Annotated in this window: 114 protein-coding genes, 2 tRNA genes, 3 rRNA genes, 3 pseudogenes and 1 riboswitch (1 of these 123 only partly in view); of the genes and pseudogenes, 53 read left to right on the forward strand and 69 right to left on the reverse strand. The window is 39.9% G+C overall.

What is annotated here, in order from left to right; genetic code table 11:
* Positions 1 to 246 precede the first annotated feature (246 nt).
* The 4 genes from tusD to MST17_RS09125 are packed head-to-tail and all read left to right on the forward strand — an operon-like array spanning position 247 to position 1672.
* Entirely contained in the window at positions 247 to 615 is a 369-nt protein-coding gene (tusD, locus tag MST17_RS09110; RefSeq protein ID WP_078190984.1) for a sulfurtransferase complex subunit TusD, read from the forward strand.
* A gap of 45 nt (positions 616 to 660) precedes the next feature.
* Positions 661 to 1011 carry a hypothetical protein gene (locus MST17_RS09115; RefSeq protein WP_078193833.1) on the forward strand — a complete coding sequence of 117 codons (351 nt, stop codon included), beginning with the start codon at positions 661 to 663 and terminating at the stop codon, positions 1009 to 1011.
* 13 nt (positions 1012 to 1024) lie between these two features.
* Positions 1025 to 1312: a DsrH/TusB family sulfur metabolism protein gene (locus tag MST17_RS09120; protein ID WP_111884336.1), complete on the forward strand. Its 288-nt coding sequence runs from the start codon at positions 1025 to 1027 to the stop codon at positions 1310 to 1312.
* 48 nt (positions 1313 to 1360) lie between these two features.
* On the forward strand, positions 1361 to 1672 hold the full coding sequence (locus MST17_RS09125; RefSeq protein WP_180026275.1) for a TusE/DsrC/DsvC family sulfur relay protein: 312 nt from the start codon (positions 1361 to 1363) through the stop codon (positions 1670 to 1672).
* An 82-nt stretch (positions 1673 to 1754) separates the two neighbouring features.
* On the opposite strand, the gene MST17_RS09130 is transcribed toward MST17_RS09125, so the two are convergent.
* Both MST17_RS09130 and MST17_RS09135 read right to left on the reverse strand, forming a co-directional pair.
* Positions 1755 to 2234, reverse strand: coding sequence for a helix-turn-helix domain-containing protein (locus MST17_RS09130; protein WP_078191046.1), 480 nt, complete (start codon positions 2232 to 2234; stop codon positions 1755 to 1757).
* Positions 2235 to 2382: 148 nt separating this feature from the next.
* Complete coding sequence (locus MST17_RS09135) at positions 2383 to 3282, reverse strand: LysR family transcriptional regulator (protein WP_180007851.1); 900 nt, start codon at positions 3280 to 3282, stop codon at positions 2383 to 2385.
* A gap of 97 nt (positions 3283 to 3379) precedes the next feature.
* Here MST17_RS09135 and MST17_RS09140 point away from each other — a divergent pair, with 97 nt between their 5' ends.
* Positions 3380 to 3832 carry a CidA/LrgA family protein gene (locus MST17_RS09140; protein ID WP_180011411.1) on the forward strand — a complete coding sequence of 151 codons (453 nt, stop codon included), beginning with the start codon at positions 3380 to 3382 and terminating at the stop codon, positions 3830 to 3832.
* Positions 3829 to 4539 (forward strand): LrgB family protein, encoded by a 711-nt coding sequence (locus MST17_RS09145; protein ID WP_180026276.1) that lies wholly within the window; start codon positions 3829 to 3831, stop codon positions 4537 to 4539. The genes MST17_RS09140 and MST17_RS09145 overlap by 4 nt, the downstream gene beginning before the upstream one ends.
* Positions 4540 to 4603: 64 nt before the next feature.
* Here the strand turns inward: MST17_RS09145 and MST17_RS09150 are convergent, their stop codons facing one another.
* The 14 genes from MST17_RS09150 to MST17_RS09215 all read right to left on the reverse strand — a co-directional run bounded on the left by MST17_RS09150 (position 4604) and on the right by MST17_RS09215 (position 21816).
* A complete protein-coding gene (locus tag MST17_RS09150) occupies positions 4604 to 5350 on the reverse strand; it encodes an adenosylcobinamide-GDP ribazoletransferase (protein ID WP_180026277.1) in 747 nt (248 codons plus the stop codon).
* The gene (locus MST17_RS09155) at positions 5347 to 5970 is read right to left on the reverse strand and encodes a histidine phosphatase family protein (protein ID WP_180026278.1); all 624 of its coding nucleotides are present in this window, start codon (positions 5968 to 5970) and stop codon (positions 5347 to 5349) included. Before MST17_RS09155 ends, MST17_RS09150 begins: the two co-directional genes overlap by 4 nt.
* Complete coding sequence (gene cobT, locus MST17_RS09160) at positions 5971 to 7023, reverse strand: nicotinate-nucleotide--dimethylbenzimidazole phosphoribosyltransferase (RefSeq protein WP_180026279.1); 1053 nt, start codon at positions 7021 to 7023, stop codon at positions 5971 to 5973. It abuts the gene before it with no gap.
* Positions 7020 to 7541, reverse strand: coding sequence for a bifunctional adenosylcobinamide kinase/adenosylcobinamide-phosphate guanylyltransferase (gene cobU / locus MST17_RS09165; RefSeq protein ID WP_180003751.1), 522 nt, complete (start codon positions 7539 to 7541; stop codon positions 7020 to 7022). Before cobU ends, cobT begins: the two co-directional genes overlap by 4 nt.
* Positions 7538 to 8212: a 2'-5' RNA ligase family protein gene (locus tag MST17_RS09170; RefSeq protein WP_180026280.1), complete on the reverse strand. Its 675-nt coding sequence runs from the start codon at positions 8210 to 8212 to the stop codon at positions 7538 to 7540. Before MST17_RS09170 ends, cobU begins: the two co-directional genes overlap by 4 nt.
* 190 nt (positions 8213 to 8402) lie before the next feature.
* On the reverse strand, positions 8403 to 10574 hold the full coding sequence (gene mtlD / locus MST17_RS09175) for a bifunctional mannitol-1-phosphate dehydrogenase/phosphatase (protein WP_180026281.1): 2172 nt from the start codon (positions 10572 to 10574) through the stop codon (positions 8403 to 8405).
* 234 nt (positions 10575 to 10808) lie between these two features.
* Positions 10809 to 12029, reverse strand: a complete 1221-nt coding sequence (locus MST17_RS09180; RefSeq protein WP_180026282.1) for an MFS transporter — start codon at positions 12027 to 12029, stop codon at positions 10809 to 10811.
* 111 nt (positions 12030 to 12140) lie between these two features.
* A complete protein-coding gene (locus MST17_RS09185) occupies positions 12141 to 14408 on the reverse strand; it encodes a TonB-dependent receptor (protein ID WP_180026283.1) in 2268 nt (755 codons plus the stop codon).
* Positions 14409 to 14423: 15 nt separating this feature from the next.
* Positions 14424 to 15695, reverse strand: coding sequence for an MFS transporter (locus tag MST17_RS09190; RefSeq protein WP_257223995.1), 1272 nt, complete (start codon positions 15693 to 15695; stop codon positions 14424 to 14426).
* Positions 15671 to 16063 (reverse strand): hypothetical protein, encoded by a 393-nt coding sequence (locus MST17_RS09195; RefSeq protein ID WP_078190999.1) that lies wholly within the window; start codon positions 16061 to 16063, stop codon positions 15671 to 15673. The genes MST17_RS09190 and MST17_RS09195 overlap by 25 nt, the downstream gene beginning before the upstream one ends.
* Positions 16060 to 16692, reverse strand: a complete 633-nt coding sequence (locus MST17_RS09200; protein WP_168378659.1) for a GNAT family N-acetyltransferase — start codon at positions 16690 to 16692, stop codon at positions 16060 to 16062. Before MST17_RS09200 ends, MST17_RS09195 begins: the two co-directional genes overlap by 4 nt.
* A gap of 54 nt (positions 16693 to 16746) precedes the next feature.
* Positions 16747 to 18582 carry an IucA/IucC family siderophore biosynthesis protein gene (locus tag MST17_RS09205; RefSeq protein ID WP_180026285.1) on the reverse strand — a complete coding sequence of 612 codons (1836 nt, stop codon included), beginning with the start codon at positions 18580 to 18582 and terminating at the stop codon, positions 16747 to 16749.
* On the reverse strand, positions 18582 to 20039 hold the full coding sequence (locus MST17_RS09210; protein ID WP_180026286.1) for a lysine N(6)-hydroxylase/L-ornithine N(5)-oxygenase family protein: 1458 nt from the start codon (positions 20037 to 20039) through the stop codon (positions 18582 to 18584). Before MST17_RS09210 ends, MST17_RS09205 begins: the two co-directional genes overlap by 1 nt.
* Positions 20032 to 21816 carry an IucA/IucC family siderophore biosynthesis protein gene (locus MST17_RS09215; protein WP_180026287.1) on the reverse strand — a complete coding sequence of 595 codons (1785 nt, stop codon included), beginning with the start codon at positions 21814 to 21816 and terminating at the stop codon, positions 20032 to 20034. Before MST17_RS09215 ends, MST17_RS09210 begins: the two co-directional genes overlap by 8 nt.
* 1252 nt (positions 21817 to 23068) lie before the next feature.
* Between MST17_RS09215 and MST17_RS09220 the strand changes: the two genes are divergently transcribed.
* A complete protein-coding gene (locus MST17_RS09220; RefSeq protein WP_180026288.1) occupies positions 23069 to 23968 on the forward strand; it encodes a hypothetical protein in 900 nt (299 codons plus the stop codon).
* Positions 23969 to 24312: 344 nt separating this feature from the next.
* Here the strand turns inward: MST17_RS09220 and ybaK are convergent, their stop codons facing one another.
* Complete coding sequence (gene ybaK / locus MST17_RS09225) at positions 24313 to 24780, reverse strand: Cys-tRNA(Pro) deacylase (RefSeq protein ID WP_180007875.1); 468 nt, start codon at positions 24778 to 24780, stop codon at positions 24313 to 24315.
* A gap of 154 nt (positions 24781 to 24934) precedes the next feature.
* Between ybaK and MST17_RS09230 the strand changes: the two genes are divergently transcribed.
* From MST17_RS09230 to MST17_RS09260, 7 genes are all read left to right on the forward strand, one after another.
* Positions 24935 to 25837: an acyl-CoA thioesterase II gene (locus MST17_RS09230; RefSeq protein WP_180007865.1), complete on the forward strand. Its 903-nt coding sequence runs from the start codon at positions 24935 to 24937 to the stop codon at positions 25835 to 25837.
* 81 nt (positions 25838 to 25918) lie between these two features.
* Positions 25919 to 26554: a CDP-alcohol phosphatidyltransferase family protein gene (locus MST17_RS09235; protein WP_168378667.1), complete on the forward strand. Its 636-nt coding sequence runs from the start codon at positions 25919 to 25921 to the stop codon at positions 26552 to 26554.
* Positions 26555 to 26601: 47 nt separating this feature from the next.
* Positions 26602 to 28356, forward strand: a complete 1755-nt coding sequence (locus tag MST17_RS09240; protein ID WP_180026289.1) for a bifunctional alpha/beta hydrolase/class I SAM-dependent methyltransferase — start codon at positions 26602 to 26604, stop codon at positions 28354 to 28356.
* A gap of 18 nt (positions 28357 to 28374) precedes the next feature.
* Positions 28375 to 29727, forward strand: a complete 1353-nt coding sequence (locus tag MST17_RS09245; RefSeq protein WP_180007867.1) for a phosphatase PAP2 family protein — start codon at positions 28375 to 28377, stop codon at positions 29725 to 29727.
* Positions 29724 to 30152 (forward strand): hypothetical protein, encoded by a 429-nt coding sequence (locus tag MST17_RS09250; RefSeq protein ID WP_168378670.1) that lies wholly within the window; start codon positions 29724 to 29726, stop codon positions 30150 to 30152. The genes MST17_RS09245 and MST17_RS09250 overlap by 4 nt, the downstream gene beginning before the upstream one ends.
* 61 nt (positions 30153 to 30213) lie before the next feature.
* A complete protein-coding gene (locus MST17_RS09255) occupies positions 30214 to 30864 on the forward strand; it encodes a 1-acyl-sn-glycerol-3-phosphate acyltransferase (RefSeq protein ID WP_180026303.1) in 651 nt (216 codons plus the stop codon).
* Positions 30864 to 31808, forward strand: coding sequence for a phosphatidate cytidylyltransferase (locus MST17_RS09260; protein WP_078191012.1), 945 nt, complete (start codon positions 30864 to 30866; stop codon positions 31806 to 31808). Before MST17_RS09255 ends, MST17_RS09260 begins: the two co-directional genes overlap by 1 nt.
* Before the next feature lie 460 nt (positions 31809 to 32268).
* On the opposite strand, the gene MST17_RS09265 is transcribed toward MST17_RS09260, so the two are convergent.
* A complete protein-coding gene (locus tag MST17_RS09265; protein ID WP_180026290.1) occupies positions 32269 to 33474 on the reverse strand; it encodes an alkane 1-monooxygenase in 1206 nt (401 codons plus the stop codon).
* A gap of 181 nt (positions 33475 to 33655) precedes the next feature.
* Here MST17_RS09265 and MST17_RS09270 point away from each other — a divergent pair, with 181 nt between their 5' ends.
* A complete protein-coding gene (locus MST17_RS09270) occupies positions 33656 to 34606 on the forward strand; it encodes an AraC family transcriptional regulator (RefSeq protein ID WP_180026291.1) in 951 nt (316 codons plus the stop codon).
* A 4-nt stretch (positions 34607 to 34610) separates the two neighbouring features.
* On the opposite strand, the gene lpxB is transcribed toward MST17_RS09270, so the two are convergent.
* Both lpxB and MST17_RS09280 read right to left on the reverse strand, forming a co-directional pair.
* A complete protein-coding gene (lpxB, locus tag MST17_RS09275; RefSeq protein ID WP_180026292.1) occupies positions 34611 to 35783 on the reverse strand; it encodes a lipid-A-disaccharide synthase in 1173 nt (390 codons plus the stop codon).
* A 106-nt stretch (positions 35784 to 35889) separates the two neighbouring features.
* Complete coding sequence (locus tag MST17_RS09280) at positions 35890 to 36150, reverse strand: helix-turn-helix domain-containing protein (protein WP_180009501.1); 261 nt, start codon at positions 36148 to 36150, stop codon at positions 35890 to 35892.
* 387 nt (positions 36151 to 36537) lie between these two features.
* Between MST17_RS09280 and MST17_RS09285 the strand changes: the two genes are divergently transcribed.
* The 3 genes from MST17_RS09285 to MST17_RS09295 all read left to right on the forward strand — a co-directional run bounded on the left by MST17_RS09285 (position 36538) and on the right by MST17_RS09295 (position 39235).
* A complete protein-coding gene (locus MST17_RS09285; protein WP_078193863.1) occupies positions 36538 to 37434 on the forward strand; it encodes a sulfite exporter TauE/SafE family protein in 897 nt (298 codons plus the stop codon).
* Positions 37435 to 37561: 127 nt separating this feature from the next.
* Positions 37562 to 38653 (forward strand): 3-deoxy-7-phosphoheptulonate synthase, encoded by a 1092-nt coding sequence (locus MST17_RS09290; RefSeq protein WP_143221612.1) that lies wholly within the window; start codon positions 37562 to 37564, stop codon positions 38651 to 38653.
* A 57-nt stretch (positions 38654 to 38710) separates the two neighbouring features.
* Entirely contained in the window at positions 38711 to 39235 is a 525-nt protein-coding gene (locus MST17_RS09295; protein WP_180026293.1) for a protein tyrosine phosphatase family protein, read from the forward strand.
* On the opposite strand, the gene ispF is transcribed toward MST17_RS09295, so the two are convergent.
* Positions 39223 to 39711, reverse strand: coding sequence for a 2-C-methyl-D-erythritol 2,4-cyclodiphosphate synthase (gene ispF / locus MST17_RS09300; protein WP_078193864.1), 489 nt, complete (start codon positions 39709 to 39711; stop codon positions 39223 to 39225). The two genes, MST17_RS09295 and ispF, sit on opposite strands and share 13 nt — an antisense overlap.
* 100 nt (positions 39712 to 39811) lie before the next feature.
* Between ispF and MST17_RS09305 the strand changes: the two genes are divergently transcribed.
* Positions 39812 to 40462: a hypothetical protein gene (locus MST17_RS09305; protein WP_180003787.1), complete on the forward strand. Its 651-nt coding sequence runs from the start codon at positions 39812 to 39814 to the stop codon at positions 40460 to 40462.
* Positions 40463 to 40538: 76 nt separating this feature from the next.
* Here the strand turns inward: MST17_RS09305 and MST17_RS09310 are convergent, their stop codons facing one another.
* Positions 40539 to 41780 (reverse strand): D-amino acid dehydrogenase, encoded by a 1242-nt coding sequence (locus MST17_RS09310; protein ID WP_180026294.1) that lies wholly within the window; start codon positions 41778 to 41780, stop codon positions 40539 to 40541.
* A gap of 133 nt (positions 41781 to 41913) precedes the next feature.
* Positions 41914 to 42004, reverse strand: a riboswitch (glycine riboswitch).
* A 231-nt stretch (positions 42005 to 42235) separates the two neighbouring features.
* Here MST17_RS09310 and MST17_RS09315 point away from each other — a divergent pair.
* The 3 genes from MST17_RS09315 (at position 42236) to MST17_RS09325 (ending at position 43707) form a co-directional block, all read left to right on the forward strand.
* The gene (locus MST17_RS09315) at positions 42236 to 43009 is read left to right on the forward strand and encodes a hypothetical protein (protein ID WP_180005657.1); all 774 of its coding nucleotides are present in this window, start codon (positions 42236 to 42238) and stop codon (positions 43007 to 43009) included.
* Between the two features lie 163 nt (positions 43010 to 43172).
* A complete protein-coding gene (locus MST17_RS09320) occupies positions 43173 to 43367 on the forward strand; it encodes a hypothetical protein (RefSeq protein WP_180005656.1) in 195 nt (64 codons plus the stop codon).
* Positions 43368 to 43443: 76 nt separating this feature from the next.
* The gene (locus MST17_RS09325; RefSeq protein WP_252725827.1) at positions 43444 to 43707 is read left to right on the forward strand and encodes a hypothetical protein; all 264 of its coding nucleotides are present in this window, start codon (positions 43444 to 43446) and stop codon (positions 43705 to 43707) included.
* A 102-nt stretch (positions 43708 to 43809) separates the two neighbouring features.
* On the opposite strand, the gene MST17_RS09330 is transcribed toward MST17_RS09325, so the two are convergent.
* The 4 genes from MST17_RS09330 to prmB form a co-directional block, all read right to left on the reverse strand.
* The gene (locus MST17_RS09330) at positions 43810 to 44022 is read right to left on the reverse strand and encodes a hypothetical protein (RefSeq protein WP_180026295.1); all 213 of its coding nucleotides are present in this window, start codon (positions 44020 to 44022) and stop codon (positions 43810 to 43812) included.
* Positions 43988 to 44326: a GNAT family N-acetyltransferase gene (locus MST17_RS09335; RefSeq protein ID WP_180026296.1), complete on the reverse strand. Its 339-nt coding sequence runs from the start codon at positions 44324 to 44326 to the stop codon at positions 43988 to 43990. Before MST17_RS09335 ends, MST17_RS09330 begins: the two co-directional genes overlap by 35 nt.
* A 408-nt stretch (positions 44327 to 44734) precedes the next feature.
* Entirely contained in the window at positions 44735 to 45829 is a 1095-nt protein-coding gene (aroC, locus tag MST17_RS09340; RefSeq protein ID WP_168378684.1) for a chorismate synthase, read from the reverse strand.
* Between the two features lie 13 nt (positions 45830 to 45842).
* Positions 45843 to 46853, reverse strand: a complete 1011-nt coding sequence (prmB, locus tag MST17_RS09345; protein WP_078193871.1) for a 50S ribosomal protein L3 N(5)-glutamine methyltransferase — start codon at positions 46851 to 46853, stop codon at positions 45843 to 45845.
* A 309-nt stretch (positions 46854 to 47162) separates the two neighbouring features.
* Between prmB and MST17_RS09350 the strand changes: the two genes are divergently transcribed.
* From MST17_RS09350 to MST17_RS09375, 6 genes are all read left to right on the forward strand, one after another.
* Positions 47163 to 47468 carry a hypothetical protein gene (locus MST17_RS09350; RefSeq protein ID WP_078191029.1) on the forward strand — a complete coding sequence of 102 codons (306 nt, stop codon included), beginning with the start codon at positions 47163 to 47165 and terminating at the stop codon, positions 47466 to 47468.
* Positions 47469 to 47626: 158 nt separating this feature from the next.
* Positions 47627 to 49000, forward strand: a complete 1374-nt coding sequence (locus MST17_RS09355) for an AarF/ABC1/UbiB kinase family protein (RefSeq protein ID WP_180005577.1) — start codon at positions 47627 to 47629, stop codon at positions 48998 to 49000.
* A gap of 241 nt (positions 49001 to 49241) precedes the next feature.
* Positions 49242 to 50528: an acyl-CoA dehydrogenase family protein gene (locus MST17_RS09360; RefSeq protein ID WP_180026304.1), complete on the forward strand. Its 1287-nt coding sequence runs from the start codon at positions 49242 to 49244 to the stop codon at positions 50526 to 50528.
* A gap of 29 nt (positions 50529 to 50557) precedes the next feature.
* Complete coding sequence (locus MST17_RS09365; RefSeq protein ID WP_180009497.1) at positions 50558 to 51757, forward strand: acyl-CoA dehydrogenase family protein; 1200 nt, start codon at positions 50558 to 50560, stop codon at positions 51755 to 51757.
* An 88-nt stretch (positions 51758 to 51845) separates the two neighbouring features.
* Positions 51846 to 52331 carry a GNAT family N-acetyltransferase gene (locus MST17_RS09370; RefSeq protein ID WP_180009505.1) on the forward strand — a complete coding sequence of 162 codons (486 nt, stop codon included), beginning with the start codon at positions 51846 to 51848 and terminating at the stop codon, positions 52329 to 52331.
* Positions 52332 to 52665: 334 nt separating this feature from the next.
* Positions 52666 to 53250, forward strand: a complete 585-nt coding sequence (locus MST17_RS09375; RefSeq protein WP_180026297.1) for a lytic transglycosylase domain-containing protein — start codon at positions 52666 to 52668, stop codon at positions 53248 to 53250.
* Positions 53251 to 53334: 84 nt separating this feature from the next.
* On the opposite strand, the gene MST17_RS09380 is transcribed toward MST17_RS09375, so the two are convergent.
* From MST17_RS09380 to ftsY, 11 genes are all read right to left on the reverse strand, one after another.
* Positions 53335 to 53682, reverse strand: a complete 348-nt coding sequence (locus tag MST17_RS09380) for a hypothetical protein (protein ID WP_180026298.1) — start codon at positions 53680 to 53682, stop codon at positions 53335 to 53337.
* A gap of 87 nt (positions 53683 to 53769) precedes the next feature.
* Positions 53770 to 54639, reverse strand: coding sequence for an IS982 family transposase (locus tag MST17_RS09385; protein ID WP_180048875.1), 870 nt, complete (start codon positions 54637 to 54639; stop codon positions 53770 to 53772).
* Between the two features lie 365 nt (positions 54640 to 55004).
* Positions 55005 to 55119 (reverse strand): 5S ribosomal RNA (gene rrf, locus MST17_RS09390).
* A gap of 176 nt (positions 55120 to 55295) precedes the next feature.
* Positions 55296 to 58189, reverse strand: a 23S ribosomal RNA gene (locus tag MST17_RS09395).
* A gap of 445 nt (positions 58190 to 58634) precedes the next feature.
* A tRNA-Ala gene (locus MST17_RS09400) sits at positions 58635 to 58710 on the reverse strand.
* Between the two features lie 74 nt (positions 58711 to 58784).
* Positions 58785 to 58861, reverse strand: a tRNA-Ile gene (locus MST17_RS09405).
* A gap of 61 nt (positions 58862 to 58922) precedes the next feature.
* Positions 58923 to 60461: ribosomal RNA gene (locus MST17_RS09410) — 16S ribosomal RNA — on the reverse strand.
* The 16S, 23S and 5S rRNA genes sit together here with 2 tRNA genes alongside, the layout of an rRNA operon.
* A 512-nt stretch (positions 60462 to 60973) precedes the next feature.
* On the reverse strand, positions 60974 to 61651 hold the full coding sequence (locus tag MST17_RS09415) for a DUF2057 domain-containing protein (protein ID WP_180007383.1): 678 nt from the start codon (positions 61649 to 61651) through the stop codon (positions 60974 to 60976).
* 183 nt (positions 61652 to 61834) lie between these two features.
* Positions 61835 to 62428 (reverse strand): nitroreductase family protein, encoded by a 594-nt coding sequence (locus MST17_RS09420; protein ID WP_180007270.1) that lies wholly within the window; start codon positions 62426 to 62428, stop codon positions 61835 to 61837.
* 214 nt (positions 62429 to 62642) lie between these two features.
* On the reverse strand, positions 62643 to 63329 hold the full coding sequence (locus MST17_RS09425; protein ID WP_180027252.1) for a nitroreductase family protein: 687 nt from the start codon (positions 63327 to 63329) through the stop codon (positions 62643 to 62645).
* Positions 63330 to 63504: 175 nt separating this feature from the next.
* Entirely contained in the window at positions 63505 to 64611 is a 1107-nt protein-coding gene (gene ftsY / locus MST17_RS09430) for a signal recognition particle-docking protein FtsY (RefSeq protein WP_180007272.1), read from the reverse strand.
* A 250-nt stretch (positions 64612 to 64861) separates the two neighbouring features.
* Between ftsY and MST17_RS09435 the strand changes: the two are divergent.
* Together MST17_RS09435 and MST17_RS09440 are read left to right on the forward strand one after the other, a co-directional pair.
* Positions 64862 to 66175 (forward strand): annotated as a pseudogene (locus MST17_RS09435) (M16 family metallopeptidase); the annotation flags it as partial.
* Positions 66176 to 66298: 123 nt separating this feature from the next.
* The gene (locus MST17_RS09440) at positions 66299 to 67870 is read left to right on the forward strand and encodes a M16 family metallopeptidase (protein ID WP_373685451.1); all 1572 of its coding nucleotides are present in this window, start codon (positions 66299 to 66301) and stop codon (positions 67868 to 67870) included.
* Here the strand turns inward: MST17_RS09440 and MST17_RS09445 are convergent.
* The gene (locus MST17_RS09445) at positions 67794 to 68117 is read right to left on the reverse strand and encodes a hypothetical protein (RefSeq protein WP_111884935.1); all 324 of its coding nucleotides are present in this window, start codon (positions 68115 to 68117) and stop codon (positions 67794 to 67796) included. The genes MST17_RS09440 and MST17_RS09445 overlap by 77 nt on opposite strands.
* 109 nt (positions 68118 to 68226) lie before the next feature.
* Complete coding sequence (locus tag MST17_RS09450; RefSeq protein ID WP_078188493.1) at positions 68227 to 68586, reverse strand: hypothetical protein; 360 nt, start codon at positions 68584 to 68586, stop codon at positions 68227 to 68229.
* A gap of 222 nt (positions 68587 to 68808) precedes the next feature.
* On the opposite strand from MST17_RS09450, the gene MST17_RS09455 reads away from it, so the two are divergent.
* The 4 genes from MST17_RS09455 to MST17_RS09470 all read left to right on the forward strand — a co-directional run bounded on the left by MST17_RS09455 (position 68809) and on the right by MST17_RS09470 (position 70572).
* The gene (locus MST17_RS09455; RefSeq protein WP_078188494.1) at positions 68809 to 69042 is read left to right on the forward strand and encodes a hypothetical protein; all 234 of its coding nucleotides are present in this window, start codon (positions 68809 to 68811) and stop codon (positions 69040 to 69042) included.
* A gap of 139 nt (positions 69043 to 69181) precedes the next feature.
* Entirely contained in the window at positions 69182 to 69559 is a 378-nt protein-coding gene (locus tag MST17_RS09460; protein ID WP_078188495.1) for a DUF2750 domain-containing protein, read from the forward strand.
* 106 nt (positions 69560 to 69665) lie between these two features.
* Complete coding sequence (locus tag MST17_RS09465; RefSeq protein ID WP_078193901.1) at positions 69666 to 70097, forward strand: CBS domain-containing protein; 432 nt, start codon at positions 69666 to 69668, stop codon at positions 70095 to 70097.
* A gap of 124 nt (positions 70098 to 70221) precedes the next feature.
* A complete protein-coding gene (locus MST17_RS09470) occupies positions 70222 to 70572 on the forward strand; it encodes a hypothetical protein (RefSeq protein ID WP_180027250.1) in 351 nt (116 codons plus the stop codon).
* A 9-nt stretch (positions 70573 to 70581) separates the two neighbouring features.
* On the opposite strand, the gene trpB is transcribed toward MST17_RS09470, so the two are convergent.
* The 10 genes from trpB to MST17_RS09520 form a co-directional block, all read right to left on the reverse strand.
* Complete coding sequence (gene trpB / locus MST17_RS09475; protein ID WP_180005109.1) at positions 70582 to 71790, reverse strand: tryptophan synthase subunit beta; 1209 nt, start codon at positions 71788 to 71790, stop codon at positions 70582 to 70584.
* 131 nt (positions 71791 to 71921) lie between these two features.
* A complete protein-coding gene (locus MST17_RS09480) occupies positions 71922 to 73109 on the reverse strand; it encodes a VWA domain-containing protein (protein ID WP_078188499.1) in 1188 nt (395 codons plus the stop codon).
* Between the two features lie 204 nt (positions 73110 to 73313).
* A complete protein-coding gene (locus MST17_RS09485; RefSeq protein ID WP_168379665.1) occupies positions 73314 to 73766 on the reverse strand; it encodes a hypothetical protein in 453 nt (150 codons plus the stop codon).
* Between the two features lie 79 nt (positions 73767 to 73845).
* Entirely contained in the window at positions 73846 to 74697 is an 852-nt protein-coding gene (locus MST17_RS09490) for a MoxR family ATPase (RefSeq protein ID WP_180011248.1), read from the reverse strand.
* 21 nt (positions 74698 to 74718) lie between these two features.
* Positions 74719 to 75102: a hypothetical protein gene (locus MST17_RS09495; protein WP_078193907.1), complete on the reverse strand. Its 384-nt coding sequence runs from the start codon at positions 75100 to 75102 to the stop codon at positions 74719 to 74721.
* Between the two features lie 21 nt (positions 75103 to 75123).
* The gene (locus MST17_RS09500) at positions 75124 to 75432 is read right to left on the reverse strand and encodes a YcgL domain-containing protein (RefSeq protein ID WP_180027249.1); all 309 of its coding nucleotides are present in this window, start codon (positions 75430 to 75432) and stop codon (positions 75124 to 75126) included.
* Between the two features lie 124 nt (positions 75433 to 75556).
* Positions 75557 to 76699, reverse strand: a complete 1143-nt coding sequence (locus tag MST17_RS09505; protein WP_180027248.1) for an HRDC domain-containing protein — start codon at positions 76697 to 76699, stop codon at positions 75557 to 75559.
* A gap of 201 nt (positions 76700 to 76900) precedes the next feature.
* Positions 76901 to 77497, reverse strand: a complete 597-nt coding sequence (gene recR / locus MST17_RS09510) for a recombination mediator RecR (protein WP_180005090.1) — start codon at positions 77495 to 77497, stop codon at positions 76901 to 76903.
* 12 nt (positions 77498 to 77509) lie between these two features.
* Positions 77510 to 77839, reverse strand: coding sequence for a YbaB/EbfC family nucleoid-associated protein (locus tag MST17_RS09515; protein WP_078188506.1), 330 nt, complete (start codon positions 77837 to 77839; stop codon positions 77510 to 77512).
* A 32-nt stretch (positions 77840 to 77871) separates the two neighbouring features.
* Positions 77872 to 79059, reverse strand: a complete 1188-nt coding sequence (locus MST17_RS09520) for an O-succinylhomoserine sulfhydrylase (protein WP_180005091.1) — start codon at positions 79057 to 79059, stop codon at positions 77872 to 77874.
* A 142-nt stretch (positions 79060 to 79201) separates the two neighbouring features.
* Between MST17_RS09520 and MST17_RS09525 the strand changes: the two genes are divergently transcribed.
* The 5 genes from MST17_RS09525 to MST17_RS09545 all read left to right on the forward strand — a co-directional run bounded on the left by MST17_RS09525 (position 79202) and on the right by MST17_RS09545 (position 83413).
* Positions 79202 to 80296, forward strand: a complete 1095-nt coding sequence (locus MST17_RS09525; RefSeq protein WP_180005092.1) for an alpha/beta fold hydrolase — start codon at positions 79202 to 79204, stop codon at positions 80294 to 80296.
* Positions 80297 to 80318: 22 nt separating this feature from the next.
* On the forward strand, positions 80319 to 81191 hold the full coding sequence (locus MST17_RS09530; RefSeq protein ID WP_180005093.1) for an NAD(P)-dependent oxidoreductase: 873 nt from the start codon (positions 80319 to 80321) through the stop codon (positions 81189 to 81191).
* 88 nt (positions 81192 to 81279) lie between these two features.
* Entirely contained in the window at positions 81280 to 81549 is a 270-nt protein-coding gene (locus MST17_RS09535; protein ID WP_180005094.1) for a YARHG domain-containing protein, read from the forward strand.
* A 31-nt stretch (positions 81550 to 81580) separates the two neighbouring features.
* A complete protein-coding gene (locus MST17_RS09540) occupies positions 81581 to 81994 on the forward strand; it encodes an HIT family protein (protein ID WP_078188511.1) in 414 nt (137 codons plus the stop codon).
* A gap of 312 nt (positions 81995 to 82306) precedes the next feature.
* On the forward strand, positions 82307 to 83413 hold the full coding sequence (locus tag MST17_RS09545; protein ID WP_180027247.1) for a porin: 1107 nt from the start codon (positions 82307 to 82309) through the stop codon (positions 83411 to 83413).
* A gap of 268 nt (positions 83414 to 83681) precedes the next feature.
* Here MST17_RS09545 and hpaI read toward each other — a convergent pair whose 3' ends face one another.
* On the reverse strand, positions 83682 to 84476 hold the full coding sequence (hpaI, locus tag MST17_RS09550; protein ID WP_168379673.1) for a 4-hydroxy-2-oxoheptanedioate aldolase: 795 nt from the start codon (positions 84474 to 84476) through the stop codon (positions 83682 to 83684).
* Positions 84477 to 84728: 252 nt separating this feature from the next.
* Here hpaI and nfsB point away from each other — a divergent pair, with 252 nt between their 5' ends.
* Both nfsB and MST17_RS09560 read left to right on the forward strand, forming a co-directional pair.
* Positions 84729 to 85382, forward strand: coding sequence for an oxygen-insensitive NAD(P)H nitroreductase (nfsB, locus tag MST17_RS09555; RefSeq protein WP_180027246.1), 654 nt, complete (start codon positions 84729 to 84731; stop codon positions 85380 to 85382).
* Positions 85383 to 85497: 115 nt separating this feature from the next.
* The gene (locus MST17_RS09560; RefSeq protein WP_180027245.1) at positions 85498 to 85719 is read left to right on the forward strand and encodes a hypothetical protein; all 222 of its coding nucleotides are present in this window, start codon (positions 85498 to 85500) and stop codon (positions 85717 to 85719) included.
* Positions 85720 to 86069: 350 nt separating this feature from the next.
* Here the strand turns inward: MST17_RS09560 and MST17_RS09570 are convergent, their stop codons facing one another.
* The 4 genes from MST17_RS09570 to MST17_RS09585 all read right to left on the reverse strand — a co-directional run bounded on the left by MST17_RS09570 (position 86070) and on the right by MST17_RS09585 (position 89810).
* On the reverse strand, positions 86070 to 86924 hold the full coding sequence (locus tag MST17_RS09570) for an EamA family transporter (protein ID WP_168379676.1): 855 nt from the start codon (positions 86922 to 86924) through the stop codon (positions 86070 to 86072).
* A 111-nt stretch (positions 86925 to 87035) separates the two neighbouring features.
* Positions 87036 to 88073 carry a class II fructose-bisphosphate aldolase gene (gene fba / locus MST17_RS09575; RefSeq protein WP_180027244.1) on the reverse strand — a complete coding sequence of 346 codons (1038 nt, stop codon included), beginning with the start codon at positions 88071 to 88073 and terminating at the stop codon, positions 87036 to 87038.
* A gap of 122 nt (positions 88074 to 88195) precedes the next feature.
* Entirely contained in the window at positions 88196 to 88471 is a 276-nt protein-coding gene (locus MST17_RS09580; RefSeq protein ID WP_078188696.1) for a hypothetical protein, read from the reverse strand.
* A 151-nt stretch (positions 88472 to 88622) separates the two neighbouring features.
* Positions 88623 to 89810, reverse strand: coding sequence for a phosphoglycerate kinase (locus tag MST17_RS09585; protein ID WP_078193511.1), 1188 nt, complete (start codon positions 89808 to 89810; stop codon positions 88623 to 88625).
* A 140-nt stretch (positions 89811 to 89950) separates the two neighbouring features.
* Between MST17_RS09585 and MST17_RS09590 the strand changes: the two genes are divergently transcribed.
* From MST17_RS09590 to MST17_RS09610, 5 genes and pseudogenes are all read left to right on the forward strand, one after another.
* The gene (locus MST17_RS09590; protein ID WP_078188698.1) at positions 89951 to 90334 is read left to right on the forward strand and encodes a DUF2237 family protein; all 384 of its coding nucleotides are present in this window, start codon (positions 89951 to 89953) and stop codon (positions 90332 to 90334) included.
* The gene (locus MST17_RS09595) at positions 90334 to 90927 is read left to right on the forward strand and encodes a nucleoside triphosphate pyrophosphatase (RefSeq protein WP_180027243.1); all 594 of its coding nucleotides are present in this window, start codon (positions 90334 to 90336) and stop codon (positions 90925 to 90927) included. Before MST17_RS09590 ends, MST17_RS09595 begins: the two co-directional genes overlap by 1 nt.
* Positions 90928 to 91033: 106 nt before the next feature.
* Positions 91034 to 91579 (forward strand): hypothetical protein, encoded by a 546-nt coding sequence (locus tag MST17_RS09600; RefSeq protein ID WP_180022725.1) that lies wholly within the window; start codon positions 91034 to 91036, stop codon positions 91577 to 91579.
* Positions 91580 to 91675: 96 nt separating this feature from the next.
* Complete coding sequence (locus MST17_RS09605; protein WP_180027242.1) at positions 91676 to 92842, forward strand: cupin domain-containing protein; 1167 nt, start codon at positions 91676 to 91678, stop codon at positions 92840 to 92842.
* A 417-nt stretch (positions 92843 to 93259) separates the two neighbouring features.
* A pseudogene (locus MST17_RS09610) lies at positions 93260 to 94221 on the forward strand (IS30 family transposase).
* A gap of 26 nt (positions 94222 to 94247) precedes the next feature.
* Here the strand turns inward: MST17_RS09610 and MST17_RS09615 are convergent.
* The 3 genes and pseudogenes from MST17_RS09615 to MST17_RS09625 form a co-directional block, all read right to left on the reverse strand.
* Positions 94248 to 94544, reverse strand: coding sequence for a tetratricopeptide repeat protein (locus MST17_RS09615; RefSeq protein WP_180027241.1), 297 nt, complete (start codon positions 94542 to 94544; stop codon positions 94248 to 94250).
* Between the two features lie 64 nt (positions 94545 to 94608).
* A pseudogene (locus tag MST17_RS09620) lies at positions 94609 to 95755 on the reverse strand (IS3 family transposase).
* A gap of 53 nt (positions 95756 to 95808) precedes the next feature.
* Entirely contained in the window at positions 95809 to 96201 is a 393-nt protein-coding gene (locus MST17_RS09625; RefSeq protein WP_257246854.1) for a tetratricopeptide repeat protein, read from the reverse strand.
* Positions 96202 to 96264: 63 nt separating this feature from the next.
* Between MST17_RS09625 and MST17_RS09630 the strand changes: the two genes are divergently transcribed.
* The 3 genes from MST17_RS09630 (at position 96265) to MST17_RS09640 (ending at position 97976) form a co-directional block, all read left to right on the forward strand.
* Positions 96265 to 97011, forward strand: a complete 747-nt coding sequence (locus MST17_RS09630; RefSeq protein WP_026056797.1) for an IS5 family transposase — start codon at positions 96265 to 96267, stop codon at positions 97009 to 97011.
* Positions 97012 to 97162: 151 nt separating this feature from the next.
* Positions 97163 to 97558: a transposase family protein gene (locus tag MST17_RS09635; protein ID WP_071851480.1), complete on the forward strand. Its 396-nt coding sequence runs from the start codon at positions 97163 to 97165 to the stop codon at positions 97556 to 97558.
* Positions 97506 to 97976 (forward strand): transposase family protein, encoded by a 471-nt coding sequence (locus MST17_RS09640; RefSeq protein WP_257246855.1) that lies wholly within the window; start codon positions 97506 to 97508, stop codon positions 97974 to 97976. The genes MST17_RS09635 and MST17_RS09640 overlap by 53 nt, the downstream gene beginning before the upstream one ends.
* A gap of 371 nt (positions 97977 to 98347) precedes the next feature.
* Here the strand turns inward: MST17_RS09640 and MST17_RS09645 are convergent, their stop codons facing one another.
* The 8 genes from MST17_RS09645 to MST17_RS09680 form a co-directional block, all read right to left on the reverse strand.
* Positions 98348 to 100987 (reverse strand): bifunctional aconitate hydratase 2/2-methylisocitrate dehydratase, encoded by a 2640-nt coding sequence (locus MST17_RS09645; protein WP_180007287.1) that lies wholly within the window; start codon positions 100985 to 100987, stop codon positions 98348 to 98350.
* A 297-nt stretch (positions 100988 to 101284) separates the two neighbouring features.
* Complete coding sequence (locus tag MST17_RS09650) at positions 101285 to 101554, reverse strand: hypothetical protein (protein WP_078193937.1); 270 nt, start codon at positions 101552 to 101554, stop codon at positions 101285 to 101287.
* 296 nt (positions 101555 to 101850) lie between these two features.
* A complete protein-coding gene (locus MST17_RS09655; protein WP_180007288.1) occupies positions 101851 to 102210 on the reverse strand; it encodes a hypothetical protein in 360 nt (119 codons plus the stop codon).
* Positions 102211 to 102322: 112 nt separating this feature from the next.
* Positions 102323 to 102760 (reverse strand): I78 family peptidase inhibitor, encoded by a 438-nt coding sequence (locus MST17_RS09660; RefSeq protein WP_180007289.1) that lies wholly within the window; start codon positions 102758 to 102760, stop codon positions 102323 to 102325.
* A 499-nt stretch (positions 102761 to 103259) separates the two neighbouring features.
* Complete coding sequence (locus tag MST17_RS09665; RefSeq protein ID WP_180007290.1) at positions 103260 to 103676, reverse strand: heme-binding protein; 417 nt, start codon at positions 103674 to 103676, stop codon at positions 103260 to 103262.
* A gap of 103 nt (positions 103677 to 103779) precedes the next feature.
* Positions 103780 to 105078, reverse strand: a complete 1299-nt coding sequence (gene hemL / locus MST17_RS09670; protein WP_180026834.1) for a glutamate-1-semialdehyde 2,1-aminomutase — start codon at positions 105076 to 105078, stop codon at positions 103780 to 103782.
* Positions 105079 to 105113: 35 nt separating this feature from the next.
* Positions 105114 to 105734, reverse strand: coding sequence for a thiamine phosphate synthase (thiE, locus tag MST17_RS09675; RefSeq protein WP_078188828.1), 621 nt, complete (start codon positions 105732 to 105734; stop codon positions 105114 to 105116).
* A gap of 592 nt (positions 105735 to 106326) precedes the next feature.
* A complete protein-coding gene (locus MST17_RS09680) occupies positions 106327 to 106710 on the reverse strand; it encodes a DUF962 domain-containing protein (RefSeq protein WP_180026835.1) in 384 nt (127 codons plus the stop codon).
* Positions 106711 to 107031: 321 nt separating this feature from the next.
* Here MST17_RS09680 and MST17_RS09685 point away from each other — a divergent pair, with 321 nt between their 5' ends.
* Positions 107032 to 108492, forward strand: a complete 1461-nt coding sequence (locus tag MST17_RS09685) for an inorganic triphosphatase (RefSeq protein ID WP_180026867.1) — start codon at positions 107032 to 107034, stop codon at positions 108490 to 108492.
* A gap of 224 nt (positions 108493 to 108716) precedes the next feature.
* Positions 108717 to 109148 (forward strand): hypothetical protein, encoded by a 432-nt coding sequence (locus MST17_RS09690; RefSeq protein ID WP_180026836.1) that lies wholly within the window; start codon positions 108717 to 108719, stop codon positions 109146 to 109148.
* A 100-nt stretch (positions 109149 to 109248) separates the two neighbouring features.
* Here MST17_RS09690 and MST17_RS09695 read toward each other — a convergent pair whose 3' ends face one another.
* Entirely contained in the window at positions 109249 to 109419 is a 171-nt protein-coding gene (locus MST17_RS09695) for a hypothetical protein (protein WP_180002979.1), read from the reverse strand.
* 430 nt (positions 109420 to 109849) lie between these two features.
* On the reverse strand, positions 109850 to 110482 hold the full coding sequence (locus tag MST17_RS09700; protein WP_180026837.1) for a hypothetical protein: 633 nt from the start codon (positions 110480 to 110482) through the stop codon (positions 109850 to 109852).
* A gap of 106 nt (positions 110483 to 110588) precedes the next feature.
* On the opposite strand from MST17_RS09700, the gene MST17_RS09705 reads away from it, so the two are divergent.
* Positions 110589 to 110987, forward strand: coding sequence for a DUF3144 domain-containing protein (locus MST17_RS09705; RefSeq protein ID WP_180026838.1), 399 nt, complete (start codon positions 110589 to 110591; stop codon positions 110985 to 110987).
* 172 nt (positions 110988 to 111159) lie between these two features.
* Entirely contained in the window at positions 111160 to 112224 is a 1065-nt protein-coding gene (locus tag MST17_RS09710; RefSeq protein ID WP_180026839.1) for an amidohydrolase, read from the forward strand.
* Positions 112225 to 112305: 81 nt separating this feature from the next.
* Here MST17_RS09710 and MST17_RS09715 read toward each other — a convergent pair whose 3' ends face one another.
* Together MST17_RS09715 and MST17_RS09720 are read right to left on the reverse strand one after the other, a co-directional pair.
* Entirely contained in the window at positions 112306 to 115074 is a 2769-nt protein-coding gene (locus MST17_RS09715) for a pitrilysin family protein (RefSeq protein ID WP_180026840.1), read from the reverse strand.
* A gap of 149 nt (positions 115075 to 115223) precedes the next feature.
* Positions 115224 to 115343, reverse strand: partial view of a PhzF family phenazine biosynthesis protein gene (locus tag MST17_RS09720; protein ID WP_180026841.1) — the final stretch only. Its footprint extends 702 nt past the window's final position; only the last 120 of its 822 coding nucleotides appear in the window; its start codon lies off the right edge, out of view; its stop codon occupies positions 115224 to 115226.

Here is a 115343-nt window from a genome sequence, read left to right on the forward strand (position 1 = left end):
AGATTTTTCAGTATGTAACCGTAGAGTTTATTTATGAAAAAGTGATGGCTCGAGGCTGAATCCAAATTAAACCCAATGTTATACCAATCGTTCTATTTGAAGAAAAATTTGCAATGGCAGTGCTGCCTAAATAAGCAAAACTGTGCAAATATTCAGATCATTGAGTAAATCATTGTATACTAGCTTTTTCTTCTGAACTCAGAACAAACTGTCGATCTAGACCGTTTATTCATTTAGTGAATTTCGATGAGTACTCTATTACTAATTACCTCCTCACCCACTTCGATATTGGCTTGGCATGCTTTGGGTCTTGCCCAAGCGCTGAAGCAAAAAGGCGAAAACTTTCGGGTTTTTTTCTATCAAGATGGTGTAAATGTCGCAAATGCCCTGCAATGGGTGCCAGATGATCAACGCAAACTCAGTAGTGAATGGCAAAAACTCGGCATTCGTTTACCTGTTTGCGTAAGTGCAGCTCTCGCACGTGGGATCACAGATCAGGAAAATGCACAGCGTCACAATATTCAGCAACATAATCTAGCTGAGCAATTTGAACTTGTGGGCCTAGGCGAACTCGCCGATGCCGTACAAGCTGCTGACCGTTTATTGCAATTCTAAGTATTTTGATTGCCGCGCATTTGTAGCATTGAAAAGGAAAATTACGTGAAATCTGTACTGGTTGTTTTAACCCATGCAAATCTTGCAAGCTTACAAGTACATGAAAGTCTTTCTGCGACCATGGTGCTTGCAACCTTCGGCTGTGACGTTAAAGTATTGCTCAAAGATGCTGCGCTAAGCTTACTTCAAGCAGAACAAGAGTTTAGTCAGCTCAAGCATGCGTTTAAACTCGCTTCCAACATGGTTGATAGCTTTGAGTTTTACGATCTCACCCCGATTTATATTGAACAAAAAAATTCACAGCATCCATTTGTAATCAACAGTGAACAAGAACTTGAGTTTGTTCAATTCAATACTGAATTGATTCAACAATTTGATCATGTGTTGTATTGGTAAAAGAGGAATGATGATGTCAAATTCTACGCTGTATTTAGTCCAAGCCAGCTATGCCAATACCCTACAGCACATCCAGCAGTTAGCCAGTTTAATCAACCCTGAAGATGCAATTATCTTGATGGGTGAAGCAGTCTTACATATTGCAGATGAACAAATTCAGCAATTTGGCACATGTTATGTACTTGAAAATGATGCTGAGATTTTAGGTAAAACTATGAATTATAGTCATATGAAAGTAATCGACTATGCCGCTTTTGCTGATCTATGCCTGAGATTTAAAAGATGTATTTCACTCAAATAAATTGAGTAAAAGCGATCCATTTCTACAATCTTCTCTTTTGGAATGAATATGAATCTTGAATTAGACCAAGATGGCCATTTGGTGGATTACACTATTTGGAATGAAACTGTTGCCCAAGAACTGGCTAAAAGTTTAGAACTTGAGTTAAGCCCTTGGCATTTTGAAGTTTTAAAAGCTGTGCGACAGTTTTATCAACAGTTTGGTCACTCGCCGGCAACTCGCCCACTCATTAAATTTTTAATGAAAACGGTGAGCGCTGATATTAATAATGCGGTGTTACAAGACAAATTTAATACGGGTTTGGTCGCTCGACATTTAAGTCGTTTAGCGGGAATCCCTAAACCTGCAAATTGTTTGTAATTTTAAAGCAATCTAAATACCGCTTAGGCTATTTTGGCTAAATAGATGCAAATCAGCATCTTGAAGAAAGCCATAAAACAGCTTAGGCAGGTTTTAATTGGTTGAGAGCGATGTAATAGGCTTGGGTAAATATCGGTTTGACCTGTTTGGCTTGGATTGGTTCAGCACAACATGAGCACACCAAAACCGGTTTAAATTTTTGCCCACATGCCTGATGCACATATTCAACAGGTGATCCTAAGCCCTGATCCATATATTGATCAGCCCAATGGGTCATAGCTAGAAGGATTGGATACAAGTCTAAGCCTTTTTGCGTCAGTCGATATTCAAAACGTTCCTGACGCTCGACATAAGCAACTTTGGTTAAAATACCCTCTTCAACCAAACGCTTTAATCGGTCGGATAACACATGACGCGTCACACCGAGATTTTGTTGAAAGTCATCAAAACGTCGAATGCCCATAAATGCATTACGGATAATCAACATGGTCCAACGATCCCCTAGCACTGAAAGCGCACGAGCGATTGAACACGGTTGTTGACCAATATCATCCCATTTCATTTTATGAACCATCAAAAATAACGACCAACACCCAATTTAATTCATGCCTGTTGATTTTGCAAAATCCTTTTCAATAATCTTTGATATACAAATCATAAATCAACCTTCATTTCCAATCATTTATTTATCGGCTTGATCTGTGAATGAACTAAAAATGTATTTTGTCTTTATTGTCTTCAATGATTTCTAGCCATGCACGCGTTGCGGGACTCATGGCAACAGTGGTATTCCAGGCCATACTGAGTTTCCAGTCTAGGTTTGGATTTTCTAATTCAGCCATATGGTATTTTGCCGCATCAAGTTGTTCACAATAAATTTTAGGCAGGAGTGCAATCCCGACATTTGAATCTACCATTTTGGCGATGAAGTCCCACTGGCTACTTTTACACACTACATTGGGCTCAAATCCGACGTAGTTTGCCGCCTGTATAATGATGTCATTGAGTGTGAAGGTATCATCATACAATAAAAAAGATTCTTCTTTTAATTCAATCAACGAAACGGTTTTTCGCTTACGCCACTGTGAGTTTTTTTTAGATAATAAACATAAAGGTGACTCCATCACTGGAATACCACTTAACACCGGTTTCAAGTGACCCAAAATAATCCCCACATCGACCTGTTTTTTTAAAATGGCACTTTCAATACCCGTCGCCCCTACCTCAAAAAAGCTCAGTTCAATATTCGGGTATTTTTTATGAAACAGCGCAATTAACTGACTAAACAGCACCGATGCCAATGGCGGTAAACCTAGGGTCAATTTACCTTGTTTTAAGGCGCGAACTTGGGTGACAGTATCAAGCATCCGTTGTTGTTCATTCAATATCACTAAGGCATGCTGATAAATCTGCTCTCCCATATAGGTGAGCTGTGCTTCCCTTTTACGCCCTGCTTCACCTTTATGAAATAAGGGTACGCCGATCTCGTCTTCTAACTGACGAATTAATTTACTAATGGTCGGCTGAGTGACAAAAAGCGCTTCTGCTGCATGACTGAAACTCTGTTTTTGTACGATGGTCACAAAGACTTTTAAGCTTTTAATGTCCATTATTATTCCATATAGGCATAATTAATAATTAATTATTCATAATTATACAGGGTATGCACTTTTAAAATAGCGTCATCTCCTATTCTGCTGTTGTCTCATGGATACGCTTCCACAATCTTCTTCCAAATTTACCCAGTTTCTCAAGACCTTAGCGCAGCTAAGTTTATTGATATTGATCTGGTGGATTGGATCTTGCATTCAATCTTGGTTTAACTTGCCGATCTCTGCTGGCGTGATTGGTCTATTGCTGCTATTAGCCGCATTATTGAGTGGTTTATTTAAAATGCAATGGGTCAAACAAGGCTCAGATTTTATTTTGGCTGAACTGGTTTTATTCTTTATCCCCTGTGTGGTTGGGTTAATTAAATATCAAGATTTATTACTCAGCTCTGGCTGGCAGTTAATTTTAGCCGTGGTACTGGGTACTGTCTGTGTCATGGTGTTTACAGCATTTACGGTTTATTGGGGCTTTAAACTCGAGGCAAAACTTAAAGCTAAACACCAAACTGCGACAGATCATGATGTCAACACAGCAGGAAAAACCTTATGAACGATTTTGGGTTGAACAGCATCTCTGTATTGTTTTTCGTCCTGACCCTAATCGGTTATATTTTGGCGAAAAAGCTACATCGTAAGTTACCGTATATGGTTCTTTCCCCTGCACTATTCGTCCCGTTTGTGCTGATTATACTCATGCTTTGCTTTCATATTTCATATGACACCTATATGCAAGAAAGCCAATGGATTGTATGGATGCTCGGCCCTGCCACTGTGGCCTTTGCTATTCCCATCTATGAATATCGACAAATTATCCGTCAGCATGCGCTGAGCATTAGTTTAGGCATCGTGATTGGCATGTTAGCAGGAATTATCAGTGCTTTTTATTTGGCACAGTTGTTTCAGTTTGACCAAGAAACGTCTTATAGCTTAATGGCACGTTCCATTTCTACGCCCTTTGCCATGGAACTTACCTCGAATATTGGAGGTTCAGTCGAATTGGTGATTCTATTTACCATGATTACTGGGATTGCCGGCGTGGCTATGGCTGACCTAGTTTTGGCTGGGCTTAAATTGCATTCACGCTTTGCACAAGGTGCGGCTCTTGGCAATGCTGCACACGGATTTGGTACAAGTAAAGCATTATCACGTCATAAAGAAGAAGGTGTTGCAGCCTGCTTGAGCATGGTACTTGCTGGAGTATTTATGGTATTGCTTGGGCCATCGCTTATTCATTTAGTCATTTATCTATTGGGATAAATAAAAAGCCCAGTGCAGTCTCTGGGCTTTTTAAATGATGATTTAAACTGTTTCATCTGTAAAACTATACAGCTAAATAATGTATTGCTATGACAAACGTTAAAAGACTCGACACTTCTGTGATTTCAATCGCGGCACCAATTGTATCTCCTGTCACACCACCTATACGCTGAATAAATTTCCATCGTAAATACAATAAAGTACAAATAAATGTAAGAATACTGACCACTCCAGTCCAGCTAAAATACAAACATGCACTTAGGCAGAGTATAAAGACTAGGTATGCCGACTTGCGTGGAATAGTTGCTGCTATCGATGAGCCTAAGCCTTTTTCGCGAACATACTGAGTTGTTAAAAACAAAAATAAAGGGGCTAAACGTCCCAAGACTGGAAATACAATTAATGCCAAATACATTTGCTGTTGTAGCAAAACATAAAGTGCCGACCATTTGAGTAAGCAAATCACGACGAGGCTCAACACACCAATCGGCCCACATGCAGGGTCTTTCATGATGTTAAGTGTACGCTCGGCATCGCCAAAGCCACCGACCCATGCATCTGCCGTATCGGCTAAACCATCTAGATGTAACCCACCTGTGAGCCAAATCCAAACCACAAGCAAAATGCTACTGAGTAAGATGATTGGCAGGCTGTGAAATGTAAAAGCAAGCAAGGCAAGAATGCCGCCTATCAGCAATCCCACCGCAGGATAAAACAGTAAAGACTGTCCATTTTGCTGTTTCGATGGCATCGCTTTAAGTTGAATCGGGAAAGTCGTGAGAAACTGTAGAGCAATCCAAAAAGGTGTCATTCACTTTGCTCCAAAAGACGAATATTTGCACGATTTTGCACAATGAATGAATTTAATTGTCCCAATTCAGCCGTCATTTTTAATAAATCATCTAAATGACTTTGCTGTGCCATACATTTTAATAATTTAATCACGCCACCATGGGAAACCAATAAAACGCGTTGCCAATGATGCTGTTGAGCCTGCAAGACTAGCTCATCTAGACCGCTTAAGATCCGTTGTTGAAATTGCTGAAGACTTTCTGCATTCGGTGGCGTAAATGTGCTTGGACTTTGCCAAAACTGTGCGAGTAACTCTGGGGTGTTTTCATAGATATACTTGGTTGATATTGCTTCCCAGTCGCCAAAATGCATTTCTTGAAACTTCGCATTTTCAAACATTGGACATTTAAGTTGTTGAGACAAATCTAAAGCAAATAAACGGCAGCGCTGTAAGTCAGAAGTGATGATGACATCCCAGCTCGCTAAACCGTGTGTATGTATGACGTTCAATACATCATCTATGGTCTGCTGCATCTGCTGCCAACCTTTTTGCGTCAAAGCATCATCTGTAGAGCCACGTAAGGTATGGCTTAGTTCAGTCTCACCATGACGCAATATATCTAAACGGAAATGTTCCATTTAAACTTTTTCACCAATCACAGCAGCTTGTGCAAAAGTCGCCATGTTGTTATGTAAACGACATGCCAAACGAATTAAACCCAATGCCGCACCGGCACCGCTGCCTTCACCTAAACGTAAATTCAACTTTAAGAGTGGATCAGCTTCAAGGGCTTGAAGTAAACGTTGGTGCCCATATTCAGCCGATTGATGACCAAAAAGCATCCATTCACGTACAGCAGGATTTAAACGAACAGCGACCAAGGCAGAAACCGTACTAATAAATCCATCCACGACCATTGCTAGCCCCAATTGCGCACAGCGAATGTATGCTCCAACCATCGCGGCAATTTCCAAACCACCTACGGCACATAGGGCTTTAAAGACATCTTGGCCGACATAGTCCTGATGTAAAGCCAAGGCCTTATCAATCACTTGTTTCTTATGTGCCAATTGTTCAGCACGAATACCTGTACCAACACCTGTCAGTTTTTCGGCCGGCTCATTAAATAAAAAACATGCAACAGCAGAAGCCGAACAGGTATTGCCAATGCCCATTTCCCCTGCGACATAAATAGACGCACCTGCAGCGATAGCATCTTCAACACTTTTACGGCCGAGATTCATCGCTTCAATACATTGTGATTCGGTCATCGCAACAGTTTTAGCAAAATTTGCTGTACCCGCTGCAATACAGTAGCGCTCAACCCCTGCATATTCATAAGCGTCACCCACCGAACCACAGTCAATCACTTGTAGTTTGGCTTGATACTCACGTGCAATGACACTAATACACGCACCACCGGTCGTGAAGTTTTGTAGCATTTGGCGTGTGACGGCTTGTGAGTAGGCTGAAATATTTTCTTCCATCACACCATGATCACCTGCAAAAATAGTGATCCATGGAAAATCGATATTAGGCTGATCCGTGTTTTGTAATGATGCAAGTTGCACCGCAACATTTTCAAGTTCTGAAAGCGAGCCCGTAGGTTTGGTTAGCTGTAACTGGTGATTTGACGCCTGTTGCTTAGCTTCGATACTCGGATTTTGACAGGGTTCTTGCCACCAGTTCATGCTTTATCTCCTTTTAAGATCATTGGAAAACCTGCAACACAAAACACCACATGGTCAGCGATTTGACCAATTTGTTGATGTAAGCGCCCAGATTCATCGACGAATTTTCGACTGATTTGTCCCATGGGAACAACGCCCAGTCCAGTTTCGTTACTGACTAAAATAATGTCTGACTTTAATATTGGCAGCACCGTAAGTAATTTTTGGCATTGTTGCTGTTGAAAATCTGCTTGTTCATGCAGCAATAAATTACTCATCCACAGCGTTAAACAATCGATAAGAATGGTTTGATGAGCTTGGTCTATTTCAACTAAGCGATCGGCTAAATACAAAGGCTCTTCAATCAGCCCCCAATGTTCAGGTCGGTCCGCTTGATGATGCTGAATTCGCTCCTGCATTTCCTCATCATAGGCTTGTGCTGTCGCCACATAGATGACGGCTTGAGCACTTTCTTTGGCTTTTTGTTCTGCAAGTCGGCTCTTACCTGAACGCGCCCCACCCAAAATGAAATGAATCATGACTGTGCCATCTCTATATTTTGTCTGAACTGATGTTGATAATAAGGACTCAAAGCCCCTTGTAATACTTGAGCCTGATAATGACCAAAAGTCAGTTGCTCGCTTTCAAAATCAAAGCTGTGCTGCTCAATTTGTTGGATTCTTTCAAAAATATCATCGCTATTCCACGCCTGTTTATACAAGCCCAATGTGATATGCGGACAATATTCGATCGGTGCAATTTCATTCGAACTAAAATTCAAAGCTTGACGTAGATGGTCTAACTTACGTTCTAAATCCACAATTTCAATAAACAGCGCGCTTTGAAAGCTATGGATCTGACCTGTACATAACCGAATATTAGATAGCGATAACTGTCGAAGTTGTTGTTGGTGCAGTGCCAATTCATCTGCTGAGAAATTATCATTCCATCGTTGTTCAGAATGATCGAATAATTGGGTTTTATTCAGCTCTTGAAAAAAACCACAAATAAACACGGTAATATGAAATTGGCGCGTATTCGGCGTGTATAAAAGATCTGAAAACTGCGCTCGAAGTGCTGTGAGATATGCCAATAATTCAGGATCCTGTATTTCTATATACCACAAAGCATAGTGATGACGACCTTGATGCCAATCGGGATAATCCTGATTGAGCGTAGGTACGACTTGCGTTGAAGGTTTTAGAAACACAGATAAATCACTTTAAATTCAATCTGCTTTATTAAAGCATGAATCAAAACAGACTTTGCCCAATTTTGATTTAGTAATATTCATTTAAAGCTGAAATTCATTCATCTAAAGCTTCTTTGTAAGAAAAAAATGCCGAGTCATACTCAGCATTTTGATTCAATATACATTGCGCACAGATAAGCATTATATTTTAGGCAAATTTCACAGTATCTTTTTGATCTTGCGTTACAGCATGGTTTTTCCAAGATGTGAACTGCTCTGTGGACTGATCAGAAAAATGGTGCAACTGTATCATTACATTGGCCTCAATCTGTTCAATACGTTCCAGTTGTTCAAGCTCGTTGGTCTTTTTCAGTTCTGAAAATTGCAACCGGATAAAGTTGATAGCCTGATCCATCGTACATTGATTTACACTCACGGCATACATCAAACCATAGACAATCCCTTGTTGTAGATGTGTTGTCTCCAGTCCATATTTCACATTGGTCGCCAACGAGCCCAACACTCGTTCATTAATTGCAAGTTTACGTAAAGGATCTCGTGCCACACGCGCACATGGATCTTTATACGCATGTTCACAAGAGTTTATAAAGCTTTCTGCCAGTCGTGTTAAATCAAAAGCACGATTTGGTAAGCGCAGTGCTAAACCAGCCTGCACCTCGTCAATGAGTTCATGCATAAATTGATCAACACGATGATCTGCAAGTGCCACACCTATGGTTTGATGATTGAACAGTGCAGATTGCCAAGCCAACATGGCATGTACGCCATTCCATAAGCGATTTTTGATTAGCTGAATATCTTCAATATGATCGACCAAAATCATTTGACGCATTTTTTCTAACAAAGGACTGTTATTTTCTACATAGATCGGCATGTCAGATTCTGCGTTAAATAAAATTAAATCCATGCTTTGCAATATATGACTTGGGTGGAAATTTCGGCGCATATCCTCAACATATAAAGTGGCTTGACGTTCCTGATCAGGATTTAATTTCGTCGCATCTTCTAAGTCTAATTGAGCATCCACTTCAACTTCATCTAATTGAAATTGTTTGAAGATATTATATTTTATACGGAGCTGACGATATAAGTTTTGGTCACTTAACTTAGATACCATGCGGTTGACTACGGTATCGCAAAAATAGTGTTGTTGCATGATTTTCTCTGCAACAACCGCTCCAGCAAGCTCAGTTAAAGCCTGTTTTAAATGTGACATTAATAATTGTTTTGCTCCGACTTTGTTCAAAATGATCAGCATCGTTAGAGGTTCGATGGCTTTCTCATCATGTGCAATATGTCGTGCATACAGGCCTTGTGCAATGGTTTTGGCCTCTTCTGCAATCGCTTTTTCAGGCAAACAGATGGCAACCAAACTTGACTCTGTGTACATCTCTTGCATCTGCTGAATATTTTCAGCATCAATGACTGCCATGTTTTCAATGCGTTCGTCATAAGACAATTGACCATAGCGAATACTATAGGTACCAAATGCATTGACCGCAGAGCGATATAAAGGGTTACGTGTCGAAGCATAGATTTTTTTCGGGCGAGTATAACCATCCCAATGCGACAAAATTTGTGCTAAATAACCACCACCAATCGCCCCAAAACCATGAATACCAACAGTGAGCTGATTAAGGGTTTGTGGAAAAGCCTCTTGCACCTGTGGCATCTCTAAATGCGCGGTGAACGGGTCAAGTTCCGTCAAGCAGTCATACATACATTCATAATAATATTTGGCTTTGGCCAGCATGTTTTGATTGGGCGATTTAATATCTTTAAACAGTACGGTAATACCACCAGCCTCAAAGGCCGAAGTCACACCATTTTCCGAGTCTTCAAACATCAAACAATCAGCAGGATTTAAATTCAGCTTTGCGGCAGCACGCATAAATATTTCAGGATGTGGCTTACCATTTTCAACTTCATCGCCACAGACTAAGACATCAAAGAACTTATACACATTGGCATTGATGAGATATTCTTCTGCGATTGCACGGCGACTCGATGTTGCCACGGCCATCCTCAGTCCTGACTTGCGTAAGCGTTCTAATACTTGAACCAAGCCTTTTTTGATCGGTACACCAAACTGGCGAACATGCTCCAGCTCTAATTCATCTGCGCGTTTGCGAATATCTGCGTATGGAATATTTTCATCATATTCGGCTTGGGCCAATCGATGCGCGCTTTGTGCACTTAGCCCCAAACAATTCATCAGATAAGATTCGGAAAACTCAACACCGGTCAATTCAAGAGATGCCTGTTTCAATGTTTGAAACCGTAAACGTTCAGTATCAAACATTGTTCCATCCATATCAAAAATGGCGCCCAGAACCAAATCATTATTAAATTTAAGCATTTAACCTCCGTTATTTTTTATGTGAAAAGAATAACGGAGAAAACTATTGATTCAGTACTTTGAGAATTAATGAAACAATTGTGATTATTTTTTAATCAAAGTGCTTGCTCTAAACATCTATTTTGTAAGATCAATCACCAATCAAGTAACATCATGTAATCAAAACCCACTGTTGTCAGGATGGTACGGTCTACACAGTGATCTATTGCTGTAAATATACAATTCACTGCAATTTCACTCAGTAACTCGCTTCACGGTTTGAATTTTGGTTTGAAATAAAAAGAATACGATCAGACCAAGCATCACTAAAAATAAAAAATAATACGGAAATTCTTTGTGCCACTGGTATAAACCCGTGCTAATCAGTGGCCCGACAACAAAGCTCAAAGCCTGAGTGGCTGTACACCAACTTGCCACCTTAGTCTGTAACGCACTGGGCGCCGTTTGCGCTGCACCCGTTGTAAATGCAGGGATTAAACATGCAACCGATATACCATATAAAAGATATGTAGCTTGAAATATCTGTAATTCAGTGGTGAAAACCGAAATCAGCAAGGCTGCTGCCATGCTAAACAGCCCAACCCACAGTAAGCGATATACGGACCAATTTAAATACTTAGAAATCAGCGTTTGCATAATCACCAAAGCAATACCTACGACGAGAGAACATTCTGCAAAATGCACTGCGCCTTCTGCAGCAGTCATATTAAAGCGGTCTTGAATATAAAACCCGGCCGTTAAATTTACGGTCACGATGGCAAGATAGAGACTGAATCCCAACATTAACCATGGATAGCATTGCTGAATGCTCAAATCCGTAGATGGTATCTCATTCTTAGCTGTCACTGGCTTTTCAACGCTATGCTGTTCTGTATGTCGGTCAAAGCTGAACACCAAGACCACAGAAATCAACGCTAAAATAATGATTGCAGCCCACAGCGGCGTCATGATTCCACCGAAGCCCAGCAGCAAGGTTGTTAGAAATGGACCAATGATCACGCCTGCACTATTTAATGCACCGAATTTTGACATTGCTTGTGAACGCTGCTGCTCATTGCTAAAACGGGTCATCACATAAGTTTGCAAGGCAATCTGTGGCATCGCCATAAATACCCCAGTCGCTGCGCGTGACAACATTAATAAACTAAATAGCAGCAACATCCCTATATGAACAGTAAGGCCATACATCAACACGGCTGTAAATAGCCCCCATGTCACAGCCATGCCCACAAAACCGATACTCAAGAGTTGATAAATCGAAAACTTAGATTGATTTTTTGAAATGTAAATGGCACCGACAGCCATCAGCAGCGCACCGACGGAAACCATCGCGCCACCTTGTAGCTCAGTAAGTTTTAACTCACGAACCAATGGCGCCAACAGCGGCAATATCATCGAGAAACTTGCACCATTGGCAAGACTGGCAGCAATAAACAGTTTGTTATTTCGATCCATTATTTTTGTTATCCATTTTTAATGGCTACGTTATAAACAATAGAGGTGACTTAAGCCACCTCTATTTTGTAAGTCACGATACCGTGCTTTAAACACGATTCAGGATTTAAATCAGTATTTCACTGTATAACTTAAACCGTAGGTACGACCTTGTGCAGCTAGGCTAGAAATTGGGCCATAGACAGTTTCAACCGACTGGCTGTACACCGACTTATAATCCGTATTCCACACGTTGTAGATACCAAAGCCCACATTACCCGGTCCTACTTTTGCATTGGCAATCACGTCCATCGTTGCAAAGCCTTTAATTGCCGCTGCTGGAGCAGATCCATATTTCATAGCATCTTTTTGGGCTTTGTCTGTACCGCCAATCGCTAAAGCTTGAACACGTAGGCTCATGTCATTATCAAACTGCCATTCTGAAAATGCTGTTCCTTTTAAAGGTGCCACACGAATGGCATCCAATTCTTGCCAGTCACCTTGGGTATTTTTAAATTGGCCCGTGGTATATGCAACTGTGCCGCCAACCGTCCAATTTGGTTGAACTTCATAACTGGCATTGGCTTCGACACCATAGATACGTTCATCGGTATCAATAACATCAATGGTGTAATTCGGCGCACCAAATTTCAGGCTTTTATCTGAGTCATTATAAAAAGCTGTCACTCCTGCATTTAAACCACCGGCATTTTGTACACGCCAACCGAGTTCATAGTTATTGACTTTAATCGGGTCAATGGTTTGGCTATTAATCACAGAATTTGCTGGCACATCACGCAGCATACGTTGCACATCGGGCAAGTTTGAACCTTGTGAGAAATTGGCAAACACTTGCTGTGCATCTGTTAAGTGATACACCGCGCCAACATTAAACAGCGTTGCATCATGTTTTACTTTGCCGCCATTCAGTGTTTTCGCCACATAACCTGGGGTTAAATCTGCAGTAATTGCTTCCATATAAGGCACAGATGAATCGACATCGCTTTCTACACGTTCATGGCGAATGCCTGCTTGTAAGCCAAGTCGGTCGGTTAATTCATATTGCGCTTGGGCAAATACGCCAAGTTTTTCTGTTTCAACATCTGGGCCAAAGGCATAGTAGTTAAACGGCTGATAACTCAAACCATTACTTTGAATAAACGTTGCGCTGTCATACATTTGGATATTTTGTTGATCTTTTTCATTTTCATAGTCCACACCATAGGTTAAACCCAGTTCACGACCATTTAAGTTAAGATCTTTTTGTAGAGCAACACGCGCGCCTAAAACATCGATATCGGTTTCTGACTGATACACCAAGAAGAGTTCAGGTGCCATTTGACGTGCAGATGGGAACCACCGTGCTTTTTCATTTCGATAATAGGTTTCAGCGTTTAGACGGTGGCCTAAAATATCTTGATTTTCATATTGTGCATTGACGCTATAACGTTCAGTTTGTGGTTGTTCAGCGAGTTGTAAGCCTTTTACTGCATTTAATGACAACGGCAGCTTTCCACCCACGGGCTGCGAGCGCAGCGCATTTAAATTTGGACCATAGTCTGGACCATAGTCACTATCTTGCTCATCATTATAATATTGCGCACCGAAACTCAGCGTTTGACCATCGGCAATTTTCCAACTGACACGACCATTTAGATCTAAGGTGTCGGTATCTTGACGGTCTGTTTGCGCAATCTCAGGCCCAATACGATTGCCATGGCTATCTTGTATTTCACCACGTTTGGTATAGCTTGCACCTAAAGTTCCGCGTAAATTGCCTTGATTAAAGTTCATGGTTTGTGCAGCTTCATAAGCTAGCGCATCGGACTTAAAGTTATTACCAGAAGTGACACCGACTTTCGTTTCAAAACTCAGCGGCTCAGATCCACCTCGTTTGGTGATGATATTGATAATACCGCCTGTTGCACCTGAACCATAAATACTACTTGCACCTGAGACCACTTCAATTCGTTCAATCATCGACGGGCTAATACTCGCCAGTTGTCGAGATCCATCACGATATCCCGTTTGCGGCACACCATCGATCATGTATTGCACCACACGTCCACGCATGGTCATCCCATAGTTAGACGTTGTACCACTCGATGGAGTCAGTGATGGCACCAATAAACCGACAATATCAGCTGTGCTTTTACCTGCATTGGCTTGTTTTTCAATTTCTTCTTTAGGAATGCTGTACACCGTACCCGCAATATCGGCAATGCTTTTCGCAGAACGAGTTGCCGTCACAACAATCGGTGCCATTTTAGTAGCTTCTGCAGTTTGCGTTTCGACCGCAGTATTTTGTGCAGTGTCTGTCGTGACGTCTTGCGCATAAAGCTGAGTGCAAATTGCTAAGCTGAGACAAGTCAGTTGCATCGGTAGAGCTAAACGTTTCATATTCTTTTCCATTTCTTAGAGTTCCGATTGGGTCGGAAGAGTTTGAGTTTTTAAATTTTGCGTTTTTAAAACAATGCGTTGACTAATTAAGACGCTGATTACTGAGCCAATTGCCAATACCAAGTAAAAATGTCCATAGCCTAATGATTTTGCGAGAAAGCCTGAAAATGCGCCGCCAATGAAGTAAACGAGCAATTCAAAGCACACTAATATAGTGAAATCGGTACCCGCCTGTTCTTTAGAACTGGTCTGCATGAAATAGGCATAGAGTGATGTCATGGCGATATAACGAATGGCTAGCATCAGCACGACAAATACACCTAAAAGCAGATGCCATTGATTCAACCACCCCAATACAACGGCTGCCCCAATGACGGCATATAGCAATGTACGTAACCATCCTGCCCAGACCAACAACTGCGTTGCTTTGATTTTTTTCAGCAACATAGCTGCACTAACGGCAGCAATCAGACCGACACCAGCACCGACCACAGACATCAACACCCCGATCTGAGACAGTGACCATTTTTGATCGATCAACATGGGATTCAGCATTGCCATAGCGGGTGCTTCCACCACGCGATAACAAACGATGAGCAGCAAGGCCCAACGAATCGCAGGTCGTTTAAACGCTTGTCGTAGGCTTGGTTTGGCTTTGGCAATTTGAGTTTGTGGTTCTTCTTGAATAAAAAACACAGCAAACATGGTTAAAAATGTCAGCAGCGCTAAAGTTGTGAGCGCTGACTGCCAACCCCAATATTGGTAAATCCATAAAGTTGCAGCGCCACCAAGCATGCTACCGACGGCCACCCCAATACTCTGTGCCATACTGCCCAGACGGTAATTGCCTTCGGTAAATTTCTCTACGGTATAACCATCAATCGCAATATCTTGCGTTGCCGCAAACGTTGAAATCCATAAACCAACAATGACAAATAAAGTCAGCCCATAAGAAAACTGCGTAAAGGCTAAAACCAGTACCCCCAGTACCAATGCGATTTGCGTAAACAACAGCCATGTTTTACGTTTACCGAGTTTTTTGACATAGAGCTGATCGATCCAAGGCGCCCAAAAAAACTTGAATGCCCATGGAATATAAAGCAGCGATAACATGCCGATCCAGCGTAAATCTACCCCTTGATGTCGTAAAATGGCAGGCAAAGCCACATTGTAAAAATACAAAGGCAATGCATGTGCTAAGTACAAAATAATCACGACGCTCAAACTCAGGACTGAAATTTGAGATGGTGAAATTGCATGATTTAATTTTCTTGGGTGTTGTTGCATATCCACCTCTGCACTGCCCATTGCAGCGCATCAGACTGTTCTAATGAAACGTAATAAGGCACACGCCACGCTGCATGCAGCGCGGGTGTATTTAAACGTTTGAAGTCATCTGGATCTTGCGCAATACGCACCAGACCCAAACAATATTGAAAAAAGAGATGTTTAAACTTCTTGTACCAAACGGCCTGTATTTGCCGATATTCTTCAGGAAAAGTCGTTCCCTCAGCCGTTTGCATAACCAAAACAAAGGGCTGACTTTTCAGAAAAAAGCGCTCAACTTGAGTCAACCATTGTTCAAACTCTTCCACTGAAACATGCGCTGAAAAGCGCATGTCCAGTATGTGCATGTGGGTGCAGCGATAACTCATGACACCGCCTTAGCTAGTTGCTGATGCTGAAATGCCTTGGAGTCGTTTAAGTAATGACCAAATTTTGAATAAAATGTTTCTCTAAAGCAGTAATACAACATGGCGGTCTTTTCAGGCATTGGGATTAGGCGCTGCGCTTCATAGCACATGTCTTCAACTACGACGGCATAAGGCTTCACACTATGATCAGGCTCTCCCACAATCTTGGCTGATGCAGCATTTTCAAAGATATAAAAACTCAATAAACGCATGACGGGACGTAAATAGCCTTTACCAAAAACGGACTTTTCACCAAATAACAAATGCCAACCTAGATCAAGCTCATCACCGTCGTAGTACAAACCTAATCGATCCCGTTTTCCTTCGTAGATCTCTGTGTAGCCCACATCTTCACCATTTACCCCCACAATCAAAATTCGGTGATGATCATCTGCCAGCATTTTTTCGTAATACACTTTTAGTTCAGTTTCTGACTTATTGAGCTGCCACTGTGGAATAACATGCGGTTCATGCATCCATTTATGAACCAAAGCCATATCTTCTGGATATTGCATTTGTCGTAAGTAGTATTGCGTCTCATTCTCATGGTATTCATAAAAATCAGGTAGTTGTCGTGATAACGTTGTCATGATGTCGTCCTTTAAATTTGTTTAATCTTTTCTGTTCTTAGCTCAAAAATCTGTTTATGACGCAATACGATTAGTTGTCGTTTTCTGTTCGGCGGTATGCTGTTGTTTCGCCCACTGATTTAAAGTGCTTGGACTCACAGGGTTTGCAATAGGATCTAAAAATACAGGTACTGGTCGTTCTGCTTCGTCGTTATAACTGGTAGTAAACAGTCGAACACGGTTCAGACAAATTTTCTCGAAACGTGGACGGAACATACTGAATTTTTCAATACGATCTGCCAATTCAGGATGTGCCTGATGAAATTCGTCAATCACGGTGGAGATGGTTTGCCAAAACTCAAGTTCTGTATGCTGTGGATAATCTTCAAGGAAGACATTAGAGATATAGCGGTAATGCACCATGAACAAACCTGTAAAGATAAAGTGACTAAGTTCTTCAGCAGGATGGCGCAGTAAAATTTGCCCTTCAGTTGGTAAATTTTCGAGTTCAGGAAAATCTTCATCAACTAAATTGACATCATCAATAAAGTCCTTCAGCACCATTTTTTTCGGTAAGCCATTTTCATGGATCAACATGGTGTTTTCACCGTGGGGAGAAAAAGCCAAACCATATTTGTATAAACAAATCAGTAGCGGTGTTACACAAACTTCAGCAAAACGTTTCAGCCATTGCAAAGGGGTCAAACCTGAAGCCTCAATCAACACGGATAAAATAGACCGACCATTTATGTCTCGATGCAACAATGCTGCTTGGGAAAGTGCTAACTGGTGTTCACCAATACATGGCTCGACACTTTCACGCCATAAACAACCAAACAATTCTTTAAATTGGTAAGGCGCACCGTCTATCTGATCAAAACATGGCTGTTGCAAAGTTAAACTTGCAACTTCACCCAAAAATGCTACCTGTGTTTTTTGCAGGTCTACATCATGATGTTGAATGTCCTTCAGCCAAGCGGTCACCGCAGGTGCAGCTAAATTTCGTTTTGAAGGCAAACCTCGATATACCGCCGTATTAAAGATACTGACAGGTAACTTTACATAATGACGTTCAGGATGACTGGTATTGCATAAAGTACGAATTGATTGCATTGGCGCATAGTCATCTTGTCCAATGTCCAGCTCTACAATGCGCTGATCGACGATTTCATTGGCATAGGTCGGGATTAACCACTGATGCCATTGCCATGCATGTACAGGAATAAAGAAATACTCAGCAGCATTTAAGGCGTTGTCCGCCAATTGCTGTTGAAAATCGTGTAATTGCGCAGAATTCAATTCATGGCGATATAAGCTTTTCGCATACCAAGCCTCGGTCGAACGAAACTCAGCTAAATCACGATGAACAGCTAACCATAAGACTTTGACCGTTGGAGAAATCTCTGGTGCGGAGCTTAAATAATCATCATAGCCAAAGCCCATACGGCCTTTACTCATAATAAGCCATGGGTGTCCACGTAACATGCCTTCAATTTGATAGTGTGGCGCTGACAAGACAGCATGACTCAGCAATCGCTGTTCATCAAAAACATGGGCTTCTGCTAACCATGTATTGTTCATTTCTTTAATCAAATATGCCTTGGTAAATGGTTTCACCTCAGCTTGATTTGAAAAAGCACGAATAAATTCATGCAGATTCCATGCGGGCTCTGTTGTCGATTCACTTAACTCTCGAACGCTCCCTTCAACAATACGCCAATGCCCAAGCAGAAACTGAGTCGCTTCAAATTGATACGTTTTATCATCCAGTTTGAGTTGCCAAGTGTTATTTTCCACTGGCTGAATCTGAATAATTTCTTCATATAAAAACTCAGCAATCGCCATTTCAATCAGTCTTTGTCCTGCACGGCGCCACTGCGTTTGATTTATCTTTAATTTTGCAAATGTCATTATAATTTCTCGAGTTTAACCGTATTCTGTTCTTGCTTATTCGGCATGGTCGTATTGCGGTTCATTGCATAGTTGGCAATGGTTTTTTTAACGGAAAATGGTCTTTGGATATTGGTTTGCGCTGATTTCTTCACAATGCCCATACTGTGCATTTCAGCATTTTCACTGGGTGAAAAATGTTGGAAACTTTGCGCTTGATCACCCAAATCGTATAAGTTAAAACCCAATAATTGATTGGCAATGACCGCTGCACGGTGAGCACCCAACCCTAAATCAGGAGTCCCGACACCGTGACTGTGCATTTCCTGATTTTGAACAAAGATCTCCCCGACAGCATCATGCTGTACGCGGTAGTCCTGACTAATTTTCCAGCGACCGAATTCATCACATTGAATCAGTGGTTTTAGATATTTGAGATATTGCCACTCGGGACTGTGATATCCCGTTGAAGCCACGACAAAGTCGGCATCCAGATAGAATTGTTCTGCCGTGACTTTATGCTGAAACTGCAAACGGATGCCCGCGCCATGCGGCTCGGCAGCGACCAAACCCACCTGAGCATGTAAATGCGTCTGTTTAATATTTTGACCAATGCTCCGGTGATATAGTTTTTGGTAAATATCACGAATGGTTTTTGCACTGATGCCCTTATATAACAGGCCTTGTTGCTTCAATAGTTCGGCTTTATTTTCTGGGCTCAGTTGATAAAAATGCGCGGTATAATCCGGACTAAAATGCTCCAATCCAAGTGGTGCATATTCCATCGGGAAAAACCCATTAGAACGGGTCAGCCAATGCAACTTAAACTGCGCTGTTGTGGTCTGATCCTGAATATATTGACGATCAAACAGACCCATAAAGACTTCTGCCGAAGACTGGCCTGATCCCAGTACAACCACATTCCCTTTCAAGTGATTTAACGCTGCATTGCAATAATTTGCAGAATGTAAGCAGCGCTCCGGATATTGCTGTTGTATGTCTTTTAGACACTGTGGTAAATGCGGAACATTACCCGAACCAATGACCAAATTTCGGCATTGATAACGTCTAAAACGTCCATCTTGCTCAACCATGACTTCAAAGCCTTGCTCTTGGGCATAAATGGCTTTTACGGTTGATTGATATTGAATATGCTCTAGTTGGTCTGCAACCCACTGACAATAATGATTATATTCACGTCTAGGAATCTGAGCTTGTTCTAAAAAATAGAATTTATATAAACGCTGCTGTGCCTTTAAATAGTTTAAAAAACTAAAAGGACTGGTTGGATCAACCATGGAAACCAGATCGGCCATGAACGGCACTTGCAATACCGTATTGGGCAATTGCATACCCGCATGCCAGTCGAACTGTGGTTTCTTTTCAAAAAATTGATACTGCAAATGATTTTGCTTATGTAGCAAACTCGCCAAACTGAGGTTAAATGGCCCTAAGCCTATCCCAATAAAATCAAGCATATTGCACATCCTTCTGTTCCACACATAAAGGATTTGGCAACTGTACATAAACCGATTGCTGATCGACTGGGGCAATCAATTCATCCAGCTCATACAAGCGCGTCAACAGATTACCCTTATACGGCAAGGTCGGCTGATAAAGTAATGAATGAATCAATGAACTTTCTGGATAAGCCTGATATAAGTCCAACAGTTCATTTTGCAATATCGATATCAGCACTTGCTCTTTGACATATCCAGTTGCACCAATTGCGTTGATAATGCCGAATAAAGTATTACCAAAGAAATAATAGCTAAAGCGCTCATCGACAAAGGCTTTGGAACCCACGGCATGCGCTTTTTCTTGCAACTCTGGAAACGCGCTTAAGACATCACCTGCAAGTTCTTCAATATAGTAAAAGCCTTGATTGTCACGCAGCCATAGATATTTAGGCATTGCATTTTCAAGCTCAAGTAAGACATTTTGCTGATGTGATTCAAAAGCCATTCCGTATCGGTGATACAAATACATCAGTGGTTTTAGACTGATAGCTAAGAATTGTTTAAACCAATTGATCGCAATGGCGCTTTGATCAAGTTCAGGTTGTTGTTTTGCGATTTGTTCGAATAGTGCATTAAAACGGCTTATCGGCTGTGCAGGATGATCTTGACACAATGATGCAATACAACTCACCTGCTGCTTTTCACTAAAAGGCTGATCACGGAAGATGCAAATAGTTTCATCGACTATTTCATCATCTATGCTCAATGCCATCCATGCAGGATCATTCACCGCTTTGAGCGTTGGGCATTGTTTTAAAATACGTTCACCAAGACTTGAATGCCAAAGTCGATGGGTCATTTCACCACGGTGGCATTCTTTGGCAAGATTGACTCGGATTGAATTGGTGATCATTACGGAAAGTGATGGTTTCAACATCCACGGCGCCGCAAAACTTGCCATGGTGCGTACAGATGTTGTTGGTGAAAATGTCCAACCCTTTTCGCCGAAGTCGATAATTTTTAATTTGGTTTTTAAGTTTTTAAACCATGCTTTTGACTGTAAATAGCGTGCTTGCCAAGGATGCAAAGGTAATAACTTATAATGCGAATAGGAATTGAGCAGTGCTTGATCTGTTTCTGATAAATGCCATTGCAATTCGCTTTTCAATTGCGTTGATACAGTTTGATCTAAAGCTGAACCTTCTTGAATATATTCTGGAGCAACCAACCAATAATGCAGTTGGCTGAGACCTTTGGCTTCTGGCGAATACCTTTCCCAATCTTCATGCACAAAACCAACCCGACTTTTCGGTGCAGGATGCATGCTGTGCCCTAAAATTAAGGCCTGTTCTGATTCAATGAAACTTTGTTCCGCTTGGACCAAGGCCTCTAAATCATGTTCACGTAGTGTCAAAAATTGTGTAAGCGCTTCACGACTTTCGATCCAACGCTCTAATAATGATGAAGCATCCAGTGTATGACCTGACTCTTGTACGAGCTGTTCAAGCAATAAACTCGCGATCGCGGTGATACTAAATGACAGTTTCTGTCCTTTATTAAAAACGTATGGGAGATCTGCAAGACGATGTCTACCAACAAGGCTGACATAAGATAGTGGTACAAATAACTGTGATTGAATGCAATCTAAAGGGATGCATAACAACGTCAAGCCTTGGCTAAACGTCAATTGTGATGAATTCTGTTGATACTTTTCCAGCAAAATACCTTTACCGGTTTCTTGTGAGTATGCATTGACAAGATGCTGCATCGCCAAGCGATTAGCAAGCTCTTTCATCTGACCATATCCTCTATTTTTAAGCTTTTCCAAGCTTTGTCATGTAATTATGTTTCTTTAACTGTGCAAGTCATGCTTAGTACGCTGGCCAGCGTGAAACTATGTTAATGATAATCATTATTGTTAATAATTGCATTTTTGTGAAGATTTGCTACAGGATTGCAAATTTGGTCTTATCTCTATGTATTTAAAAATTAATTTTTTTGATATGAACTTTTCTGTTTTTATTTATACAATTTTCTGAAATGGAACTAAATGATAATTTTCTCATTTAGCATAGAACAAATGAATTGAATTGCTTATTTTTTAGCCAAATTATCACATTGTGCAACTTAAACTAAAAACCCATGTCTTTTACATGGGTTTTTATATTCTGCTTTGAACCAAGCTTTTATTTAAATCAAAGAACGAAATGTGCAGTTAAATTTTAATCATTGAAGACTTTACTGGCATCATACTGATCATGCATCTTTATTGACTATAAGCATGTATTTCATAACAAACACCTACTGATTTCTGATCCATATCTTCTATTCAGACTGGCTATACAGCATGAATGATGAATATGTACTCAAACGATTGGGTTGAAATCAATCAATTGATTTAACAACCCAATCCAAAAACTTGTGCTTATCAAAAAAGTCTGGCGCAGCATTCGCAAATACACTTTTTTCTCTGTTGTTAAATATTCCTTTGTAATAAAAAGACCTATCTGCGGTAAATTTTGACTCATCCCCTTCATGTAATTCTTTAAAGAAATCGATAACTGCATAAATCGACTTTTAGACGCTAAACCATGTTTTTCTAATACAAAATTATAGATTTGCTCAATAATCGCTTTAGTATTTGAAACTAAGGCATTTTGTTGTCTCTTTATTAGATCGCTCTTTCAAATTACAGCTTTTAAATTAAAATACAACTGTTTTAGTCGGATTTTAAATACCTATTTTTTATAGGTATTTTTACATTTAAATATAATTAAGCACTATTAATGAATGAGCCTCTAAACATGAAGTTTTACTAAATTTTGCTTCTGCAACTTCATGGATTTTCGTTATTCAAAGCTAAAAATAAACCACATTTGGCGAGCATTTTGTACTAACTGAATTAAGACAATTTCGTCCACTATTACAGAAACATCTTAGATACCCTGATCTAGGTCTAATTCTCAATTTGCACTTCTAACTTTGCTTTAATACTATTCACCTAAGCACTTAAAAAAGCATATAAGCGGATCCAAGAAACATTACATATGAAATTTAACTTCAGTTTTGATATAGCCCTCTTTACAACAATATTTACTATTTACTTATTTGTTTGCGGTTACTTTTACTACGATGGTTTAATCAGCTACTACGGATTTAATCAAGTTTCACTTGGCATATCTATTCAAGACTATCTAATGTATGGATGGGTAAACGGTATGTCAGGGCTAGTAGTAGGCTTCTTAATACTTTTACTCGCTGCTTTGGTACATACTGTCTACCAAAATAATTTATATGAAGTGATGATAAAATTTATATTTGTCTTTATTACATTTATCCTTCTCTTTATTTTCAACCTGATTTTTAAAAGGATCTTAGTAAAATTGTGGCAAATTTTACTAACTATTTTTATCTATACCATTAATAGCAAAATACAAAAACCTTTATCAGTTGTAGGCTTATTTTGGATTTCTCTTGGGCAATTTACGCTCAATATCATAAAACCTGCAGCTAAAGACGCCATTGATTCATCAGAGAAATTTCATAATTTTGAAGTCATAGAACACAGTGAAAAAATTGATAAAATTGTTCAAAGTGGTGGAATTTACTATGCATATTTAGTTGGTTTTTATATTTTATTTTTCACATTTACTTTTTATGTTATTAGTATTGGTAAAGATGCCCGTAAAGAAGCTGAAAATGAATTTAATAGCACAAAACATAATCAAATTATCATTGACGATGCCCTCATTACTGATTGGCTCGAAGCTAAAAAACTAACTATTACATATCCAGCTAAAGCTAAAGTTATCCATTGTGGCACGCAAAAATGTCTAATTGCCCTGCATACATCAAATTTAAAAGATGCGAATGGGCTCACTTTAAATACAAAACAAAACTACTTAATAAAGCTTGTAAACACTGAAAGTTATGTTGAATTAAAATAAAGTTATCTCTCGTGATTTTGTGCATAATTAATAAACTTGTACCTGAAATATTATGCAGAAAATTAAGTATCGAACATTTAATCAACACCCCAGACAGCAGCTGAAAATCTAATAGTAAAAGTTGTAATTATCATCAACCAAAATTTTTCGGCTGTTCCGAGATAACTAAATTTTCGCTTAAAAGAGAAGATGAGTTGTGATTATATTCCTAAGCATCTCTTCCGTACACTTGATGCATCATCGAACCACAAAGCCGCTCTATGCGGCTTTTGTTATTTTATAGATTTTGAAGTGGAAGGTATTCCCTCTAAATTCACTTAAATTTAAGTAGTCAAAAACCACATTTAATCATCAATCACATCAGCAAAGTTTGCACCCAAAACTTTTGCTAAATCTTCGGGTTTTAAACCAATATCCAAACCACGCTTACCACCACTGACATAGATTTTAGCTAAGTTCTGTGCGGAAGCATCGATCACAGTTTTTAAGCGTTTTTTCTGTCCAACTGGACTAATACCACCAACCAAATAACCAGTTAAACGCTCTGCATCTTTTGGATCGGCCATTTTGAGTTTTTTACAGCCAAATGCTGTGGCCACTTTTTTCAAATTCAGCTGATATTCCACTGGCAATACGGCAACAAAGTAATTTTTATCGTCCGTAACCATCAATGTTTTAAATACTTCATCGACCGTTAAGCCTAGTTTTTCCGCAGCTTCTAAACCAAAACTTTTTGCTTCTGGGTCATGATCATATTCATGAATGGTAAAGTCGATTTTATTAGATTTTAAGAGTTTACATGCAGGTGTCATTGCTTTTTCGTCATTCCATTCGGACAACTAGGAAAACTCGATTATAAGCCTATTCTAGAAAGACTGGCGAAGACTTTTATATTTTTCATGAACATGGCTTGTGCAATAAGTTCGAGTTGAATACATTTAAACAAAGCAAAAATTTCAAAAAAAGATGACAACACTGATTCAAGACCTCATCCAATTATTATCTGTAGTGCCCAAAGAGCAGGGCTACTTTTTAGCACAAAGTAAACCACTGTTTGGTGACCATATTTTTGGTGGACAATTACTTGCTCAGAGCATAGTCAGTGCATCCTATACCTGTACACTCCCACTCCACTCTTTACATGCCAACTTTACTTCTGCGGGTCATGCAAATCATCCCGTCTTATTTAAAGTCGAAAATTTACGTGATAGCCATAGTTTTTCTACACGACAAGTGACCGCCATACAGCATGGCAAACCAATATATATGGTGATGTTGTCCTATATGAAAAACGAAATGGGTATGGAGTATCAAATACCTGAACCAGATTTGATCCAACAATTTCCACCAAGTAGCCTCAAAGAGGAGCAATTCTATAAAGCGCAAATCCAATCATCTATTTCACCTGAATATCTATCCACATTTTTACAGCCTTTTCAGCTTATATCTAAACCAATTGAATACGTGCTGACAGATTTGCCACCGTCCGGTCAAGCTTCTGTCTTAAATCAAAATCAATATGCAGAATATTTAAAACTCCATGATGCCTTAGATGCCCAATTTGACCAACTTCATATACATCAGGCCATTGCAGCATACTATTCAGACTATAATTTATATTCTGCGGCGCTCAAAACACATGGTTTAAATTATCTGTCTCCTGAACTCATCGCAACCAGCCTTGATCATTCGATGTATTTTCATCATACCTTTCGGGTGGATGATTGGATTTTCTATGACATGAATACCACTCGAACCTCGCAATCACGTGGGCTTAGTCATGGGCAAATGTGGCAAGATGGAAAATTAGTCGCAAGCACCACACAAGAAAATTTAATGCGTTATACAGGCGAATCGTCAGCCTTGTGACAATCTTTAACATTCAAATTCTTGTTAAGTTAAGCATCAATCGTATAAAATTCATGCAAATCATACCGCTATAACAATAATATGCCTTCGATCTACCAGCTTAAGCCTGCATTTCAAAACCTGCTTCGACCTTTGGTTAAATCACTTCATCATCTTGGTATTACAGCAAATCAAGTAACACTACTGGCAATGTTCATTTCGCTAGCTGTGGCATTTTTTATTTATATCTATTTTTCTCACAACGGTATTGGCATTTTACTGTTGATTTTCCCCGTGTGGATGCTTATTCGAATGGGCTTCAATGCCATAGATGGCATGCTGGCACGTGAGTTCAACCAACAATCCAAACTCGGTGCTTTTTATAATGAATTATGTGATGTGATTTCCGACTCAGCACTCTATTTTAGTTTAATTTGTTTTGCTTTTATTCAAGCTGAATTACTTATTTTAACCTGTTTTCTCGCCATACTTGCCGAATATACCGGTGTGATGGCGCCATTAGTGGGGCAAGAACGTCGTTACGATGGTCCAATGGGAAAAAGTGACCGCGCTTTTGTATTTAGCATCATCTGCGTCATCATCGTGACCTCTTCTATATTGAATGTTGGCTTAAATACATTGTCTCTTATCTGCAATAGTATTTTGATTATTACCATCTTTTTATTATTTATTACGATTTATAACCGCATTAAAAATAGCATTATCAACCCACAATAAATTTCAGTTTAGATCGTCAGTCGATTCATTATTTTGAGAACAACACAATGTATAACAATACTCAGCATACCTTTACGAGCCATGATGGAACATCCTTGTTTTATCAACATTGGGAAAATAGCAGTTTAAAAAGCAACCGTAAGAAAAAAGCGGTGATCTTATTTCATCGTGGCCATGAACATTCGGGACGAATGGCGCATTTGGTCAATGAATTGAATTTGCCTGATTTTGATTTTTTCGCTTGGGATGCGCGAGGTCACGGTAATACAGCCGGTGAGCGAGGAGATGCACCGAGCTTTTCTGCATGCGTTCAAGACATTCAATATTTTGTTCAGCATATAGAACAAAATTACCAAATTCGATCAGAAAATATAGCAATTGTAGCTCAAAGCGTTGGCGCTGTTTTAGCCGCGACATGGGTGCATGATTATGCCCCTAAAATTCGTGCTTTATGCCTTGCCTCGCCTGCATTTGACATCAAACTCTATGTGCCTTTTGCAAAACCTGGCTTAACACTTCTCAATAAATTCGCTGGCAACTTTTTTATTAATAGTTATGTCAAAGCCAAAATGCTGACGCACGATACTGCACGTGCGCAGAGTTATGACACTGACCCGCAAATCGCTCGGGCCATATCGGTCCGTATGCTGCTGGGTCTATATGCAGCCTCAGATCGAATCGTTAAAGATGCACAAAATATTTTTGTTCCTACTCAAGTCTTATGTTCAGGATCTGACTTCGTGGTGCATCAAAAACCGCAATTGGCGTTTTATCAAAAACTCCCTCATCCATTGAAGGAATTTCACGTCTTAGATGGTTTTTATCATGATACTTTGGGTGAAAAACATCGCAAAATCGCCACAGATAAAATCCATCGCTTTATTCAACAATGTTTTAAACAACCCTATTCCGCACCTAAACTTTTAGATGCCGATAAAATTGGCCCGAGCTGTGCTGTAGCAGAAACCTTAAGTTCAACGCTTCCAAAGCATTCTTTAAAACATGCATTTTGGAGCTTAACCAAACAAAATCTTAAAATTGGTAGTCTCTTTTCCAAGGGTTTAAAAATTGGTGAAGAGACAGGATATGACTCCGGCAGTACCTTAGATTTTGTCTACAGAGATAAATCAGAAAGCCAAAATGCACTGGGTAAAATCATCGATCGACAATATTTAAATGCGATTGGTTGGCGTGGTATTCGCGTTAGAAAACAAAATATTGAAGCGCTATTAACGAAATATGCTTCTAAGTTACATGATGACCAACACGCGGTACGGATTATGGATATTGCTGCAGGCCATGGCCGATATATTTTAGATGCTGTACAAAAACTGCCTGAGCAGCCTGAATCCATCCTGCTTAGAGACTATAGCTCGATCAATGTACAAGCAGGTCAAGCAATGATTGAGCAAAGAGGTTTAAGCCAGATTGCCAATTTTGTAGAAGCGGATGCCTTTGATGCCACTTCATTAGCCAGTGTTGAACCTAAACCCACTCTAGCCGTGGTCTCAGGTTTATACGAATTATTTAGTGATAATGATTTACTCAGACAGTCCTTATCCGGCTTATGTCAGGCCATTGAGAAAGATGGGTATCTCATCTACACAGGTCAAATTTGGCATCCGCAACAAGAGTTTATTGCCCGTGCTCTGACCTCACATCGCCAAGGAGATGCATGGGTGATGCGTTTACGCTCACAAGCAGAAATGGATGCATTAGTTGAGCAAGCTGGTTTCAAAAAAATCGATCAAGTTATTGATGAGTTTGGTATTTTCACCGTTTCCGTTGCACAAAAAATTTAAGCTTGGACGGTCAATCTTATGCATAAACTGGATACTGAAAAAGGAACTTGGAAATACGGCCTACTGTGTTTGGCATTTCTGGCACCTTTTTTCTTCTTAAGTTATGGTTTTGCCAATCAATACGCTGCGGGCTTAGCTTCCGTACCTGTTATCGTCTTTGAATGGGAAAAATATATTCCACTTTGGCCATGGAGTATTGTGCCGTATTGGTCGATTGATCTGTTCTATGGTTTGTCTTTATTACTTTGTTGGAATAAGTTTGAATTAAAACAACATGTACTGCGACTATTTTCGGCACAAATCCTTTCAATCAGCTGCTTTTTACTTTTCCCGCTACGTTTTAGCTTTGAGCGCCCCGAACTCACAGGTTTTTTCGGGCTGTGGTTTGATGTCTTGATGGGCTTTGATAAACCGTTTAATCAAGCACCCTCTCTGCATATTGTGCTACTGGTGATACTTTGGGATTTTTTCCGTCGGCATAGCACAGGTAAGCTAAAATATCTGGTAGATGGTTGGTCCTTTTTGATTGGTCTCTCAGTTCTAACCACTTGGCAGCACCATTTTATAGATATTCCAACAGGTTTATTGGTCGGTGCCTTATGTTTATGGCTATTCCCGATGGCTGGCTCTGCGCCATGGGTTCAAAATAAACAAAGTCGGCTAAGCTTAAAGCACATTAAAATCGGCATCCTTTATCTGTTTGCTGCCTTATTGTGTAGCGCAATCGCACATGCAAAAGGTTGGTGGCTTTGGCTGCTCTATCCTGCAAGCAGTCTGCTTTTAGTTTCGTTTGCATATTTATTCAATCGTCCCCATTTTTTTCAAAAACTCAGTCATGGTGATATGACCATTGCTGCAAAAATATTGTTTGCGCCTTACTTTGTATTTGCTTGGATCAATAGCCGAATCTGGACCTATCGCCATCCTGAAGATTCTAAAATCATCAAAATCAATCAGAGTTATATTTATTTAGGTCGCTATCCGTCCAAACACGTCATGCAGCAATATGATGCTTTACTCGATTGTTGCGCAGAATTACCCACTTATCCAAAATGCTCCTATGCTCAAAACTTGAGTTTAGACCTGATTCCTTTACAGGCCAATCAGCTACATAATGCTGTAGAGTCTTTAGAACTATTCTTGAAATCTAATAACAATGATGAAGCACAAAACATCTTGGTCTTCTGTGCTTTGGGATATTCACGAAGTAGTGCTGTAGTTGCCGCATTATTATTGAAACAACATCCTGAATATTCAGTCGAAGATGTTTTACGGATTATTCGCCATAACCGTCCTTGGGTTGTGCTTAAAACACCGCAAATAAAACATTTAAATACTTATCGTTTAAAACTTAAAGGACTTGCACCATGAATTTACAACTTGTGGTGCTATCAAAGTTGTTGCAATCCACCACTGGATTGCTCATTTCAGCTTATGTAGCAGCGATCCTCACGCTCTGGCTCATTATCCAGTTTGGTAATGTGATGCTATTCGATTTGCTATATATATTAATTTGTCTAGTTTTGCTCGGAATACAACATTATTTAAGCCTGAGAATCAAATTTGATTCGGCACTTTTAGCCACTGTCGCTGAATACAGCCAAACTCAAAACCTTGAACAAACCACCAAGGAGCTGGACTTAAGTTTAATCAACTTAAAATTAATGCCTGCAAATAAATGTGGTCGCGCATGGGAGCTGCGTGAATTAGGTTGTCTGGCTTTATTTAAATGGCAGATCTTTGTGCTTTGCTTGCAATACATCGCATTCCTCTGCATATTTTTACTGTATAAATAATTCACAATAATTTGAAACCATGCCAAATCCATTAGACACTTCAGGGAATGCTCACTCACCAATGAAAGGTAATTTTTTAAGCCGTTCAATTGCTCGCTATATTGCCTTTCTCACTCGTCGTGGTGCGCGGCTGCTCACGGGTGCGCGGAGTCTCTGGGTCGGGTGCAAACCGGTTATGAAACAGCGTATTTATTATGCAAATCATAATAGCCATATCGACTTTATTTTACTTTGGTCATCACTGCCGACAGATCTCAGACGGAGGACCCGTCCTGTAGCGGCTTCGGATTATTGGTTAAAAGATGGCTTTCGACGTTTTCTCATTCAAGACACGTTTACTGGCGTCACTATTCAGCGAAATCGAGAGCAAAATCAAGACCCCTTAGAACCGATCAAAACCGTATTAGCTCAAGGTGACTCGATTATTTTCTTTCCTGAGGGTACTCGAAATTTAAATGATGACGTTGAATTATTAGCCTTTAAAAGCGGCTTATTTCATCTCAAAAATCAATTTCCTGATGTTGAAATCGTACCGGTATGGATCTCTAATTTAAAACGTGTCATGCCTAAAGGCGCGCTTATACCATTGCCATTATTATCTACCGTTATTTTTGGTAAGCCTTTAGAAGTTCATAATGAACAGAGTAAATCCGCGTTTTTAAACTACGCTCAAGAAGAACTACTCAAATTAAAAGCATTGGAGTATCAATAATGGAATTCACCAATGCGCAAATGACCTATGTATTGTTTGGTATCTTTGCGGTTATTTTGATTATTGCCTCAACCATTGGCTCAATACTAAAATTTAAAGCGGGTTATGCGCCGGCACCGGTCATCGACAATTTAAATGCGCGGATCAATGCATGGTGGGTCATGTTGTTGGTACTTGGTGTAGCAATTTCATTAGGCAAAATTGCCTTTGTGATCCTGTTTGCGTTGATTTCACTCTTTGCTTTACGTGAATTTATCAGCTTACTTCCAACCCGTCGCGGTGATTATCTTCCTTTATTGATCGCTTTTTATTTTGTCATCCCTTACCAGTATTACTTGGTGTATATCGACTGGTACGGGCTATATTCGATTTTTATTCCGCTGTATGTATTTCTTCTTATCCCTATCGCTACACTCAAAGCCGAAGATACCACGCGATTTTTAGAGCGCAGTTCAAAAATTCAATGGGGTCTGATGATCAGCGTATTCTGTATTTCGCATGTGCCTGCGCTATTAAACCTCAAACTTCCCGGATTTGAGGGTGAAAAAATTTGGCTAGCAATCTGGCTGATCATGGTGGTACAAGCCTCCGATGTCTTGCAATATGTCTGTGGCAAGCTATTTGGAAAGCACAAAGTCGCACCGATACTTTCACCATCTAAGACCGTAGAAGGATTAATCGGAGGCATTGCTTTAGCCACTGCATTAGGTGTTGCTATGTCATGGCTTACACCCTTTAGCTATCTACAGGCTGCATGTATTGGATTTATTGTTTGCATATTTGGCTTCTTTGGTGGTCTTGTCATGTCAGCCATTAAACGCGATCGTGGTGTAAAAGACTGGGGACAACTTATCCAAGGCCATGGTGGCATGCTCGACCGAATTGATTCCATCTGCTTTTCTGCACCGATTTTTTTCCACATTTTGCGCTATTGGTGGTCTTAAGAAATGACTAAGTTTCAAACAGAAAATTTGGGATTTTAAATGATGTTACGCACGTAGAATTAATTTTACATTTTAAAAATGATTTTTAAGTCTATGCGACAGTGTCTTACATCTAAGGATTGAATAAAGGTATTAGCCTTCGGCTGGAGATACTCTTACGAAACGTTGTTTCTCATTCGGCAAAATGAGAAGCGAAGCTTCGCAAGGAAACCATCTTGCGGTGCAATGCACCTCACCGACAAAACGCGTTTACTAGCATCAAATTATTCAAAGTATCGCAGAAACATTTTTGATTACAATAAGTCTTGTCTCAAACAATTGCGGATGATGTTACCGTGTATCGTTCTTTTATTTGAATCAACGTGCGCTTCTGATGTTACTGCGTAGCATCGGTTAATAATACGCACAATAAAAAATCCCAAGCAAACAAGCTTGGGATTCTTCTTATCAGGTATTCGATTTAAACGACTGAAATTGCAAACTTTTTAAAAATACTTGCACGACGTTTAGGATGAATATTGGCTTTAGTTAAATCACCTTGATAGTGATCATAGACCCGTTTATCCATCATCTTAAACCAAATAGAGGGTACTAAAGCAGGAATTAGCATAGTGGCATAGCCGCTAGGCAACTCTGGCGCTTCATCAAAATGTCTTAATGCCTGAAATGGACGAGTCGGATATGCATGATGGTCTGAATGTCGTTGTAATTGATACAAAAATAGATTGGTCACAATATTATTATTATTCCAACTATGTTCAGGCATGGTGCGGGCATAACTTCCATCCGTTTTTTGCTCACGCTTCAGGCCATAATGTTCAATATAATTAATAATTTCAAAAAGGCTGATTCCATAAAAGGCCTGTGTCACTAAATACGGTGTCACGCCTTTACCAAACTTTTTCAGCATCGCGGCATGAAAACCTGCACTCATCGCCCAACCATGAAACAGTTCATTCTCCTTCGAAAAGAAACTTAAACCTTTACGTTTTAAGCGTTGTTTCTCAATCTGCACCGCCGATTTAATTCCACCAAATACAGTGCGTGGCCAAAACTCATAAAAAGTTTCGCCCATTTTTGAAGATGCAGGATCTTCAGGCGTTGCCGCACGTTTATGGTGTCCATAAGGATGTTCAATGCGGAAATGGCTATAACCCAAAGGTGCGAGCGTCGCATGTGCCCAATAATGGTCTTTTTTATGAGGTCGATGGCAGAGTTCATGTGCTGTATTTACACCGACGCCATTGATGGCACCCATCGAAATCCCAAGTAGAACTTGATCTAATAATGAAACATCTTTACGGGTAACCACATAGCCAGCAAAAGCATTCGCTGCCATTTGCAGTGGAATAAATAATTTGACGATACGATCATAATAAGGATCATTCACTAAAACTTTGATGTCATCATCTGTCGGGTTATTGGCATCATCACCGATCAGTGCATCCAGTGCAGGAATAATGACATGCAGTAGAAGCGGCCCGCCCATGGCAAATAGTTTTTTTGTCGGTTTGGGACCAAAATGATAACCCGCCAAGATCCCCATACCAATGACTGGTAAACCTGGACTCAATAGCCAACCATAACGTTTTTTATCTAAAACACTCCAGATTTTGCTTTCTAACTGAGCGAGCTGCTGTTCATTTAATTTTACTGGTGCATTCATGCGCTAGACTTCCCTAATTACTTCTTCTGTGTTTATATTCGTAAAATATGGGCAGCCAGAACAGTTTTAAGCGTCCAAAAAAACTATGTGATCGTCTTTGGCATTTAAGGATAAATGTTGACCTTTAAGCACATAGTGACCATCTATAAATACAAAATTAATATGAGTAAATATTTGAAATATGGATGCTTTAAGTAAAATTTTTGATGATATTCATCTCCACCGATCTGAATATATTTATTTGAGATCAAAGCATCCTTGGGCTTTTCATTTTCAAGATCACAATGCCATGGTTGCGTATGTGGTGATTCAAGGTCAGTGTGTTGTGCATATCGATCAAGAGCAGGTCTTACTTGAAGCTGGCGATCTTTGCCTTATTCCCTCAGGGCAAAACCACCACTGCAAATCTATACAGTCTGATGTCTTGGTCGAATCAGTGAACATCACGCCACTGTTTCAAGAGCAACGAAATAAAACCATTGAATTAAATTCTACCGAATCTCATGAAGCAGAAGAATTATTTGTACTAGCGATCCGTGGACATGTCGACAGCATTATGGCAAAGCCTTTAGTGAATGCCCTCCCCACGCTGTTACATACACCACATATCATGAGCAGTACCGCACCGGAATGGTTGCAAATTGGCTTACATTTTCTGGCCGTTGAAGCGCATCAGATCCGTCCAGGCCGTGACAAAATTTTGGATCATTTGGTGAGTATTTTATTTATCGAATGTGTGCGTGATTATATTGCAGCCTTGTCAGATTCAAGCAGTTGGTTGCATGCCTTGAGTCATCCTGAATTATCCAACGCTTTGGCCGCGATTCATGAACAACCGCAGCATGCTTGGACCGTCGAAAGTTTGGCAGAACAATGTTGTATGTCGCGTTCTAAATTTGCCAGTTTATTTACTCAAATGCTCGGTGAATCACCACTCGCCTATTTGCAGCAACATCGTTTGCGACTGGCAACACAGCACTTACAAATGGGGCAACTCACTATTCAGCAAATTGCCCATCGTATAGGTTACTCATCTGAAACGGCATTTAGCCAAACTTTTAAAAAGTTTTATGATCTCACACCGAGCCAGTATCGACAGCAGCATCAGCTCGCAAAAACTGAGTCATCTTAAAGGTTTAATCTAAAAGCTTTAAAATCGCTTCCACAGGGTTTTCACTGTTACCTGAAAGCAGTTGTTTATGCATGGTGATGTGCTGCATCACTTGAATTTGCGATTTTTCAACATCCATCAAGCTTTCAATTTCTGCTGCTAATTTTTCAGGTGTTGCATCATGTTGAATAAGTTCCTGAATCACCTTTTTGCCCGCAATAATATTTGGCAATGAATAATACGGAATTTTGATCAGCAATTTCACCACATGGTAGGTCAGCCAATTTAACTTATAAAAAGTCACCATTGGACGATGTAAAAGCATCGCTTCTAAAGTCGCTGTACCCGAAGCCAAAGCGACAATATTCGATGCGTTCATCACCTGACGGCCAATTTTAGATTCAGTATCGGTGTTTTCCATCAAGCGAACTTTGGCTTGTAATGCTTCAGGATACTGCTTGAGCAACAATTCGATTTGCTGTTTACGTGCATCATTGATTGCAGGAATCAGGAACACATAGTCTGGATGCTGCTCCGTCAATATCTGTGCGGCAGACAGTACCAAAGGCCCCAAACGCTCAATTTCACCGCGACGGCTGCCCGGAAGTAATGCAATATGTTTTTGATGCTCATCTAAGCCTAACTCGTGTTTAGCCGCAACAAGTGGATTATCTAAAGGCAACTGACTTGCCAATGGGTGTCCGACAAATGCAGCCGGAACTTGCCATTTTTGGAAAAACGCTTTTTCAAATGGAAATAAGCAAAGGACTAAATCAATACTTGCTTTAATGCCATGTACACGGCCTTGTCGCCATGCCCACACAGAAGGGCTGACATATTGCACTGTTTTAATTGGTAGCTGTTTTTGCTTTAAGCTCTTAGACAAACGCAAATTAAAATCCGGCGCATCAATCCCCACAAAAACATCGACAGGATTTTCAGTCCATTTTTCAACCAGACCATCGCGTACAGCAAAGAGTTTTTTAATATCTTTTAAGACCTCAACAATCCCCATTACCGATAAAATATCCATCGGATAATAGCTATTAAAACCTTCTGCAATCATTTGCGGACCGCCGATGCCTTCAAATTCCGCATCAATCCCTTGCTCTCGAAAACTGCGGATAAGCTTGGCGCCTAATGTATCCCCGGATACTTCCCCAACCACGATGCCAATTTTCAGTTTCCGATTTTGCAAAAGTCTGTCCTTTTAACTCAATGTTCTTTAGCTATAGATTCTATACGAGTCCTTCACAAAGTTAATAGATTTCCAAAAAAAAGCTGCACGTCTTTAATTCAACATTTTAGGAATATTCATCACTGCTATTTAGCTGCTGATTAAAATTTTTCCGCCAATGGTTCGGATTTGTACCGTATTTATTCTTAAACAATTTACGAAATAGCACTGCGGTATTAAAACCTGCGCTTTCCGCAATTTTATCAATCGAATAATCTGTCACTTCAAGCAATTCAGCCGCATATCGCAGTCTTTCATTGTTTAACCAAGTGACAATAGGTAGTCCTGTCGCATGTTTAAAATGTCTGGTCAGTGTCCTTCTACTCATATTGGAATAATGGCGAAACCTTATCTTTTTAAGGAGTATAGATTTTGCAGGAATGGACTTTAAGTTCACAGTCGCATATATCGATAAATAACTAATTAAAGACTAGGAAAATAAACCTACGGTGCGTTTTTTGGTATTAGAGATGCATTTCAGATAGTCATCACCTTATATTCTAAATACATGATTTCACTGCAGCATAATCTCCATTTGAGCTATCAACCACTTGCAAAAACTACAATCAATAACTTAGCTTATTTAAAATCCATTATTTTCCAAATTAAAACCACTCTTTATCTATTTTTTTCACAAGCAAATCACTAATCGAGACAACGACTTATATCAATTAGTCATAAGATATGCACGTTTTTTGATATTTGGCATTCAGCGATGGTCGGTCCTTTAGAGTTCATTCTGGCAGGTGTAATTGTAGGTTTCTGCGTAGGTATTACCGGCGTTGGCGGTGGTTCATTGATGACCCCGATCCTGATCAGCCTGTATAAAATTGAACCCCATATTGCGATCGGCACAGACCTACTATATGCCGCAATTTCAAAATTTTGTGGTTCTTTAGTTCATGCACGTAAAATGAATATTGTATGGACCATTGTTATTTGGCTTGCAGTCGGCAGTATCCCTGCGTCTTTTGCGACCCATTGGGTACTGGAAAACTATCTGAGCCAATCGACACATTACAAAACGGTATTAACCATGTTTTTGGGTTTTATGCTGACGATTACTGGGATCTCAATTATTTTCCGTGGTCATATCGAAAAATTCTTTAATAAATTTCGAAAAACTGATCAGTTGGATGATATGAGTGCGGATCTTGAACGTATCAATTTCCAAGCTAAAAATAAGCGTGCATATATCATCATCATGGGGATTATTTTAGGCGTATTCGTTACCCTATCGTCTGTTGGTGCAGGTGCCTTCGGTATTATGGCTTTGGTGCTTATGTTCCCGAACTTACCGATGATTCGTATTATTGGTTCTGATGTGGTACATGCCGTGCTTCTTACACTGGTTGCAGGCTTGGGTCATATGAGCTCAGGTAATGTCGATTTTCATTTATTGGGTTGGTTATTGGTGGGTTCTATTCCAGCGATTGTTGTCGGAACTTTGATCAGCTCACGTTTACCAGAAAAAGTGATTCGTAAAGTCTTAGGCATTACCTTGTTTGTTTTAGGCATGAATTTCATCATTAATCCAGTAAAATCAAAACCTGTTGAAAAACCAACAACTGCAATGTTGATCGCACCGACGGTGAATAGTCAGCAGGTTTAAATTAACTGCCCGATTCATCACTTTTTTTTCAGAGACTTATTGATCTTTTTTATAACATTTGCATGCTATATTCATGTTATATTCGGCTCACGAAACAACCTTTTGTATAATCAAACCAGTGACGGCAATGAATACTTTACAGTCAAATTCTATTACCCAAAACGACATTGATGACGTGAATGTAAAAAGCATTCAGCCTCTTGTTACTCCTGCAGAACTAAAAAAAGAGCTACCTCTGACTGAAACTGCCTATCAAACAGTCCTTAAGGGCCGTGAAACTGTACGTAATATTTTAGATGGAAATGACAAACGTCTTTTTGTTGTCATTGGTCCATGTTCAATTCACGACACAGTCGCTGCACATGATTATGCTGACCGTTTAAAAGTTTTAAGTGACAAAATCCAAGATACGATTTATGTCGTGATGCGTGTGTATTTTGAAAAACCACGTACCACTGTGGGTTGGAAAGGTCTAATTAATGACCCAGACATGAACGACTCTTTCAACATCGAAAAAGGCTTACGTATTGGTCGTAAACTTTTACTTGAATTGAATGAAAAAGGTTTGCCTTGTGCAACTGAAGCGCTCGATCCAAACTCACCACAGTACTACCAAGATCTTATTTCTTGGTCAGCGATTGGTGCGCGTACCACTGAAAGCCAAACACATCGTGAAATGTCTTCTGGCCTTTCTTCACCAGTTGGCTTTAAAAATGGTACAGATGGCGGTTTAACCGTTGCGACCAATGCCATGCAATCTGTTAAACATGGTCATAGCTTCTTGGGCTTAAGCGACCAAGGTCAAGTTTCAGTTATTCGTACCAGTGGTAACCCTTATGCACACGTTGTACTTCGTGGCGGTAACGGTAAACCAAACTACGACGCAGGTTCTGTTGCAGATGCCGAAGCGGCATTAGCCAAAGCAAAAGTTAGTGGCAAAATCATGATTGATACCAGTCATGCAAACTCAAACAAAGACCCGTACCTACAACCCCTTGTTCTGAAAAATATTACTGAACAAATCCTTGACGGAAACAAGTCAATCGTGGGTATTATGGTAGAAAGTCACTTAAAAGGTGGTCGTCAGGATATTCCTGCCAACCTCTGTGACCTCGAATATGGTAAATCAGTGACTGATGGCTGTATCGATTGGGATACGACTGAAAAAGTCTTGTTAGAGATGCATGAAGCACTTAAAGACGTGTTACCGACACGCTAAGTGAATGAAAAACGCCATCTTCAAGATGGCGTTTTACTTTGAAGGATTATTTGTCAGATGAATGAAATCGAAAATGCGTTAAGTCACATTGAAAACTTCCAATATATACATGAACACTTATTAACGTCAGGACAACCATCTCCTTCTGAGCTTCAAACGATTAAAGAATATGGTGTTTCAACAGTTATCAATTTAGCCTTGACCGATGCATCCAATCATATCGAGCATGAAGACCGCATTTGCCTAGATCTAGGCCTGAACTACATCCAAGTTCCGATCTCTTGGGATACCCCTTCAGATGACCAATGCCTATTAGTACTCGATATGATTGACCATTTGGTTCAAGGTCAAACGGTTTGGCTACACTGTGCGAAAAACTTCCGTGTCAGCAGTTTGATGTATTTATATCGTCAATACTATATGGATGTTGATATGCCAAAGGCTCAAGAGTTGATGCATCAAATTTGGAAACCCAATGAAACATGGACAGGTTTAATCCATGCGGTTGCCTTACAACTTCAAGGCCGTAAAGCAACTCAAGATTTACAACATGCACTGATCCATCCAGATCATTTTGCGTGAGAAATCAGTACAGTTGCGGTAGAAAGAATTCCTTCTTGGCGACCAGTAAACCCTAATTTTTCGGTGGTGGTCGCTTTGATGCTAATTTGTGTAACTTCAACATCCATAACATTTGCGATACTTTGACGCATTTCTAAATTATGTTTTGCTAGTTTAGGGCGCTCACAAGCCACGGTAATATCAGCATTATTAAGTACATATCCACGATCTAAAATCATTTGGTAGACGTGTTTTAAAAGTACTCGACTATCGGCACCTTTAAATTTTGGATCTGTATCTGGAAAATGCTGACCAATATCTCCAAGTGCCAAAGCTCCTAATAATGCATCACAAAGCGCATGCAATACCACATCACCATCTGAATGTGCTTTGAGTCCATGTGTGTGTGGAATTTGAACACCAGCAAGCGTTACAAAATCACCTTCTTCAAATGCATGCACATCCATGCCCTGACCGATACGAATTTGAGCTATCATGCTTGAGTTCCTTGAGAAAATAATGATTGAAATCTTGTATTCACGCTTTCTATTTCGCTATAGTGTGGGCAAGCGCAACATAGTGAAAGTATAAGCGATCATGCTGTTGAAAACTGAAATAAATATCATTAAAAAATTCGGACTGGTTCTGCTAATAGGTTCTGGCCTAGCGACGTTTACGCATGCAGAAAAGATAGACTGTGATCATGCCAATACTCATGCAAAAAAAAATTACTGTTCTAACGGTTTTGAAGAACAACGTGAAAAGCTAGATGGGCTTTTTTTAACAGCGCAGTTGATTACCGATGCCCCAATACGCTTGCTGATAGATACGCAAAAATTATGGTACAGCCGAGTTCAGCAATGCAAAAACTTGGAGTGTTTTAAACAACAATTCGAGCTTCGCTATGAAGATTTGAATATTTATACCTCAATGAACCAAAGTTTAACGCAGCATTATCTTAAATTTGAAAATGGCCATTTTGCGACATCACCTGTACATTTAAAAGTGCATCAACTGGGCAAAGACAGCATCAAAATCGAAGGCATTGCCTATCGTAATCCGAACAATCGAGTTGAAACACAAACCATTCCATTTTTAGCTTACACAACACCCGAACAAAAAAATCAAATCACCGATAATGAACACGACTGCAAATATCAGTTCAATTACAGTAAGGCCTTACTCTCAGTAAAAACCGAACAAAAAGGCTGTGAACGTTTTGCAGGGATTTATCGTTTATATGATTAAGATCAAATTCGAATGACTTAGAAAAATACAAAAAAGCCTCAACATTGAGGCTTTTTTGATGTCTACAATATGTCAGTTAAATCGGATGTGTTTGCTGCACTTGCTGGCTGATCATTGCAGCTGTTGCCGCAGATAAAGTCCATCCAAGGTGACCATGCCCTGTATTATAGAAAATATGATCTCGCTTACTTGCATGCACTACTGGCATCATATTGGGCATCATTGGTCGTAAACCCGCCCACGGCACCACATGTTCTGTTGATAGATTAAAATTACGATTCGACCAATCAATTAAAGGCTGAATGCGATCGGCACGAATATCTCGGTTATAGCCATTAAACTCTGCCGTACCTGCAACACGGAGTCGATTTGCACCTAAGCGTGAAGTCACAATTTTGGCACTTTCATCCAACAGACTTACCCAAGGCGCATTGGCCTGACTTTGTTCATCATTTAAATTAATGGTGATTGAATATCCTTTGACTGGATACACATTTACGCGATCACCGAGTTTATGTGCAAGTTCATAACTACCTACGCCACCACAGACCACTACAGCATCTGCCTCAAGTATGCTATCTGCATCAGGATTTTCCATATTTTCATCACTGGCTTTTAATCGAACATTGACACCTTTTGTATGATGCTCAAAGTCAGTCACCTCAAAACCCCACATATATTTCACATCAAAGCGTTCCGTTGCTTTGGCAAGCTGCGTTGTAAATTTATGGATATCTCCAGTGGCATCACCCGGACAATAAAAGCCTCCATAGTATTCACCTGTCAGACTAGGCTCAATGTCACGGATTTCAGCTAATGTCACAGGATGACGCTCTAAACCACCTTCACAGAGCATATTATTAACTTGAGTCGCCACCTCATAATCATGTTGATTATGAAAGAAATGTAAAATGCCGCGTTTTTCTAAATCAAACTGCAAGTTTTCATGCTCAGCAATTTCAAATAAACGCTGACGTGCCATCAATGCAAGACGGACGGTCTCGTGAGTATTTTCACGGTAATCTTTAATATGCCCCATAAACTCAAAGAGCCATGAATATTTGTGTAGATTAAAACTTGGATTTAATAATAATGGCGCGGTTTTTTGTGACATCCATTTGATGCCTTTCACTACCGTTGCTTTTTGGTTCCAGACTTCAGCATTACACGCTGATAATTGTCCACCATTGGCAAACGACGTTTCCATCGCAGGATAAAGATGTTTATCGACCACAGTGACACGATAACCGAGTAATCCGAGTTCGTAAGCTGTCGTTACCCCAGTAATACCTGCACCAATCACAACAATATGACACATATAGGCTCCTTGGAAATTATATTTCCTATGTTCGCCCCATCTGTCATTGTTACCTGAGAGCTTTGGTTCCTTGCGAAGCAATGTGAACCTTCCCCTTCGGTGAGTAGGTCTAGCCTACTTCTCTCCAGATTTTTATATGATTACAGTCCTTTTGCCTGAGAGTTTCCTGGGGGAACTTGCTCCTTCGGCGAGCACGATCTGTGCTTCTCTCCTGCAATCATCCATTCGTTTTTTTATTCGGCATTCATCTTGGTATTGCCTTAGTTAGATATGAGCAATATTTGTACCAAATCTCAAGTCCTATTTGGGTCAATATTGTTAAATAATATTTTTATATCGATTTAAGTTATTAGGTTATAAATTTAAAATCAATTTTTTTATACCTAAATACTTCATCTTTAAAATAAAGGTTTAAAATACTGAATGAAATTTATATCTAGAAAGATTGAAGTTTTATGTCGGATTCTACCCTTTTCTCTTGCTTTGCATCTGTGATCAAAACACATTCTATTGAAGAATTAACTCAAAGTGATTTACTCCGTCTTAAAACTCTGGGAACTATTCAAAGCTTTTATGCACCATTCGAGGCCATAAATCATGATGCAAAAGTGGTCATCGTCGGCATCTGCCCAGGCCAACAACAATGGCGTAATGCATTAATTGCAGCGAAGGACGGCGTAGAGCAGCAATTATCTGAGGAAAACATACTTAAACTTGCCAAGAATAGTGGTGCTTTTAGTGGTCCTATTCGTAAAAATTTAACTCAACTGCTAGATCATATTGGATTACAGAATCAATTAGGCATACAGACCACTGCAGAGCTATTTAGCAATCATCAAGATATGGTGCAAATGTGTTCGGTTTTACAGCAATGTATTTTGGTCAATGGAAAAAATTATGCAGGCTCAACGCCCGCAATGTTGAAAAATGAATTATTAAAACAACATATTGATGATTATTTTATTCCTATGATTCAACAGCTTCCGAACGCAATTTATATTCCGCTAGGCAAAGGTGTAGATGAGGTTTTAAATTATGTAAGCAGCTTAGGCTATTTAAAAGATCAGCAGATTTTAGCAGGACTTCCCCATCCATCGGGTGCGAATGCTGAACGGATCAAATATTTTTTAGGCGAAAAACCACGTGACCAATTGTCTCGACAAACCAATCCCGAGCAGATTGATAGCGCAAAATCACAGATCTTACTTAAGTTATCTAAATTTCAATGAAATAAGATTTACATCACTTAATAATATTTTTTATTTGAATATCGACCACTTATATCAAAGCAGTGCTCAAACAAAACTAGAAAAGTGTGATGTATTTTACTTTTTTGTTTTTTCTGTGTGAATATGCGCCAAAATAAATATTGCTTATAAAAATAACGCTAACATGGAAAAACACATGAAAAATTATTTAGTTCTAGGATTTACACTCCTACTACTCACAGGTTGTATTACCGTACCTAAAAATAAACCTGAAACAAGAACCTTGAAGCTAAAAGGTGTGAATACCGTTGAAAACAGTAACGTAATCCAACGAACCATTACTCGAGGTCAATTACTGTACTGGACAAAAATGTCCTGAACTTGCAATTGATTAGCAAAAGAATAAAGGTGAGTATGCACTTTCACTGCATTCTTATGATCAACAGCAGCTTGATATGAATGAAATATCTTTTGTGATCGACGGCAAAGTATTGTCTTATCCTGCAATAGGTCAAACAAATTATCGTCGCTTAGATAATTCAAATGTGATTGATTCTTCTAATACCGTGATGATCCCAGATACTGTGCTTAAACAATTTTGTGACGCAAAAGATATTGCGGTGATTATGAATACCAACCAAGGTGAAATCGCACACTATATGCTAAAAAACCAAAAATCATCAGATGCCTACCGACTATTTTTACGTGCTTACTCTTAAGCCCAAATAGTCTAAAATCAAAATCCCAAAAGTTAGTGTATGTTTTTTGGGGATTTTTTATTCATCTCGCTTTATAAATTGATCAAATGCATCACATGGTCTTTATTTTATTCGTTTAATTAATTGTTTAATTGTCAGTTCACAAATCGGTTGACCTACCTCTAGATGAAGAGGATAGGCTTGATTTTCATCTGTAAGCTTATAGCCACGTCGTTGATAATATTTTATTAATTCTAAACGCCGATCAATCACATACATCACAAATTCTTCAACATTGGGTTCAATCAACATCGCTTGCTGTTCTGCAAATTGCAATAATTTTTTTTCCTAAGCCCTGAGCTTGCTCATTTGGATGAATTGCAAAATGACCAATTTCACAGCTCTTCCCCTGCATTTGAATACCAATACACCCCATGATCTGCGCATGTACCGACTCAATCACATATAAATGAAAATCCCTTTTTTGTAAGAGTTGACTGAGTTGAGACACATTTATTCGATTTCCTCGAACAATATGATGTTCTGTCGTCCAACTCTTGGGATGATTTTCCCGATAGGCTGTATTCATTAAGCTTTCAAGCTGCTGAATATCACCAAGTAAAGCATTTCGTATATTCATATTTTTTTGCTATTTATTTTCATAGGCCTAGTTTACCGAAATAAAAAAACCAGACAATTGTCTGGTTTTTTTATGCAATTTTCTCATCAGTGTGACTTGCTAAAGCTATTCACCAACCGCGTTCGGAACAAAGCAGCGCTTTGTTATTTATCCACTGTGACTCGCTAACGCTACTCACCAACCGCGTTCGGAACAAAGCAACGCTTTGTTATTTATACACTGTGACTTGCTAAAGCTATTCACTAACCGCGTTCGGAACAAAGCAACGCTTTGTTATTTATCCACTGTGACTCGCTAACGCTATTCACTAACCGCGTTCGGAACAAAGCAACGCTTTGTTATTTATCTACTGTGACTCGCTAACGCTACTCACCAACCGCGTTCGGAACAAAGCAGCGCTTTGTTTCCTCACTTGGGTTCAATTGGGGCAAATGGTGCGACTACATCCGCATTTTGTGCGCGGTTACGCATGAAGTGATCCATAAGCACAATTGCCAACATCGCCTCTGCAATTGGTGTCGCACGAACACCGACACAAGGATCATGGCGACCTTTGGTCAACACATCTGTATCTTCACGATTAATCGTGATGGTTTTACCCGGCGTAGTAATGGAAGCTGTTGGTTTCAAGGCGATCGCAACACGAATATCCTGACCACTCGAAATACCACCCAAAATGCCGCCTGCATGGTTTGCCAAGAAACCATCCGTAGTTAACTCATCACGGGTTTCATGACCAAACTGCTCAGCAACGCCAAAGCCATCACCAATTTCCACACCTTTTACAGCATTGATGGACATCATGGCATGTGCAATATCTGCATCTAAACGATCAAATACAGGCTCGCCCCAACCGACTGGCACTTGCGTCGCAATAATTTCCAGTTTGGCGCCACAGCTCGTTCCTTGTTCACGAAGTGACGTTACGAGAGCTTCGAAACGTGGGACGGCATCTGCATCACCACAGAAAAATGGGTTATTCGGAACTTCATTCCAGTCCAATTTCTCTGCTTTTTCGGTACCAATTTGGGTTACATGACCACGAATTTCTATGCCGAATTTCTCAAACAAGAATTTTTTAGCAATCGCACCCGCAGCAACACGCATCGCAGTTTCACGAGCACTCGAACGGCCACCACCACGGTAATCACGAAAACCATACTTATGTGTATACGTATAGTCTGCATGACCCGGACGGAAGGTTTGCGCGATGTTGCCATAATCTTTTGATTTTTGATCTGTGTTACGGATCAATAGACCAATCGATGTACCGGTTGTTTTGCCTTCAAATACGCCTGAAATAATTTCAACTTCATCGGGTTCTTTACGCTGAGTCGCAAACTTAGATGTGCCCGGCTTACGACGATCCAGATCCTTTTGCAAATCGGCTTCAGTCAGTTCAATACCCGGTGGAACCCCATCCACAATGGCCATCAAACCAACGCCATGAGATTCACCACAAGTCGTTACACGGAAGAGTTGCCCTATACTATTACCTGCCATGTCAAACGACTCCTTATGCTTGAACAGATTGAATGAATAAATCTCGGTATTCGCGGCATTGAGCAGCAGTCAATGCAAAGATACCTGTACCGCCTTTTTGGAACTGTAACCAGTAAAAATCAACGGTATTGAAGTTTTGACGCATTGCCCATTCAGAGTTACCCACTTCGATCACAATTAAGCCATCTTCAGTCAGGTAATCTGCAGCTTGTGCCAACATTTTACGTACAAGATCCAAACCATCTTGACCCGCAGCAAGCGCCATTTCAGGTTCATGGTGGAATTCTTCTGGTAAATCTGCCATGTCTTCAGCATCCACATATGGTGGATTCGACACGATCAAATCATATTGATTTTCTGCTGGAATTTTGGCAAATAAATCAGACTCGAGTAATGCCACTTGATATTGTTTATTGTGGTGTTCACAGTTAATTTGTGCCACTTCAAGTGCATCTTTAGATAAATCTGTTGCATCAACTTCAGCGTCTGGGAATGCATAAGCTAAGGCAATCGCGATACAACCCGAACCCGTACACATATCTAAAATGCGCTGAGGAGTTTTTGGATTGGCATTTTCAGGTAGATTATTAACTGCAGCACCCATCTCGCCATTTTCGCCTAAACAATAAGGTGCAAAACGGTTTTCAATTAACTCTGCAATTGGAGAACGTGGAATTAGTACACGTTCATCGACATAAAATGGCTTACCAAAGAAATATGACAAGTTTAGTAAATAAGACGTCGGAACTTTTTCATTAATACGACGTTCTAACAATGCTAAAAATTCTGCAACTTCACTTGGCAATAATTTCGCATCTAAGATTTCCGCATCTGCATTCCAATCTAGAGATAACGTTTGTAAAACCAATGCTGAGCTTTCAGCAAAATAGTCTTCTGTACCTTGTCCTAAGTGGGCATCATATTGACGTAAAGCTGTTACCCCAAAGCGGATATAATCACGAATTGTAGATAGGTTTTCAGCTGCTTCCTGTAAATGTTCAGGGCTAATAGTCGGTCGATCCACTTAAGGCGTCTCCAGTTCATAATTTTTTAAACGCCCTATGATACCTTGTTTTAATGCTATTTATAATAAAAATACGGCATTATTCACCGCTTGAAAGCATTTCATAACCGTATATATGAGGTCTGATACATTCGCTGAAATGAAATGTGTACTTTATGCCTTTCAGCATTCTATAAAATCTAATTAGATGAAAATTACGAATAAAAACCAATTCAAGCTCAATTGTTTAGCAATTTGTACTTGATCCTAAGCTTTATTTTCTTAAAATCATCCCCATACAAACAGTTAAATTTTAAATGCGGAGCTCCAATGAGCTATAAGCACAATAACCTCATGGCTATGCGTCAAAGCTATTGGGAAGACACTCAGTCTTTAAACGTGCAAACTGAAAAGGCATTTTTTCAGCAACTGCTGATCGAACATCAAGTTTTCCCTGATGCGAGTCTAGAAAACGCACGTACCCTATTTTTTAGCTTACCGAGCATTATTATTGTCAAAGGTTATGCTGCCGGATTTAAAGACGAATCTGTCCAACATCTTATTCATCAACATATTGAAGAACATAAAGCCGCATTGATGCAAAACGATACGGTAAAAATCAAATATCGTTTATAGTTTTCTTTTCCAATGTGCCTGTCTACGTGGCATCTTGCTTAAGTTTGCAAATGCTTACTGCATATTCAGTAAGTTGAACTATTTTAATACGTTAAGAAACGTTAAAATTAGCTACAATGTATTTTTCTGCGAATTGCTGATTAAAGGATTTAATTTACATGTCAGATCAGAACGATAAGCTCAAACACTTGAAAACGTCTTCTATGGATCGACGCTTATCTATCGCAAAGGCATCGCTACTTGCGGGAACTCGTTGGGCAGCATCAAACGCCACTTCTATTTTTTCGAGTGAAGAAGAAAAAGAGAAAAAGCGTAAAAAAGCCATGAAAGATCAGGCTGAATATCTCGTCGCAGAAATTGGTAAATTAAAAGGTTCAATTGTAAAAATTGGGCAAATGATGGCGTTGTATGGTGAACATTTTCTACCTGAAGAAATCACCCAAGCCCTCAATACCCTTAACAATCAAACAGTCGCATTGGCATGGCCAGCCATCAAAGTACAATTACAAAATCAACTTGGCTCAAAACTTGATGATCTCGTGATTGATCATGAGCCGCTTGGTACAGCATCTTTGGCACAAGTTCATCGTGCAAAACGTAAATCTGATGGTTTAGAACTGGTATTAAAAATCCAGTATCCGGGTGTGGCTGATGCTATCGATTCAGATATGAATCTATTCAAAAACATGCTCAAACTGACACGAATGGTGCCCCAAACGCGTGAATTTGATCAGTGGTTTGATGAAGTTCGTGAAATGATGCATCGTGAAGTAAATTATAAAATCGAAGCAGATACCACACGCCGTTTTGCTGCACGCTTAAAAGAAGATCCACGATATATCGTCCCGCAAATCATTGAAGGTTATTCAACACCTCAAGTGCTGTGTATGACCTTTGAACGTGGTGTGCCGATTAATAGCCCTGTAATGCTATCACTTCCTCAAGAGCGCCGTAATGCCTTAGGTGAAGCATCACTTGAAATTGCCGTACGCGAAATTTTTGAATGGGGTGAAATGCAAACCGACCCTAACTTCGGAAACTATTTGGTCCGTTTAGGCAATGGTGCGGATGTGCCAGATAAAATTGTTCTCCTCGACTTTGGTGCGATCCGTCAGTTCGATGAGCATCTATTAGGCGTTGCGCGTAATTTGATTACCGCGGGTTACCATCACAGCTCTGAGCAAATGGTCAAAGCGATGACAGGTTATGAGTTCTTTGATGGTATTCCACAAAGTATTAAACCTGATATGGCTAAAGTCTTTTTGTTAGCGACAGAGGCATTTAGTAGCACTGAAAATAACCCAAACATCCCTGCTGGTGTTATGGACGAACAACAACGCTATGACTGGAAAAAAAGCCAATTACATAGCCGTGTGATGCAACAAGCGTCAAAATCGATGGCATCTCGCTATTTCTCAGTTCCACCTAAAGAGTTTATGTTTATTAGCCGTAAATTTATCGGTGCATATACCTTTATGACCGTCATTGAAGCAAAAACCAATGTTCGTCGTATGATTCAAAAATATCAATAATCATTCAATACAGACCTTAAAACTTGGCTGACTCAAATGTCAGCCAAGTCAATTTTAAAATAACAACACTTTTAAGCCTTTTTACTTTTCTATTCTTAATTAATCATTTAGCTATCAAATCCCACCTAATCTCGCCGTTTATCTTTGACAATCATGCATGTCATTTATGACATGGTTTTTCTATCTTTGGCATGTCAGCATTAAATAAGAACAGCGCAAATGGAAAACAACAATGACCAATATGGTAAACAATGCACAAGGATTTGGACTCTCACTTTTAACGAAAATTGCCGGAAGTGATGTACTCGATCAGTTTAAACTGCGCAAATTTGTTGAAAAATCTTTGTATCAAAGCTCAAAAGCTGGTTTTAAAACCCTGAGCCAGACGCAAAAAGTATTTCAGACCAACAAAGATGTGCATAAGCAACGTTTGCCTAATCAACAAAAATCATTATTTGATTTAAACCTGACTGAAGAACAACAAATGACTGCTGATGCGATGCAGCAGTTTGCCACAGAAGTCTTGTATCCACTTGCTCATCAAGCCGATCAAGAGGAAAGATTTCCTGAAGCGTTATGGCAACATATCCAAGATCTAGGTCTAAATTATTATGCCTTACCTGAAGATTTGGGTGGCGTCGCGGCAGAAAAAAATATCATTAGCAATATCTTAATTGCTGAACAATTGGCTGAAGGTGACTTTAGTTTAACAGCAGGTTTACTGTCGACGTTTAGCTGTATCAACGCCATTACCCAATGGGGTTCCGAATCTGTTCAAGCAACCTACTTAGCGGCATTTGCAGATGATTCAGCCCTACGTGCAAGCTTTGCGGTTCAAGAGGCAACAGCGGCATTTAATCCCTATCAACTTAAAACTCACGCGATTGCTGATGGCCAGCAGTATAAAATCAGTGGGGAGAAAACCTTAGTCCTTCTAGGCGAACAGGCAGATGTGCTGTTAGTGAGTGCCATGCTCAATGGACAGCCTGAAGTTTTTATTGTGCAACGCGACCAGAGCATTAGCGCAAAAAAAACACCTGCTATGGGTTTGAAAGCCACTGAAACGGTAACTTTAAAATTTGATCAGACCCCTGCCCAACGCTTAGGAGATCAAGATTTCAATTACACCTCATTTATCGATCTTGGCAACTTAATGTGGTGTGCCATGGCTGTTGGCACCGCAACTGCAGTCAAAAAATATTGCATTCAATATGCAAACGAACGTACAGCTTTTGGAGAGCCAATTTCGCACCGTCAAAGTGTGGCATTTATGATTGCAGATATGGCAATCGAAATTGATGCCATGCATATGCTCATCCTCAATGCAGCAAGCCTAGCCGAAGCCGGCAAGCCTTTTCATCGTGAAGCCTATTTAGCTCGCGTGCTATGTGCTGAAAAATCGATGAAAATTGGGACCGATGGCGTGCAAATATTAGGTGGTCACGGCTTTACCAAAGAACATCCCGTAGAACGTTGGTATCGAGACTTACGTGCCACAGCGATTCTTCAATCTGGCTTGCATGCTTAATTCAGCAAAATAAAAACAAGGAAATGTCCATGAACTTACAAAATCCGAAAAAATTTAAATTGCTGATCGACCAAGCCCATGAAGTCGCATTAAATGTTCTACGTCCTATTTCACGTAAATATGACAAAGCCGAACATGCCTATCCTAAAGAGTTAGACATGTTATCTTCCCTCGTCGACGGTATGAATGATGGCGGAGATGGCATGAATGCAGGTGCTGCCGTCAATAAACGTGGTGACACAGACACTGGTAATAAAAACGGTGTCAATATGTCGACAGCCCTCAGTATCATCGAGATGTGCTATGGAGATACAGGCCTGTTGCTCAGTATGCCTCGACAAGGGCTTGGAAATTCGGCTATTGCAGCAGTAGCCAATGATGAACAACTAGAACGCTTAAAAGGAACTTGGGCCGCTATGGCCATTACAGAACCCAATTGCGGCTCTGATTCTGCTGCTATTCGGACAACAGCGACGAAAGATGGCGATGAATACATTCTCAATGGGGAAAAAATCTTTGTCACCTCGGGTGAGCGTGCTGATTCCGTGGTGGTTTGGGCAACGCTAGATAAAAAATTAGGCCGTGCAGCGATTAAATCCTTTGTTGTTGAAAAAGGTACGCTGGGCATGACTGTAGAACGCCTAGAACATAAATTGGGTATTAAAGCTTCTGATACGGCTGCCATTAGCTTTGTAGATTGTCGTGTCCCTGCTGCAAACTTATTAGGCAATGCTGAAATTGATGTAGCAAAGGGTTTTGCTGGGGTTATGGAAACTTTTGATAATACTCGCCCACTCGTTGCCGCGATGGCTATTGGCTGTGCCAAGGCATCTTTAGAGCGAATTAAAGAAATCTTTAAAGATGAATTAGATGAGCAGTATTCAACACCGATCTTACAAAGCTCGAATATTGCTGCACAAATATATCGAATGGAAGCAGACTGGGAAGCAGCACGTCTCCTCATGCTCAAAGCCGCATGGATGGCCGACAACAAAAAACCAAACTCACGTGAAGCATCCATCGCTAAAGCAAAAGCAGGCCGTGTAGGTAATGAAATCACGTTAAAGTGTGTAGAACTCGCAGCGGCTGTCGGCTATAGCGAAGATGAATTATTAGAAAAATGGGCACGTGATTCAAAAATCCTCGATATATTTGAAGGCACACAGCAAATTCAACAATTAATCGTTGCACGTCGTGAACTGGGTAAAAGTTCAAGCGAATTAAAGTAATTTTTTGCTTGAGTAATTTTAAACTTAGAGATGGATTTTTTTATAGGATCAGTCTATAAACAATCCATCTTTTTGTTTTTCGATGATTATGTTTCAGATCCGACCACTTCAACTTGAAGACAATGTAAGCATTGCCAACGTCATTCGCACAGTTTCCAAAGAATTTGGATTAGCACCTGAATCAGGATTTGCCGTTGCAGATCCAATTTTAGATGATTTATATCACGTCTATACGCAAGCAAATGCACAATATTGGGTTATTGAAAATCAACACGGTACAATTTTAGGTGGTGGGGGCCTTTCTCCTTTAGTTGGAGACTCAAGCATTTTAGAAATCCAAAAAATGTATTTTATGCCTGAATTACGTGGTCATGGCTTAGCCAAAGATATTTTAGAACTTTGTTTTCAATTCGCCAAAGATCATAATTTTAAAGCGTGTTATTTAGAAACTACACATACACTTGGGCAAGCAGTGAAACTTTATGAAAAAGTAGGATTTCAACACTTACAAGCTCCCAAGGGCAATACAGGTCATAGCCAAGCATGCGAAATTTGGATGCTTAAAACGCTTTAAACTCAGATTCCACTAATACCTCTGAAAAGAGTTATAGCTTTTCCAAATAGGGATATTTAATGAGTGGATATTCTAGTTTTTTATAACTAAAGTTCTCGGGATTTGAATGCCCCACAATCTTAAGTAAGAATGTAAAGAGAGAAATACTGACTCAATTAACACGATCTGTTTTTCTCTCTTCACTTAAAAAATCATGTAATTTGAGTACATTTCCATCAATTCTTACAATTTCACTGTACAGAGCATCTTAAGAAAATATTGACCTCTAAGTCTCCAGTTCATAATATCGCTTTAGAAATTACACTTAGCCATGATTATTTTAAAGTGAATATAAATGCAGAATGTACTGAATAAAACTCGCCTTTCAACTCGTCTTTCGTCGCTCCTAAACGCTCACAGCTTAAAGTTTTCAACTGTTATTATATATGTAACCCTGATTTCTGGATGTTCATCACTAGGTGGTGGCTCTGTAGAAAAACGTGCAGTTAAACTTTCATCAGGGATCCAAAAGGCCTATTCAGTCAATCCTGAAACTGCAAATCGAGTGTCACCCTACATTGTGCAAACTGCCGATCAATACAACTTAGATCCTTTACTACTGGCTGCCGTTATTCGCCAAGAATCAACTTTCCGCCCTTATGTCAGTTCTCCTGCAGGTGCAGTCGGTTTAACTCAGGTGATGCCACGTTATTGGCAAGCAACATGCCCTGGGGATTTATATGACGAATTAACCAATATTAATTGTGGGTCATTTATTTTAACTAAATATAAAAATGCGGCAGGTAGTATTCCAAAAGCTTTAGCCTACTATAATGTCGGACCTACTGCTTATAACACCAATCGAAAAATGAAAAAACAAGGCAAACGTTATGCAAAACAAGTTAAAGAACATCAAAATAATTTAAAAAGTTCCTTATAATTTCTAAAAATTTAATCTTTTATTTAACCATATAGACCTAACTAAGCTTAAGAGGATAAATTTTGTTAGGTCTAATCTCTTCAATTATTTCATAGATTGACGCATTTTATCTTCATCAAAATATTGCGCAAATGATGCAATACGTTTTTCAACAATTGGATTTTTCATCAGATTTTCAGCTGCACGATTTCCCAATAGTTCAAATGCTTTACCTAGAGCATTTGTTCCTTCATTTTCTGTAACAGCTTTGATTTCAGCATTACAACGTTTAGTAAATAAATCTTGAAATAGAATAGCCATATTTTTATCAATTTTTTGTATCTCAACTGGCGTTACTTTACTATATTTAGAAATTTCTGGATGTGCTGAAAATGCCAAATAAATCCAAGCTGTTAAGTTCTGACTCTCTTTTGCTGAAATTTTATTTACCAAACATTCACTTAGTTTACCCTGATACACACCGGCTGTAGTATTGAAAGAAACAAATGCAAATAAAACTGTAGCTAACCCGAATCCTTTTTAAGCCAATGACTGCATAATTTGAATTGTGGGCTTATGCTGCTGAGTTAATTGGTATGCACATAGTGATGCGTAAATACCACTTAAAAAGCCTGAGATACTTCTAGCTCTACTCGTCACCAAATTGTATTGACCTTTCAATAAGCTGAATAACGTTTCTATTTTATTACGTTGTTTTAAGTGATATGCATCTGATGTACAGAGTTGAACAGACCGCATGTTCTTTCGATGATAAGTAATTAAATCAATACCTTGTTCTTTTAATCTGTTTTTTAAATCCTGACTGATATAACCACGATCCGCGTAAAGCTTTGCTTCCAAGCCTTCAACCAAATGCTCAACCATTCTTATGTCAGCCACATGTCCATTGGATAATGCTGAACAAACGACTTCTCCAAGTTGATTCATCATAATATGTAATTTACAGCCGTAGAACCAACCCATCGAGCTTTTACCACGAGATGCAATTTCTGCTAGAGATTTATGGCGTTGAATTCGTTGATTTTTACAGACAGGTAAAGTGGTTGAGTCAATCCATAAATATTGGCTCCGTTGACCTTTCATTAAGGCTACATGTAAAGCATGTAGTGCCAACTGGTGCGTATTAATGAGGTGAATCAGCCGTTGGTAACAGGGTAAGCTCTTAAATAAAGAGCTTTTATCCTGCCTTAGCCATGTGAAAAATGCTTTGAAATTAGTGAAATGAGAGCATTTATACCAAATAGCAATAAAGGTGATTTCTGAAAGACTCAAGTGAGCCGCTCGAATTCTTGAGAAACGATGGCTTTGCTTAAGGAATTGCCAATAAGTTGCTTCAAATTTAAGAAAGAAATCATCAATTACGCAAAATAATTCGGTACTATTAAACATGAGGATAGAGTTGTGAGTTTTGTGTGGTAACTCAACTGATGGCTCTAGTCCTCATATTTTTCAAGTCAATTTCTTATCCGCGATTCGGGTTAGCTAATAATTTTTTTAAAAACATCTTAAATACCCTATATATTATTAAAGAGACAAACGATTTTATTATATTGATTTATTACACATTTTCATTAGCAAAACATTTTAAATGATATAAAAGAGTTCTAGACGAGTTTATTGTTGATCGGCCTTATTCTTTTTAAATATCTATCATTTCCCTGTTTTTTCTTCTGCTTTTCTTATTATTTTTTTCTTCCCTTTTTCCCCACATAAAAAAACACCCCCTGAGATATCAGGGGGTGTTTCGAATAATGAGCTGGCGATGACTTACTCTCACATGGGTAACCCCACACTACCATCAGCGCTAAGAGGTTTCACTTCTGAGTTCGGGAAGGGATCAGGTGGTTCACTCTTGCTATGGTCGCCAGCACAACTGTTATGACTTTGCATTTGGTCTTATCTTTTCAGTGCCGTTGCTTGGTCAAATGAGTTATTAACAGATCATATCTAAGTTGCATATTTTGTTCTTAAGCGTTAACTAAATCAAGTTTGATTGATTATATGTGAATCAATTGATGCTATATATACAACTGCTTGGGTGTTGTATAGTCAAGCCTCACGAGCAATTAGTATTGGTCAGCTTCATGCGTCACCGCACTTCCACATCCAACCTATCAACGTCGTAGTCTTCAACGGCTCTTTAGTGGACATAAAGTCCAAGGGAAATCTTATCTTGAGGTAGGCTTCCCGCTTAGATGCTTTCAGCGGTTATCCCTTCCGAACATAGCTACCCGGCGATGCGACTGGCGTCACAACCGGTACACCAGAGGTTCGTCCACTCTGGTCCTCTCGTACTAGGAGCAGATCCTCTCAAATTTCCAGCGCCCACGGTAGATAGGGACCGAACTGTCTCACGACGTTCTAAACCCAGCTCGCGTACCTCTTTAAATGGCGAACAGCCATACCCTTGGGACCTGCTTCAGCCCCAGGATGAGATGAGCCGACATCGAGGTGCCAAACACCGCCGTCGATATGAACTCTTGGGCGGTATCAGCCTGTTATCCCCAGAGTACCTTTTATCCGTTGAGCGATGGCCCTTCCATACAGAACCACCGGATCACTAAGACCTACTTTCGTACCTGCTCGACTTGTGGGTCTCGCAGTTAAGCGCGCTTTTGCCTTTATACTCTACGCGTGATTTCCGACCACGCTGAGCGCACCTTCGTACTCCTCCGTTACTCTTTAGGAGGAGACCGCCCCAGTCAAACTACCCACCAGACATGGTCCTCGTCCCGGATAACGGGACAGAGTTAGAACCTCAATATTACCAGGGTGGTATTTCAAGATTGGCTCCACCGAAACTAGCGTCTCGGTTTCAAAGCCTCCCACCTATCCTACACAAGTAAGATCAAAGTTCAATGTCAAGCTGCAGTAAAGGTTCACGGGGTCTTTCCGTCTAGCCGCGGGTACACCGCATCTTCACGGCGAATTCGATTTCACTGAGCCTCTGCTGGAGACAGCGCCCCCATCATTATGCCATTCGTGCAGGTCGGAACTTACCCGACAAGGAATTTCGCTACCTTAGGACCGTTATAGTTACGGCCGCCGTTTACTGGGGCTTCGATCAAGAGCTTCGCTTACGCTAACCCCATCAATTAACCTTCCAGCACCGGGCAGGCATCACACCCTATACGTCCACTTTCGTGTTTGCAGAGTGCTATGTTTTTAATAAACAGTTGCAGGGGCCTGGTTTCTGTGGCTGCTCTCAGCTCAGGAAGCAAGTTCCATCACCAAAAGCAGCGTACCTTCTCCCGAAGTTACGGTACCATTTTGCCTAGTTCCTTCAGCAGAGTTCTCTCAAGCGCTTTGGTCTACTCGACCTGACCACCTGTGTCGGTTTCGGGTACGATTCCAGTGTAACTGAAGCTTAGAGACTTTTCCTGGAAGTATGGTATCAGCCACTTCACTGTACAAGTACAGCTTGCTGTCAGATCTCAGCATAGAGTACCCCGGATTTGCCTAAGATACATGCCTACTTCCTTTCACCTGGACAACCAACGCCAGGCTGACTTAACCTTCTCCGTCCTCTCATCGCATTACACTGAAGTATTGGAATATTAACCAATTTCCCATCGACTACGCCTCTCGGCCTCGCCTTAGGGGTCGACTCACCCAGCCCCGATTAACGTTGGACTGGAACCCTTGGTCTTTCAGCGAACGGGTTTTTCACCCGTTTTGTCGTTACTCACGTCAGCATTCGCACTTCTGATACCTCCAGCAGACTTCTCAATCCACCTTCATCGGCTTACAGAACGCTCCCCTACCACTTACACTAATGTGTAAATCCGCAGCTTCGGCATATAGTTTTAGCCCCGTTACATCTTCCGCGCAGGCCGACTCGACTAGTGAGCTATTACGCTTTCTTTAAAGGGTGGCTGCTTCTAAGCCAACCTCCTAGCTGTCTATGCCTTCCCACATCGTTTCCCACTTAACTATAATTTTGGGGCCTTAGCTGGCGGTCTGGATTGTTTTCCTCTTGACTACGGACGTTAGCACCCGCAGTCTGTCTCCCGGATAGTACTCATTGGTATTCGGAGTTTGCATCGGTTTGGTAAGTCGGGATGACCCCCTAGCCGAAACAGTGCTCTACCCCCAATGGTATTCGTCCGAGGCGCTACCTAAATAGCTTTCGGGGAGAACCAGCTATCACCGAGTTTGATTAGCCTTTCACCCCTATCCACAAGTCATCCCCTGGCTTTTCAACGACAGTGGGTTCGGTCCTCCAGTTAGTGTTACCCAACCTTCAACCTGCTCATGGATAGATCACCCGGTTTCGGGTCTACACCCAGCAACTAAACGCCCTATTAAGACTCGATTTCTCTACGGCTCCCCTAATCGGTTAACCTTGCTACTGAATGTAAGTCGCTGACCCATTATACAAAAGGTACGCAGTCACCAAACAAGTTGGCTCCCACTGCTTGTATGCATGCGGTTTCAGGATCTATTTCACTCCCCTCACAGGGGTTCTTTTCGCCTTTCCCTCACGGTACTGGTTCACTATCGGTCAGTCAGGAGTATTTAGCCTTGGAGGATGGTCCCCCCATATTCAGACAAGGTTTCACGTGCCTCGCCCTACTCGACATCATTATCTAAGCCCTTTCGCGTACAGGACTATCACCTACTATGGTCGCACTTCCCAGAGCGTTCCACTAAAGCTTAGATAACTTAATGGGCTTTTCCCCGTTCGCTCGCCGCTACTGAGGGAATCTCAATTGATTTCTTTTCCTAAGGGTACTGAGATGTTTCACTTCCCCTCGTTCGCCTCATAAACCTATGTATTCAGTTTATGATACCCGCCTTATAGCGGGTGGGTTTCCCCATTCAGAAATCTCCGGATCACAGGATATTTGCCGCCTCCCCGGAGCTTATCGCAGGCTATTACGTCTTTCATCGCCTCTGACTGCCAAGGCATCCACCACATGCACTTAATTACTTGACTATACAACCCCAAACAGTCGTTTGATCCTACAAGTAGATCAACCAACATTACAGTTTAGAGCTTCGTGAATTTAATCACTGTACAGCTTCAATTAGATTCATATACCAAAACGCTTGATTCAGTTAATTTCGCTAGTAACTCATTTTATTCAACTTTCACAATTGCTTGTTAGGTTAAATCAAACGAGTATGAACAAATTATTTCAACTCAAATATATTCTGTTAATGATTTTTCCAGCCTTCGTCAGGTCAGGAAACTGCGATAAATCACAGAGCTTAATAACAATGGAGCGAATCATACGCCACTTTGTTGCTAAGCTCTATAACCTAAACACTTGATCGCTTAAGGACTAAACAACTTCAACACTGCATGATCACATACTGCGCGAAGCGTAGCTTCTTGCTTAAATTTCAAGGAAAAACGTTGTTTTTCTTATCTTGAAATTTGGTGGAGACTAGGAGAGTCGAACTCCTGACCTCCTGCGTGCAAAGCAGGCGCTCTACCAACTAAGCTAAGTCCCCAGCTTATCAATAAGTCAATGTGTCTGATTTTCTGTTTGCTTCCGTATTTTATTCAAATACTTCGTTAGTCAGAATGGTGGGTCTGACAAGACTTGAACTTGTGACCCCACGCTTATCAAGCGTGTGCTCTAACCAACTGAGCTACAGACCCTCAGATACATCGTCATGAAGAACAACTTGTTGTGGATTCTTACCAATCGTCAATCTTTCGTTAAGGAGGTGATCCAGCCGCAGGTTCCCCTACGGCTACCTTGTTACGACTTCACCCCAGTCATCGGCCACACCGTGGTAAGCGTCCTCCTTACGGTTAGACTACCTACTTCTGGTGCAACAAACTCCCATGGTGTGACGGGCGGTGTGTACAAGGCCCGGGAACGTATTCACCGCGGCATTCTGATCCGCGATTACTAGCGATTCCGACTTCATGGAGTCGAGTTGCAGACTCCAATCCGGACTACGATCGGCTTTTTGAGATTAGCATCTCCTCGCGGAGTAGCAACCCTTTGTACCGACCATTGTAGCACGTGTGTAGCCCTGGTCGTAAGGGCCATGATGACTTGACGTCGTCCCCGCCTTCCTCCAGTTTGTCACTGGCAGTATCCTTAAAGTTCCCGGCTTAACCCGATGGCAAATAAGGAAAAGGGTTGCGCTCGTTGCGGGACTTAACCCAACATCTCACGACACGAGCTGACGACAGCCATGCAGCACCTGTATGTAAGTTCCCGAAGGCACCAATCCATCTCTGGAAAGTTCTTACTATGTCAAGACCAGGTAAGGTTCTTCGCGTTGCATCGAATTAAACCACATGCTCCACCGCTTGTGCGGGCCCCCGTCAATTCATTTGAGTTTTAGTCTTGCGACCGTACTCCCCAGGCGGTCTACTTATCGCGTTAGCTGCGCCACTAAAGCCTCAAAGGCCCCAACGGCTAGTAGACATCGTTTACGGCATGGACTACCAGGGTATCTAATCCTGTTTGCTCCCCATGCTTTCGTGCCTCAGCGTCAGTATTAGGCCAGATGGCTGCCTTCGCCATCGGTATTCCTCCAGATCTCTACGCATTTCACCGCTACACCTGGAATTCTACCATCCTCTCCCATACTCTAGCTTCCCAGTATCGAATGCAATTCCCAAGTTAAGCTCGGGGATTTCACATCCGACTTAAAAAGCCGCCTACGCACGCTTTACGCCCAGTAAATCCGATTAACGCTCGCACCCTCTGTATTACCGCGGCTGCTGGCACAGAGTTAGCCGGTGCTTATTCTGCGAGTAACGTCCACTATCCTTAGGTATTAACTAAGGTAGCCTCCTCCTCGCTTAAAGTGCTTTACAACCAAAAGGCCTTCTTCACACACGCGGCATGGCTGGATCAGGGTTCCCCCCATTGTCCAATATTCCCCACTGCTGCCTCCCGTAGGAGTCTGGGCCGTGTCTCAGTCCCAGTGTGGCGGATCATCCTCTCAGACCCGCTACAGATCGTCGCCTTGGTAGGCCTTTACCCCACCAACTAGCTAATCCGACTTAGGCTCATCTATTAGCGCAAGGTCCGAAGATCCCCTGCTTTCTCCCGTAGGACGTATGCGGTATTAGCATCCCTTTCGAAATGTTGTCCCCCACTAATAGGCAGATTCCTAAGCATTACTCACCCGTCCGCCGCTAGAAATCGGTAGCAAGCTACCTATTCCCGCTCGACTTGCATGTGTTAAGCCTGCCGCCAGCGTTCAATCTGAGCCATGATCAAACTCTTCAGTTTAATACTTTGTAGCACCTTAAAGGGTACCAATCTTGGCTCATCAATTACTGACAAAAATTTGCTCAAATAAACTTCGAGTAATTTCTACCATCAATCAATGAAAATAATTTCGATCAATCAACTAGTAAAAATCCACACAAGTTGTTCTTCATAATCTCTTAATGATCTTCTTAATGCTTCGTCAGCAAATAAGAAAACAACATCAAACAACTTAAAAACTTACGTTTATCGCTGTCTGCGTTGGTATGCAGCGTATTCTATAGAGTTTCAAAACAAACACAAGCCTCTATCATAGAAATTTCTATGATATTGTGCTTGAGTGTGTATTTTTTAAACTAAATGCAATTTATTGCTTATTTAAAGATCAATATATCCACATATTTTGCCTTATGAAAGACGAATTTTATAATTCTTGGTAATTTTTATATTCTTCAATCTAAAAAGCCCGTATTTCAACGGACTTTTCGAATAATACGAATTTTAAGAAAACCAATGAAGTTATGAAAGTGGCTTTAGTTTGCTTGCTCAGCCAACCAACTCATGAATTTTTGTCGTTCAGCTTTACTAGCCTTCTGCCAAAGCTGAATTAATTGTTGATCTGCCCCATTTTCATTAATAGTCACATTTTTTGGAGCAGCTACAGGAGATACTACGTTCGCCGGCTTTACTGTTACGGATTGTGCATAAATAGGTGCCGGTTGATTTTCTGGCACAGCGTCTTTCTTCGTAAAATCTACAGCATTACCCAAAATACCATTGGAGAAAATCGTTTTTTGTTCTTTCTTTGCCCCAGCTTGCTGCACAAGTAATTGATTAGATTTGTCATACAAACCAAATATCGGTTGGTCTTTATATTTTTGCGCAGCATCAAAATCTTTTGGTGCATTGACTAGACCCAAACGATACTCTTGACCATCAATCAGTGCTGGAGTACGAATAGCAGCAACACCTGACTTTAATATATCGTGGGAATTATCAGCATGTTGAAAAAATTCGCTATAACGTACAGTTAATAGGTTTTCACCTGCATCTAGCTTATATTTCTCTGTAGATCGAAATAAACCACCTGTAACTTCTTGATCATTAACTGCAACTATTTTGATTTCTTCCGGAACAGTCAAAGTTACAGCTGCAAATCCTGCACTACTTAACATCAGCGCTGTAGCTGCAACAGTTAATCTTAAAGTCATCATTATCACTCTTTATCAATTATTTAGTTTCGATTGCACTATGCAATGCATATGTGACAATCTTATGACATCTAACAATCACTGTATATTTAGTTTCAAGACATTATTTAGATATTCATTCAAGAATTTTGCATATAAAAAAAGGATGCTTAAAGCATCCTTTTTTAATTCATCACACCATCATTACTTGAAAGTTTTGAATCGTTCTTCATCTGCAATAAAGGTTTTTTCACCTGCAGGCGCTTCAATCGAACCAAAAACAAGCTGTGCACGTAGTTTCCATTGATCTGGCACATCAAATGCCGCAGCTGTTTCAGCATCAACAATTGGATTGTAATGTTGCAATGATGCACCGATATTTTTTTCAGCCAATGCCGTCCAAGTAGCAAATTGAGCAATCGCCGTTGAGTGTTCAGACCATACTGGGAAATTATCTGCATAAAGTGCAAATTGTTCTTGGAGTGCTTTTACTACAGCCTGATCTTCATAAAATAATGCTGTACCAAAACCTGCTGCAAAACTATTAATCTTGCCATTGGTTCCTTCAAATGCATCTGCAGGTACAATTTTACGTAAAGTTTCACGTACGATATTCCAGAATTTTTGATGTGCATCACCAAACAGAATAACAACACGAGATGTTTGAGAGTTAAATGATGATGGACTTAAACGTACAGCATTTTTAATGGTTTGCTCAATTTCATCTTGCGATAAACTCACGTTATTACCAATAGAATAGATTGTGCGACGTTGTTCGATTTGATTCAAGAATGACATTACAAGACCTCTTTTTATTTTCAATTAGCTTACTAAGTTGTGATTTATAATAGGTGATGTTTTTAACAGTTGCATGACTATATTTACAACATTGTGTCTTATTTCTAGAACAATCAGTTGCAAGCATCTAAATACCTACAACCCACTTACATTCAAATATTGGTTCACAGTCTTTAGGACAGCAGAAATCAAAGCAACCTACAGAACATAGAAATTACTCATAAATTCTAAACTGATCTTGATCTTCTGGTTCTAAACGTTCAGGCGCTTGACCTTCAATTGAACCAAAGACCAACTGCGCACGTAGCAGCCATTGTTTTGAAATATTAAAGTGTTCGGCAACGGCATAATCAATGTGTGGATTATAGTGTTGTAAACATGCGCCTAAACCTGCATCTGCGATCGAAGTCCATACTGCGAATTGCGCCATGCCAGACGTTTGCTCCGACCACACTGGAAAATCTTCTGCACTTAATGGCACTTTCTTTTGTAATTGTTGAATCACAACTTGATCTTCATAGAAAAGTACAGTTCCCAGGCCAGCTGCACACTGATCTATTTTGAGCGCCACACCTTCAAAAATATAACTCGCAACATTCTTGCGTTGTACGTCTTTTACAATGTCCCAAAATTTTTGATGAGATTCGCCAAATAAAACTACAATACGTGTGCTTTGCGAATTATATGCAGATGGACAACTTCTTACGGATTCTTGAATCAGTTCCGCCAAATAAGCCTGACTGTAATGCACCTTCTTTCCAAGCTCGTAAATACTGCGACGTTTCTTTAATTGATCAACAAAGGACGCTTCTATTTCTTGGTCGGTATTTTTCTTTTTTAATTTAAAATCTTTAGTGATATCCGCAGTCAATACATGACCAATTTTATCGAGTAACGCCACCCTAAACACCCCAAAGCAATTTTTATATATAAACAACAATTCCTTACTTATTCTAAGGGTATATCAGGCTGAATTTTGATTATGATTTATTCACATGTTGCTTTTTAAATCAATCAGTAAGCTCAAAAACAAAAAACTCCGCATTTTGCGGAGTTTATGTGACATTTAACGCAATTTATTTATCAGTTTCAAATAATGCTGCGACAAATGATTTTGCTGAGAATGGACGCAAGTCATCAATTTTCTCACCTACACCAATAAAACGAATTGGCACATGGGTCCGGCTTGCAATATTAAATAACACACCACCTTTTGCTGTACCATCAAGCTTAGTAATAGTTAGACCTGTAAGCCCTACTGCCTCGTCAAACATTTCAACTTGGTTAATGGCATTTTGACCTGTGCCTGCATCTACCACTAACATCACTTCATGCGGAGCTGTAGCATCAATTTTTTGCATTACACGTTTTACTTTAGACAACTCTTGCATGAGGTGTCCTTTGTTGTGTAAACGACCTGCAGTGTCTGCAATCAGCACATCTACGCCTTTTGCACGAGCACTTTCAAATGCATCAAAAATAACAGATGCAGAATCTGCACCATGACCTTGCGCCACAACGGCAATATTATTGCGTTCGCCCCAAATTTGTAATTGTTCTGTGGCTGCTGCACGGAATGTATCACCAGCAGCCAACATTACTTTTTTACCTTCACCTTGTAAGCGTTTCGCTAATTTACCAATCGTGGTGGTTTTACCCACACCATTTACACCAACAACCAAAATCACATACGGATTTTTATTGCTGTCGATATGTAGCGGTTTAACACGTGGTGCAAGTAATGCCACCAGTTCTTCTTGAAGCGCTTTATATAAAGAGTGCGAATAGATTAAATCGCCACGTTCAGTACGTTCAGTTAAGTTCGCAATAATCGTTTTGGTTGCATCGACACCAATGTCAGCAACCAAAAGTTGCTCTTCAACTTCCTCTAAAAGTTCATCGTCAATTTCCTTCCCACCGATCAGGATATTCACCATGCCGTCTGCCAAGTTCTTACGTGACTTTGCTAGACCTTCTTTCATACGACTAAAGAAGCCGCCTTTCACCTTCGAATCTTCAGTTTCTGACTCTGTTTCTTGTAATGGTGCAGCAACTTCTTGCTGCACTTTCGGTGTCTCGATAATCGGCACATTTACCGCAGGTAAACTCGGTAGCGTGACATCGTCATCACCGATATCAGCATCAATCAAAAATTTATTCTGCCCATGAGATTGCTGTTGCATGCCGAATCCTTGAAAAGCACTGCGTTAAAAAAACCGATTCTATCATAAGTTATCTTAAATTGAGTCGCTACACGCCTGTCAGAGCGAAGCACACTAAAAAACAACATGTTGAACTTGCAATCAAAATTAACTTTAGGAAAACTAGATAGCTATAAAATGCATTTTAATGGATTCCTTTGTGTCCCATAAAAACAGATTTTCTCCTTGTCTTTTTAAAACTTTATTTCGCTCTGCGCTTCCTATCTGTGTCATTAGCAGTTGCCTTTGGTCTGCAACTCATCTACATGCAGACACACGTACCCAATTAACACGTAGCACCTTTGAAACCACACTTAAAAATGGCTTAAAGGTCATTATCCGTGAAGACCACCGTGCGCCGATGGTAATGACCCATATTTGGTATCGTGTTGGCAGTAGTGATGAGTCGGGCAATCTATTAGGGATCTCCCACGCGCTCGAACATATGATGTTTAAAGGAACCACCAAAGTTCCTAATGATGAATTTACACGTCTCAGCCGTATCTATGGCGGCAGCATCAACGCTGCAACCTTTACCAATTACACCAATTATTATCAGTTGTATCCAAAAGCCTATTTTCCTATGGCGCTGGAGCTCGAAGCGGATCGTATGAGTAATTTACGATTGCAACAACAAGATTTCGAGCCTGAAATTAAAGTGGTAATGGAAGAACGCAGACAGCGTACAGATGATAACCCTCGTTCTTTGGCTTATGAACGTTTCAAATGGATCTCTTACCCAACCAGTCACTATCGTCAACCCGTCATTGGACACATGAAAAATCTGCAAAACATCAAATTAGCAGATTTAAAACAGTGGTATAAAGATTGGTATACCCCAAACAACGCCATTTTGGTGATTGTCGGTGATGTCGATGCCGAAGCAGCAATACGTCAAGTTCAAAAATACTTTGGTGATATTCCATCACGTAAAACACCTGATCGTAACGATGTGATGGAATTCGAACGTGTGGGCTATCGTCACATGGAACTAAATTTGCCCGTACAAGTGCCCAATTTGTATATGGCGTGGAATGTACGCTCACTGGCTACCGCAAAAAATCCACAAGATGCTTATGCACTCAATATTATTCGCAATATTTTAGACAGTGGGATCTCATCTCGCCTACAAGACAAACTGGTACGCGATAGAAAATTACTTACTGCTGTAAGTGTTTCTTATGATCCATACAATCGTGGAGACAGTTTGTTTACCATTTCAGCACTCCCTGCCGATGGCGTCAAAATGGAACAAGCGCAAAAAGCGATACAAGATGAAATCGACACTTTAAAAACAGAATTAGTCAAAACACCTGAAGTTGAACGTATCACCACACGTTTTGTCTCCAATTTAGTCTATAACCAAGATGACATCAGCAGCCAAGCCAAGACGATCGGTAACTTAGAAGTCAATGGGCTCAGTTTCAGGCTAATGGACGAATTACCAAAACTATATGAAAACGTCAGCGCACAAGATATTCAACGTGTCGCAAATGCGTATTTTGTCCGAGAAAATTTAAGCACCATGTATCTACTTCCAGAACAGACGGAGGTTCCAACAACCTCAAATAAAGCAGATCAAACAGTAAAATCCGCTCAAACGGAAGTTGTTATTCCAGAGCAACAAATCAGCTCAACCCAAAACACAGATAGCGTCTTGTAAGGATTAGTGATGACTATTACGAAAATTTTATCCCTAAGCTTACTCACTGCGTTTGGCTCACTCCTCCATGCAGAAACTTATACGGAAAATGTTCCCGACCTCAACGATAATCCGAGCCAATTACAATCTATCCCCATGCTGCAAAGTTTAAAGAATTTACAGATTGATAAAGACTACCGTGCTCCGCTTGTTCAAGTGCTGAAAAACCGACATGGTGTGAATAGCCTGTTTGTTGAGTCACAAGATCTACCCATGGTGGATATTCAACTGACCTTTAATGCAGGTTCTGCTCGTGATGAAGAAGTCGGAAAAGGCTTGTATGGTGTTGCCAACATGGCTGCACGTTTAATCGTTGAAGGCACAGAAAAATACAATCCAACGCAAATTGCCTCGGTTTTTGACCAAACAGGTGCTCAATTTAGCGTGCAAGCACATCGAGATATGTTTGTCGTTCGGCTACGCGTATTGTCAGACCCTAAAAAATTAGAACCTGCTTTAAGCATGATGATGGACGTGATTAAAAATGCGACTTTTAAAACCTCTAGTCTAAACTTAGCTCTCAGTAATAACCAAGCTGGTCAGAAGCAACTCCAAGAAAGCCCAAGTCGCTTAATGAATATTCGATTCTATCGGGCTGTATACGGCACACACCCTTATGCAGAACCGATTACGGGAACCAATGGCAGTATCAAAAAAATCACCCCAGACATTTTAAAAAAGTTTCGTGATCAATTTTTAGTTGCTCAAAACTTGAATATTGCCATTACAGGCAAACTCAGCAAAAAAGAAGCTCAGAACCTAGCAGAACGTATTTCTGGAAACTTAAAGCAAGGCGAAAAAGCCAAGGCACTTGCACAACCAGAAGAAAAACAAGGGTTTGATATTATCCATCTTTCCTACAATTCCACCCAAGCCAACGTCATATTTGGACATTTAGGGACGACCCGTGATAACAAAGATCGATTAGCCTTAGAAGTAGCCAATCGAATGTTTGGCGGTGGTGGTTTTAACTCGGTCCTCATGCAAGAGCTTCGTGTTAAACGTGGTTATACTTATGGTGCCTATAGTGCATTTAGCTTTAGCCAAGCACCCGGAATCTTTAGTTTTAGCTATGGAACACGTCAAGATCAGCTTATAGATAGTATTCGAGTGGCACATAAGGCTTTTAATGATTTTGTCAAAATGCCTATTGATCAAAAACAAATGGAAGAAACCAAAGCCGGTATGCTGCGTGCTTTTCCAAATAATTACAGCAGTAATGCAACGATCAATGCACAGCTTGGTCTATTGGGCTTTTATCAACAAGACCCAGATTATTTGACCCAGTACCCTAAATTACTGGAAAAAATAACTGTAGCTGATGTACAAAATGCGGTTCGTACCTATATGCACCCTGAAAATATGACGGTGATTGTGGTCAGTAAAACCTTAGATAAAAATGAAGTACAGCAGATATTGGAGGAGAATGTACAAGCAGCTCCAACCAAGATAATCCCTGCGACTAAGGCTGTTCCTCTGCCAAAGCCGGAAGTTGATGTGCTCGCACAGACTCCATCTGATAAGCATGCATCAATTTAAGATAAGCACCCACACGAATGCGATCTTGCTGTCTCAGCAGCATCGCCATTTCCTGTGTTTCAGGATAACTTTGCTGCAACGCAAGTCGTGACACGTTTTGGTATTGCTGTACAGAAATAGGACGATATAAGGCAATTACAGCCAATACCAAAATCACCACGATCATGACTGAAACAAAGATATTATAAATTTGCTCTAGCTGTATTTTAGATTTGAATTGAATAATTTTTTCTAAATCAATAGTCATACACTACCTCAGGTTCAAAGTAGTGTATGGCTGACGTTCAAGAAGTTCAAGTCACAGCGCTTAAAACTGAATCAGTCCACCGTTTCAGTCTGTGAGTTAGCTAAACAATTTAATGAATAATGGTACGTATCACCGCAAAATAAAGAATTAATGCAATAATCGCCAAAACGATAAATACTGCAAAAATACTCATTCCACCTTCTGCATGCGCAGGATGTAAATCATCATCATCGGCGATTTTGAGTAATTCGCCATTATATGCATTGTAAAATTCTAAGCGCTGTCCCTTATCTAAATCCCGTGTGAAATCATATACACGTTTGCGCTGTGCTAAACCAAAATCCCCTAAATGAATCTCCTGATGAAAAATTGCGTCATCAAGATTGCGACGATGTAGATGTGCCAATTCCACAATTTGCGCTAATGTCGGAGGATAATCTAAAGTTAAACCGTCTAAAACTTTTGTCATTTTACTTCTCCTTATTATCTACAACTTCTTATGTTAGTATTTTACTCATGAAAACAATTGTTCATTGTTTAATCATGTAAACTATAGCAAATTAGAAATATTTACGTGAATAGTTGACAATTCAAGATAATTGTAATATTAGTTTAATAATACTTAGTTATATTAGTTAATAGGGCTAAAGAATGGGCCCTTAATGATCATAATTAGAATAAGGAGTTAAATATGATTCAACAATTCTCTCAACATGAACTCGAACATGTATACGCAAATGCGGTAAACACAATTCAATCTCAAATGAACTTCAGCGATGCAGTTCACGAATTGGAAGATGCAGCTCGTGCTGGACATGGTAAAGCAGCGTTATTTTTGGCTGAACTTTATTATCAAGGCTTCCGCGTAGAACGTGACTCACTCAAAGCGCAATATTGGCAGAACATGGCCACCTTGCAAGCATAAAAAAACGTCACTAAGGTGGCGTTTTTTACACCCTTCAACTTTTAACTACATAAATTCTTACAATCCAGTTCAAAGCTTACACAGCTTTTTCATAAGAATTTCCTACAATAGGAGCAACATCAACAACACGCTGCATATGATGTCTAAATTAAAGCAATATAAACCTATTCCAAAAGATTTATTTTTCAAAATTAGTATTTTAAAAACCATGATGTACTGTGGAGTCCTTTGGGGTCTCTACCACCAACAAGGTTGGGCAATGACCAGCGATCAAGATCATATTATCTTCCCGTTTTGGCTAAATGGCATTCAAGCGCATAAATATGCCAAAAAGCATTGGCCCAACTACACTCCACGACGCATTACACCAGAAGATTTTGAGGCATCGCTATTACCAACATTGACACGCCTTAAAGTTATCCCTGCGTTGCATAGCTCAAGTCACATTCGTCTCAAGCTCACAACCTCGCAAATGCGTTTATTCTTTTTTAACCAAGATAAGATTCAAATGGCATAAAACCCTCAGTGCATGCTTGACCTCTGCATGCACTGAAAAGTATTTGCTTTTTTCAAATTTCGCGCTAATTTAAATTAAACAAAAACTACTATAAAGGAATGAAAATATGACTACAGTTGCCCAAGTACTTAAAGACAAAGCTTATCAAGAAATTTACACCATCACCCCAGATGCGACTGTACTCGAAGCCATTTCCCTGATGGCACAAAAAGGCATTGGTGCCCTCGTTGTGACCCATGAAGGCACAGTTGTTGGGATTTTGTCTGAGCGTGATTACACACGTAAAATCGCACTCATGGAAAGAACCTCTTTCGATACCTCTGTCAGCGAAATTATGACGGGTAGTGTCATCACCGTGACAAGTGCCGCGACTGTCGAAGAATGTTTAGAACTTATGACAGATCGCCATTTACGTCATTTACCTGTCGTTGAGGAACAGAAATTAACCGGCTTAATCTCCATCGGCGACCTTGTAAAAGCAGCAATGGATGATCAACGCAAACTGATCGAACAACTTCAACAATATATTTCAGGCTAAACTCAATAATTCCCCCTTAACAAGCTTTAAGGGGGGAATTCTAAAAATCAATAATTTAATATAATTCAAAATTTGTAATGACATACACATTACAAATTAATTACTTTTCTCAATTTCCTTTCTTATGCTTAAACCCGCTTTAGATAAATTAGACCAACTAGATGCCATCATTTTAGAATTAGAACGCTTAATGTTTTCGATGAAAGACGATGAGGTGTTGCAAAACTACCGACGCACGATTAATTTAGAGATTGCTACTTCTATCGCTGAAATTTTAGATGCAAAGGCAATTATTTATGCACTACATCCTGAGTTAATTCCAATTACATCAAGCGTTAACCACACTATATATAAAAATTATGTCAAAAAAAATATCCCAGTTAAAAACTGGGATACTTCGAATATAGATCGGGCTATACAACTGCAAAAGATTTTTGCATCATCAACAGATGATGAGCAACTTAGTCTTTTTTAATGGCAGTAATTAATTTAAACCTAATTTTTCAGCCACATAGTCTGAGTCTTTATCGCCACGGCCTGAAACGTTAACGACAATCTTCACATCTTTGGCAAGTTTTGATGCTTCACGAATTGCCCATGCAACCGCATGTGAACTTTCTAGTGCAGGAACAATACCTTCCACACGTGAGAGCGTCATGAAGGCATCTAAACATTCTTGGTCTGTCGCTGTTGTATATTCAACACGGCCTAGGTCTTTTAACAAACTATGTTGTGGCCCCACTCCTGGATAGTCCAAACCTGATGCAATTGAATGCACTGGTAATGGCTCACCCTGTTCATCTTCAAGGACATAACATGCCATGCCATGAATTTGACTTGGCTTACCCAATGTCAACGTCGCAGAGTGCATATTGGTATCTAAGCCATGACCTGCAGGTTCTACACCCACAAGTTTTACATCGGTGTCATTGAGGAATGCTGTAAATGCACCGACAGCATTTGAACCACCGCCCACACATGCAACCACATAGTCAGGATTTGCACCAAATCGATCATTGGCTTGAACTTTAATTTCATCTCCAATAATTGACTGGAAGTCACGAACCATTTTCGGGAATGGATGTGGGCCAACCACTGAACCAATCGCATAAATAAAATTGGTTGGATCTTTTAAATATTCTTCAAATGCGCTGTCTACTGCATCTTTGAGCGTAGCTGTACCACGAGTAACAGAGATTAGGTTGGCACCTAAAATCTTCATTTTCACCACGTTTGGATGTTCTTTTTCAATATCCACTTGCCCCATGTGAATTTCACATGGAATGCCCACCAAGGCACAAGCCGTTGCCAATGCTACACCATGCTGACCTGCGCCGGTTTCAGCAATCACTTTGGTTTTACCCATGTATTTTGCTAACAAAGCTTCGCCAAGGCAGTGGTTAATTTTATGCGCACCGGTATGGTTGAGGTCTTCACGCTTTAGGTAGATTTGTGCCCCACCTAATTTGTCAGACAAGCGCTTTGCATAAAACAATGGACTAGGACGTCCAACATAGTGTGCAAACAACTCTTTCAATTCATTTTGAAATTCTTCTGTATGACGAATTTGCTCATAAGCAACATTAATGTCATCCATTGCCTGTTTTAAATCTGGTGGAATGAACTGCCCACCGTATTCACCGAAGAAACCTTCTTCATTAGGTAATGCGATACCATTAATTTGATGATCCATCATATTTCCTTCATGTTGTATGCAAAACAAAGACTTTTAAATACTATCCAATTTTGAAAATAAGAAACAATGCAAAATTGGAGTAAGTAATATAAACATCATTGATAAGAAAAAGTAGCGTTTTTAAAGCTTTAGCGCGCTAAATATTTCGTCATATCTTCCACACCTTTGAGGGTCATCGGGAACATATGATCTTCAAAGATTTGTTTAATCGCAGCAATGGTCTGGGTGTAATGCCAATAACTTTCTTCTTCTGGATTTAACCACGCTGTTTTATCAAAATGATTGCGTAAGCGCTGTAACCACACCTGACCAGCTTCATCATTCATATACTCCACAGATCCACCTGCCGAGTTCAACTCATATGGTGCCATACTCGCATCACCGACAACGATGACACGGTAATCTCGACCATAGGTGTTGAATAGATCCCATGTATTCATACGCGTGCTTGAACGGCGAATATTGTCTTTCCATACATAATCATATAAACAGTTATGGAAATAGAAATACTCTAACGTTTTAAATTCCGTTTTTGCAGCGGTAAAGAGCTTCTCACATTGGGCAATATGTGAATCCATCGAGCCCCCAACATCAAAAAGCATCAAGACTTTAATACGGTTACGTCGTTCTGGAACCAACTGCACATCCAAAATACCCTGTTTGGCAGTTTCACGAATGGTTCCGTCGATATCCAGCTCTTCTGCTGCACCTTGACGGGCAAATTTACGCAAACGACGCAAAGCCATCTGCATCTGACGACTGCCGAGAATCTGCTCATCATCTAGGTTTCGGTATTGACGTTGTTCCCACACTTTCACCGCAGATCGTTTACGACCAGGCCCACCAATACGCACGCCTTCAGGATGGTCGCCATAGGCACCAAACGGCGACGTACCACCCGTCCCAATCATCCGATTACCACCCTGATGCTTTTTATGCTGCTCGCGCAAACGCTCTTCGAGCATTTTCATCAGTTCTTCTAAGGAACCAGCTTTTTTTAATTCTTCTCGTTGTTCTGGTGTTAGATGCTTTTCGATGAGCTCAAGGTCAAACCAATCCTTTGGCAGTTTATGTACCTGATTTAATAGCTCATCCAAATCAAAGGTAGCAATACCGTCAAAATAGTCCTTCATTGCACGGTCGAACTTATCAAAGTAACGTTCATCTTTGACCATGACGGTTTTTGCAAGCTGATAAAATTCATTTTGATCTGCAAAGACCAGCCCTGCTGCCACTGCTTGGTTCAAGTCAATCAATTCACGAGTTGAAACAGGAACACCGTATTTTCGAAGGGTATAAAACAATCGCACAAACATAGGCGAATAAAATCCAATAAAAATTAAATATCAGGAGGTCAAATCCAGTGTGAATGCATGTGATCTTGTTATTTCATCTGCAACTGAGTCTTGCCTTTACATCCACCATTATGAAAAATTGATCCCTACAAGTAAAGCCAAAAGCTTTTACTGTGTGTTCATATACGTTGCCCTACCTACCCAAAGAAACACAAACGGCATGATTTATTCGCAAGTCGCATTTCTTTCTTTAAGTGATTTTTTAAGAGTTTCATATTTGCGCTGAACATCGAGACGATCTTGCTGCAACTTTTCAATAGACACGATTTTATGAAAACCTTGATGGTTTCTATAGCGGTTAAAATCGCTTAGGTTCAAGATCACAAAATCATAGTATTTCAGCTCGAGTACAGTTGCAGCACAGGCCTTTTGTTGAATGGCCGTTTGAGCTACAAGATGATCTGATTGATCGATGAGCTTTTCTTTAAGTTGATGTTCTGCAACTTGCGCCCAATACACATCTTGAAGTAGCTGTTGATGCTGCTGTTCAAACTGAGCATCATCCATCGCATAGCTATAACTAGATAAATACAAGCTCGCAGCCAACAAGAGCACAGTTGACTTAAATCTCCTAGGTACAGCTATATGTACACCTGATACGTATGCGCTTGTCTGCATAATTCACCTTTATATTTTTTAATGCTCAAAATAAAAGCCGGATAACCGGCTTTTAAATCTTTGATAAAATTAATAGCAATTAACGACGTGACATAAATGCTAGACGTTCAAGCAATTGCACATCTTGTTCGTTCTTAATCAAGGCACCATAAAGCGGTGGAATTGATTTTGATTTATCTGTATTGCGTAAAATATCTTCTGGCATATCATCAGCCATCAGCAAACTCAACCAATCAATCAACTCAGAGGTTGAAGGCGGTTTCTTTAAACCCGGAATTTGACGTAATTTAAAGAAGATTTGTAGTGCTTCAGAGACCAAGGTATTTGAAATATTTTCAAAATGTACATCGATGATTTCACGCATGGTTGCTTCGTCAGGGAATTCAATATAATGAAAGAAACAGCGACGCAAGAAGGCATCTGGAAGTTCTTTTTCATTATTTGAAGTAATGATCACGATTGGACGTTGTGTTGCCGTAATCGTTTCACCCGTCTCATACACAAAGAAGGACATTTTATCGAGTTCGTGTAGCAAATCATTAGGGAATTCGATATCTGCTTTATCAATCTCGTCAATTAGAAGTACACAACGTTCTTCACTAGTGAATGCTTCCCAAAGCTTACCCGGCTTAATATAGTTTTTGATGTCATAAACACGGTCATCGCCCAACTGACTATCACGCAGACGAGATACGGCGTCGTACTCGTACAAACCTTGCTGAGCCTTGGTCGTTGATTTGATATGCCACGTAATGAGCTTAAGCCCTAAGCTTTCAGCCACTTGTTCGGCTAAAAGTGTCTTACCTGTCCCCGGCTCACCTTTAACCAAAAGTGGCTTTTGCAATGAACGTGCAGCTTTTACTGCAAGTTTTAAACTATCGGTCGCAATATATTGATCTGTACCAGTAAATTGTTGAGTTTCAACAGACATGACATAACCTTATTTTTTTATTTAAAGCGGTGAAATTTTCTTGTTTACAACGTGCTGTGGTTTCGCTGCATTGTATTTTGTCCAAAAATAACCGAGGACTAAACCAATACCCACCACAAAGAGAATCAACGATAGATTCAACCAAACCAATGGCTGATCTTTTGTTAATACACCAAAAATCAAACCAAAAATCGCAGGTGCGATCGCTGCATTTGAACCTTCAGAAACGGTTGGTGTTAATAAAATAGCAAATACGATAAGCCAACCAATGGCACCGATCGTTTTGGGTAAGCGCTTCATCAGCCCATACCAACACAACAAAGCAATTACAGCCCCACCTAGGTAAACCGTAATTGCAATACTGCTTTCAGGAATTGAGTCCAATACCGATACTACACCATTCATTTTCACAACTCCTGAATTAACTTAAGCGCCGCGCAAGCCTTCTGGCTCAACTGCATTTGGGTCAATTAAACCTTCTGGAGGCATTTGAATAAAGAACCCTTTTGTTTCAATTGAATCTAGTACATGCAATACGTTTACACGTGCAAGTTTGCGTGATTCACTAAGTTCTAGATCCATGACAAATGTGGCACGACCAAATGCTGTACGTAAAGCATCAGGCATTACTGCAAGTGGATCTGTCACTTCAGTTTCGTTTTCATTAACTTCAGGACGAGCAATATAAAGATACATTTCATCTTTTTTGCTCGATTTGTAGATAGAACAGTACATAATTGAATCAATACTCATTAGACGCAAGGCAAAGGATACATCAAAAAAAAGACTGATACATTAGTGTTTATTAACGCATCAGTCGTGAATTTGTATAAGTGATAGTTCTTTAATCAATCAGAACTTATTCCATCACTTTCATTTGACCAGAAAGATAGCTTTCATCGGCATGCAGTACTTCAATTAAAGGCTTCGTCAGCAAATCATAGCGCCAGCCCAACAAATAGCTCGGTAAATCTTGTTCATCATTATGAAAAACCACATGCTGATACAAAGCATTTAACCATTTTTTACGCATTAAAACTTCTTTAGGCACAGAGGTTTCTTGTACTGCACGCTGAATGACTGTATCGACGCGCGAACCAATATCCTGAGACGAATGACGAATTGGACGTGCCATACGCAGCGGCCATTCAGCTTGTTCTGGTAAAAACTTCAACAAATCTAAAATAATTTTACCATGCTCACGCACAATGTTCGGACGAATATCTTTCACCGCACTCAATTGAAAATTATTTTTTGGATTTTTTTCTACCATATCAATGATGGTTGAGTTTTTAAGAATAAAGCTACGTGGCTGATTTAAGGCTTTCACCATTTGCTCACGCCAAACGGCCAATTGCTGAATTTGCATGAGCTGACGACGTGAATGTCGATAATTACCAATATCGTGATACAGCATATGGATCGGCGTTTCAGTGCCGATTTCATATGTTAAATTTTTGCAGTCCTCAAGCACACAATTTAATAAACTTTTCGCAGCCAACTCATTTTGAATCGTTTGGCTTAAATTCATTAAATAATGTACATCATTCGCTGCATAGTTCAATTGCTCGGCACTGAGTGGACGGGCCAACCAATCTGAACGTGTCTGATCTTTATCTATATCAACATCGAGCATAGTTTTTAAGGCATTTTGATAGCTGACTTGTAAGCCATGCCCTAAAAATGACATCCCAACTTGGGTATCAAAGACATTTTCTAAAGACTTATGCTGTGCATAGTGATAAATCAGGTCGATATCTTCACTACAAGCATGAAAAATGTTTTGCTGAGCTGCAAATAATTTTTGCCAGAATTGGCTTAAATCGAGGGTTGTACCATCAAGTAAATACACCTGATTTTGTACATTAATTTGGAAAAGTCCAAGTTTGGGCCACAGGGTATCTACTTTTATAAACTCGGTGTCGAGTCCGTAAATCGAGCTTTGGTCCATAAGATTTAAAACGCAATTTAAATCTGGCTGATTTTGAATGAATTGATACATAAGTTGCTGAGTCTAATTTTAGATGCTCTATGAGCTTATATTAACTGATATATATTATTTATCTATAAGGAAAAACGTTATTTTAGTGACTTATTTTCTTTATTTGGCTTTTTTATTCATTATTAACAAAAACTTTAATCGTTATTAAGTATAAATAATTAGGTGAATTTTATACAAAGCGAAACGAGTTTCGCTCTATAGTTACTTCATTCGCATTCGGTTATGCACGGCCTGACTTAAAGTATGACTATCCACATATTCAAGCTCACCACCCTGTGGTACACCCTGTGCAATACGGGTCATTTGTATTGGTAAATGCTTGGTCGCTTCAACCAAATAATGTGCTGTCGCTTGACCTTCTACCGTTGCATTGGTCGCCAAGATCACTTCCTGCACTTTACCATCACTTAATCGTTGAATTAAATATGGGATACCAATTTCGTCTGGGCCAATACCATCGAGTGGCGACAAATGTCCACCCAATACATGATATTTCCCTCTAAAACTGCCACTTTGCTCGATTGCCATGACATCTGCGGGAGATTCAACCACACAAAGCAGTTGATCATCACGTTCTGACGAGACGCATATGTTGCACACTTCATCTTCAGTCAATGAATGGCAAATTGTACATTCATGAATATAGTTGGTTGCTTCAGTCAAGGCATGTGCCAAACCAACAGCGCCTTCCCTATTTTTCATGATTAAGTGCAGTGCCATACGTTGAGCCGACTTTGGCCCAACGCTTGGCAAAATACGCAATGCCTGTACAAGTTGATCAAAACGATCACTAAACATTCAACGTATTCCTTAGAATAAACCTGAAAGACCTGGTGGAAGACCCATACCAGAGTTTGCAGATTTCAGTTTTTCTTCTGAAATTACTTCAGCTTGACGTGAAGCATCATTCATTGCTGCTGCAATTAAGTCTTCAATCATATCTGCATCATCTTGAAGTAGTTCAGGATTGATTTCGATACGTTTCACTACATGACGTGCAGTCATAGTAACTTTAACCAGACCACCACCTGCTTCAGCGTGAACTTCAACTTGTGCAAGCTCTTCCTTGGCTTTTTTAATGTTGCTCTCAACTTCTTTTTGCATGCGTTGAGCTTGCTGCATGAGCATATTAATGTTCATAAAAATCTCCGAACAAAACTGATGAATTCACTTTAGATAAGATCTAAACCGCGTGAAAGATCGCGAATAATATCATTAATATCTTCTAAACCAACAGATACGCGAATTAAACCTTCGCTAATCCCTGCTGCTTTTTTCGCTTCTGCTGACATTCTGCCATGAGAAGTCGTTGCAGGATGGGTAATTGTTGACTTTACATCACCCAAGTTACTTGTAATAGAAAGGAACTTAGTATTATCAATCACTGTCCAAGCGCCTTCACGTTCGCCTTTCACAACAAACGATACAACTCCGCCAAAGCCTTTTTGTTGCTTTTTCGCCAACTCATGACCTTCGTGATTTGGAAGTCCCGCATAGTACACTTTTTCAACTTTCGGGTGTGAATCTAACCATTCAGCTAAAGTTTGAGCACTTGCACAGTGGGCTTTCATACGTAAGCTTAAAGTTTCTAGGCCTTTCAGGAAGATCCATGCATTGAATGGACTCATCGAGTTACCCAGTGTACGAATAACACCTGTAATCTCTTCCATCAATTTTGCACTACCAACAACTGCACCACCGAGCGCACGACCTTGACCATCAATATATTTTGTTGATGAATAGATCACGAGGTCCGCACCAAATTTAATCGGTTGCTGTAACACTGGTGTACAGAAGGTATTATCGACTGCAAATAATGCCCCATGCGCATGTGCAATATCAGCAATGGCTTGTAAATCACCTACTTGAGCTAATGGGTTTGACGGTGTTTCAATAAACAATAGGCGTGTAGTTGGACGAATCGCTTGTTTCCAAGCATCTAAATCTTCCAAATCAACAAAAGTAACGTCAACACCAAATTTGATGACATATTTTTCAAACAGAGAAATGATCGAACCAAAGACAGCACGTGAACACACCACATGATCGCCAGCTTTCAAATACGCCAAAGTGATCGCGTGTACGCCCGCCATACCTGAACTTGTCGCAACCGCGGCTTCAGCACCATCCAAAACAGCTAAACGTTTTTCGAAAGCTTGTACAGTTGGGTTGGTATAACGTGAATAGGTATTGCCTTCAATTTGACCTGAAAATTTTGCTGCGGCATCTGCTGCACTTTCACAAACAAATGATGAAGTCAGGAAAATTGGCTCGCTATGTTCACCCTCAAAAGTACGAGTATGACCTGTACGAATCGCTAAAGTCTCTAATTGGTATTCGATGTCGTCTTGTTGGCTCATCTGTATTACTCAGTCGCGAAGAACTGCCTTTGTGAAGAATTGCCAATATTTTGAGCGTCTAAGCTATTTAAGGTCAAGGTAAAATACGAAATTATCGCTTAGACTTCGACCAATCCTACAAGGACTTAGGCAATTGACAGTTATGCACCCTTTCAAACAGAAATTTCTAGCGCAGCAAAAGAAAATTAAACATCTGTCTACACGTGTGTTTAATGCAAAATCGCTGGTCCTTTCTCAATCAACACCCTATGAAGTAATTACTGAATATAAACATGCAAAAGTTCGGTATTACGCTTCGCCTGATCGTAAATACAAAGAACCCTTAGTGTTTGTTGCACCACTGGCCATCAATATGGCAATTTATGATTTGTATCCATATCGCTCATTGGTGAAACATTTTCAACACAGTGGCTTTGATGTCTATTTGTTGGAATGGGGAAAATTAAACTATCAAGATCGATTCTTAAATTTTCTATCGTTTATTGATGATGTGATTCCACATTGTATTGATCAAATTTCTCAGCATGCAGATAGTCGATACATCTCGCTACATGGTTGGAGTATGGCTGGAGTCTTTGTCACGCTGTATACCGCATTACATCAACCTGAACATGTTAAAAATCTAATGGTGATGGGCGCGCCGATAGATAGCTATGCCTCAGGTCGTATCGGAAAGTTATTTCAAAAAACCAATCGCTTGCTTTCACGTAGTAAGAATTTACAAGATACGGTCTACACCGGGAAAATCCCTAAACATTTTATCCATACACCGGGTGTGCTCAATGCGATTGGCTTTAAAATCGTCGATCCAATGGGTTGGTTCAAAAGCCAAAAACAATTTCTTTCCAACTTAGATAATCTGCATGATCTGTATGAACATGCAACCATGGGCGATTTTCTCAATCACATGATTGACTATCCTGGTGGCATTAACCAAGACATGGTATTCAATGTTTGGCTGCAAAATCCGCTTAAAAACGGCATTATTCAATTGAAAGATAAAGTTATTCAATTAAAAAATATCCACTGTTCATTGTTAATTGGCGCGGGTTCTACCGATCAAATCGTTACGGCAGATGCAGCAAGTCCTTTAGGCGAATTGACAAGTAGTCAAGATGTCACGTTTACTCTCATTCCCGGTGGTCACCTCGGCCTGATGTCGAGTCAAAAAAGTGCCAATCAATTTTGGCCAACTTTGACCCAGTGGCTTACACAAAGATCCAGTTTATTGAAATAAAAATTTAGAGGGTAAAGTAAAGATGATTCAGTCAGTTGCATTTATTGGATTGGGCGCAATGGGTTCCCGTATGGCAGCGCACCTACCAAAACAGTTCGACACGGTTTATGTCTGGAATCGAAACTTTACCAAGGCAGAGCAACATGCTGCTGAATTTGGTACGCAAGCGGTTGCTTTAGAACAAGCAGTACAAGCGGACATTATTTTTTCTTGCCTACCCATCAGCCAAGATGTTGAAAATTTAATTGCGAGTGTGACGCTGAAATCAGGCTCGATTTGGGTCGACTGTACCAGCGGTGTGCCAGAATCTGCAAAAAAACTCGCTTCAGCCTTAAAGCAACAAAACGTTTCATTCTTAGACGCCCCTGTGAGTGGACAAACCATTGGCGCTGAAACGGGAACATTAACCGTCATGATTGGTGGTGACGCAGCAGCCTTTGAACGTGCATTACCTGCGATCCAAACATTTGGCAGACTGATTAAACATGTGGGTGAACCGGGTGCGGGTTTTGCTGTTAAAGCTGTAAACAACATGTTAATGGCTGTAAATCTTTGTGCAGTTGCTGAAGGATTCACCACCTTAAAAGCGCATGGCGTAGACTTACATGAAGCACTCGATTGTATAAATGCGTCGAGTGGTAAAAGTAATGTGACCGAAACGGTTTTACCGCAGCGCGTACTGAATCGTAGCTTCCCATTAACCTTTGCACTTCCATTACTTGCAAAAGATACGGGAATTGCTGTTGATCTGGTGCGACAAGCAAAACTTTCAGCGCCTGTGCTGTCTTTGACGCAAAACTTAATCCAAGCAGCAAGTGATCAAGCTGAAGAAAACAGTGATTTTTCAAGCGCTATGATTATGTATGAAAAATGGAGTAAAATTACAATTGAGTAATAACTCGCCATTGAATAACGATAAATAACCATCATATTGTACTCTAGTGTCATAACACACATTGTTACAAATGACAGAGGAAACTCGCATGAACAAATTTACCCTCGCAACTTTGCTAGGTGCTGTAACTTTAATCGGGGCTTCTACTACTGTTTTAGCATCTGAGCAAGAATGCCAAAAGTTGAAAAATGACCATGACGTGATTTATGCATCGAAAGGTTTCTGCTTTAAAGATCCTGACGCTAAAGCGAAGTTTGGCAATGACAATTGCTACACAACTAAGCCTAAATTTTCAGAAAAAGAGCAACAACGACTTGACGCGATCAAAGATCGTCAGAAAGAATTGAATTGTAAATAATTACGATTCAATTCGCACAAGGAATTTAGCAATGACTTATGATGATCAAAATATTTTTGCTCGGATTTTACGTGGAGAACTTCCCGCGTTTAAAGTCTATGAAGATGATCAAGTACTCGCTTTTATGGATGTCATGCCACAGGCCGAAGGTCATACGCTCGTAATTCCTAAAACCCCTGCTATTACGCTGCTTGATTTAGATCCAGAAGCGGCTGCTTATACCATTCAGGTTGCTCAAAAAGTTGCGAAAGCAATGGAAAAAGCTTTAGACGTGAAAGGTATCGTATTGATGCAGTTGTCTGGCGCTGCTGCGGGTCAAACTGTTCCGCATGTACATTTCCACCTAATACCGACTTCAGTGCATGAATTAGGTAAACATGCCGCACAAATGGGCGACATGGAAAAAATTAAAGCTATTGGCGAAAAAATCAAAGCAGCACTTTAAGTCCAATTGAGTTTAAAGTGATGATCAATGGAGCTTCGGCTCCATTTTTTTATGTTTAGAATATTGTGCCAAGTCATTTTAACTGCAAAATTTAATATTTAAAAATAACTATAAATATTTAATAAATATCAATCTTTATAAATAAAAATACAATTTAAACCAAAAATCACCTTTCACCGTTTTGAAATATTTCCTTAATAGAACTGTCTTATTTGTAATGAATACTTAGCGCCATTAGATAGCGAAATTATTTCTAGCCAAGCTACTGATAAAACGTATTGATATGACTGGAAAAGTCTTTTGGAGCTTCAAATGAAAAAAACTCTATGTGCATTAGCAATCGGGGCAACAATTCTTACACCTATGATGGCATCTGCTGCAGATGTAAAAATTTATGGCCGTGCACATGTCTCTCTTGACTATCTTGATGATGGTAAAGATTACAACGAAGTTGGGCTTTCTTCTAACTCTTCACGCTTAGGCTTCAAAGTAGACCAAAAAATCAATGATGACTTAAACGTATTTGCGCAAATAGAACAAGAAGTAAACTTTGCCAGCGGTAGCCAAGACAGCAAAGGTGTAGATTTTTCAACACGTGATACATTTGTTGGCTTAAAAAGCGGTACTTATGGTCAAGCACGTGTAGGTCGCTTCGATAGCCCATTCAAAGTTGCACGTGGTCCAGTTAACTTCTTCGGTGATATGGTCGGTGACGTACGTAACGTAACTCGCGTAGGCAACTTAAAATTTGATGAACGTAACGAAAACACCATCGAATATAAATCACCAAAATTTGGTGGCGGCTTTAACGTCCTCGCTGCAATATCTATGCACTCAGGCACCAATATCGGACGTGTTGATGCTACCACCACTCCTCCTGCAGAAGGTGTAAAAGAGGGCAAAGACGACAACAAAGCTTATGACTTAGCTTTAACCTACAAAGAAGGTCCGATCGACTTTGCTGCGGCATATGAAAAATATGACGAAAATGCTGCAAATGCTGCTGGCAGTGCAGGCCGCGATGCCTTCCGTATTGCAGGTGCATACAAACTCACCGAAGCATTTAACTTAGGTGCGTTATATCAAATTGCAAAACACGATAATGATACGGCAAACCCAGATGCTCAAGTCTTTGGTGTAGCTGGCGAATACAAAGTAACACCTAAAACTTCTGTACGCGGTGAATATTTCTACCGTGATGTAGATGCAGATGACGCAAATGCAAGCTTAGTTGGTGTAGGTGTCGAACACAAATTGGACAGCACCCTACGGGTATACGGCAACTTAGCAACTGTAATTAACGACAAAAATTCAAAACTTAATCCTTGGAAAGAAGGTCGTAGCTTCGGTAACGGTATCTCAGGTATCGGTGATGAAAATGCAACTGCACTTTCTCTTGGTCTACGTTACGACTTCTAAGCTGCAATATCTCCCCCAAAAGACATACTCCGGTATGTCTTTTTTACTCTTAAATTCAAAAAAGAAGAGCAACAAAGATTAAATTATTAGAGAGAAGCAAGTTGAGTTCGCATTTTGCTTCCGACCGGTCAAAGTTGCATCATGAACTATACTCATCTCACTCAAGAACAAAGATATCAAATATACAACTCGTTATGCAGAGGTTTTTCTAAGGCTGTACTAGCTCAAATCTGATCTGACGGTTACCAATTGCTTAAGGCTGTACCGCTTAGTAACCACCTTCTGTTTTCATCACTTGGGTATCTGTTTTATACTTCGATAAAAGCTCACGTAACGAATTCATGAGCACACTGGTGTCGACACCCACGGCAACAAATTCTGTGCCTAACTCGATATACTTCTGAGTCACATCATGCTGTGTCGACAAAATACCTGCTGCTTTACCCGCCTTACGTATACGCTGAATTGCATCAATCACGGTTTTTTGTACTTCAGGATGGTTCGAATTCCCCTGATAACCCATCGTCGCCGACAAATCCACCGCACCAATAAATACCCCATCGATGCCATCAATTTTCAGTATTTCATCTAAGTTTTTAATCCCCTCAACCGACTCAATCTGAATCAGTAAACAGATATTTTCATGTGCAGTTGCATAGTAGTCAGGAATACTGTTCCAACGTGTTGCACGTGCTAATGCTGCACCTACTCCACGAATACCTTCAGGTGGATAACGTACTGCCTTAACCATAAGTTGAGCTTGTTCAACAGTTTCGACCATAGGGATGAGCAAGGTTTGCGCACCGATATCCAACAGTTGTTTAATCAGTTGCACACTACCAATTGGAGGTCTAACCACGGCTTGCGAAGGATATGCAGCAATACTTTGCAATTGCGACAATGTCGTCCGCAAGTCACTTGGCGCATGCTCGCCATCAATCAGCAACCAGTCATAACCTGCATTTGCAGCTATTTCAGTCCCATAAGCATCGGCTAATCCGACCCATAAACCAATCTGCTGTTCGGTTTTTAATTTTTTCTTGAAATGATTGGTGTAATCCATCGCTGCTGTCTCATGCTTAAACTATGATTAACTACAATTAATTAAACGCCTTTTGGCAAAAACTACCAATAGCATTTATCTATCTTATGATTTTATATAACTCTAATTCGCACTTCATACAGCTTAAATCTGTTAATTTTTAGCCATTGAGTACAGCATATACGACTAAGATCTATCCTTGGAAAATTTTCTCCTTAGACCATTTGGCCGTTTATCCGCTAAACTACAGCAAACTATATCTGGAGATATTCGATGGATCTGTTAAGCGTATCAAAACAACGCTATACCACGAAAGCTTATGATCCTGCTAAAAAAATTCCGCAGGAACAATTTGAGCGTTTATTACAAATACTCCGTTTAGCACCATCTTCTATTAATATTCAGCCTTGGCATTTTTTTATTGCAGATCATGATGCAGCCAAACAACGCATTGCTAAAGCCTTAGTAGGAAAATATGCCTACAATGCCCCAAAAGTTTTAGATTCATCACATACGATTTTATTCTGTACTAAAGCAGACATCACTGCAGAGCATTTAGATAATCTTTTAAATCAGGATGATCGTAGTGGTCGCTTTAAAGATGACAAAGCCAAACAAGGTCAAAAAGACAGCCGTACAGGTTATGTCGATTATTATCGTAATGTAAAAGGTGATATTCAACGTTGGGCTGAAAACCAAACATTTATTGCTTTAGGTCAAATGCTTTTGGCAGCAGGCATTGAAGGTGTGGATGCAACTCCGATTGGTGGATTTGACGAAGCGATCATCTCTGAAGAATTGGGCTTAGTTGAACAAAACTTGATTCCTTCTGTACTGATGACTTTAGGCTATCGTAGCGAAAATGATTTCAATGCGAAATTACCTAAATCACGTCTAAATGCTGAAGAAATTTTTACACATCTTTAAGCTTTCCATAAAACCGACGAAAGGGGCAATTTTGCCTCTTTTTTGTCATTTCAGGACTTATTATTTAAACAATTATCGAGTATATTCTGCTCAAAATATACTCAGGTCTCTCCCTATGCCTACAGCTATAAAATTACCCATGAAATTTCATTGCGAAGCGTGCAATACGGTTTATTTACAAAAATATGCGGGCGATATGCTCCATAGCTATCCAAACTGCCCAAACTGTAAACAACCGGGTCAGTTACAAGGCACGATTGAAACTCAAGATTTCCTAAAACACCCCGTTGCAGTGGGTAAATGTTATTTTGAAAACACCTTACAACGTTTTCAATAACTCACACGTTAACTAAGCATCTAAAACTAAAAGCCCTCAAATCGAGGGCTTTTTTAATAACGACATATTTAGCAACAATGTGAAAATATAATATTTATAAATTGGTCTGAACTTTGCTGAATAATTTGAATCAGAACAACAAATCAAGCAGAGGTGGGACATGTCATATTTACTACAAATGCCGATGAAGTTTGAATGCGGTCATTGCCATCAAATGTATCTGCATACTTATCAATATACTGATCATCACTGCCCTGAGTGTCCAACCTGTCGAGATCAAGGACTGCTCATGGGCGTGGCTGAGTGGGATGATTTGCTACAACACCCGATCGTTTTTGCTAAAAATTATCTTAGACAGACATGGCATATGCTAAGCAAACCACACTCATGATCCCTGCAATCAAACCAAATACGGTTGCGACTCTCAATTTTTCTTTAAAGATGATGAGGCCCGCAACCACACCTAAAACCACGACCAAAATATTCATTCCAGCAAACACGATTGCAGGTGTGTCTTTAAGCAACATGTGGGCTTTCACATACAGTGCAATATTGGCAAAGTTTAAGAGACCTAAGCCCAATCCAGCGAGGATATTTTTGGTCTGCCCCAAACTGCCGTGTTGTACGATGTTATAAATACTCGAAAGTATAAATGCACAAATAAACACCAGATTTAAAGTCACTGCAAACTGCATGCCCAAACCTGAAGCAAATTTTAATAACACATCAATCAGTGCATAGCCTGCCCAAACGCTTAATAAAAATAAAATCCCCTGCTTTCCATCAATGCTTCCCTTACGCTGTGAAAATAAAATCAGCAATACCGCAAGTACACCAAGTGCAATACCAATGAGCTTAATGGCATTAAAATATTCACTGAAAATAAAATAGGCTGCGCTAAGAGAAAGCACAACAGATAAGCGCTGAGCCAATTCGGTTTTTAAAATACCTGCTGTTTGCAGTGAGCGTGCTAAGCAATAAAAAATCGTCGGCAGTAATACACCCAAAGCCGCAATTAAAACCCACGGTGTTTTATTGATCGATATATGAGCTAGATCCGGCTTAAACCATAGAAAACATAAAATACTCGCAGATGCATAATTCCATGTGATCATTTGTGCAGGGTTAAAACCACGATCACGACAGAGTTTTAGAATTACTGAAACGAGAACACTGCAAATCGCGGCAGCAAAGATCAATTCCATGACACGCTCTTATTCTTGAGTTGTATTTAAAGCAATTTTTCTAAGTTCAAATCAAAGAAAAGCCCACTTAATTGTGGGCTTTTCTTCAAAAATAATCTATCTCAAGACAAATTATTTATAGTGACTCACCATTTTCTCTAAAGAAATTGGACGAATCTTGTCAGCATTACCCGCTGTACCAAATGCTTCATAACGATCGATACAAATTTGTTTCATTGCATCAACAGTTGCAGAGAAGAATTTACGTGGGTCAAATTCAGCTGGTTTCTCAGCCATCATACGGCGCATAGCACCTGTAGATGCAAGACGTAAGTCAGTATCGATGTTAATTTTACGAACACCGTGTTTGATTGCGTCTACAAGTTGCTCTACTGGAACACCGTAAGTTTCGCCGATGTTACCACCGAATTCATTAATTACAGCCAACCATTCTTGTGGCACAGAGCTTGAACCGTGCATTACAAGATGCGTATTTGGTAACGCAGCGTGAATTTCTTTAATACGGTCAATCGCTAAGATGTCACCTGTAGGTGGACGAGTAAATTTGTACGCACCGTGTGAAGTACCCACTGCAATTGCAAGTGCGTCAACATTGGTATCTGCTACAAATGAACGCGCTTCTTCAACTGAAGTTAAAAGCTGAGAATGGTCAAGTACGCCTTCAGCGCCTACACCATCTTCTTCACCAGCCATACCAGTTTCAAGGCTACCTAAACAACCGATTTCGCCTTCTACTGAAACGCCACACGCATGTGCCATTTGAACAGTACGACGAGTCACGTCTACGTTGTATTCGTATGAAGTTGGTGTTTTACCGTCTTCACCTAATGAACCGTCCATCATCACTGATGAGAAGCCAAGTTGAATAGAACGTTGACATACGTCAGGGCTAGTACCATGGTCTTGGTGCATAACCACAGGAATATGTGGCCATTCTTCGATTGCTGCCAAAATCAAATGACGCAAGAACGGAGCGCCTGCATACTTACGTGCACCCGCAGATGCTTGTACGATTACAGGTGAATTTGTTACATCTGCTGCAAGCATAATTGCACGCATTTGTTCTAAGTTGTTTACGTTGAATGCTGGTACGCCGTAAGCATGTTCGCCGGCGTGATCCAAGAGCTGGCGCAATGAAATAAGAGCCATAATATCCTCCCAGGTAATGCCGCATATTCTACATGCTCAATCATTTCAATTCAGCAACAAATAACACTATTTAAAAAAAAATCCCTGCATTTGCAGGGACTTTTTAAATAAAGACAACAATCTTAGTGAGTTGCTGCTGCTGAAGCGGCTGTTTCAGCGTCAGCTGTTGCTTCGTCTGCAGGTGCATTTGCAATTTCAGCAGGAACATCTTGATTCTTTTCATCCAATACTGGCTTATCAAGTTCATCAATGGCTTTTTGTTGTTCTGGCGTTGTTTGAGCATTATCTACGGCAACAGCAGATGCTTCTGATTCCGTTGGTGCAGACTCTTTTTTAGCACAAGCTGTCAAAGTTAATGGAGCAATTAAAAGTACAGCAAGTGCAAGTTTTAAGTTCATCGTTGTTTCCTACTACTGCGAATTAGGTGTTGCGATGAATTTTATTGCAGAAATATTGCACTTTGATGACGGCAAAATGAATGGACCATAAAAAAAGGCTGACCGAAGCCAACCTTTTTTAATACTGTATTATCTTATTGATAATACTAAATTAAGCACGGTCAAGAAGCGCTGCTACAGCAGGAAGAGTTTTACCTTCAACGAATTCAAGGAAAGCACCACCACCAGTCGAGATGTAACCAATATTGTCTGCAACTTCATATTTATCAATTGCAGCAAGCGTGTCACCACCACCCGCGATCGAGAAGCCTTCAGATTCAGCAATCGCTAAAGACAATGCTTTAGTGCCTTCGCCGAATTGATCAACTTCAAACACACCTACTGGACCATTCCATAGAATAGTTTTTGAAGTTTTCAAGATTTCAGCAAATGCTTTGGCAGTTTCAGGACCTACATCCAAAATCATGTCGTTGTCTGTTACATCTTCAACTTTTTTCACGACAGCTTTAGCAGCAGCTAATGAACCAAGGAAGTCTGCAAAATCAATTTCAGCAGCATCAGCAACAACAACATCTGTTGGAAGTGGTACAGATACTTTTGCGGCAATGGCTTTTGCTGTGTCGATCAGGTCATTTTCACAAAGTGATTTACCAACATTGAAGCCCGCAGCAGCTAAGAATGTATTGGCAATACCACCACCCACGATCAATTGATCACAGATGTCAGATAGTGAAGTTAATACATCTAATTTAGTAGAAACTTTTGAGCCTGCAACAATCGCAACCATTGGTTTTGCAGGAGTTTTAAGTGCACGGCCTAGTGCATCAAGTTCAGCAGCAAGTAACGGACCTGCAGCAGCGACTTTTGCGCAACGTGCTACACCTTCAGTCGATGCTTCTGCACGGTGAGCCGTACCAAATGCATCCATTACGTAAACATCACAAAGTGCTGCGTATTTAGCAGATAATTCAGGATTGTTTTTCTTTTCACCTACATTGAAACGGCAGTTTTCAAGTAAAACCACTTGACCTGGCACAACGTCAACACCATCCAAATAGTCAGTGATCAATTGAACATCTTGACCCAAAGCTTCTGTTAAATAAGCGGCTACAGGTGCTAGAGACTGTTCTGCTTTAGGCTCACCTTCAACAGGACGACCTAAGTGTGAATACACCATTACAGCAGCACCTTTTTCTAAAGCTGCTTTAATTGTTGGCAACGCCGCACGTAAACGCGCATCGCTTGTAATCACGCCATTTTTAACTGGTACGTTAAGATCTTCACGGATCAGAACACGTTTACCCGCCAAATCTAGGTCAGTCATACGCTGAAAGTTCATGCATTACTCTCTTTTATTGATATCAAAACGCGACGATTTTAAATGATTATGCAGAAAAACGTTAGCTTCTTTTGCAGAAAAGCTATGTCGAGCCAAAGTTTTGTTATGATAGCGAAAAGCCTTATAAAGATTCAGCGCTTATGTCGATTCATCCAGACCCAAATATTAATCGTTTAAATGTTTTAGGCGAACCCTTGGCAAGCTGTTGTTTTGATCCGATTACCGGATATTTTAGAAATGGCTTTTGCCATACAGCAACAACAGACCTTGGTCAGCATACGATGTGTGCACAAATGACATCTGAATTTTTAAACTTTTCCCAAAAAGTTGGCAATGACCTAATCACACCTTTACCCGAAGTTGGTTTTCCAGGACTACAACCTGGTGACTTCTGGTGTATCTGTGTGACTCGCTGGGTGGAAGCGTATCAAGAAGGATTTGCCCCACCTATTAAAATACAAGCGTGTCACCAAGCGGCGCTGTCTTATGTACCGCTTGATGTACTTATGGAATATGCAGTGTAATGAGTACTCCCAAAATCATTTTGGCTTCGAGCAGCCAAACCCGTAAAGACCTAATGGACCGTTTACGGATTGATTATCACTCAATCGTACCAGATATAGACGAAACACCTCGCGGTGAGAACCACGCCGATGAGTTAGCGAAGCGACTGGCATTTGAAAAAGCTTCAGCGATTGCAAACCAGCACCCAGACGCGATTGTGATTGGTTCTGACCAAGTCGCATGGCGCGAAGGTGCACCAGATATTTTTATCGGTAAACCGCTTTGCGATGAAAAAGCCATTAAGCAGCTTCAAGCCAATTCTGACAAAATCGTTTATTTCAGTACGGCACTCAGTGTCCAACAAAAATCGACAGGTTTTGAACAAACCCTTGTCGAGCACTATAAAGTGAAGTTTCGCAAACTTAGCTTGCCTGAAATTGAACGTTATGTTCAGGTTGAACAACCGTTACACTGCGCTGGCAGTTTTAAATGTGAAAGTTTAGGGATTAGCTTATTTGAAGAAATGATCGGGCAAGACCAAACTACACTCATGGGTATGCCGATGATTAAACTCTGCAATATTTTGCGTGAGCTTAAGATCTTAGTCCCATAATTTTAAAATCTTTATTTGTTACAGCATAATAAACACATCATTAGCTCTTTATGGGCTAATGATTAAAAAGTCACTTACTTATTTATTACAACCAAGAACTGAAAACATGAAAACGTTTAATTTAATTTCATCTAGCCTCATTAGCATTAGCCTTCTATTTTGTTCGACAAACGGTCATACCAATACAGTGAATCAAACTGTGACCAACTCTCAGCAATACAACAAAAACTTAGTCAATGAATGGGTTCAATATAAATTTATCTATGCTGAATTAGAACAACAAGGCGCTGCAATGCAGGAGCAAATCATTCAACAGCTAGGGACTAAAACCAAAACCGGTGGTAGTAGCACGCCAGAACAACAAATCAATAAACTGGTTGCTCTAGGCAAACAAAAATTTGAAAGCATTCAACCACAAACAGTTGAAGTGAAAAAACTTCTAAAACTACAAACCGAAAATGTTGAAATGATGGCAAAAGTCATGCCGAATCATTTCAAATTAATGTCTGACAAAGAAAATACTAAAATTGACACCAATGCACATTTTGAGCAATTCATGAAATTTTCAGCGACAACGGCTGCTGCCAATAGCTATGATTTGGAAGTTGAAAAATTAGTCATGCAATATCTCAAAGACAATCCTTTAAAATAGTCTCAAGTTAATCGCAATAATTTAATGAAATAGAGCCTTGCTAAAAACAGGAATCTCAAGGGACAATATATCCATTGAAATTGTATGTATTTAGCTATGGCTCATTCTCTTGACATCCTCGGCGGCATCAGCGCTGAACAATTCCTTGCCGAATATTGGCAAAAAAAACCATTATTGGTTCGTAATGCACTCCCTGAAATTGCCCAAATACTTGAACCGAAAGACGTTCTTGAATTGGCTTTAGAAGACAATGTCACTGCACGTCTCATCAAACAAAAAGATCGTGATCCTAACCAATGGACAGTGAAATCTTCTCCACTACTTAAAGCCGATTTTCAAAAAATGCCAAAACTGTGGACTTTATTGGTTCAAGCTGTCGATCATTATTCTTTTGACCTAGCCGAGCTTTGGAAGCAGTTTTCATTTATTCCGCAATGGCGTCGTGATGACATCATGGTGTCATATGCACAAAAAGGTGGCTCTGTCGGGCAACATTTTGATTTTTACGATGTATTCCTCGTACAAGGCTATGGTCACCGCCGTTGGCAATTAGGTCAGATGTGTGATGCAGATACTTCATTTGTCGAAGGTCAACCGCTTCGCTTACTACCAGAAATGGACGTTCATTTTGATGAAGTGCTTGCTCCCGGCGACTTACTTTATGTGCCACCAGGCCTGTCACACTATGGCGTAGCTGAAGATGAATGTCTGACCTATTCATTTGGCTTCCGCATGCCAAATGTCACTGAAATGATGGATCGAGTGACAGACAAATTCACAGACAATCCTCTACTTAAAAATCCATTAACTGATATTTTACGTGATCAAATCAGTGCGATCGGCCAAGTGACTGAAAATGAACTTGAGTATTTAAAAGAAAAGTTATTTGAACAATTGCAAAATTCAACCGTACTTGAAGATGCAATCATGAGCTTAATGTCAGAACCTAAATATCCTGACAATATTCCTGAAGCCGAAGAAATCGGCACTGGTGATCTTGAAGAGGCCTTAGATCAAGGCTATCAACTCATGTTAGAACCGGCTTCACGCTTACTATATACAGAGCAAGACGGTGATATTTTGTTTTGGGCAAATGGCGAAGGAATCTGTATCTCAGACGAATTTGCAGTGCATTTAAAAACCATTGCCGATGGCCAAAGTCTAGCGCTAGACGAATCTTTATATGATGCTGATATCTTAGAAGATATTGCCATGCTATTAAATGAATCTGTGCTGATGCTCGTCCCAACGGAAGCTGAATAAACTCAATAAAAAGGGAGCGTCATGCTCCCTTTTTATACTGCTGAATAGCATTATTTTCGCTTTCTACGATTTAAAAAATCTTCGACTTGATCGGCTTTTTTCTCCACGATCACACGATAAACCCATACTATCAACAACACAAATCCAATAAACCACAGATAGCGCATCACGCTGTATTTAAGGTGAAGACATAGACTAGAATGTGGTGATCGTAGATACCATCGGAATTCAAATATAAAAGCCTAAAAACAAAAGCGAAGCTATGGTGACAAGAAAAAAGGCACATATTTTCAAAGTTTAAGTCATTATTCATCGCAGATTCAAATCCCAAGTGCGACACATTTGTAGTTAGTTGAAAAAGTTAGATGTATTCATAGAATCATTAGACTTTTTCAACTCGCAATTGGAAAGCACACAATGAAGAAATACACCCAACTTTCTCAAGATGAAAGATACAAAATTTATGCTACTTTGAAAAGTAAAAGTTCAATCACTACCCTTGCTCGGGAGCTAGGGCGTTCACGATCAACCATCTACCGTGAATTAAAAAGAAATACTGGGCAACGTGGATATAGGGCTCAACAGGCAGCTAAATTTGCAAGTCAAAGACGGTACCGTCCTTCATCATCAATGACAGCATTTGCCTTCGCGTATATTGATTATTTGATTGGCTTGGACTGGTCACCAGAACAAATTTCAGGTGCTTTAACACAACGCAGTTGGCTGGATGCACCTTCACATGAATGGATTTACCAGTACATTTATCAAGATAAATCAAAAGGCGGTAAACTCCATCTACACTTAAGGCATCAGAAGAAATATCGAAAACGAGGTTACAAAAACACGGATCGTAGGGGTCAAATCATTGATAAAACAAGTATTCATTGCCGAGATGAGGTCATTGATAACGACAACGTTTAGGAGATTTCGAAGGTGACACGGTGATTGGTAAGCATCATAAAGGTGCTTTATTAACTCTCGTTGATCGAAAGAGCCTGTACGTACATATTGTTCATTTAGGGCCAACGAGAGCATCCCCTCAAACGATTACTTATGCATTAGATCGTTTACGAATGAGCCATGCTTATAGCGTGACATTTGATAATGGCAAAGAATTTTCCGAACACAAAAGAATTACTGATACCGGCATAGAGGCGTATTTCGCTGACCCTTACAAGTCTATTCAGCGAGCTAGAAATGAAAATACGAATGGTTTAATCCGTCAATATCTGCCAAAATCATCATCGTTTGATGACGTGTCAAACGAACAAATAGAGCAGATAGAATTTGCACTCAACCATCGTCCTAGAAAAACACTAGGTTGGTATACACCGAGTGAAGTTATGGCTGGTTTTTATACTGTTGCACTTGCTGCTTGAATCCGCCATTTTAAAAAAATTTAAAGTCAAATATCACAATCATGGTTTTTTTTACATACTTTATCCCAGTATTCATAATCTTTTGAATTATTTAGTTTTTTATAATAAAGTCTTAAGTTGTAAATAGCATCAGGGTTCCCATTTATTGCTAATGGTTTTATTATTTCAATAGCTGTATTAATATTAGCTCCCACACCATACCCTTTAAAATATAATGTTGCTAATTGGATCTCCGCTAGAGAATAATTTTGATTTGCCGATAAAGTGTACCACTTGAAAGCCGCCTTAAAATCCTTATTAACCCCTATTCCTTCAAAATACATTTGAGAGGTGGTCCCACATGTTTGAACAACTAAAAGCGTATTTATAAGTGATATTCCGCTCTAGTTAAGCCACCTTGTTTTGTTGGGGTAGCTGATCATAGTAAAACTCATTTAGCCTTGCGAAGCAGTGCTTCTCATGTCTAGACTCGAATGAGGTCGTTTCAGATTATAAAACTCAAAATATGCACTCAATTGCTTTTTCGCATCTGTGACACTGCTATAAGCTTTGAGATACACCTCTTCATATTTAACGCTCCGCCATAATCGTTCAACCATCACATTATCTACCCATCGACCTTTACCATCCATACTGATTTGAATGCCATTTGATTTCAATACATCAATAAATGCATCACTGGTGAACTGACTGCCTTGGTCTGTATTCAATATTTCAGGTGATCCATATTTTTCAATCGCTTCATTTAAAGCCGAAATACAAAAATCCACCTCCATACTAATCGATACCCTATGCGCAAGTACCTTGCGGCTATGCCAATCAATCACAGCACATAAATAAACAAAGCCTTTTGCCATAGGGATATACGTTATATCCGTAGACCACACTTGATTACTGCGCTGAATAGCCAATCCTTTGAGCAGATATGGATATTTACGGTGAGCTTGATTAGCCTGGCTTAAATTTGGTTTGCAATATAACGCCTGAATACCCATTTTCTTCATTAAAGTACGTGTATGACGTCGTCCTATATGATGCCCTTGACGTTTCAACAAATCACGCATCATACGACTGCCTGCAAAAGGATATTGCATATGTAATTCATCAATACATCGCATCAGCTTCAGATCTGATGAGCTAACAGGTTTTGGGCGATAATAATAACAACCACGAGAGACTTTCAGTAACTTAGCTTGTTTAGATACTGAAATCTGAAGTGAGTGATCGATTAACTTTTGTGGTTGAAGCGGCCCAGTTTCTTCAACACACCTTCTAAAAAATCAATTTCTAATGCCTGCTCACCGATTTTTGCATGTAACTTTTTAAGATCAATGGGAGGTTCTGATGGAGCTTTTGATTGATCGAAAGCTTGTGAGGAAGCTGAGATCAATTGATTTTTCCAGTCAATAATTTGGTTTTGATGAACATCAAACTCAGAACTCAATTCAGCAAGTGTTTTTTCTGCTTTGATCGCAGCAAGTGCTACCTTAGCCTTAAAGTCGTTTGAATGATTTCTTCTTGGTCTACGTGCCATAAAATACTCCATATATTGATGTTTATAACATCATTTGGGGAGCAAAATATCACTTATAAGTGTTGTTCAAATTTCCTGATCCACCTCTTTTGCCCAATATTAAACTGCGCATCTGGATTACCTAGCAAAGCAGCCTTCTTATAATATTTCAGTGCCTTTTCTAAATCTACATCATAACCATAGCCATAATTATACATCACACCTATTAAATTAAAGGCTGGCGCGAAATTATCATTTTCAATCTCCTTAAAAATTGATGCTGCTTCTGTATAATATCCTTGCTCTAATCGAACTCTTCCTACATTATAAATAGCTGGAATATAATTTTCATTTCCAGCTTCAGCATAATATTTTAATGCAGAATCTAAATTTTTATCGACATAAATTCCATTCTCATAAAAATTCCCAAGCTCATTTTTAGCATAACTACTAGGGTCTGTTGACATTTGTTGATTAAAAAAATAGCGAGATAGTAAAATTAAATCGCCAAACCCAATTTTACACTCGCTATGCCTCGAACAATGCTAAATGATCAACACTGGTCCAAGTTACTTGCTATTTTCCGTCACTTTAATATTTATCTCAAATTAAATTTACGGAATTTTATTGAAGCGATTTTATTTCGAATTAGAACAGGCTGTCCTTGGCGTGATTTACCTCAAGAGTTTGGTAAATCAAATTCTATTTTTAAGAAATATAATCGATGGTCTAAAAATAGTAAGTTTATGAATATTTTTAAATTATTCAGCCAGCATGCTGATAAAGAGTGGATTTTTATCGATGGGAGCCATGTACGAGCGCATCAACATTCAGCTGGTATTAAGAATCAAAGTATTTCCAAAAGTATTGGTGGTAATAGTTCAAAAATACATTTAGCAATCGATTCAAATGGTAATCCTATTGAATTTATTATTTCAGATGGAACTTCACATGATATTAAGGTTGCACCTGATCTTGTATCAAAATTAGATTTAACAGAGTCAGAAATGCTATGTGCAGATAAAGGCTATGATTCAGAAAGTTTCAGAAAGAAAATTAGAGAAAGTAATACGAAAGCAAACATTCCTCGAAGATCAAATGCCAAATCTAGCAATGATGATATGGACTGGTATATGTATAAAATCAGACATTTAGTTGAAAATGCATTTTGTAGATTAAAACAATTTAGAGGAATTGCCACAAGATACGATAAGCTAAAACGTAACTATCAAAGCGCTGTTGCTTTAGCTTGTATATTTATATGGTTGCCTCTTTAGCTCAATTTATCGGCTGTAAATGTCAACACACCCTAATATTATTTACGTTTTCTAAAGTTAATAATAGATCTCTTTCATAAATCAAAAAACGATCTTCTTTTTGGTTAATATTTGCACTCCGGATTTCTTAGCATTCGTGCATAATCTGCGGATGAAATACATCGATTCAAACAAGCTTTCTGATCCTCAGTTCAAGCGATACACAGGCATCTCATGGTCAACTTTCTATTTGATGGTTGAGCAATTGAAGAAACATGTCCCTGCCAAAGGCAGACCGCCCAAGTTAAGCCTGGAAGACCAGGTTCTGCTCTGTCTAAGCTATTGGCGGGAATACCGAACCTTATTTCACGTTGCGACGAGCTACGGGGTTTCAGAGCCCACAGCCTCAAGAATTGTCCGTCATGTTGAAGACTGCCTGATTCGGTCCAATCTCTTTAATTTACCCAAAGATTTACCCGAGGGCGAAGGCATCGATTGGAATGTTGTGATCGTGGATGCCACAGAAATTCCAATCCAAAGGCCTAAAAAAACAGAAGAAAAGCTATAGCGGCAAGAAAAAGATCCACACTTTCAAAGTACAGGCCATCATTCATTATCAAACTCAAAAAATCCTGAGTTTATGTACGAGTCGTGGTGCCGTACATGATTTCGAACTCTTCAGACGTAACTTGAATCAGATTCCTGCAGGTGCATTTATCCTTGCGGATAAGGGTTATCAGGGAATTTATACAGTGTATCCAAATAGCTTGTTGCCATTAAAAGCAAAGAAGCGCTGTAAACTGGATTCCGAACTAAAAATCTATAATCAGGAAATCAATAAAAGAAGAATTGGAATTGAGCATGTATTTGGCAGTTTGAAAACCTTCAAAATTCTTGCTGAGCGATATCGCAATCGAGGCAAAAGACTAGCATTAAGATTCAATCTAATTGCTGGAATTTATAACTTGGAGCTGAGTGAAAAATGACTTATGAAAGAAATCTAATTTTTTATATGCTTTTTCATACTTTTTCTTTTCAAGCAGACCTTTATACTCATTCAAAATATTTTTTTCTTGCTGTTCGGATAAAATTAATGGTTCAGATGAGCTTGATGAACAAGAGCTTAAAAAAAATACTATAACTAAAGGTAAAAAATATAATCTAAAGTTCATAACTAATCCGTGAATTCAATATCACTTATTTCTTAATATTTTATAAAAGTCGTTTAAACCTAATAACAGATTAAACTTACAATATTCTAATTAATCAAATTTAAACACGTATAAAATTCGCAATATACTTTTAATAATAAAATAAGGGCTGATAAATCAGCCCTTATTTTCAACTACTTAATCAATTAAGACAATTGAGCAGCAGCAATTTTCTTAGTATCAACATCTTTAGAAGCGTCAGTATAGTCGCTCATTTTGTCGAAGCTTAAGTATTGGTAGATGTCAGCAGACATGCTATCAATTTGAGCTGCGTATTCTTGGTACTCAGCTGGAGTTGGTAATTTACCAAGTACAGCAGCAACAGAAGCAAGCTCAGCAGAAGCTAAGTAAACGTTCGCACCTTGACCTAGACGGTTCGGGAAGTTACGAGTAGAAGTCGATACACAAGTAGTGTTCGGAGCTACACGTGCTTGGTTACCCATACATAATGAACAACCTGGCATTTCTGTACGAGCGCCAGCTTTACCATAGATGTTGTAGAAACCTTCTTCCATCAATTGACGTTCGTCCATACGAGTTGGAGGAGCCAACCATAGACGAGTAGATAAAGAACCACCAGGAACTTTGTCTAGAAGTTTACCAGCCGCACGGAAGTGACCAATGTTAGTCATACATGAACCAACGAATACTTCGTCAATTTTTGTACCAGCAACGTCAGAAAGCAATTTAGCGTCATCTGGGTCGTTCGGGCAGCAAAGAACTGGTTCAGTAATTGTAGAAAGGTCAATTTCATACACTTTAGTGTATTCAGCATCTGGATCTGCTTTGATTAGGCTTGGGTTCGCTAACCATTTCTCCATGTTTTCTACACGGCGCGCCATAGTACGAGCATCGCCATAACCTTCAGAAATCATCCATTTCAACATAGTAATGTTTGATTTAAGGTATTCAGCAACTTTCTCTTCAGAAAGCGTGATAGAACAACCAGCAGCTGAACGTTCAGCAGAAGCGTCAGAAAGTTCGAACGCTTGCTCAACAGTAAGGTCAGTTTCCATTTCTGTAAGGTCGATCTCAAGGATACGGCCAGAGAAGATGTTCTTCTTACCTTTTTTCTCTACAGTTAAGTCGCCTTCTTGGATCGCAACGTAAGGAATCGCATGTACTAGGTCACGTAGAGTGATACCAGGTTGCATTTTACCTTTGAACTTCACAAGTACAGACTCAGGCATGTCTAGTGGCATAACGCCAGTTGCAGCAGCAAACGCTACAAGACCAGAACCCGCTGGGAATGAAATACCGATTGGGAAACGAGTATGCGAGTCACCACCAGTACCAACTGTATCTGGAAGAAGCATACGGTTTAACCAAGAGTGGATAATACCATCACCTGGACGTAGAGAAACACCACCACGGTTCATAATGAAATCAGGAAGCGTGTGCTGCATTTGAACGTCAACTGGTTTTGGATACGCAGCTGTATGACAGAAAGATTGCATAACTAGGTCAGCAGAGAAGCCTAGGCAAGCAAGATCTTTAAGTTCGTCACGAGTCATTGGACCTGTTGTATCTTGAGAACCAACAGTAGTCATCTTAGGTTCGCAGTAAGTACCTGGAAGTACACCTTGACCTTCAGGAAGACCACAAGCGCGACCAACCATTTTTTGAGCTTGAGTGAAGCCTTTACCAGTAGCTGCAGGTTGAACTGGAGTACGGAATAAAGTTGAAGGTGCAAGACCAAGAGCTTCACGAGCTTTAGTTGTTAAACCACGACCAACGATAAGGTTGATACGGCCACCAGCACGTACTTCATCTAAAAGAACTGGAGTTTTAAGTTCAGATTCAGCGATTTGAACGCCGTCTTTGAACGCCGTTACTTTAGCAGCAGCGTGGTCGATTTTAAGCGTGATTTCGTCGCCCATGTTCATGTTTTGAACATCGATTTCTACTGGCAATGCACCAGCATCTTCCATAGTGTTGAAGAAAATCGGAGCGATTTTAGAACCTAAGCAATAACCACCGTCTTTTTTGTTCGGAATGTGAGCAATTTCGTCACCAAAGAACCAAAGTACAGAGTTAGTTGCTGACTTACGAGAAGAACCAGTACCAACAACGTCACCTACGTAAGCAACTTGGTTGCCTTTCGCGATAAGCTCTTTGATTTGGCTAAGTGGACCAACTTCGCCAGGAACTTCTGGATTGATACCGTCACGTACGTTTTTAAGCATTGCGTTAGCATGTAACGGAATGTCTGGACGGCTCCACGCGTCTTGTGCAGGTGACAAGTCGTCTGTGTTCGTTTCGCCAGTTACTTTGAAAACTGTAAGTTTGATTTCTTCAGGAACGTCTTTACGGCTAGTGAACCATTCAGCATCTGCCCAAGATTGCATAACTGCTTGTGCATTCGCATTGCCCGCTTTTGCTTTATCAGCAACGTCGTGGAACGCATCAAATACAAGAAGAGTTTTCTTAAGTGCGTCAGCAGCTAATTCAGCAAGCTCTGCATCATCAAGAAGTGCAACTAAAGGAGCAACGTTATAACCACCAAGCATAGTACCTAGTAGGTAAACCGCACGTTCTTTAGTTACTAGTGGAGAAGTCGCTTCACCTTTTGCCAAAGCAGCTAAGAAAGCAGCTTTAACGTATGCAGCTTGGTCAACACCCGCTGGAACACGGTTTTCTAGTAAATCAACTAAAAATGCTTCTTCGCCAGCTGGTGGGTTTTTTAATAATTCAACTAATGCAGCTGTTTGAGCATCGTCAAGTGGCTTCGGTGGGACTCCGAGTGCGGCACGTTCTTCAACGTGTTGGCGGTAAGCTTCTAGCACGGTGTTATTCCTCTTTTTTAAAAAATTATTTACGCATTCCTGCTTTAAATAAAGCTACGCAAATAATATGGACTGCTAAATTTTACTAAAATTCCAGTTAAAAGTTAATGCACTACAAGTGTTTCTTCGTGATGCCCGTTATTTTATAAATAAATGATCCTCATATCGTTTATACATTAAGCAAAATCAATACTTAGAACACGCTTTTCTTGCGCATATTAACTTTTGACTAAAATTAACCATCAAAAAACAGGCAACTAAATGTTGCCTGTTTTTATCAGTATTGGATATTCCACCTTAGTGGACAGTGGTTGCAGTGATATATTGCTGAAGTTCCGCTCGATCGCCTGTAAATCTGAGGCACCATTCGTCCTGACATGTGGTTTGATGTTGATTACTTGCAAAGCTGATATCGACCAAATAGCGTTGAGAAAATTCATCTATTTTTTGGCGTAATGTGACTTTATCTCCAATGCTGAGCACGTAGTTCCCACCACCGATAATTGCTACGCCTTGTTCATCTTCTAGGAGTAGATCTGAGTGATGCATATAACCGATAACGTCCATATTCTGCTCCTCTACTGTTTTTTATTCTCCATTTCATTATTCATTAAAAAGATTTGCTTTTCTATATTTATGATTTAGCAAGTTGTCACAATTTGTATTCCGCTCTGCTTAGGCTATTTTAAAATCTTTAAGCATCTCATATTCAAAGTAACCCGAAGATAAATATGCATTCGCAAAATAAGCATGAACTCCATCATATGGCTAAACAACGGATAGTTGCCCTGTTGTAACTACTCACTGCTGAATAGAGCCTTTAGGTTTTGCTTTACGCGCTTTCTCGCATAAAAAACCGTTCCTTAGAACGGTTTATAATCTGGCATTTCGGTATGCGGTGTTGCGATACATTTTTCAGTAAACTCAGCACGAATTTTTTCACGTGCTGTTTCAACATCAGTATTAATCTCAGCTTGCGGCAAGGCATAAACTTCATCAATGATGTTCAGGATAAATCCTTTGGTGGTTTCATCCTCAATTTTGTTGGCATGCTCAACTGCTTTGTCTTTTTCAATTGCATTTTGACGATCTAACATAATCGTACGTGCAGCATTACCTACACTGCGGCAGTAACCCTGCCACTGCTCTTCAGGGGTTAATGGTTTTTTTTCAGCACAGCCGACCAAAGCCACCATAACGGATAAAGCAAATAACTTTTTCATGAACTTCTCCTTACGAGGGGCAATATAAAAGATCGTAATGGATTTGTCATTTAAATTAGTCGCAACCGAACAAACAAAAAAAGCCCTTTCGGGCCTTTTTTATAAGTTTGCATTAACCACAAGTTGCTTGAATAATCTTTTGATTGATTGGATTTACAGTAACAGTTACGCGCTCTACACGATAATCCATTGTCACAGGCTGCCCAGGTTTGACTAGACGGACAATTTGAGCTTGGCTAATCGCCTTGATCTGATCTTCTGTCAATTTTGCTTGACCAATCAGAGTGTTGGCCTTTTCAGGTACACATTGGGTCTGACTACTACGGAATAATGCCCATTCTTCAACCACTTGCCCGTTTGGCAGATGGCAATACCCCACCTGACCATTTGCTTCATCACGAATCTCAAGTTTACCTTTTTGCTCTACACAATATTGGCTGGCTGGATTTGCTATACCAATTTTTTCTGGCATATTTTCAGTTTGCTGTGTTGTGCTACAACCCGCCATAAGTGCTGTCAGTGCAACTAAAATCCATATATTTTTCATCATGTCTATTTCTGAATATAAAAATTTAACTTATCAAGTTTGTGGTAAATAAACGAGTTGTTTATTGCAGTTTTTAGCAAGCACTCTTTTTCTGTGATTGGGTGTGATATCCAAATTGGGCAACAACACATCCATTGTTCAATAATTAGGAAATCCATGAAAGAAGAATAAAGGATTAAGCTGTATTGGGTTATGAAACCCGTTAAAAACCATTGCTGAACGTTGTCGGGGTAACAAACTAGGATAGAGATTCTATTTAATTGCTGGAATCTATAATTTGGAACTGCGTAAAAATGACTTATAAAAGAGGTCTATTAATTGAGTAAGATATAATCTTACTTCAACAAAGTTATACATAAGTTACTAACATGCTTAATATTTCAGCTCAATCTTAGATTTTTTTCGACTTAATGCTATGACCGAGATTTATCGACATCTAAACCAAAATATATTAAGGCCAATGATTTCGACAAGACTGAAGTATCTATTACGCTCACAATATTTAGTTTTGCTGCGCTAAAAAAGCTTGAATCGCCTGCTGTGCAATTTCAGCATCCTGAAAAGACTTTACGCCAGACACGCCCATTGCACCAACCAACTGCCCTTCATACATAATCGGCTCACCGCCTTCCAGCATGCCTGAAAAGGTATCCATGGTCAGAAAGCCCATTTGACCGCCTTTAATAATGTCTTCAAAAAGTTTTGAAGGACGGCGGCTAATCGCAGAACATTTGGCTTTTTCTAAGCATAGGTTTGCTGTCATTGGCGATGCACCATCCATGCGTTTCATCGCTAACAAATTGCCTGTCTCATCCGTAACCGCAATGCTGACATTAAAACCATTTTCGACTGCATAAGCATGTGCTGTGTTTAGTAAAAATTCTGCATCTGCCAAAGTTAAATAATGCTTGGTTTTCATTTAAAAATCCTTCTCTTAAAAAACTGAACTTAAAACAACAAAAAAAGCCCACAGCAGGCTGCGGGCTTTATTCTAAAGCAGAATTTACCAATTTAAATGAAAATTACTTCATTTTGGCAAAAACTTCTTTCGCCATTTCAATGGTAAATGCAATATCTTCATCGCTATGCGCGCTTGAGAAGAAACCTGCTTCAAATGCTGAAGGTGCTAAGTTTACACCGCGCTGTAACATACCGTGGAAGAAAGTACGGAAAGCATCTACATCACATTTCAGAATTGAATCAAAACCGGTGATTTCAGTTTGATCAGTGAAATAAATACCGAACATGCCGCCCACTTGCTGCGTAAAGAACGGAATGCCCGCTTCGTCTGCAGCTGCCTGTAAACCAGCAAGCAAACCTGCCAATTTTTCAGTCAAAGTTTCATAGAAGCCCGGCTGACGCAAATGTTTAAACATCTCAATACCGGCACGCATAGCCAATGGGTTACCAGACAATGTACCTGCTTGATAGACCTTGCCCAGTGGTGCAATGCATTCCATCACTTCGCGTTTACCCCCAAATGCGCCAACTGGCAGGCCAGCACCAATAATTTTACCCAACGTGGTTAAATCAGGTGTTACGCCATAATGCGCTTGCGCACCGCCAAGACCGACACGGAAACCTGTCATTACTTCATCAATGATAAAGACCGAACCATGCTCATCGCATACATCGCGAATTGTTTGCAAGAAACCATCAATCGGTTTCACCAAGTTCATGTTGCCTGCTACAGGTTCTACAATCACACCTGCAATTTCTGAACCGAATTTTGCAAAGCATTCTTTCAGCATCGCAATATCGTTATACGGCAGTGTTAAAGTGTGTTTTGCAAAATCAGCCGGAACACCTGCAGAAGTCGCTTCACCTTCACCCTTGGTCAATAAGCCAGAACCTGCTTTTACTAAAAGTGAGTCTGAGTGGCCATGGTAGCAGCCTTCGAATTTTACAATCTTGTCACGGCCGGTGTAGCCACGAGCAAGACGAATGGCGGTCATGGTTGCTTCAGTCCCTGAGTTGGTCATACGAACCAATTCAATAGACGGCATAATTTCGCAAATAATATCCGCCAAAGTCGTTTCATGAACCGTTGGCGCACCAAAACTCAAACCATCAACGGCCGCTTCTTGAACCGCTTTAATAATGTCGGGCTGCGCATGACCTAAAATCATTGGGCCCCAAGAGCCGACATAGTCGACATAGCGTTTTCCGTCTACGTCATAGAGATATGCGCCTTGCGCTTTTTCGATAAATACCGGTGTACCGCCTACACCATTAAATGCGCGTACAGGAGAGTTTACGCCACCAGGAATATGCTTGCTGGCTTGTTTAAATAATTGTTCTTGCTTAGCAGATAAGCTCATAAAAATTCTCTACTTATTCAATCTAAAAAATAAAATTAAGCTTGTTCAGCAAAAAGCTCAGACCATTCATAAACACGACTGCTTACAGCAGACATTGAACGACCTAATACATCACTAATCACAGCACAAAGATCAGCACCCGCTTCAATCACTTCAGCAGAATTTTCTACAGTTAATCCACCAATTGCACAAATAGGTACATTTAGTTTCGCTTTGGCTTGTTTTAGCGTTTCTAAGCCAATATTGCCTGCTTCAGGCTTGGTTTCAGTCGCAAAAATTGCGCCAAAAGCCACGTAGTTTGCGCCGTCTGCAATCGCTTGCTCAGCCAGTTCTAAAGAGTTATTACAGCTTCGACCGATCAAAACATTTTTAGGTAAGCGTGCTACAGCTTCAGCAATTGAACCGTCATCTTGCCCTAAATGGACACCCACACCATATTGAACTGCAGTTTCTAGATCGTCATTAATAACAAAAGGCACTTTGTACTGATTACACATATTTTTCATGTATTCAATTTCATAAGCCTGATCTTCCTTTGCCACTTTTTTACGGCGATATTGCAAAACAGCAACTTCATAAGTTGCCATCGCGCCTTCGAGTTTGGCTAAAAGCAATTCGATAGGATCATCATTGGTAATGAGGTATAAACCACGCATAATTCAATCACAACTTAAAACTTTTGAATATTATAACGATTAGGTCTATGAAATGTTGCTTGGGGCATAAAATTTTAATGCTTTGCCGCTGAGAAAGTTATATTCCTTTTCACAGGACTGCTTATATAAATGTTTAATTGAATTTTCTGTAGAAAATGGCAAAAAATACCTATTTTCAGGTATAGAACAAAACTGATACAAATTATTTAATACTGAAACAGAAGAACACAAAACGCAGCGCATAAAAACACAACACTTTATAAAAATAAAAATGTGTAACCTATTAGACTTTTTGGTGCTTGGTAAGAAACGTTTTGGGGAGCGTTCAGAGCATCAAAAAGTCTAGCCTATTTTATGAAAATTTTTATTGTTATATCTTTCAAACAATAGACCTTTTCTAAGGCCATAAAAAAAGCCTAGAGAAGGTCACTCTAGGCTCGGAAAACTGGGGTTTATCGACTTTTCATCTTATAGATAAGTAGTAAATAAACAATATGAACATTATTAGACTAATCACTCTAATTTTGCAAGTCATTTACTCAAAAAAATCACGCCTAGATCCATAAAAATTAAACGTTTGATTAATAAATAATTAACTATCAATCTTATCTAAATTACGGTCTTTTAAGCTTAAGTTTCCCTTCACAATATCAGACAGCATGCGCCAATCAGAAATAAAACTGTACAAAGGTTGCTTGAAACTTGCCGGCTTATTTTTTTCAAAGAAAAAATGTCCGACCCATGCACAGGCATAGCCTGAAACCAGGCCATAAGCAAAATACTTGGGTTGTCTTTTTAAAATTGCTTTTGCGAAGAAATAGAGTCCTATACTGCTGCCTGTGGCATGTAAACGTCGACTCATGATATTTCGATGTTCAGTCAAATAAAATCGATAAAATTGCGTGTAGTCACGAATAGGTAACTGAAATTCGGGCTTTAAATCTCGATTAAACTCGGGTTGTACTTGGGAATTCATTTTGTGCTCATCCTGAACTTATTTTAATCAACATAGCTCAAAACTCGCCCACTTTAAAGGCGTAAAATTTTATTTTGTTCCAATGAAAGTCGAACCATTGTGAATTATACAATTGATGGAATATCCATCTTTTAAAACTTTTCTTAGTCCAAAAGCAGAGTTTTCAAATCCGTCAAGTCTTACTTCTCAACTGTTTTTCGCTACAATCGATACGCGTTTAGTTGATAGAAAATGTACGCACATTTTAGTTTTTCATTTTTATAAAAATTTAAAGATCGCTTCATGCCAGATCATGAAGTTGTGACATCAGGACAGAAAACCATGGTTGAAGTTGAATTAAAGTTCCAGATTCCAGAAGCACGTCGAACTGCATTATTAAAAGCACTCGATCCAAAAAAATCGGAACAAATTCAACTTAAAGCTAAATATTTTGATACCCCAGATCGACAAATGGCACAGCAGCATGCAGCCTTGCGTCAGCGTTTAGAAGGAACCCGCTGGATTCAAACCCTGAAAGCTGCAGGTAAAAGCCACATTGAACGCTTTGAACATAACTTAGATTTGGGTGAAGTTGAACAAGCTCCTGCTTTAGATTTATCGGTCTATGCCAATAAAGCTGAAGTTCAATCGGTTTTAAAAACCACTTTAGGCGATCAGCAAGATACGCTACAACTTCAGTTTGAAACAGACATTCTCAGAACTTATCGCGTCATAGAGTTTGAAGATGCCGAGATCGAAGTTAGCTTAGATGTCGGCTGTATCCGTAGCAACAATACAGAAACAGAGGTTCATGAAGTAGAATTTGAGCTTAAAAGTGGCTCTATTCAATCACTCCTTGCCTTTGGTTTTGAATGGGTTAAAAAGTACCATTTGTGGTTGGATGTTCGCAGTAAAGCCGAAATTGGAAACTTGTTGGCATTGAGTCAAACTGTGAGTCCAGCAGTTGAGGCTAAAGAATTTCAACTCAGTAAAAAAGATACTGCCGCAAAAAACTTACGACTTTTAATTGCTCAGGAAATGCAGCACCTTCTGCCTAATATTGCCGCAATTTCTGCAGGTGTTGCTCAGGCTGAGCACATTACACAAGCTCAGAAAGCACTCCATCATCTACAATTAACCATTTCACTGTTTAAAGATTGGAACAGTGATATCATTGAAAAATGGGCTGTGCAATTGGGCGCATTTAAACAGCAGTTTGAACAATTACACCATTTTGAGCATATGCAAAATACCTTGGGTGGCTTTTTACAAAACCCAACGACTTCAGAAAATTTAACCAAAGATATTTTGTATGCCAAAGAGAAGTTAGGCAATTTAGTCAAATCGACTCAAAATGTGCATCATTATCTTGAGCTTTTAATGTTTAGTTTGAAAGTCGATGAAGCGCCGCAGCAACATGATTTTAAATGGCATGCTCAAACCACCCTGCAAAACCAATATAAAGCCCTCCAAGACGCTTTAAATGATGCCGACATTAACAATTTTGAAAGCTTAGATGTACTTTCGCAGCGCATACAAGAGCTTAAATTTAGCTTCCCAATTTTGACGTCTATTTATGATGTAAAAAACTTGCAGAAATACAGTAAAGCGCTCAATGATGCACAAGTCTCAGCTCAGGAATACCAAGTCCTTTCCTCTTCTGCACAATATATTCAGCAAACAGAGCTGGAAGCTAGTGATTGGTTTGTACTCGGCTGGTTGACTGCAAAACAAGAGGTTTATGCAGATAAGCTATTAGAAGCGACCGAGCAATTCCTTGTCAGTCGAAAACTCATTAAATAAAACCTAAGGGAGATTCAATGCGTCTCCCTTTTTTATTTGTATCCTACATTGTCATATAGATATTCATTTGTTGAACATTCAGGTTCATAGTCGGCTATTTTCAATTCATCATTTCCTTAGTTTGACTCAGTTACATTGAAATATTTTGAGAACCTATTATTTTTGTTTTCTGGATAAAAACTTTTAAAATAAGCTATCTGAAAACTTAGATTCAGGGTGGTTTTATGTTGAATAGTCACATACCTGTAATTTATCCCCTATTTTCATTTTCACTTATTTTTATATTTTTCCCAATACTGAGTGCTTGTAGTGAACAACATAAGCCTGTGCAAAGCACCGAATTAAGGCGCACGGCATCCTTACAGGTCGAAAAGCCGCTTTCTCCAACTCAAAACTTTGATCAGACACGACGAACCTTTAAAGTCTTGCGCAATAATAATGAGGACTATGGTGATGAGTCTTACCAAATCAAAACCGATGCTGGCACACTGAGTATTTACAGTATGAACTTGAATCCGCAACAAGGTCAGCTACTATCCAGCGTCAAGTCTGGAGAATGTCTCACCCTATCGAGTCAAAGTGATAATTTAATTGCGGTTGACGGTTATATCAGTGTGATGGAATTGGGTGACATTAAAATTCACCCTTGCAAATGAACTTCAACATAGTATTTACATATCCGTCATTCAAAAAAACTAAGAATATTGCGTTAAGACCTCGATGCTATTGGGGGTTTAATTCATAATCCATACTGATTTAACCTTGTGCTAATAACCCCCATGATTTCATGGCATTACTCACCATGCGTTGTAATTGTGTCAAGGCCATACCATCACGTGCTTGTATCGTCATCCCTTGCAATAAGGTCATATAAAAATCAGTCAATTGCTCTGCATGAGCCAAACTTTCAATTTCGGCATTTGCCATAGTGGCTATTTTCACATTAGGGCGTGGATTACATAATCCAAAGCATCCTTGTGCAGCGAACTAAATTCACGTTCTAAGTAATATCGTCAACATATTTAATTAACTGATGTTACGCACGTAAAAGTAATTACGCATTTTTAAAATGATTTTTAAGTCTATTCGACGGAGTCTTACATCTAGGGTTTAAATAAAGGGATTAGCCTTCGGCTGGAAGTACTTTTGTTTCGGCAAAAGTACCCAAAACCATTGTCATCCGCAAAACTCGTTCACTAGCGTCTACTTATTCAAAGTATCGCAAAAACATCTTTAAATAGATGTAGTTCTGTCTCAAACACTTGCGGATGACGTTGCCGCGTATCGCTCTTTTATTTGAATCAAATGGCGCTTCTGATGTTACTGCGTAACATCAGTAATTAACGATATTTATTAATTAACGATATTTCCCAAAGATTTTCCACGTATTGTTATCTGCTAAAGGGTCACTATAGCTATCGCTACGGGCTTTACGTGGTTTGTCACGGGCATCCACCAATTTAAACTCGTTTTCGACACTAAGTACAATGCCATTCACATAAAAACGGGTACGGGTATAATCACTTTGCCCATGTTGAAATACATAGGTTCTGAGGTCAATAAATTCACGGTGTGCGACCAAGGCTGCCGTGTCATCGCTGTCAAGCCAATGTCGCATCGCTTGAATTTGATCTGCTTCAAACTGCCCACATTTTTCAACTAAGCTGGCAATACCCCTAAAGGTTTTAGATTCTTTCGCACGTGTTTTGTTGATTCGAATACGATCCACATGAAAATAAAAAAGCGGCAGATTCAAATAACTCGGCAAATGGATTGCATCAAGGACTTCATCTTCCACAAAGGGTTGAAATAAGTCTTGAGCACGTTCAATTAAGCCTGTCCACTGTGCATAATATTCGGCTACTTCAGACTGTGTACCATAATAAATGGGCAGCCCTTCTACATTGGCTAAGGTTGAGGGCGGCCAAATATTTTGTCGAAGTAATGCAATATCACTTTTCAGACTTTGCACTGCGATTGCGTCTTGCATGAAGCATTCCATTTTACTTAGGCTATTTTTAGATTAAGTCAAAGGTTTAGTTTCTGCAAGGCTTTGCCTATAATACTGCATTAGATTTTTATGCTAGGACACATTCATGGTTCAAAAGATTGAAGCTACTGATGTAACCGAAGAAGAAGCGTTGAATGCAGCTTTCTTTGAACGTGCGGATGAATTTATTAAACAAGCCAATGAATTTTGTCGTGTTGAAAAAGGTTCTCAAGTTAAACCTGCAGAAATGCGCGGCCAAGTGAGTGCTGCCATGTTATTTGGTACTGCTCGCTTTAATACTTGGGTTGCTGCAAATGGCTTCAAAGATGGCAAAGAAATGCGTGATGCCAAAGATCAAGTGATGTCTTATATTCTTCAACAATTTCAAATGATGCTTGAAGATAATTATGATGAATATTGCGAACAGTTTGAAAACTATCTTCGCTTCCGTCATAACGAAGAATTCCATGCAAATAAGCATGATGACCACGATCATCAGCATTAATCAAAAGCCCTTCGGGGCTTTTTTTATACAACTTCTCTTTCACAAAGCTTTGATTTAATATTCAGTCATAACGTTGTATTTTCATCATTCAAACTATTTTCAGTACCTTGCGTATTCGGAAATACAATGAAATACGCAAGAAATGGACATGGTTTTAAGGACAAGGATAGCAATGCAGACGCTCGATTTTGCCATCGTGGATTCACATATACATCAATGGGATCCATACAATACCCCACATGCCGCTTCACTTACCGTGAAATTATTGGGTAAACATCCCTACTTGCTCGACAAAATGATGCGCTTAGTTAAGCCGCAAGAGTTAATTGACACAGTTGGTTTGACCAAACATGTGACGACACCGTATTTGCCTGAAAATTATAAGCAAGATGCAGGACATTATCAGGTCGATCAAATCGTACATGTAGAAGCGAGCTGGCATGACCATAAAGGCAAAGGGGTGGTTGGTGAAACCAAGTTTATTGAATCTTTAGACTTTAACGCTCAAAAAATTAAACTTGGCGCCATAGTCGGCACTGCAGCCCCATGTGACAGTAGTTTTAAGAAAATTCTTAAAATGCATAAACAAGCCTCCCCACATTTTCGTGGCATACGAAAAATGGCAGCTGTACATGAAGACCCAAAAGTTCATGCATGGACCAATGAGCCCCATCTCTATACCAATAAAAAATTTATGAAAGGTTTTGAAGCTCTTGCTCAAATGAATTTAAGTTTTGATGCATGGGTTTATTCAGACCAAATTCGTGATTTAACCGCTTTAGCACGTGCTTTCCCTGAAACATCTATCGTTCTGGATCATTTTGGGACACCTGTCGGTGCCTTTGGACCTGTCGGCTCACATACAGGCTTAACCCAAACTTCACGTGACAATATCTTGTTTCGTTGGAAAGATGATTTAGCTGAACTGGCAAGTTGCCCAAATGTTTATACCAAAATGTCTGGATTATTCATGCCGGTGCTGGGTCATCAGTTTCATAAAGAACAACGCCTTGCATCCAAACAAGAGATTTTCGATTGCGCCTTTCCGCTTATTTCTCATGCTCTACAATGCTTTGGGAAATACCGTGTGATGTTTGGCTCTAACTTCCCGATGGATAGTGTGAGTGCATCCTTGGTGAATATTATTGACGCCTTTTCAGATGCGGTCGCGAGTTATGATCATGATGCACTGACTTTAGTCTTCCAACAAAATGCCCGTCAGTTCTACCGCCTATAAGTTCGTTAAGATAATCTTACAATCAAGTCATACAATGCAGCTCAAAAAAAATCCTCCAGATGGAGGATTTTTTTATTAAGTTTATTTTTGAGTAGATTTTACAGCTTGACCATATTGGTCAGCCATCACCTCAACCAAACGCTCAGGTTGAATATATTTTTTGATGACAGCATTAACATCCGCTTTGGTCAAACTAGCAATGCGTTGATCACGCTTTTCACGATAGTTTAAATCACGACCTTTTTCTAACTGTGGAATCAACATGCTATGAATGCGACGGTCATCTTCAAGTGCAGTTAAACGCTTTTTCAAAATACTGGCTTTGGCTGCTTCTACTTCCTGTTCCGTCACGCCATTTTTCAATAAGTCTTGCAACACTTTATGAACAGACTGAGAAACTTGTGCTGATTTACCCGCAGTGTAGTTTGCATCAATACTCAGTACACCTGAATTCACCCATTCATCAAAATTAATGTCTGCACTAAAACCATAAACCAGTGCATTCTTTTCACGTAACTCTTGAGCTAGACGTGAAGACAACTGTGAATCACCAAGTATGTGGCGTAATACTTGTAGTGCAGGAGAATCGGTATGCTCTACACCTACAGGTAGAGTCATAATGGCTTGGTAACTACCAAACTCACGCTGTTCAGACAATGCATGCACTTTCTGTGCAGGATACGCTGTAAATGTAGACTCTAAGCGTTGATAAGGTTCGCTGGTTTTCCAATCTGCAAATTCTTTTTTCAGAATTTTTTCTATTTGCTTGGTATCAAAATCACCTGTTACCGCAATTTGTGCATGCTGTGTTTTAAAGAATTTTTGATGTAACTGCTGCACTTGATCACGTGTAGCCGACTCAATTTGTTTTTTCGCAAGTTCAGGTTCGAAGTGATAACGAATATCCCCCGGCTCATAGATCTCGACAATACGCGACAGTGTCATTGCAGCAACGGTATCCGGCTCTGTATAAGGTCGATCCAAACTCGACAAACTTTGCGCTTTGATTAAATCAAATTGTGACTGTTCAAATGCTGGTGCTTTAATAACATCAATGACATATTGCAAAAATTCTGCAAATTTTTCTTTACGAGCAACCACTTGAATCATGAGGCCATTATCATTTGCACTAACCGTTGCACCGCCACCGACATCAATAATTTTATCGGCAATTTGCTGTAAGCTTTGATCTTTAGATGCACGGAACATGAGATAAGCTGTTAAATCTAGCAACTCCCCTTTATTCATTAAGCTTTGTGCTGTACCAAAATCCAATGCAATTGTTGCATAAGTCTTGTCATCACGAGTTTTGGTTGGAAACAATGCATACTGAATGCCGTTTTTAAATTTAGCTCGCTGAATCTGTTTTTCTTTCTGATTTAGATATTGCTTAGACTCAGCTACATATTGCTTCACTTCAGCTCGATAAACACTCGCATCTTTCAATGGCTCTTCTGCAGGCGCTTGCTGATCTAAAGTTTCAGCAGGTTTCGACGCTGCTTGTTGCTGTGCTTTCTTTTGATCTTCAGGTGTAGGCAGAATATTTCCTGTGACACGGTATTCAGGCTTTAGAAAATCCTTATACACCTGATTCACGTCGCTTACATTCAGCTTTTGTACTTTATCTAAGTCTCGGAAATATTGAGACCAGTCCCCGTTATAAGCCACAGTATAAGAACTAAGACGCTCGCCAAGTGCTGTTGCGCTATTTTTGACATTGTCAGCCATATTTCGAGTCAGGCTTTTAACACGGTTTAGCTCGACGTCATTAAAGGCTTTATTCTGCTCTACACCTTGTGCCAGACTGGTTGCCACTTTGTTAGCATCATGACTTGGGCCATATATCGCCCCCATAAACACCAAATTAAAATCTTTATCTAACCATGTGGTGGATTGAACTGCGGTTGCTGTCCCTGTTTCCACCATGCTTTGATACAAATGCCCACTTGGCTGTAAGGTATACAACGTTGGAGATACCGCCAAAGCGGTTTTAATCGGTTCGACTGCACCATTTAAATAAATATTAAATTTACCAAAGTCACTGCCCTTATGAACTGTAAATTCGCGTTGCTTTAATTTCGTTCCATCTAATTTAGGGACTTTGGCCTGTTCAGGAATTTGGCGTGCGGCAATTGGGCTAAATTGTTGATCAATTTGTTTTAATACAGCCGCTTTATCAAACTTACCAGAAATCACCATCACTGCATTATTTGGCGCATACCAACGGCGATAGAACTGGTTTAATTCGTTCATATTGATGGATTGAAGTTCTTTCAAATCACCTATCGGTAAGCGGCCTAAAGATTGATTGCCATAGGCTTCTTTTAAAACTTGGTCGATTAACACTGAAAATGGCTGATCTAAACGAATTTCACGTTCACGCTTAACGATATCAATTTCTGTTGGTACAAATTTTTCCTGAAGTACCAATTTGTCCATCCGTTCTGCTTCTAAATGCAAAACTTGATCGATTGAACTTTGTTCAGGACGAATCACATTGGTGTATTTCGTTGAATAATAATCCGTACTGGCATTGGTCATCAGCGTGAATTGGTCTAAGCGACGCTGAAATTCATCACCTTTGACATTTTCAGTGCCTTTAAAGGCCAAATGTTCGAGCAAATGTGCCAAACCACCTTTGCCCGCAGGGTCATTTAAAGAACCCGTGAAATACACCGTATTCATAAACACTTTGCTTTCTTTATCGTTTTGCGCCAAAACCACACGAAAACCGTTATCTAATTTATATTCTTCAATGGCTTGTTCAGTTTTAACCAATACAGGTTGAGCAAAAAGGCTTGTACTTAAACCTGCAAAAAAAAATGAAAGCGTTAAATGTTTAATACGCATGTAATTCAAGTGTCCTTTATATTTAGTATCGATCAGCGCTGTGCTGTCGATCAGATTGGTTTTGATTTTATGCTGAGCTTTTCAGGATTAATAGTTACTTTTTATTAAATACATGCCGCAGATTTCGACAGCATGTATTTGATTTATGTTCAGATATAAATGTCCGACTGCATATATAAACACGCATAGCCTGAGATTTCTATACGGTCATTTTCGAGCATTTGACAATGTAACTCACCACCACGGCTTGATGCTTGATACGCCAAGAT

The organism is Acinetobacter sp. YH16056_T (assembly GCF_024605895.1).
Taxonomy (GTDB): Bacteria; Pseudomonadota; Gammaproteobacteria; order Pseudomonadales; family Moraxellaceae; genus Acinetobacter; species Acinetobacter amyesii.

Bases quoted from the DNA above. Each gene is read 5' to 3' on its own strand.
- tusD (WP_078190984.1), top strand. From the start codon at position 247: ATGAGTACTCTATTACTAATTACCTCCTCACCCACTTCGATATTGGCT.
- MST17_RS09120 (WP_111884336.1), top strand. From the start codon at position 1,025: ATGTCAAATTCTACGCTGTATTTAGTCCAAGCCAGCTATGCCAATACC.
- MST17_RS09125 (WP_180026275.1), top strand. From the start codon at position 1,361: ATGAATCTTGAATTAGACCAAGATGGCCATTTGGTGGATTACACTATT.
- MST17_RS09130 (WP_078191046.1), bottom strand. From the start codon at position 2,234: ATGAAATGGGATGATATTGGTCAACAACCGTGTTCAATCGCTCGTGCG.
- MST17_RS09135 (WP_180007851.1), bottom strand. From the start codon at position 3,282: ATGGACATTAAAAGCTTAAAAGTCTTTGTGACCATCGTACAAAAACAG.
- MST17_RS09140 (WP_180011411.1), top strand. From the start codon at position 3,380: ATGGATACGCTTCCACAATCTTCTTCCAAATTTACCCAGTTTCTCAAG.
- MST17_RS09145 (WP_180026276.1), top strand. From the start codon at position 3,829: ATGAACGATTTTGGGTTGAACAGCATCTCTGTATTGTTTTTCGTCCTG.
- MST17_RS09150 (WP_180026277.1), bottom strand. From the start codon at position 5,350: ATGACACCTTTTTGGATTGCTCTACAGTTTCTCACGACTTTCCCGATT.
- MST17_RS09155 (WP_180026278.1), bottom strand. From the start codon at position 5,970: ATGGAACATTTCCGTTTAGATATATTGCGTCATGGTGAGACTGAACTA.
- cobT (WP_180026279.1), bottom strand. From the start codon at position 7,023: ATGAACTGGTGGCAAGAACCCTGTCAAAATCCGAGTATCGAAGCTAAG.
- cobU (WP_180003751.1), bottom strand. From the start codon at position 7,541: ATGATTCATTTCATTTTGGGTGGGGCGCGTTCAGGTAAGAGCCGACTT.
- mtlD (WP_180026281.1), bottom strand. From the start codon at position 10,574: ATGCTTAAATTTAATAATGATTTGGTTCTGGGCGCCATTTTTGATATG.
- MST17_RS09180 (WP_180026282.1), bottom strand. From the start codon at position 12,029: ATGGATCGAAATAACAAACTGTTTATTGCTGCCAGTCTTGCCAATGGT.
- MST17_RS09185 (WP_180026283.1), bottom strand. From the start codon at position 14,408: ATGAAACGTTTAGCTCTACCGATGCAACTGACTTGTCTCAGCTTAGCA.
- MST17_RS09190 (WP_257223995.1), bottom strand. From the start codon at position 15,695: ATGCAACAACACCCAAGAAAATTAAATCATGCAATTTCACCATCTCAA.
- MST17_RS09195 (WP_078190999.1), bottom strand. From the start codon at position 16,063: ATGAGTTATCGCTGCACCCACATGCACATACTGGACATGCGCTTTTCA.
- MST17_RS09200 (WP_168378659.1), bottom strand. From the start codon at position 16,692: ATGACAACGTTATCACGACAACTACCTGATTTTTATGAATACCATGAG.
- MST17_RS09205 (WP_180026285.1), bottom strand. From the start codon at position 18,582: ATGACATTTGCAAAATTAAAGATAAATCAAACGCAGTGGCGCCGTGCA.
- MST17_RS09210 (WP_180026286.1), bottom strand. From the start codon at position 20,039: ATGCTTGATTTTATTGGGATAGGCTTAGGGCCATTTAACCTCAGTTTG.
- MST17_RS09215 (WP_180026287.1), bottom strand. From the start codon at position 21,816: ATGAAAGAGCTTGCTAATCGCTTGGCGATGCAGCATCTTGTCAATGCA.
- MST17_RS09220 (WP_180026288.1), top strand. From the start codon at position 23,069: ATGAAATTTAACTTCAGTTTTGATATAGCCCTCTTTACAACAATATTT.
- ybaK (WP_180007875.1), bottom strand. From the start codon at position 24,780: ATGACACCTGCATGTAAACTCTTAAAATCTAATAAAATCGACTTTACC.
- MST17_RS09230 (WP_180007865.1), top strand. From the start codon at position 24,935: ATGACAACACTGATTCAAGACCTCATCCAATTATTATCTGTAGTGCCC.
- MST17_RS09235 (WP_168378667.1), top strand. From the start codon at position 25,919: ATGCCTTCGATCTACCAGCTTAAGCCTGCATTTCAAAACCTGCTTCGA.
- MST17_RS09240 (WP_180026289.1), top strand. From the start codon at position 26,602: ATGTATAACAATACTCAGCATACCTTTACGAGCCATGATGGAACATCC.
- MST17_RS09245 (WP_180007867.1), top strand. From the start codon at position 28,375: ATGCATAAACTGGATACTGAAAAAGGAACTTGGAAATACGGCCTACTG.
- MST17_RS09250 (WP_168378670.1), top strand. From the start codon at position 29,724: ATGAATTTACAACTTGTGGTGCTATCAAAGTTGTTGCAATCCACCACT.
- MST17_RS09255 (WP_180026303.1), top strand. From the start codon at position 30,214: ATGAAAGGTAATTTTTTAAGCCGTTCAATTGCTCGCTATATTGCCTTT.
- MST17_RS09260 (WP_078191012.1), top strand. From the start codon at position 30,864: ATGGAATTCACCAATGCGCAAATGACCTATGTATTGTTTGGTATCTTT.
- MST17_RS09265 (WP_180026290.1), bottom strand. From the start codon at position 33,474: ATGAATGCACCAGTAAAATTAAATGAACAGCAGCTCGCTCAGTTAGAA.
- MST17_RS09270 (WP_180026291.1), top strand. From the start codon at position 33,656: ATGGATGCTTTAAGTAAAATTTTTGATGATATTCATCTCCACCGATCT.
- MST17_RS09280 (WP_180009501.1), bottom strand. From the start codon at position 36,150: ATGAGTAGAAGGACACTGACCAGACATTTTAAACATGCGACAGGACTA.
- MST17_RS09285 (WP_078193863.1), top strand. From the start codon at position 36,538: ATGGTCGGTCCTTTAGAGTTCATTCTGGCAGGTGTAATTGTAGGTTTC.
- MST17_RS09290 (WP_143221612.1), top strand. From the start codon at position 37,562: ATGAATACTTTACAGTCAAATTCTATTACCCAAAACGACATTGATGAC.
- MST17_RS09295 (WP_180026293.1), top strand. From the start codon at position 38,711: ATGAATGAAATCGAAAATGCGTTAAGTCACATTGAAAACTTCCAATAT.
- ispF (WP_078193864.1), bottom strand. From the start codon at position 39,711: ATGATAGCTCAAATTCGTATCGGTCAGGGCATGGATGTGCATGCATTT.
- MST17_RS09305 (WP_180003787.1), top strand. From the start codon at position 39,812: ATGCTGTTGAAAACTGAAATAAATATCATTAAAAAATTCGGACTGGTT.
- MST17_RS09310 (WP_180026294.1), bottom strand. From the start codon at position 41,780: ATGTGTCATATTGTTGTGATTGGTGCAGGTATTACTGGGGTAACGACA.
- MST17_RS09315 (WP_180005657.1), top strand. From the start codon at position 42,236: ATGTCGGATTCTACCCTTTTCTCTTGCTTTGCATCTGTGATCAAAACA.
- MST17_RS09320 (WP_180005656.1), top strand. From the start codon at position 43,173: ATGGAAAAACACATGAAAAATTATTTAGTTCTAGGATTTACACTCCTA.
- MST17_RS09325 (WP_252725827.1), top strand. From the start codon at position 43,444: ATGAATGAAATATCTTTTGTGATCGACGGCAAAGTATTGTCTTATCCT.
- MST17_RS09335 (WP_180026296.1), bottom strand. From the start codon at position 44,326: ATGAATATACGAAATGCTTTACTTGGTGATATTCAGCAGCTTGAAAGC.
- aroC (WP_168378684.1), bottom strand. From the start codon at position 45,829: ATGGCAGGTAATAGTATAGGGCAACTCTTCCGTGTAACGACTTGTGGT.
- MST17_RS09350 (WP_078191029.1), top strand. From the start codon at position 47,163: ATGAGCTATAAGCACAATAACCTCATGGCTATGCGTCAAAGCTATTGG.
- MST17_RS09355 (WP_180005577.1), top strand. From the start codon at position 47,627: ATGTCAGATCAGAACGATAAGCTCAAACACTTGAAAACGTCTTCTATG.
- MST17_RS09360 (WP_180026304.1), top strand. From the start codon at position 49,242: ATGGTAAACAATGCACAAGGATTTGGACTCTCACTTTTAACGAAAATT.
- MST17_RS09365 (WP_180009497.1), top strand. From the start codon at position 50,558: ATGAACTTACAAAATCCGAAAAAATTTAAATTGCTGATCGACCAAGCC.
- MST17_RS09370 (WP_180009505.1), top strand. From the start codon at position 51,846: ATGTTTCAGATCCGACCACTTCAACTTGAAGACAATGTAAGCATTGCC.
- MST17_RS09375 (WP_180026297.1), top strand. From the start codon at position 52,666: ATGCAGAATGTACTGAATAAAACTCGCCTTTCAACTCGTCTTTCGTCG.
- MST17_RS09385 (WP_180048875.1), bottom strand. From the start codon at position 54,639: ATGTTTAATAGTACCGAATTATTTTGCGTAATTGATGATTTCTTTCTT.
- MST17_RS09415 (WP_180007383.1), bottom strand. From the start codon at position 61,651: ATGACTTTAAGATTAACTGTTGCAGCTACAGCGCTGATGTTAAGTAGT.
- MST17_RS09420 (WP_180007270.1), bottom strand. From the start codon at position 62,428: ATGTCATTCTTGAATCAAATCGAACAACGTCGCACAATCTATTCTATT.
- ftsY (WP_180007272.1), bottom strand. From the start codon at position 64,611: ATGCAACAGCAATCTCATGGGCAGAATAAATTTTTGATTGATGCTGAT.
- MST17_RS09445 (WP_111884935.1), bottom strand. From the start codon at position 68,117: ATGACTATTGATTTAGAAAAAATTATTCAATTCAAATCTAAAATACAG.
- MST17_RS09450 (WP_078188493.1), bottom strand. From the start codon at position 68,586: ATGACAAAAGTTTTAGACGGTTTAACTTTAGATTATCCTCCGACATTA.
- MST17_RS09455 (WP_078188494.1), top strand. From the start codon at position 68,809: ATGATTCAACAATTCTCTCAACATGAACTCGAACATGTATACGCAAAT.
- MST17_RS09460 (WP_078188495.1), top strand. From the start codon at position 69,182: ATGTCTAAATTAAAGCAATATAAACCTATTCCAAAAGATTTATTTTTC.
- MST17_RS09465 (WP_078193901.1), top strand. From the start codon at position 69,666: ATGACTACAGTTGCCCAAGTACTTAAAGACAAAGCTTATCAAGAAATT.
- MST17_RS09470 (WP_180027250.1), top strand. From the start codon at position 70,222: ATGCTTAAACCCGCTTTAGATAAATTAGACCAACTAGATGCCATCATT.
- trpB (WP_180005109.1), bottom strand. From the start codon at position 71,790: ATGGATCATCAAATTAATGGTATCGCATTACCTAATGAAGAAGGTTTC.
- MST17_RS09480 (WP_078188499.1), bottom strand. From the start codon at position 73,109: ATGTTTGTGCGATTGTTTTATACCCTTCGAAAATACGGTGTTCCTGTT.
- MST17_RS09485 (WP_168379665.1), bottom strand. From the start codon at position 73,766: ATGCAGACAAGCGCATACGTATCAGGTGTACATATAGCTGTACCTAGG.
- MST17_RS09490 (WP_180011248.1), bottom strand. From the start codon at position 74,697: ATGTCTGTTGAAACTCAACAATTTACTGGTACAGATCAATATATTGCG.
- MST17_RS09495 (WP_078193907.1), bottom strand. From the start codon at position 75,102: ATGAATGGTGTAGTATCGGTATTGGACTCAATTCCTGAAAGCAGTATT.
- MST17_RS09500 (WP_180027249.1), bottom strand. From the start codon at position 75,432: ATGTACTGTTCTATCTACAAATCGAGCAAAAAAGATGAAATGTATCTT.
- MST17_RS09505 (WP_180027248.1), bottom strand. From the start codon at position 76,699: ATGTATCAATTCATTCAAAATCAGCCAGATTTAAATTGCGTTTTAAAT.
- recR (WP_180005090.1), bottom strand. From the start codon at position 77,497: ATGTTTAGTGATCGTTTTGATCAACTTGTACAGGCATTGCGTATTTTG.
- MST17_RS09515 (WP_078188506.1), bottom strand. From the start codon at position 77,839: ATGAACATTAATATGCTCATGCAGCAAGCTCAACGCATGCAAAAAGAA.
- MST17_RS09520 (WP_180005091.1), bottom strand. From the start codon at position 79,059: ATGAGCCAACAAGACGACATCGAATACCAATTAGAGACTTTAGCGATT.
- MST17_RS09525 (WP_180005092.1), top strand. From the start codon at position 79,202: ATGCACCCTTTCAAACAGAAATTTCTAGCGCAGCAAAAGAAAATTAAA.
- MST17_RS09530 (WP_180005093.1), top strand. From the start codon at position 80,319: ATGATTCAGTCAGTTGCATTTATTGGATTGGGCGCAATGGGTTCCCGT.
- MST17_RS09535 (WP_180005094.1), top strand. From the start codon at position 81,280: ATGAACAAATTTACCCTCGCAACTTTGCTAGGTGCTGTAACTTTAATC.
- MST17_RS09540 (WP_078188511.1), top strand. From the start codon at position 81,581: ATGACTTATGATGATCAAAATATTTTTGCTCGGATTTTACGTGGAGAA.
- MST17_RS09545 (WP_180027247.1), top strand. From the start codon at position 82,307: ATGAAAAAAACTCTATGTGCATTAGCAATCGGGGCAACAATTCTTACA.
- hpaI (WP_168379673.1), bottom strand. From the start codon at position 84,476: ATGGATTACACCAATCATTTCAAGAAAAAATTAAAAACCGAACAGCAG.
- nfsB (WP_180027246.1), top strand. From the start codon at position 84,729: ATGGATCTGTTAAGCGTATCAAAACAACGCTATACCACGAAAGCTTAT.
- MST17_RS09560 (WP_180027245.1), top strand. From the start codon at position 85,498: ATGCCTACAGCTATAAAATTACCCATGAAATTTCATTGCGAAGCGTGC.
- MST17_RS09570 (WP_168379676.1), bottom strand. From the start codon at position 86,924: ATGGAATTGATCTTTGCTGCCGCGATTTGCAGTGTTCTCGTTTCAGTA.
- fba (WP_180027244.1), bottom strand. From the start codon at position 88,073: ATGGCTCTTATTTCATTGCGCCAGCTCTTGGATCACGCCGGCGAACAT.
- MST17_RS09580 (WP_078188696.1), bottom strand. From the start codon at position 88,471: ATGAACTTAAAACTTGCACTTGCTGTACTTTTAATTGCTCCATTAACT.
- MST17_RS09585 (WP_078193511.1), bottom strand. From the start codon at position 89,810: ATGAACTTTCAGCGTATGACTGACCTAGATTTGGCGGGTAAACGTGTT.
- MST17_RS09590 (WP_078188698.1), top strand. From the start codon at position 89,951: ATGTCGATTCATCCAGACCCAAATATTAATCGTTTAAATGTTTTAGGC.
- MST17_RS09595 (WP_180027243.1), top strand. From the start codon at position 90,334: ATGAGTACTCCCAAAATCATTTTGGCTTCGAGCAGCCAAACCCGTAAA.
- MST17_RS09600 (WP_180022725.1), top strand. From the start codon at position 91,034: ATGAAAACGTTTAATTTAATTTCATCTAGCCTCATTAGCATTAGCCTT.
- MST17_RS09605 (WP_180027242.1), top strand. From the start codon at position 91,676: ATGGCTCATTCTCTTGACATCCTCGGCGGCATCAGCGCTGAACAATTC.
- MST17_RS09615 (WP_180027241.1), bottom strand. From the start codon at position 94,544: ATGTATTTTGAAGGAATAGGGGTTAATAAGGATTTTAAGGCGGCTTTC.
- MST17_RS09625 (WP_257246854.1), bottom strand. From the start codon at position 96,201: ATGTCAACAGACCCTAGTAGTTATGCTAAAAATGAGCTTGGGAATTTT.
- MST17_RS09630 (WP_026056797.1), top strand. From the start codon at position 96,265: ATGCCTCGAACAATGCTAAATGATCAACACTGGTCCAAGTTACTTGCT.
- MST17_RS09635 (WP_071851480.1), top strand. From the start codon at position 97,163: ATGAAATACATCGATTCAAACAAGCTTTCTGATCCTCAGTTCAAGCGA.
- MST17_RS09640 (WP_257246855.1), top strand. From the start codon at position 97,506: ATGCCACAGAAATTCCAATCCAAAGGCCTAAAAAAACAGAAGAAAAGC.
- MST17_RS09650 (WP_078193937.1), bottom strand. From the start codon at position 101,554: ATGGACGTTATCGGTTATATGCATCACTCAGATCTACTCCTAGAAGAT.
- MST17_RS09655 (WP_180007288.1), bottom strand. From the start codon at position 102,210: ATGAAAAAGTTATTTGCTTTATCCGTTATGGTGGCTTTGGTCGGCTGT.
- MST17_RS09660 (WP_180007289.1), bottom strand. From the start codon at position 102,760: ATGATGAAAAATATATGGATTTTAGTTGCACTGACAGCACTTATGGCG.
- MST17_RS09665 (WP_180007290.1), bottom strand. From the start codon at position 103,676: ATGAAAACCAAGCATTATTTAACTTTGGCAGATGCAGAATTTTTACTA.
- hemL (WP_180026834.1), bottom strand. From the start codon at position 105,078: ATGAGCTTATCTGCTAAGCAAGAACAATTATTTAAACAAGCCAGCAAG.
- thiE (WP_078188828.1), bottom strand. From the start codon at position 105,734: ATGCGTGGTTTATACCTCATTACCAATGATGATCCTATCGAATTGCTT.
- MST17_RS09680 (WP_180026835.1), bottom strand. From the start codon at position 106,710: ATGAATTCCCAAGTACAACCCGAGTTTAATCGAGATTTAAAGCCCGAA.
- MST17_RS09685 (WP_180026867.1), top strand. From the start codon at position 107,032: ATGGTTGAAGTTGAATTAAAGTTCCAGATTCCAGAAGCACGTCGAACT.
- MST17_RS09690 (WP_180026836.1), top strand. From the start codon at position 108,717: ATGTTGAATAGTCACATACCTGTAATTTATCCCCTATTTTCATTTTCA.
- MST17_RS09695 (WP_180002979.1), bottom strand. From the start codon at position 109,419: ATGGCAAATGCCGAAATTGAAAGTTTGGCTCATGCAGAGCAATTGACT.
- MST17_RS09700 (WP_180026837.1), bottom strand. From the start codon at position 110,482: ATGCAAGACGCAATCGCAGTGCAAAGTCTGAAAAGTGATATTGCATTA.
- MST17_RS09705 (WP_180026838.1), top strand. From the start codon at position 110,589: ATGGTTCAAAAGATTGAAGCTACTGATGTAACCGAAGAAGAAGCGTTG.
- MST17_RS09710 (WP_180026839.1), top strand. From the start codon at position 111,160: ATGCAGACGCTCGATTTTGCCATCGTGGATTCACATATACATCAATGG.
- MST17_RS09715 (WP_180026840.1), bottom strand. From the start codon at position 115,074: ATGCGTATTAAACATTTAACGCTTTCATTTTTTTTTGCAGGTTTAAGT.